Source organism: Polaromonas sp. C04, assembly GCF_002002705.1.
In the GTDB taxonomy this organism is placed as follows: Bacteria; Pseudomonadota; Gammaproteobacteria; order Burkholderiales; family Burkholderiaceae_C; genus Rhodoferax_A.
This window is the reverse complement of sequence record NZ_MUNS01000037.1, coordinates 1-112,775: the sequence shown is the minus strand read 5'-3', so window position 1 is coordinate 112,775 and position 112,775 is coordinate 1. Positions and strand designations below refer to the sequence as shown.

The window sequence follows — 112,775 nt, the reverse complement described above, 5'->3', positions numbered from 1 at the left end:
TATTCCCGCTCGCCCGGCACGTTGACCTCGCGCCAGCGCGCGCCGGTCGACAGGATCACGGTTTTGCTGTGCAAGGTGGCGCCATTGGCAAGCCGCACGCCGACCAGCCCCCCGTTGTCGGCGGCCGGGATCAGCTTCTCGGCACGCTGCAGGTTGAGGATGTCCACCTCGTACAGCCTGGCGTGCTGCTCGAGCGCGGCGGCGAACTTCGGCCCGTCGGTCTCGAGCACCGAGATGAAGTTCTCGATGCCCATCGTGTCCATGGTCTGGCCGCCCAGGCGCTCGGCGAGCATGCCGGTGCGGATGCCCTTGCGCGCCGCGTAAACGGCCGCTGCCGTCCCGGCCGGGCCACCACCGACGATGAGCACGTCATAGGGTTCCTTCGCGTTCAATCTGGCCGCATCGCGGGCGGCGGTGCCGGTGTCGAGTTTGGCGACGATCTCTTCGACGTCCATGCGTCCCTGGCCGAAATGCTCACCGTTCAGGAACACCATCGGGACCGCCATCACCTGGCGCTCGGTCACCTCCTGCTGGTACAGGGCGCCGTCGATCACGACGCTGTGCACGCGGGGGTTCAGCACCGCCATCAGGTTCAGCGCCTGCACGACATCGGGGCAATTATGGCAGCTCAGCGACATGTAGGTCTCGAAGCGGAAGTCGCCGTCGAGGTTCCTGATCTGCTCAATCAGTCCGGTCTCGATCTTTGGCGGGTGACCGCCGACCTGCAGCAGCGCCAGCACGAGCGAGGCGAATTCATGCCCTAGCGGGATCGCCGCGAAATGAATGCGCGGCGCCTCGCCGGCGCGGGCCAGCGCGAAAGAGGGCTTGCGGGCATCCGTGCCGTCGGTCTTCAAGGTGATCTTGTCACTGAGCGAGACGATGTCGGTCAACAGACCGTGCATCTCCTGCGCGGCGGCGCTGTCGTCCAGCGAGGCGATGATCTCGAAAGGCAGTTTCACGCGCTCGAGGTACGCCTTGAGCTGACCCCTCAGGTTGGTGTCCAACATTGCGAATCTCCTTTAATTACAGCCATGGCGCGGCCCGGCGATACGGTGCCGGGCCGGCGGTGGGTGGCGGAGTGCCGCCACCGGGTCCCTCAACGACTCAGATCTTGCCGACGAGGTCGAGCGAGGGGGTCAACGTGGCAGCGCCTTCGGTCCACTTGGCCGGGCAGACTTCACCCGGGTGGGCGGCAACATATTGCGCGGCCTTCACCTTGCGCAGCAGCTCCGACGCGTCGCGGCCAATGCCGTTGTCGTGCACTTCCATCAGCTTGATGAAGCCTTCGGGATTGATGACGAAGGTGCCGCGCAGGGCCATGCCTTCTTCTTCGATCAGGACTTCGAAGTTGCGCGAGAGTTGCTGGGTCGGGTCGCCGATGAGCGCGTATTGGACCTTCTTGATGGCCTCCGAGGTGTCGTGCCAGGCCTTGTGCGCGAAGTGGCTGTCGGTGGAGACGCCGTAGACTTCAACGCCCATGTCCTTGAACTGGCTGTAGTGATCGGCGAGGTCTTCGAGTTCCGTCGGGCACACAAAGGTGAAGTCGGCGGGGTAGAACATCAGCACGGCCCACTTGCCCTTGAGGGTTTCCTGGGTCACGTCGATGAATTTGCCATTCTTGTAAGCGGTGGCGGCGAAGGGTTTGATCTGGGTGTTGATGATTGACATGTTGAGTCTTTCCTTAAGAGGTGGTTGGGATTGAAATCAGGGTTAATACTAACCTATTTGATAATCATTATCAATTGATAATGACTATGACGCGCATAGAGCAACGGTCTTCCGCATGGAATTGGCTCGCATTTATGGGGCACACGCGCCAGCCTGCCTACGGGCGCAATGTGTCAATGGTTTGTCTGGCTTCCTGTGCTGGCGTCGTTCAAGGCCGGCGAAAAGTCACACGCAAGGAGGACCAATACCTGGAATTCAACTGGTCGAGCCTGACTTCCCCGCCAGTGGACGGCGCGTGGACAAAACGGCCATCCCCCACGTAGATGCCAGCGTGCGTAATGGCGGCACTCTTGGCAAAGAGGACCAGGTCGCCCGAGCGAACGCTGTCCCTCGACACCGGCTGGCCCCAGTATTGCAGCCCTGAGACCGTTCGAGGAGGCGCAACCCCCGCCCTGGTTCGGTACACGTAGCCAATCAGTCCGCTGCAGTCGAAACCCGAGTCGGGCGTATTACCGCCATAGCGATACGGCGTTCCGACCAGGCCGACGGCGGAGATGGTGATGTCATCGGCCTGCTCCGGCGAGATGCGCGATGGCACCTCGGCGGCGTCGCCGGAAGCAGGGCTGCGGATGGCCGATGGCGCGGTGCTGCATCCGCCAAGGGCGACAAAAAGAGCTACGGCAATGCAAGCGAGACTTGATTTGCCGGAAGGATCCGGCTGATGTTCAGGAATCATCACCACTGAAACAGCAGCCGCGCGCGTGACTTCGTCGTCGCGATCAGGCGGGCATTGGGCTCATCGGTGCGGTTGGCCCATGCTTTCGCAGCTTCCGGGCTTCGACCGAAATCCTGGTGCCGTTCGATAAGGCGGCCGTTTCGCACGGCGTCGTCGACGTCCACATACCAGACGTCGTCAAGCAGGGTTGCCAGCCTTGCCCAGTGGCCGTCATCGAGCAGCAGGTAGTTTCCTTCGGTGATGATGAGCCGGGTCTGTGGGTAGACCGGAACGGCGCCTGCGATCGGCTCTTCGAGTTCGCGCCTGAACTCGGGCGCGTAAACGATCTCGTCATCGTGCTGATGGCGAAGGCGCTGCAGCAGAGCGGCATAGCCCGCGCTGTCAAAGGTGTCCGGAGCGCCCTTGCGTTCGGTGCGCCCAAGCCGCCGCAGCTCGGTGTTGGCCAGATGAAAACCGTCCATGGATACCACCTGCGAGGCCTCGGGAAAAGCCTGATGCAAGGCCAGTGCCAGCGTCGACTTCCCTGCGCCGGGGGCGCCAACCAAACCAAGCAGCTTGCGGCCGCCGCTGCCAAGGAGTTCGCGCACGCGAGCGAGATAGATAGACGGGATCGTCGGCAAATCGGTGGACTTCATGGTCGGAACAATTGACGCCAAAGCGTGTGCCCGTTATTCAACAGTCACACTCTTCGCCAAATTTCTCGGTTTGTCCACATCGGTGCCACGCGCACAGGCCGTGTGATACGCGAGCAGTTGCAGCGGCACCACATGCAAGAGCGGCGACAGCGCGCCATAGTTTTCGGGCATGCGGATGACGTGGATGCCTTCGGCGCTCTCAATCCGGGAGTCCGCATCGGCCAGCACGTAGAGCACGCCGCCGCGCGCGCGCACCTCCTGCATATTGCTTTTGAGCTTTTCCAGCAGCGCATCGTTCGGCGCTACGGTCACCACCGGCATGGCGCTGGTGACCAGCGCCAGCGGGCCGTGCTTGAGCTCGCCGGCCGGGTAGGCCTCGGCGTGGATGTAGCTGATCTCCTTGAGCTTCAGGGCGCCCTCCAGCGCGATCGGGTAGTGCAGGCCGCGGCCCAGAAACAGCGCGTTCTCCATCCTGGCGAAGTCTTCGGCCCAGCTGATGACTTGCGGCTCCAGCGCCAGCACGGCGGCCAGCGCGGACGGCAGGTGGCGCATGGCTTTCAGGTGCGCCGCCTCCTGCTCCTCACTGAGTCGCCCCTTGGCCTGCGCCAGCGCCAGCGTCAGCAAAAACAGCCCGGCCAGCTGCGTGGTGAAAGCCTTGGTGGACGCCACGCCGATCTCGACACCGGCGCGCGTGATGTAGGCCAGCTTGCATTCACGCACCATGGCCGAGGTGGCGACATTGCAGATGGTCAGGGTGTGCGCCATGCCCAGCGACTGCGCATGGCGCAGCGCGGCCAGCGTGTCGGCCGTTTCGCCGGACTGCGTGATCGTGACCACCAGCGTTTTCGGGTTCGGCACGGAGTCACGGTAGCGGTATTCGCTGGCCACCTCGACCTGCGTAGGCACCCTGGCGATGCTCTCCAGCCAGTACTTGGCGACGCAGCCGCTGTAGTAGCTGGTGCCGCAGGCCAGGATCAGCACCGAGTCGATGTCCTTGAAGGTGCGGTATGCGCCTTCGCCGGCACGGTGATTGCCCAGGGCTTCGAACAGCTCGGGCACGATGCCCTCGACCCCTTCGAGGGTGTCGGCAATGGCGCGCGGCTGCTCGAAGATTTCCTTTTGCATGTAGTGGCGGTACGGCCCCAGTTCCGCCGCGCCGCTGTGCGCGTGCACGGTCTTGACCTCGCGCTGGATGGGCTTGTGGGACTTGTCCACGATCCAGTATTTGCCCAGCTGCACATCGACCACGTCGCCTTCTTCGAGGTAGACGATCTGGTCGGTCACGCCGGCCAGGGCCATGGCGTCGCTGGCCAGGAAGTTCTCGCCGCCCTCTTTGCCCACCCCGAGAATCAGCGGCGAGCCCGCGCGCGCGCCGATCACGCGGTGCGGCTCGTCCTTGCAGAACACCGCAATCGCGTAGGCGCCATGCAGCTGCGGCAGGGCCAGTTTCACGGCCTCGAACAGGTCGCCGTCGTACAGCGAGTCGATCAGGTGGGCAATGACTTCGGTATCGGTCTGGCTGGCAAACGCATAGCCCCTGGCCTGCAGCAGGGCGCGCAGCTCGTCGTGGTTTTCGATGATGCCGTTGTGCACCAGGGCAATGCGGCCGGGCCTGGCCGCGGCGTCGGTGCCAGGCCCGTGGCTGAAATGCGGGTGCGCGTTGTGCACCACCGGCGCGCCGTGCGTGGCCCAGCGCGTGTGTGCGATGCCGGTCGTGCCCTGCAGATGCCCGGCGCCGACCTGTTCCAGCAGTTCCGCTACGCGCGAGGTGCTGCGCGCGCGTTTGACCCCATGGTCATACACCGCGACGCCGCATGAGTCGTAGCCGCGGTACTCCAGCCGCTGCAGGCCCTGCACAAGAATGGGGACGATATTGCGGTTCGAGACCGCGCCGACGATGCCGCACATGAGGAAGCTCCCAAAAATTCAGTGGCTGAATCGTAGAGTGATTGATGAAAAATTTAATATCTAATATTGATATTTATTTGAATAAAATTTCAAACATACATTCAAGAGAAATTTTATTTCTTATATAATTAATCTATGGAACAAATAACAATAGACGAAACCGACATCCGCCTGCTCGACCAGCTCCAGCGCGATGCCTCGCTGAGCAACCAGGCGCTGGCACAGCGGGTCCACGTCTCGCCGCCGACCTGTCTGCGACGCGTCAAGCGCCTGGCAGGCGCCGGGCTGATCGAGCGGCAGATCGCCATCCTCAGCGCCGACCGGCTGGCGCCGATGCTGGGCTTCGGGCTCACGGCCATCGTCGAGATCACGCTGGACCGGCAGGATGCGGAGCGCCTGGCCGCGTTCGAGGCACGCGTGTCCGCGGACGAGGCCGTGCAGCAGTGCTACCGCGTCTCGCCCGGACCGGACTTTTGCCTGATCGTCGTCGCCGCCGACATGCCGGGTTATCTGGCGCTGGCGCAGCGCCTGTTCACCGTGGATGCCAACGTGCGCAACGTCAAGGCTTTTTTCAGCGTGAAGCGCAGCAAGTTCGAACCCCTGGTGCCGCTGGCGTGCGGCAGATAGACGCAGGCAAACCACCCTCCCATGGCGACCGGCGGACCCGATTCGTCCACTTTGCCACGCTATCGCCTGAAAAATGTCACCGCGCCCTATAGGCAAGGGCGTGCATCCCATGGAGAATCCCCAAAATAATCGAATCAGGGGGATGGCCATGCAATCAATCTGGAATTGGGTCGTGCCAGGCATCGTGCTGGTGCTGGTCGTGCTGCTGTACCTCAAATTCAAGCGCGCGCCCTCGCCTCGCGATGACCGGTACACCTCGGAGGCGCTGCTGACGCCCGCGCAGGCCGACCTCCTTTATTACCTGCAAACGGTGTTTCCGGGCCAGGCGGTGCTGGCGAACGTCCCGCTGAACAAAATCGTCTCCATCCGGCGCGCCGCCGACCGGCGCCGCGCCCGGCAAGTGCTCGACACCCTGCAGGTCAATTTTGCGGTTTGCGACAACGGCGGCAAGGCCGCGTTTGTGTTCGACGTCGAAGCGTACCGAAAGGGTGAGACCGGTGTGGCACAACGCGATGCGACGAAAAAAAACCGCATCCTCAAGTCGGCGGGCATCCGCATGATTTACATCAAGGACACGACGCGCGGGATGCCCTCGCCGGACGAGTTTCGCCTGAAACTCTCGCTCGCCGCCCTGAGCCGCTCGGACCGGGCCGGCCAGATCAGCGTGCGCCAGCAGCTCGAACAGCGCATGGCCAAGGCCGACAAAAACTTCAAGCCCTCCGGATTCAAGGAGTCTGAAGTCATGGGGATTTCCGTCTTGATGGACTTGAACCCCAACTCGCAACACGGCGCCCTGGATCCCTGGGCCACAAGCCGCAACTGACTGCTTCACCCTGCTGGCAGGAGCGGGCCTGCTCGAGGGCTATTTTTTCTTCGCCGGCCGCTGCCAGTCGGCAATGCTCACCTGCCGGCCGCGCGCCACACTCAAGGCGCCGGGCGGCGTGTCGCGGATGATGGTGGAGCCGCCGCCCACCGTGCCGCCCGCCCCAATCGTTACCGGCGCCACCAGCACGCAGTTGCTGCCAATGTGCACGTCGTGCTCGATCACCGTGCGGTGCTTGTTGGCGCCGTCGTAGTTGGCGGTGATGCTGCCGGCGCCGTAGTTCACGCGCTCGCCCACGCTGGCGTCGCCCAGGTAGGCCAGGTGATTGGCCTTGGCGCCTTTGGCCAGCGTCGAATTCTTCACTTCGACAAAGTTGCCGATATGCACCTCGGCGCCCAGCTTGGCGCCCGGTCGCAAGCGCGCGAACGGACCGATCCGCGCGCCTGCGCCGACTTCGACCTGGTCCTGCACGCCGTGCGGGCCGCCTTCGATGTGGGTGAACGGATGAATCACCGCGCCGGCCTCGATCGCCGCATTCGCAATCACGCAGTGGGCGCCGATCTTCACGCCCTCGCTTAAGGTGACGCGGCCCTCGAATACGCAGTTCACGTCGATTTCCACGTCCTGCGCGCAGACCAGCGTGCCGCGCAGATCGAACCGCGCAGGGTCCGCGATGCGCACGCCCTGCTCCATCAGTGCGCGTGCCTGCTGCAGCTGCAGCGCACGCTCGAGTTCGGCCAGCTGCACCGGGCTGTTGACGCCGGCCACCTGCAGCGCATCGTCGATGCGGTGCGCGACCACCGGCACGCCGTCGGCCACGGCCAGCTTCACGATGTCGGTCAGGTAGTACTCGCCCTGTACGTTTTTGTTGTCCAGCCGCGCCAGCCAGCCTTTGAGCTGGCGCGCCGGCACGGCCATGATGCCGCTGTATACCTCCTGAATGGCGCGCTGGGCCTCGCTCGCGTCCTTGTGTTCGACGATGGCCTGCACCGACTCTCCCGCACGCACGATGCGTCCGTACCCGGTCGGGTCGGCAAAGGCGATGGTCAGCAGGGCCAGCTTGTCGCCGCCGCAGGCTTCAATCAGGGCGCGCAAGGTTTCCACGCGGGTCAAAGGCACGTCGCCCGAGAGCACCACGACCACGCCGTCATCGGGCAGCATTGGGACCGCCTGCTGCACGGCATGGCCGGTGCCCAGCTGCGGCTCCTGGCGCACAAACTTTATGTCAAAAGCGGCTGCAGTCCTTGCCACACCTTGGCAAGCCGCTTCAACTTCAATAGCACCATGACCGGTCACCACGACCACATGGCGCGCCTGCAGGGCTGCAGCCGTGTCGATCACATGGTCGAGCAGGGCGCGCCCGGCCAGGCGGTGCAATACTTTGGGCAGGCGGCTCTTCATCCGCGTGCCTTTGCCCGCGGCCATGATGACCACATCGATTGCTGTCATGACTCCTCCTGTGCGTTTTCTGCCGGCCCGGGCCGGAACCGTAGCCCGGATTATCGGCTGGCTGATGTTCACGCTTGTGCTGGCGAGCTGCAGCACGATCAAGATCGCCTACAACAATGCCGCCAGCGTCGGGTACTGGTGGCTGGACGGCTATGTGGATTTCAATGAGGCGCAAACCCTGCAACTGCGCGCGGACCTGGCACGGCTGCACGCCTGGCATCGCGCGACCGAATTGCCCCAATACATCGAATTGCTACAACAAATGGAGCAACTAGCCCCCGCCGATATTGGGCCAGAGCAGGTTTGCGCCATTGCCCAGGAAATGCGACGGCACCTGGGAACCCTCATGGCGCAGATCGAGCCTGCCGCGGCCGCACTGGCCATGACGCTGACGACGGCGCAACTGCAGGGACTGGAGCGCAAGTACACCAAGACAGACGCGCGCTATCGCAAGGAGTGGTTGTCCGCGACTCCCGCAAAGCAGTTGGAAAAACGCTACAAGCAGTGGCTGGAACGCACCGAAATGATCTATGGCCGGCTCGACGGCGCTCAAAAAGACCGTCTTCGCACGCAGGTGGCGCGGTCGGGTTTTGATGCGCGCATAAGCTACGAGGAGCGGCTGCGCCGCCAGCAGGATGCGCTGCAAACGCTGCGCCAGATCACGCAGGCCCGGCTGCCCGAAGGCGAGGCACGCGACCTGGTGCACGGCTACCTCGAACGCACCCTCGACTCGCCCAACCCTGCGTACCGCGCCTACCAGCAAGCCTTGCTGCAGGAAGACTGCCGCAGCGTTGCCCTGACGCACAACAGTACCACGCCCGTCCAGCGCGACACCGCGGTACAAAGGCTGCGCACCTACGAACGGGACCTGGTGCAGCTGGCAGTGCAGCAGCCGTAACTGACGCTGCTACTTGCGCGCGGTAGTGTTGCGGCCGGCTCCAGTCGCCATCACGCCTGCAACGCGTCCCACATTTCCTTGTCGCGCGCCGCCGTCCAGATGCGCGGGTTCTTGATGCCGCTGGCCTCGTCAAAGGCGCGGCTTACATCGAACGGCAGGCAGTGTTCGTAGATGAACACCTGGCCGAAGATCGGGTCCATGCTCTTGCGCGTGTGCGCCATGGCGGCCTTCAGGTCCATCTTGGCAGCGGCGGCCTCCTGGCCGCAGCGGTACAGCGTTTCGACCCAGCGTTTCGTGTAGTCGAGCGCCTTGTCGACGTTGGCCGCGCCCTTCATGGCTTCGCCGCGTCCGGGCACGATGGCCTCGGCCCTTAAAGCCCGCAGGGCTTCGAGCGTGGCGGGCCATTCCTCGAGTTGGGCGTCGCCGGTGTAGACGCCGGCCTCGTACTCGACCAGGTCGCCACTGAACAGCACCTTCTCTTCGGCGACCCAGGCGATGGTGTCGCCGCGCGTATGGCCGTAGCCGGGCGACCAGATCTGCACCTTGACGCCGCCCAGATCGACGGTGAGCTTGCCGGGCACTTCGCCTCGCGTCGCATCGCCGCCGCCGATCACCAGGGTCGGCCAGGTCAGGCCGGGCACACCCTCGGCGCCGCGGAACAGGCGCGGGAAGCGCTCCATCTCGCTTTGCATGTCTTCCTTGCCGCGCTCGATGATGAGCTCCAGCGTGCCCTGGCTCGCGATCACCTCCGTAGCACCCTCGGCCACATAGGCGCTGGCGCCAAGCACGCGCACGGCGTGGTAGTGGGTCAGCAGCACATACTTGATGGGCTTGTCGCTGACGGTGCGGATTTTCGCGATCAGGTCCTGCGCCATCGCCGGCGTCGCCGTGGTGTCGCTGACCATGATGAACTTGTCGCCAATGATCACGCCGGAATTGGGATCGCCCTCGGCGGTGTAGGCCCAGCAATGCGCGCTGAGCTGCTCGAAGGTGATTTTCTTGTCGGTTAAGTCAGCCTGGCTGGCAAAGGCTTTGGTGGGGGCGCTGGACATGGAGAGTCTCCTGGAAGTGGGCAAGGGCTGAAGAGGCGCAAGTCGCGCGGCGTCTTGATGACCGTGCGATTTTACCTAATCGTAATTAATTACGCATTGTTAAATTCCGCTTTCAGCCACTGCACTGCTTTCAAAGCCAGTTCCTCCAGCGAAGCCGTTGCGTCCAGCGCCAGCACATCCAGCTCGCCGGTCGGGTCCTGCAGCGCCTCGAACTGGCTGGCCACTAGGCTGGGCGGGTAAAAATGGCCGTCGCGCCCCGCCACGCGGCGCAGCGATTCGGCCGGCGTGATGGCCAGGTGCACAAAGCGCAACTCCGGCACCGCCGCCCGCAAGGTATCGCGGTAGGCCCGTTTGAGCGCGGAACAGGTCAGCACCGCGCCGGCCGGATGCTGCGCCAGCTTGGCGCCCAGCGCCTGCAGCCAGCCGGCGCGATCCATGTCCGTGAGCGGCACGCCCTGCTCCATCTTGTGAATATTGCGCGGCGGATGAAAGTCGTCCCCCTCGATCAGCGGCAGGCCCAGTTGCGCAGCCATGCGCCGCCCCACCGCCGACTTGCCGCACCCCGCGACGCCCATCACGACCACATGCATTGCACTCATGCGGCCAGTGTAGTGGCTCAACCCATCTTCGAGCATGCCGAATGCGATTCAAGCTCAGAGCGCGTCAGTCGTGCCGCGCAACGCGATGCTCGCACTTTGGCACGCTCGCTGATGGAAACCCCGCTAGAGCGTGGCTTGCGCCATGGCGCGACCGCACAGGCGTGCGATGAAGGCATCGCCATCGCCCGGCACCGCGTCGCCTCGCCACACCACGTGCTGATCGGCGCGGCACATCACCAGCGCATGCACGTACTCGGCGGGAACGGCGAGCGCGTCGACGTCCAGCACTGTCAGCGGCATGCCGGTTGCCTGCGCGGCGCGCTGGAGCGGCGCGATGTCCGCATGCCGGTCAAAGCGAAGTAGGGTGTAGGCCGGGCCGAAGGCGTCGTACAGAGAACGCCCGTCGGTTAACCAGAAATGCGGCGCCCGACAACCCGGCACGGTCGAGGGGGTAAAGGCGCCCATCGAGTATGCCGGTGGCTCGGCGTCGTCGTACTCGATGATGGGCGAGCCCGTGTAGTAGTAGCCAAAATTGAGGCCGGCACAGCAGAACTGTTGCACGTTGAGTTCGTAGGCCTCGCGTCCAATGTCGGCGCGCCGCGCGTCAGCCTCCGGTCCGAGCGCCTCGATGTCGGCCGGCACGGTGCGGCGCGCGCGAATCATCTTCTGCGCATGGTCCATGGCGAAGCGCGACACCTGTTCGGTGATGGGCTGGCGCTCCGCCTCGTAGGCGTCCAGGATGCGTTCGTCAGCCCAGCCCTGCACGCACGCCGCCAGCAGCCACGACAGATTGATGGCGTCGGCGATGCCCGCATTCATGCCGTAGCCAGCGTAGGGCACCCACAGGTGCGCGGCGTCACCCGCCAAAAAGACCCGGCGATCGCGGAAGCGGTCGGCCACCAGCCGGCGTCCCACCCAGTCTTCCCTGCTGATCACCTCGTATTCGAAGTCGGGCCCGACACCGAGGATGTCGCGGATCGAGCGGTCGCGGTCGACCGAATCGAATTCCGGCTCCTCGGCGTTCAGGTGGTTGTGCACCAGCCAGGTGGCGTGGCCGTCAATGGCGAACATCGTGCCGCAACGCCGCGGGTTCATCGAGTAGTACGACCATGCCGGCTTGCCCGGAATGAGCGAGCGCAACTGTGGCGCGCGGATGTAGGTCGACTGCACGCGCTGGATGATGGCCGTCCCCTCAAGCTTCGCGCCGATTTGCTTGCGCACCGCGGAACTGCCGCCGTCACAGCCCACCATGAAGCGGGCGCGAAGCGTTCGCGTGCCGCCATCGTCGAGGCTCGTCGCCGTCGCGACGACACCCGTCTCGTCTTGCGTGAAACCGGTGACCTGCGTCCGGTTGAGCAGGGTCACGCCCGAAAGCGCGGCCGTGTGCTCCAGCAAAATCGGCTCCAGATAGATCTGGTTGATGCGGTGCGGCGGCTCCGCCGTCGGCCACCATGCGTCCGGCCCTTGCGTCTCGGCGTAGCGGTCGCGCCGGCAGGGAATCGGGATGCGCGTCAGCTCAATGCCCGTGACGCTGGTGCGGAACACGACATCGTTCGGATAATCGGCGGGGAGTCCGGCATCGCGCAGCTTGCGCGCAACGCCCAGTCGGCGGAACTGCTCCATGGTGCGCGAGGCGACGTGGTTGCACTTCACGTTTGGCGGCTCGGCGTAACGGCGAATCTCGGCAATGAGCACTTTCACGCCGCGCGCGGCCAAGTCCATCGCCATGGTCAGGCCCACGGGGCCGGCGCCGACGATCAGCACATCGGCGGTCAGGATCTCTGCGGGTGCATTCATGCGTCCTTCACCCCAGTTTGATACGGGCAATCCGGATCACATTGGCCCATTTCGCGGTTTCGGAACGAATGTAGACACCAAAGGCTGCGGACGTGCCCGGCTCGGGCTCGACACCCATATTCCGCAATTTCGTCTTGATGGTCTCGTCGGTCAATGCGGCGTTGATTTCGGCATTCAGTCGCGCGACGATCGGCTCGGGCGTTCCGGCTGGCGCCACAATGCCGAACCAGCCGGTCGAATCGTATCCGGGCAGTCCTGCCTCGGCCACGGTAGGTACGTCCGCCAGCATGGGCAGTCGCCGCGCACTGGTCACAGCATAGGCAATCAGCTTGCCAGCCTTGATCTGTTGCAGCGCCGACGGCAGGTCGACCACGCCCAGTGACAACTGGCCGCCCATCACGTCGAGCGCAACCGGTCCGCTGCCACGGTACGGCACCTCGTTCAGTTGGATGTTCGCCATCTGGGCGAACAACGCCGCAGACAGGTGCATCGCTGTGCCGTTGCCACCATAACCGACCGACAGCTTGTCCGGCTCGGCCTTGGCCAGTGCGATGAGTTCGCGCAGCGTATCCGCTTTTGCTTTCATCGATGGATTACCGACAATCACGAACGGGATCGCCGCGAGCATTGCGACCGGCTTGAAGTCCTTCATGGCGTCGAACGGCATCTGCGGATAGAGGCTGACGTTGGCCGACAGTGCGCCCGCAGCACCCAGCCCCAGCGTGTAGCCGTCGGCCGGCGCCCTGGCCACCAGCGCGAGGCCCACATTTCCGCCGGCACCCGGCCGATTATCCACTATGACAGGTTGCCCCAGCTTCTCGTTCAGGCGCGGCACGATCATGCGAAACACGGCGTCAGAGCTGCCGCCGGGCGGGAAAGTGACGACCACCTGGATCGGCTTGTTCGGGAAGCCGCCGCCGGCATTTTGCGCGGCGCTGGGCAAGGCCAGTGCGGCCAGTCCAGTAAACGCGGCAAAGGCGATGGGGCTCAGGAGGCGGGTGAAATTCTTCATTAATGTCGGTCCATGTAGTTATCTCCAATCACCATTTGACATCAGCGCAATTCATTCGTAAATCAAGAAATAGTTGATCAAATATCATGTTATCTGATGAATAAAAACTTTGCCCCTACCATCCGGCAGTTGCGCGCCTTCGTGCAGGTTCACCGGCTTCGCAAGCTTGGCGCCGCCGCCGAGAAGCTCTTCGTGACCCAGTCGGCCGTCAGCATGCTGATCCGGCAACTCGAAGAGGGGCTGGGCGCGCGCCTGTTCGATCGCACCACCCGATCGCTGCAGCCGACTGCGGCGGCAAACGAAATGCTTGCGACGGCCGAACGCATCCTGCGCGACGTGGACGCACTATCGTCCAGCTTTCGCACGCTGTCGACGCTGGAACGTGGCCGCGTCTGCTTCGCCACGACGCCCACGCTGGCGTCCTTCCTGCTGCCGGATGCCATCTGCGCGTTCGAGGCAGCCTACCCGCAGGTGCGCGTGGTCGTGGACGACTGCGCGCCCGACCAGTTCATCTCGCGGATCATGGGTGAGCACGTCGATTTCGGCATTGGCACCCCCGAGCACCCCGGCGCCGAGGTAGACACGCAGACGCTCCTGCGTGATCACCTCGCGCTGGTGTGCCTGGCCAACCATCCGCTGGCCCGCACACCCCGTGTTCGTTGGATCGACCTTGCAGGCCACCCGATCGTGACCATGCGTACCGGCTATGGCGTCAGGCCGCTGATCGACGGCACGGCAGCCACCGCAGGCGTAGTCCTGAACGTTGTCAACGAGGTGTCATTCATGTCGACCGCGTTGTGGATGACGGCCAGCGGCATGGGCGCCTCGATCATGCCCTCGGCCTTCGCGCGCGCGTCGAACAACGCATCGCTGGTCATCCGACCGATTTCGACACCGCGCGTGTCGCGCGACATTTCGGTGGTTATCAAGCGCGGGCGTTCGTTGTCGACCGCCAGCATCCGCTTTCTCGCAACCCTGCGCAGTGCCTTGAAGGCGAAGTCGTCCTGATCTCTCAGCCCGCCGCGAGCCCATGTTCGAGCACGCCGATCACCTGCTCGGCAAACGCGGCATAGCTCATGGCCCCGCCGGGGCGCAGCCAGGTGAAGGTCCAGTTGATCATGCCGAACAGCATCATGGCTAGGGCGGTCTGGTTCGCGGCGTTCACGCGCTGCGGATAGGCGCGGCGCAGGAAGCGCGTGACGGCAGAGACCACATCGCGCTGGCGGTTCAGGATCAGCTCACGCTGCGACAGCGCCGGCACCTGACCCGGCTTTGCGTCGGCCTCTGCGGCCAGAAACTTGGTGTCGTGCAGCAGCGCCACGTGGCGCGTGGCCGAGGTTTCGTACTCCTGCAGGAAATTGCGGACCAACTCGTGCAGCGCGGCGCGGTCATCCAGGCTGCGGCGCTGCGCCGTCGCCTCGACCTGGCCGATGAGGGCCAGCAGGCGCTGGGTGTAGCGGTCCAGCAGGTCAAACAGGATGGCTTCCTTGCTGCTGTAGTAGTGGTAGAGGCGCGCCTTCGAGGTGCCAAGGGCAGCGGCAATATCGTTCATGCTGGCGGCCGGGTAGCTGCGATCGGCAAAACACTGTGCGGCAATATCGAGGATTTCGTCACGCTTGAGTTCGTGAGAGGCAGATTTGGGGCGGGCCATGCTGGCATTTTGCCAGTGCGGAGGTATGGTGCAGACCCTGCCCGCCCCCACTCGCGACTTTGCCGATTACTGCTGCGAGCGCTTCACCTACCTGGCCCGCGGCGGGCCCAAAAGCATGAACTGCTACAGCGCGCCGGTGGATGCGATGGAGTCGGCGCAGTTCATGGCGCCGTGGGCCCGGCTGGCCCTGGAATCGGCGCTGAAAGCGCGTTCAGCCCATGCAGGGCGGACACGGTCAGCTAGCAAATCGATAGCGAAGCCGGCTAAACCCGCGCCCAGGCGGACTACCGCGCCCGCCGCGCCACCCAGCGCCCGGGCCACGCTGCAAAGCGCCAGGCGCAAATCAGCCAGGGGCTGACCCACGGCAACACCCCATCCGCGCGCCGCACGCCGCGGATTCGGCGCGGCGGCAGGCTGCGGATCCCAGCTGAACCAGGCCGGCGCACTGCTGGCGGCGTCCCAGGGTTCGAGCACCAGGCGCTGTCCCGCCCACAAGGCCAGCGACTCGCCGGGACTCAGAAAACGGTCGCCCAGGTCGTTGGCGGGGCCGCGGTGTGGGCCTTGCAAAGTAGCCCAGACCTGGCCCTGCGCCACGCGGAATACACCCGCCTCGCGCGGCCGCAGGGTCACGGCCCGGCCCGCGTCCAGCTTCCAGCAGCCGGGCAGCGCAGCGCCGGGCGTGGGTTGTTGCAATTGCAGAACATTTTGCGAGGTCATGGCGTTCTCCATATCAGCTAATCAGGAATGAATGATGGTCGCCAATGCCTTGGCAGTCCAATGAAAACGCGGTACGCTATTCATACTGGATTCGCATCAATCGACACTTCCACCCTCCTTCAACCCCATGCAATCTTCACCCACCCACCTGCGCTCGCGGCCCCTCTCGGTGGGGCATTTGCGCGCGCTGGAGGCGGTTGCCAGGCACCTCAATTTCCGCGCCGCGGCGGAGGAACTGGCGCTCACGCAATCGGCCGTGAGCCGGCAGATCCAGTCGCTGGAAGAAGAAGTGGGCGTCAGCCTGTTCCTGCGCCACACCCGCGCAGTGGAGCTCACCAGCGCGGGCGCGCAGCTGCTGCGCTCGGTGCTGCCATCGCTGGAGCGCATCGACAGCGCGGTGCGGCTGATTCGCCGCAGCGCCGGGCGCAAGAGCGTGGCCATCACCACCTGGGCCTCGTTCGCGTCCATGTGGCTGATCCCGCGGCTGGAAGCCTTCCAGAGCGAGTATCCCGACATCGACATCCGCATCGACGCGAGCGACCACGCGGTGGACATGGAGACCACCGATGTCGACATCGCGCTGCGCTACGCCGTGCCCGCCAACGTGCCGGCGAGCGCCATCCGCATGTTCGGCGAGCAGCTCACGCCGGTAGCGAGCCCCTGGCTGCTCAAGAGCGGGCATGTACTCGCGCGCGGCGAGGATCTGGCGCATTTCGCGCTGATCGAGGCGGGCGATGCGCACCGCACCCAGCACCTGGAGTGGCTGACTTGGCGGCGCTGGTTCGACACCCACCACTTCAGCAAGCTCGAGCCCAAGCGCTGGCTGTACTTCAACTACGCCAACCAGATCGCGCAGGCCGCTCTCACGGGCCAGGGCGTGGCGCTGGCGCGCATGCCGCTGGTGGCCGACAGCCTGGCCAGCGGCGACTTGGTGGAAATCCTGCCCGGCATGCGGCTCGAATCGCCCATGGCGTACTGGATGCTGGTCGGCCCGCGCAGTGCGCTGCGGCCCGAAATCCGGGCGTTTTGCGAATGGATTTCACTGCAGGCGGCACAAACGCGCAAGGCCGTTGGCGATGGGCCGGATCCGGACACGCTCGACCAGCCCGATTGAAGAGCCGCGCCAGGGCGCACGGCCCGTTCAACCGGCCGGGGTTGGTGCTTGCGGCCGGCTCGCCTGGTTCAGTTGCTCGATGGCGGCGGCATCCAGTGTCAGTTGCGTGGCCGCCACCAGTTCCGCCAATTGGGCGAGCGACGTGGCACTGACGATCGGCGCCGTGATGCTGGGGCGGGCCAGCTCCCAGGCCAGCGCCACCCGCGCCGGCGTGGCGCTGTAGCGCGCCGCCACGTCGTCCAGCGCGGCCAGGATGCGCAGGCCGCGCGCGGTCAGGTACTTGGCGGCGCCCTTGCCGCGCGGACTCTTGCCCAGATCGGCGCTGGAGCGGTATTTGCCGGTCAGAAAGCCGCTGGCCAGCGCATAGAAGTTGATGACACCCACGCCCTGCTGGACGCACAGCGGCTCCAGCGTGTCCTCATACGCGGCGCGGTCGTACAGGTTGTACAGCGGCTGCAGACTCTCGTAGCGCGGCAGTCCCTCCTGCCGGCTCACCTCCAGCGCCTGCGCCAGCCGGGCGGCGCTGTAGTTGGACGCACCGATGGCGCGCACCTTGCCCTCATCGATCAGCTTGCCGTAGGTTGCCAGCGTCTGCGCCAGCGGCGTGTCGGCATCGTCGTCGTGGGACTGGTACAGGTCGATGTAGTCGGTCTGCAGCCGGCGCAGCGAATCTTCCAGCGCGCCCCGGATGTAGGCCGGTGCCAGCCCCTTGCGGCCCGGTCCCATCTCCATGCCGACCTTGGTCGCCAGCACCACCTGGCTGCGCTTGCCGCTGCGCTTGAACCACTTGCCCAGGATGGTTTCGGATTCACCGCCCGTGTGCCCGGGCACCCAGCGCGAATACACGTCGGCGGTGTCGATGAAGTTGAAGCCGGCATCCACCCAGGCGTCCAGCAGGGAGAACGAGGTGGCTTCGTCAACGGTCCAGCCGAACACGTTGCCGCCGAAAGCCAGTGGTGAGACTTGCAGGCCGGATCGGCCCAGGGATCGCTTGTTCATGCGCTGCTCCTTGCGGGGTTCATGTACAAAAACGGAACTTCAAACTTTACGCCCAATCACCCAGGCGTGGGGGCGAACGCAGCGAAGGGCCGGGCCGAAGCGACAAGCGTGGGGGCTTGTTAAACGGGCCACACCACGCCGTTGTCGTTGAGGATCGCGTCGAGCGGCACGTCGTGCGCCTCGGGCTCGAAGTCTTCTATGAACCCGTGCGTAAAGCCCAGCCCGACGGTGACCGGCCGGGGCCGCAGGGCGGCCAGCGTGCGGTCATAGAAGCCCCCGCCATAGCCCAGCCGGTAGCCGCCCGGCCCGTAGCCCAGGCAGGGCACGAACAGCAGCGTGGGCACCACCACCTCGGTGTCCTTGGGCTTGGGGATATCGTAGGCGTCCTCCTGCATCGGGCAGCCCGGGTACCAGGCGTGAAAAGTCAGGGTCTTGTGAAGCTTGTCCACCACTGGCAGTCCGATGCGTTTCATGTCAGGGCCGCCCTGCAGCTCGCCATCCTCCTTCCAGCGGTGCAGCGCCGGCAGCGGATCGAACTCGCCCTTGATCGGCCAGTAGGCGCCAATCACCGTGTCGGGCCGCCCCACCAGCCAGATCCGCATGACGCGCTGGAGCAAATCCGCGCGCTGCGCGCGGTCGGGCATGTTCAGCCGTTCTTCGATCAATGCCCGTCGCACCGCTAACTTGTCCATAATTCCCCCATGAAGATCAACAAGATTTTGACACCGTCTCTCTCCGCCACCCTGATCGCCGGCATCCTGTTCGCGGCGCTACCGTCCGCACAGGCCCAGCCCGGCAGCGACGACGCCCTGCTGCAAATGAGCCAGGCCTTCAAAAGGGGTGACAAGGCCGCACTCACGGCGCTGCTGCCGCTGGCCCGGGGCAACCCGCTCGAAGCCTGGGCCGCCTACTGGGAGCTGAAGGCGCGGCTGGATGACGCGAGCGCGCAGGAGGTGCAGGATTTCCTCAGGCGCTACGCCGGCACCTACCAGGAAGACCGGCTGCGCAACGACTGGCTGCTGCTGCTGGGCCAGCGCCGCGACTGGGAGGGGTTTGCCGCCGAATATCCCAAATTCCGCATGCGCGACGACCGCGAAGTGCAATGCTATGCGCTGCACATCGAGCAGCTGACCAGCGCCACGCCCTCGCCCACCCTGGCCGATCAGGTGCGCAAAAACTGGTTTGCACTGCACAAGGCCGATGACGGCTGCACGCTCGCGGCGGGCGCCCTGATCGCCGCCCAAAAAATGCCCGCGCTGGAAGCGTGGCGCAAGGCACGGCTAGCGATGGCCGCGAATCGCCTGACGGTGGCGCGCAACGCGGTGGAGATCGTCGCCCCCGAGGCTTTGAACCTGGTCTCCGACCTCGGCAACAGCCCGGCGAAATTTCTCGCCGGCAAAGCCGTCGCGATGTCGCGCGTGAGCAAGCAGCTGGTGGTGCTGGCCCTGATCCGGATGGCCGCCAATGACCCGGATGCCGCCGCGACCCAGCTCGATGGCAAATGGAGCCCGCAGCTCACCAGCGAAGAGCGCAACTGGGTCTGGGGCGTCATCGGCCAGCAGGCGGCGACGCGCTTGAGCGGCGATGCGCTGAACTACTACGGGCGCGTCAGCCGGGACAGCGACCTGACCGACGTCATGCTGGAATGGAGGGCCCGCGCCGCGCTGCGCGCCGGCAACTGGCCCACCGTGCTGACGACGATCAAGGCCATGAGCGAGGACGCGCGCAGGACTCCCACCTGGGTTTACTGGAAGGCACGCGCGCTGCTGGCCACCCTGAACGGGGCCCAGCGCGCCGACCCCGCGTCGCCGCGGCGCCTGGAAGCCAACGCGCTGCTGCAGGGCATCGCGGGTCCCAGCGGTTTCTATGAACAACTGGCGCTGGAAGATCTGGGCCAGCGCGTCACCGTGCCGCCCCGGCCCGCGCCGCTGACGGCGCAGGAAAAGCAGGCGGCGCTGGCAGACCCGGGCCTGAACCGGGCCCTGTACGCGATCGGGCTCGGGCTGCGCAGCGAAGGCGTGCGCGAATGGAACTACGCCACCAACCTGCACACGGCCGGCGGCATGAGCGACCGCGAACTGCTGGCCGCCGCCGACCTGGCCTGCCAGCGCGAAATCTGGGACCGCTGCATCAACACCAGCGAGCGCACCAAATCGTTCATGGACTTCGACCAGCGCTTTCCCATGCCGCACGAGCAGGCAGTCATCAAGCGCACGCGCGAGATCGGCCTCGACCCGGCCTATGTGTACGGCCTGATCCGCCAGGAAAGCCGCTTCATCATCGATGCACAGTCGGGCGTGGGCGCCTCGGGCCTGATGCAGGTCATGCCTGCGACGGCGCGCTGGACGGCCCGCAAGATCGGCCTGGTGGACTTCACCCCCGACCAGATTTCCAACCGCGACACCAACATCGCGATCGGCACCGGCTACCTCAAGCTGATCCTGGACGACTTCGACGGCTCCATGGCGCTGGCCGCCGCCGCCTACAACGCCGGTCCGGGGCGCCCGCGCAGCTGGCGCAACGGCCCGGTGCTGGATGCGGCCATCTGGGCCGAAAACGTGCCGTTTGCCGAAACCCGCGACTACGTCAAGAAAGTGCTGGCCAACACCACCGATTACGCGGCCATCCTGAGCGGCCAGCCCCAGTCATTGAAGGCCCGGCTGGGCACGGTGGGGCCGCGCGATGCCAGCGTGCCGGACCCGGGCAAGGATTTGCCCTGAAACGGATTTACGGGATCACCGCATTCACCACGGCGCCCGTGGCCCTGACGCCGGTGCCGACGATCACCGCACCGGTGGTGACCACGGCACTGCCGACCGCCACTACGGCGTCGCCCACCGCCACCACGGCACAGCCGCTGCACAGCGCGACGACGCAAAAAATCGACAGCCGGCAGGCGGCGCTGAGTTGGCGCATGAAATAGTCCTTGTCTTCTATCATTCGAATGCTTCAATTATCGGGGCAGGAACACGCGCCAATGCGTCAGATTGTCGGGACACCCACAGGACTCAAGCAGAATCGACCCTCATGAACAAAATACTCATCCTCGGCGGCACCGGCTTTGTGGGCAGCCACCTGTGCGAGAAACTGACGCGCCTGGCGTGGCGCAGCACCGTTCCCACGCGGCGCCTCGCAGGCGCCAAGCACCTGTGGATGCTGCCGCTGCTGGACCTGTTCGAAGCCGATGTGCACGACGAGGCCGCATTAACCCGCCTCGTGGCAGGACACGATGCCGTGGTGAATCTGGTCGGCATCCTGCACGGCAACGAAGCTGCATTTGACAAGATGCACGTCCAGCTGCCGCAAAAACTGGCGCGCGCCTGTGCGGCCACGGGCGTGCGCCGCGTGGTGCACGTCAGCGCGCTGGGCGCCGGCAACGACGCGCCGTCCATGTACCAGCGCAGCAAGGCGCGCGGCGAAGAGGTGCTGCGCGCGGCCGATCTGGATCTGACGGTGCTGCGCCCCAGCGTGATCTTTGGCCCCGAGGACAAATTCCTGAACCTGTTTGCCAGGCTCCAGCGCGTGTTTCCGGTGCTGCCGCTGGCCGGCAGTGCCGCGAAATTCCAGCCCGTGTGGGTCGAAGATGTCGCTGCGGCCGTGGTGACCAGCCTGCAGGAGCGCCGGCGCATCGGCGAGACTTACGAGGCCTGCGGGCCGCAGGTGCTGACCTTGAAAGAACTGGTGCAACTGGCGGGGCGCTACAGCGGCTTTGAGCGCCCGATCATCCCGCTGCCGATGGCACTGGGCCGCCTGCAGGCCCTGCTGATGGAGATGGCCCCGGGCGAGCCGCTGATCAGCCGCGACAACCTCGACGCGATGAAGGTGGACAACATCGCCAGCGGACGGCTCCCCGGACTGCAGGCGCTGGGCATCACCCCCACCGCCCTGTCCACCATCGCGCCGTCTTACCTCAACACGCAGGGCCTGGAAGACGAGTTGCTGGCCATGCGCAGAACTGCCGGGCGTTTCTAGGCTCCAGGCCCGCGGCAGTAACATGTCGCCCTGGAGGTTTTCATGCTCAAGCTCTACATCGGCAACAAAAATTATTCCTCGTGGTCCATGCGGCCCTGGGTACTGCTCAAACAGGCCGGCATCCCGTTCCAGGAAGTCAAGGTGCTCTTCGATTCGTTCGATCCGGGCTCGAACTTCAAGGTGACACTGGACGGCGTAACCCCGGCCGGCAAGGTGCCGGTGCTGCTGGATGGCGACTTCGCCATCTGGGACACGCTGGCGATTGCCGAGTATGTGGCCGAAAAATTTCCCGAGAAAAAACTCTGGCCGCAGGACCCCAGGGCCCGGGCACGCGCGCGCAGCATCTGCGCCGAGATGCACTCCGGCTTCGCGGCCCTGCGCGGCAGCTGCGGCATGAACATCGAGGCTTCGCTGCCGCACATCGGCCAGCTCGTGTGGCGTGACAAGCCCGCCGTGCGCGCCGACGTGCAGCGCCTCGTCAGCATGTGGAGCGAACTGCTCGCGCAGCATGGCGGGCCATTGCTTTTTGGGAATTTCACGATCGCCGATTCTTATTTCGCGCCGGTATGCATGCGGCTCAAGACCTACGCGCTGCCGGTGCCCGCCGAGATCAGCGCCTACGTGGAGCGCGTGCGCGCACTGCCCGGCATCAAGGCCTGGATCGACGACGCGCTGGCCGAGCAGGACTTCCGCAATTTCGAGGAGCCTTACCGGCTTTCGAGATAGAGTCCCCACGCGCCGGTAAACTGCCCGGCATGCAGATTTACATGGTTGGCGGTGCGGTGCGCGATGCCTTGCTGGGCTTATCCGTGCAGGACCGCGACTGGGTCGTGGTGGGCGCCACGCCCGAGGCGATGGTCGCGCTGGGCTATTTGCCGGTGGGCCGCGACTTCCCCGTGTTCCTGCACCCGCAAACGCACGAGGAATACGCGCTGGCACGCACCGAGCGCAAGACCGCGCGCGGCTACCACGGCTTTGCCTTCCACACCACGCCGGACGTGACGCTGGAGCAGGACCTGGCGCGGCGCGACCTGACTATCAATTCAATAGCTGTCAGTGCAGATGCAGTAACGGCTCCAGGCCCATTTCATCTAAATCCCAAGACTCTGATCGACCCTTACGGCGGGCAGCGGGACTTGCGCAGCAAGACCTTTCGCCACGTCACCGAGGCCTTTCGCGAAGACCCCGTGCGCATCCTGCGCGTGGCGCGGTTTGCGGCGCGCTTTGCCGACTTCCATGTGGCGCCCGAGACGATGCGGCTGATGCGGGACATGGTCAGCCACGGCGAGGTCGATGCGCTGGTGGCCGAGCGCGTCTGGCAGGAACTGGCTCGCGGCCTGATGGAGAACACCCCTTCGCGCCTGTTCGAGGTGCTGCGCGAGTGCGGCGCGCTGCGCGTCCTGCTGCCCGAGGTGGATCGACTTTGGGGCGTGCCGCAGCCCGCGCAGCATCACCCGGAGGTCGATACCGGCGTCCATCTGATGCTGGTGCTCGACATGAGCGCGCGACTCGGCGCCTCGCTGCCGGTGCGTTTCGCCTGCCTGATGCACGACCTCGGCAAAGGCACGACGCCGGCCGAAGGATTGCCGCGCCACATCGGCCATGAGGAGCGCAGCGTCAAACTGGTCAAGAGCGTGTGCGCGCGGCTGCGCGTGCCCACCGAATGCCGCGAACTGGCCGAGGTGGTGGCGCGCGAACACGGCAACATCCACCGCAGCGGCGACTTCCAGGCGGCGGCGCTGGTGCGCCTGCTGGAGCGCTGCGACGCGTTTCGCAAACCGCAGCGATTTGCGGACGTGCTGCTGGCCTGCGAATGCGATGCGCGGGGCCGCCTGGGGCTGCAGGAGAGCGCCTATCCCCAGCGCGAGCGGCTGCTCGGCGCACTCGCCGCCGCGCAGCAGGTCGCTACGAATTCAATAGCTGAGGGTGCACAGTCCACGGGGGCTACAGGCCCAAAGATTGGAGAAATGATTCACCAGGCACGGGTCGCGGCGGTCGCGGCCCGCTGGCCTGCGGCCGGCGCTTGACGCCACGCCAGCTCAATTTTCCGCCGGGCCGCCCCAAGGAAAATTAGCCCCCTCGGGGGGCAGCGCAGCACACGCAATGGCAAGCGTGGGGGCCTTATTGCCGCTTCGGATCGTTGGCCGCATTCACGGCGGCGGCGCCCGGCAAACTGCTGGCATGCCAGCCGCCGCCCAGCGCCTGGATCAGCTGCACGCTGGCGACGTAGCGGCTGCCCAGCAGACTCACCGAATCCCGCTCGGTGCCGAACGCCGTGGCTTGCGCGGTGACCACATTCAGGTAGCTGACGACACCGGCCTTGTACTGGTTGATGGTCAGCTTGACCGACTCGCGCGCCGCCTGCAGGGCCGCGTCCTGCACGGCGGCCTGCTGCTCCAGGATGCGCAGGGCCGCCAGATTGTCTTCCACCTCCTGCAAGCCCGTGAGCACGGTCTGCCGGTACAGCGCGACGTTCTGGTCATAGACCGCGCGCGCCTGCCGGCTCTGCGCATCGCGCGCGCCACCGTCGAACAGGGTCGCCGCCAGTTGCGGGCCGATGGACCAGAAGCGGTTCGGCAGGCTCAGCAGATTGGCAAAGGTCGAGCCCTGGTACCCGGCCGACCCGGTCAGGCTCAGGGCCGGAAAATATGCGGCCTTCGCCACGCCGATCTGGGCGTTGGCCGCGGCCACCTGGCGCTCCGCCGCCGCCACGTCGGGCCGGCGCTCCAGCAGTTGCGAGGGCAGGCCGGCCTCGGGCACCGGTGGCGGCGGCGCCGTCGTCAGCGGCGCGGGGGCGATGGAAAAGGTCGAGGCCGGCTGGCCCACCAGCAGGGCAATCGCATGCTCGAGCTGGGCGCGCTGCACGCCCAGGTTGATGGCCTGGGCCTGCGCGGTCTTGAGCTGCGTGTCGGCCGCCACCACATCGGCCTGCGCCGACACCCCGCCGACATAGCGGTTCCTGGTGAGCTGCAGTGATTTCTGGTAGGCGGCGACGGTGTCGGCATACAGCTGGATCTGGGCGTCCACCTGGCGCAGCGTGAAGTAACTTTGCGCCAGCTGGCCCTGCGCACTCAGGCGCGCCGCCGCCAGTTCGGCGGCGCTGGCCTGGGCGCTGCTGGTTTGCGCCTCGGTGGCGCGGCGCACCTTGCCCCAGATGTCGGCCTCCCAGGACGCGCCCAGTGACAGGGAGACGTTGTTGTTGATACCGGAGGAGGAAGCGCCGGAGGCGCCAGTGGTTGTGCGCGCGGCCAGACCGCTGCCCGCCTGCGATCGCGTCGCGGCCGCATTCAGGCCAACGGTCGGGAAGTAGGCGGCGCGCGCCGACTCCACCAGCGCGCGCGCCTGCTCGTACTGCGCGGCGGCCGCCTTCACGGTCTGGTTCGAAATCTCCACCTGTTCGACCAGCGCGTTGAGCCGGGCGTCACCAAACACTTCCCACCACTTGCCGCGATCCGCGGTGTCGGCGGGCTGGGCCACGGTCCAGCCGCTGTTTTCCTTGTAGGCGAGCGGGGCGGCGGTGTCGGGCCTGACGTAATCGGGGCCAACCGCGCAGGCGCCCAGCAGCGTGCAGACGGCCACCGTGAGCGCCATGGCCAGCGGCGTATGGGGGTTTGAATGGATGCTCATGGCCTCTCCTGCCCTGCAAAAATAGGTCGGCCCGAACCTGCGCGCCAGCGCGCATAGTGCGCCTTGCCCCACACGCTGAGACGGTCCAGATAAAGGTACACCACGGGTGTGGTGTACAGCGTCAGCAACTGGCTCACCATCAGGCCGCCGACGATGGCGATGCCCAGCGGCTGGCGCAGCTCGGCGCCGTCGCCATGGCCCAGCGCCAGTGGAATGGCGCCGAACATGGCCGCCATGGTGGTCATCATGATGGGGCGAAAGCGCAGCCGGCAGGCCTGGAAAATCGCGTCGCGCGGCGTCATGCCCAAACGGCGCTCCGCGTCCAGCGCGAAGTCGATCATCATGATGGCGTTTTTCTTCACGATGCCGATCAACAGGATCACGCCGATCAGTGCGATCAGGCTGAACTCGGTGCCGGTCAGCAGCAGCGCCAGCAGCGCGCCCACGCCGGCCGAGGGCAGGGTCGAGAGAATGGTCAGCGGGTGCACATAGCTCTCGTACAGCACGCCAAGCACGATATAGACCGCCAGCAGCGCCGTCAGGATCAGCAGGGGCTGGCTGCTCAAAGAACTCTGGAAGGCGTTGGCCGTGCCCTGAAAGCTGCCATGCAGGCCGGTCGGCACGCCCAACCTGGCCATCGCGTTGTCGATCGCGCTGCTGGCGTCCGACAGCGATACGCCCGGGGGCAGGTTGAACGAAATCGTCGAGGCCGTGAACTGCCCCTGGTGGTTCACCGACAGCGCGGTGCTGGTGGGCGCATACGTGGTGAAGGCGGCCAGCGGAATCTGCGGCTCCGGCTGGGTCGAGAGCGTCAGCGCCAGTGAGGTGTTGGCCGACAGCTTGCCGCCCGCCGTCAGCGCCGGCGCGGTCTGCAGCGCCGACGAGGTCGGTGCCAGGTTCGCCTGCGACAGCGGCACGCTGACATAGGTCTTCTGCAGCGTGGTCGGGCTCTGCCAGTACTCGGGCGAGGCCTCCATCACCACGTGGTACTGGTTCATCGCGTTGTAGATGGTCGAGATCTGGCGCTGGCCGAACAGGTCGTAGAGCGAGGCGTCGATCAGTTGCGGCGTGACGCCCATGCGCATGGCCGTGGCGCGATCGATGGTCAGCGTGGTTTGCAGCCCATGGTCCTGCTGGTCGCTGCTGACGTCGGCCAGTTCTGGCAGATTCGACAGGGCCAGCGTGATCTTGGGCTCCCAGGCGCGCAGCACGGCCAGGTCGTCGGCCTGCAGCGTGTACTGGTACTGGGCATTGCTTTGCCGGCCCCCCACGCGAATGTCCTGCACGGCCTGCAAATACAGGCTGGCACCGGCCACGTGCGACAGCTTGCCGCGCAGCCGCGCGATCACCATGTCGGCCGAGTCCTTGCGCACACCCAGGGGTTTGAGCGAGACGAAAACAAAGCCGCTGTTGACGCGCCCGCCACCGGTGAAGCCGACCACGGTATCGACATCCTTGTCGGACCTGACGATCTGCACGAACTCGGCAAATTTCTGCTTCATGGCCTGGAACGAAATCGCCTGGTCGCCCTGGATGCTGCCCACCAGCCGGCCGGTGTCCTGCTGCGGGAAAAAGCCCTTGGGAACGATCACATACAAATACACGTTCAGCGCAATCGTCGCCAGCAGGATGACCATCATGAGCGGCGCAAAGCGCAGCGCCCAGGCCAGCGAGCGCTCATAGCCGCGCAGCATGCCGTTGAAAAACCGCTCGCTCAGCAGGTACAGGCGCCCGGGCTGGCGTGCCGCCTGCGCGCCGCGGGCCTTGAGCAGGCGCGCGCACATCATCGGCGTGGTGGTCAGCGACACCAGCAGCGACACCAGGATGGCCACCGACAGGGTGATGGCGAATTCACGGAACAGGCGCCCGACGATGCCGCCCATGAGCAGCAGCGGAATGAACACCGCGATCAGCGACAGGCTCATCGACAGCACCGTGAAACTCACCTCGCGCGCGCCCTGCAGGGCCGCGGCAAACGGTTTCATGCCGTCCTCGATGTGGCGCGAGACGTTCTCCAGCACCACGATGGCGTCGTCCACCACGAAGCCGGTGGCAATCGTCAGGGCCATCAGCGAGAGGTTGTTCAGGCTGAAGCCCATCAGGTACATCGCGCCGAAGGTGCCGATCAGCGACACCGGCACCGCCACGCTGGGAATCAGGGTGGCGCGCCAGTTACGCAGAAAGGCGAACACCACCAGGATGACCAGCGCGATCGAGATCATCAGCGTGCGCTCCGTGTCCTTCAGCGACGCGCGGATAGTGGGCGTGCGGTCCACCGACACCGTGAGGTTGATGGCGGCGGGAATCGAGGCGCGCAGCTGCGGCAACAGCGCGCGCACCCGGTCCACCGTCTCGATGATGTTGGCGCCCGGCTGGCGGTACAGGATCACCAGCACCGAGGGTTTGCCATTCGTCTGGCCGGCATTGCGCAGGTCGGCCACCGAATCCACCACCTGGGCCACGTCGCGCACACGCACCGGCGCGCCGTTGCGGTAGGCGACGATCAGGGGCATGTATTCGGCGGCGGTCGTGGCCTGGTCGTTGGCATAGATCTGCCAGTTGCGCGCGCCGTCTTCCACGATGCCCTTGGGCCGGTTCGCGTTGGTGGCCGCCACCGCCGTGCGCACGTCGGCCGTGCCGATACCGTATTTGTTGAGCGCGGTCGGGTTCAGCTCGATGCGCACCGCCGGCTGCGAGCTGCCGCCCACACTGACCTGGCCGATGCCGTCCACCTGCGCCAGCTTTTGCGCCAGGATGCTGTCGGCCGCGTCGTACATCTGGCCCTGCGTCATCGTGTCCGAGGTCAGCGACAGGATCAGCACCGGCGCATCGGCCGGATTCACCTTGCGGTAGGTCGGGTTGCCCGGCATGCCGCTGGGCAGCAGGGTGCGCGCCGCATTCAGCGCCGCCTGCACGTCGCGCGCGGCGCCATCGATGTCGCGGCTCAGGTCGAACTGCAGCGTGATGCGCGTCGAGTTCAGCGCGCTGCTCGAGGTGATCTCCGTGACGCCGGCAATGCTGCCGAGCGCGCGCTCCAACGGCGTGGCCACCGTGGCGGCCATGGTCTCGGGGCTGGCGCCCGGCAGCGAGGCCGACACGGAGATGGTCGGGAAGTCCACCTGCGGCAGCGGCGAGACCGGCAGCAGCCGGAACGCCACCAGCCCGGCCAGCGCGATGCCCAGCGTCAGGAGCGTGGTCGCCACCGGGCGCTCGATGAACGACCTGGAGATGTTCATGGCTGAACCGGCGTGGGCACCGGGTCCGCCGCCGACGCCGCATCCGGATCCGCATCGGGGTTGCCAAAACGCTTTTTCATGCGCCGCGCCACACGGTCGAAGGCCAGGTAGATCACCGGCGTGGTGAACAGCGTCAGCACCTGCGACACCAGCAGGCCGCCGACCATGGTGATGCCCAGCGGCTGGCGCAACTCCGAGCCGACGCCGCCGCCGAGCATCAGCGGCAAGGCGCCGAGCAGGGCGGACATCGTCGTCATCAGGATGGGGCGGAAACGCAGCAGGCAGGCCTGGTGGATCGCTTCGCGCGGCGACTTGCCCTCGTGCCGCTCGGCCTCCAGCGCGAAGTCGATCATCATGATGGCGTTCTTCTTGACGATGCCGATCAGGAGGATGATGCCGATGATCGCGATGATGTCGATGTCATGGCCCGTGAGCATCAGCGCCAGCAGGGCGCCGACCCCGGCGGAGGGCAGCGTGGACAGGATCGTGACGGGGTGGATGTAGCTCTCGTACAGCACCCCGAGCACGATGTACATCGTGATGATGGCGGCCAGGATCAGCAGCAGCGTGTTGCTGAGCGAGGCCTGGAACGCCAGCGCGGCGCCCTGGAAGCTGGTCTGCACGCTCACGGGCAGGCCGATCTCGGCCTCTGCCGCCTTGATCGCATCGACGGCATCGCCCAGCGAGGCGCCCGCCGCCAGGTTGAACGAGACCGTCGCGGCGGAGAATTGGCTCAGATGGTTCACCACCAGCGGCGCGGTTTTCTCGGAAATGCGCGCGATGCTGGACAGCGGAATCTGGCCGCCGCTGCCCGTGACCAGGTAGATGCCGTTCAGTGCGGCCGGGCCCTTCTGGAATTCGGGCTTGACCTCCATCACCACGCGGTACTGGTTGGACTGCGTGTAAATCGTGGAAATCATGCGCTGGCCGAAGGCGTTGTACAGCGCGTTGTCGATGGCCGCGGTGGTGATGCCCAGGCGCGAGGCCGAGTCGCGGTCGATGTCGATATAGGCCTGCAGGCCCTCATCCTGCAGGTTGCTGGCCACGTCCGCCAGTTGCGGGATTTGCTGCAGTCGCGCGACCAGCCGGGGCACCCACAGACTGAGCTCGTCCGGGTCCGCGTCTTCCAGGCTGAACTGGTACTGGGTGCGGCTCACGCTGTCCTCGATGGTCAGATCCTGCACCGGCTGCATGTACAGCTTGATGCCCGGCACGTCGGCGTCGAGCTTGGGCCCCAGGCGCCGGATCACGTCACTGGCGCTGATGCCGCGCTCCGCCTTGGGCTTGAGGTTGATCTGCAGGCGCCCGCTATTGAGCGTGACGTTGGTACCGTCGACCCCGATGAACGACGACAGGCTCTGCACCGCGGGGTCCTGCAGCACCACGCGGGCCAGCGCCTGCTGGCGCTCGCCCATGGTGGCGAACGAAACCGATTGCGTGGCCTCGGAAATGCCCTGAATCACCCCGGTGTCCTGCACCGGGAAAAACCCTTTCGGCACGAACACATAGAGCAGCACCGTCAGCACGAGCGTGGCGAAGGCAACGAGCAGCGTCAGCATCTGGCGGTCCAGCACCCATTCGAGCGCCCGCCCGTAATGGGCAATGACGTTGTCGAAAAAGGCCCCGCTCTTGCGGAAAAACCAGCCCTGTTTTTCGGGCGGCGTGTGGCGCAGCAGCCGCGCGCACATCATCGGGGTCAGCGTCAGCGACACCACCGCCGAGATCAGAATGGCCACCGCCAACGTCACGGCGAACTCGCGGAACAGCCGCCCGACCACATCGCCCATGAAGAGCAGCGGGATCAGCACCGCGATCAGCGACACGGTCAGCGAGATGATGGTGAAGCCGATCTGCGCCGAGCCTTTGAGTGCGGCCTCCAGCGGCTTCATGCCCTCCTCGATGTAGCGCGAGATGTTCTCGATCATCACGATCGCATCGTCCACCACGAAGCCGGTGGCAATCGTCAGCGCCATCAGGGTCAGGTTGTTGATGGAAAAGCCCGCAAAATACATGACGCCGAAGGTGCCGACCAGCGACAGCGGCACCGCGACACTGGGAATGATGGTGGCCGGCACGTTGCGCAGGAACACGAAGATCACCATCACCACCAGCGCCACCGACAGCAGCAGCTCGAACTCCACGTCGCTGACCGAGGCCCGGATGGTGGTGGTCCGGTCCGTCAGCACCTTGACGTCGATGGCGCCGGGCAGCGTGGCCTGCAGCGCGGGCAGAATCTTCTTGATGTTGTCCACCACACCGATCACGTTGGCGCCCGGCTGGCGCTGGATGTTCATGATGATGGCAGGCGTGGTGTTGGCCCAGGCGGCCAGGCGCACGTTCTCGGCCGAGTCCACCACATCGGCAATGTCGGAGATGCGGATGGCGGCGCCGTTCTTGTACGCGACGATCAGGCTTTTGTATTCATCGGCCGACTTGAGCTGGTCGTTGGCGTCGATGGTCGAGGCCCGCGTCGGCCCGTCGAAGTTGCCCTTGGCCTGGTTCACGTTGGCATTGCCGATGGCGGTGCGCACATCGTCGAGGTTGAGCCCGAGCGCGGCCACGGCCTTCGGATTGAGCTGAATCCGCACGGCGGGCCGCTGACCGCCCGACAGCGTCACCAGACCGACGCCCGCCACCTGCGAGAGCTTTTGCGCCAGCCGCGTGTCGATCAGGTCGCTCACCTTGGGCAGCGGCAGCGTCCTGGAGGTGATCGCCAGCGTCAGGATCGGCGTGTCGGCCGGGTTCACCTTGTTGTAGATGGGCGGCGTCGGCAGGTCCGCGGGCAGCAGGTTGCCGCTGGCGTTGATGGCGGCCTGCACCTCCTGCTCCGCAATGTCCAGACTCAAATCCAGGCTGAACTGCAGCGTGATCACCGAGGCGCCGCCCGAGCTGGTGGACGACATCTGGTTCAGGCCCGGCATCTGGCCAAAGGTGCGCTCCAGCGGCGCCGTGACGGACGAGGTCATCACGTCCGGGCTGGCGCCCGGGTACAGCGTGACGACCTGGATCGTGGGGTAGTCGACCTCCGGCAGGGCCGACAGCGGCAACTGCCTGAACGCCACGATGCCGGCCAGCAAGATGGCCAGCATCAGCAGCGAGGTCGCGACCGGCCGCAGGATAAAGATGCGTGACGGGTTCATGACGAGCTTTTAATGCGCGGCGCTGGCTGCCGGCGCGGCAGGTGCCGACGCGCCGGCCGCCGGTGCGCTCGCGGCCCCCGCCGCGGCGCTGGCACTACGGCGCTTGCCGGCCCCGCGCGCGCCCGGCTTGGGCTGCTGCAGCGCGGGGTCATTGGGCCCGCCGCGCACCACCGGCTCGACCTTGGCGCCTTCGCGCAGCTTGTCGATGCCATCGACCACCACGGTCTCCCCGGGCGCAATGCCGGTGCTGACCGCGGTCAGGTCGCCCTGCACCGGGCCGGTGGTCACGCTGCGCACCGTCACGGTGTTGTCGGCCTTGACGACGTACACGTACAGCCCCGTGGCGCTGCGCTGGATGGCCGCGCTGGGGATGGCCGTGGCGCCGCGCAACACATCGAGCAGCATGTGCACATTCACGAACTGCTGCGGGAACAGCGCGTTGTCGGTGTTGGGGAACTGCGCCTTGAGCTTGACCGTGCCGGTGGTGTTGTCGACCTGGTTGTCGATCGTCAGCAGGGCGCCGGTGGCGAGCTTGTTCTGCTGGTCGCGGTCCCAGGCTTCGGTCATGGGCTTGGCGCCGCTGTGCAACCGCTTCATGACGGCGGGAATGCTGTCCTCCGGCAACGAGAAGACCACCGTGATCGGCCGCAACTGGGTGATGGTGGCAATGCCGGTGGTATCGCTCGCGTGCACCACGTTGCCCAGATCCACCTGGCGCAGGCCGATGCGCCCACCGATAGGCGCGGTCACCTTCGAGTACAGCAGCTGCAGGCGCGCGCTGTCCAGGTTGCCCTGGTCGGACTTGACCGTGCCCTCGTACTGTTTGACCAGCGCAACCTGGGTGTCGAGCTGCTGCGACTGGATCGAGTCCTGCTCGACCAGCACGCGGTAGCGCTGCAGATCCACCCTGGCGCCATTGAGCAGGGCCACATCGCGCGCCAGCTGCCCTTCCGCCTGCGTCACGGCCACCTGGTAGGGACGCGGGTCGAGTTCGGCCAGCAACTGGCCGGCCTTGACTTCCTGCCCTTCGGTGAAGTTCAGCGTCACCAGGGTGCCATCGACGCGGCTCTTGACCACGGCCGTGGCCAGCGGCGTGACCGCCCCCAGGCCGCTCAGGTACACGTCGATGTCGGTCGTCCTGGCCACGGCCACGCCCACCGGCGACACCCCGTTCACGCCGCTGAAGCGCTGGCTCCCGCCCGCGCCCGCGCCCGCGCGAGCCGGGGCGGACGCCGCACCGGCGGGCGCGCCACCCGCCGCCTTGGCCGGGCGCTTCCAGATGAAGTAATAGGCCCCGGCGGCGAGCACCAGCACCAGCAGCGTCAAAAACCAGCCGTTCGACCACCAGTGCCCGTGGCGACTGGCGCGAGACTCGGCGGAGGGGCTGGCGTCAGGGGGCAGGTTGGAGGGTGTATTCATGGTCCGAAGGATGTGCGATAGACAGGAACAGTAAAAGGGAGCCGTAAAGCCGGACCGGCGCAGCCAGATTCGCGCGGGCACGCCGGGCGACACCGCCATGACGTAAACGATAGTAGCAAACCGGACCGCGCCCACCGGCGCGCAGGTGGCGTTTTCGCGCCGCAGCCAGGCAGCTTTACGATTGTTTTACCCGCCTCATACAAGCGCCTCACAAAGGGGGCCGCAGCGGGCCCGGCGCACGGCGCACCCGTCAAGCCACCAGCGCCAGCGCGGCGTAGTCGCCAACCTTGTCGCCCAGCCCCGCGGGCACCAGTTCGACGCCATCGGTCAGCGCGGCCAGCCGGCCCGTGAGCTGCGCCTGCAGGCGCGGCAGCAAGAAATCGCGGTGCGGCCAGAACACGCCGCCACCGATGGCAATGCGCTGCAAGTCGAGCGTGGCCACCAGGTTGTAGAGCATGCGTCCCAGCACCCGGCATATCTCGTTAATCATGGCCGTAGCCCTTACGTCACCTGCGCCGGCAGCTATAAAAAGTGCAGCGGCGTCGGCATACCCCTGCGCCGCGAACCGGCGTGTGACGGCATTGCCCGCGACCAGCGCCTCGACGTCGCCGCGGTTGCCGCAGCCGCACAGCGCCTGCTCGTTGTCGCTCACGAAACTGTGCCCGGCGTGGCCGGCATTGCCGCTCTTGCCGCGCAGCACCTGGCCGCCCACGCACAGTCCGACGCCAATGCCGGTGCTCCAGGTGACATACGCGCAATGATCGAAGCCCTGCAGCGCGCCCCAGCGGCGCTCGGCCTCCAGCGCGGCCACGCCGTCGTTCTCGATGCGGAGCAGGCAGGTGTCGCTGGCAACACCCTCGCGCAGCGGCGCTTCCAGCAGCGCCGTTTGCCAATCGTTGGGCAGGCCGCGCGCGGGGCCGGCCAGGCCGCCGCAGATGTTGGGCGTGGCCAGCTCGACCAGCCCGCGGTTCAGCACGAACGGCCCAGTCGACGACACGCCCAGCGCCGCCAGATCGGTGGCGGCCAGGCCCGCGGCGGCGCAGCTCTGGCCGATCAGGCGCGCGACCTGGCGCCCCAGCGCGTCGTTGGCGCCCTGCTTGGCCGTCGGTTCCGTGACCCGCCCGCGCAGGCCGTGCCGGTCCGCCACGCTGACAGCCACCTTGGTGCCGCCGACATCCACGCAGGCCACGGGCGCGGCGCGCAGCGCGCCAAAATCGATCGGGGTCATGTCGCTCATCGGCTCAACACCCGCACGAGCACACTGGCCGCCAGGCTCAGCAAGACGGTGCTGGCCAGCGGAATGTCCCAATCGCGCCCAAACAGCCGAAAGCGCAGGTCGCCCGGCAGCCGGCCGAAACCGAGCTTGTGCAGCCACGGCGTGAGCCCGCTGAGCAGCACCAGCGCAAAGAAGACGACGGCAAACCAGCGGATCATGCTCAGAGTGTAGGGGTTCGGTCGCCCTGCGCAAAACCCAGCGCCTGCCACGGCGCGCCCTTGTAGAAGCCGATCACCTTGAACAACTCGCCCATCTCGTGTTCATTGATCAATTTGAGCGCCATCGCGCGCTCGGCCAGCGTTGCGTGCTCCAGTTTCGAGAGCAAACCCGCGTTCATGAGAAAGCGCGCCTGGCTCGTGTAGCCGAGCGTGCCCACTTCCTGCGCGGGTTCGGGCGAGGCAACAGCCTCCTGCGCCGCCAGCGCCAGAGCGGTGAAGTTGACGTGCGCCGTGATGTCCTTGAGCCCGACCAGGGCCAGCGGATCGGCGTCGGCCAGGTGCCCGCGGTGGCACATCACGGTGCCCATGTGGCGCTGCGGATGGTAGTACTCGGCCTCGGGAAAGCCGTAGTCGATGAAGAAGGCTGCGCCGCGAATCAAAGTGCCGGCCAGGGTGTGGATGAAGGCCTCCATCTGCGGGTGGATTTCGGTCAGGTAGTCGTGCTGTCCGGGAATGTCGACCGGCGGGCGCAGCGCGGTGGGCCGGTCCTGCCAGACGAAGCGGCCCGGCTCGCGCGCGGGGTCGGCGGGGTCGATTTTGCAGGCCACGCCACGCTCATGCCACACGCCGCCAGTGCGCACCAGCAGCTTGACCGGCATGGCGTCCAGCACCTCGTTGCCCACCAGCACGCCGGCAATTGCTTCGGGCAATGCGCTGACCCAGCGCACCCGGCCGGCGTGCGCCGCCAGGGTATGCTGCTGGCGCTCGCGCAGCGTGCCCGACAGGTCGACGATGGTGTAGGTCTGCACCGCCACCCCCGACGCATCCAGCGCATCGAGCAACTGCAGCGCCAGCGCGCCGGAGCCGGCGCCAAATTCCCAGACCTCGCACGTCTGCGTGACTTGCAGCGCCTGCGCCACCTGCGCAGCCAGCGTCTGGCCGAACAGCGGCGTCATCTCGGGCGCGGTCACGAAGTCGCTGCCGCCACCCTTCACGCCGTGCGGCATGGTGCCGAATTTGCGCAAATCGTTGGCGTAATAGCCCAGGCCCGGCGTGTACAGGGCCAGCGCCATGTACTCGTCAAAGCCGATCCAGCCGCCGCTGGATTGGATGGCCTGCCCTATCTGCTTTGCGAGGGTGCTCGTTAAACTACGCTGTGTTGTCATCTGAGCCGAATTGTCCCCGAATGTCCGCCCCCGCCCGCCCCCGCACGGTTCTCGTCACCGGCTCCGCCAGACGGCTGGGCCGCGAGATCGCGCTCGCGCTCGCGGCCGGCGGCTGGCAGGTCGCGGTGCACTACCGCAGCTCTCAGGCAGATGCTATTAAAACGGTAGCTGACTGCGCAGAACTGGCGGGGGCCAGCGCCGCTTTTGATGCAGATCTCTCGGACGAGGCAGCGGTGCGTGCGCTGCTGCCGCGGGTCATCAAGCATTTCGGCGCAGTCGATGCCGTGGTGAACAGCGCCTCCACCTTCGAGCACGACAGCCCGGCCAGCTTCGGCTTTGCCGCCATGGAGGCGCATTGGCGCAGCAATACCGGCGCCCCGATCCTGCTGGCGCAGGCTTTGTTCGAGCACGTGAAGGCCCGGGGGGACGATCCTGCAGGCGAGGGCCAAAGCGCGCCCGGCGTGGTGGTGAATCTGCTCGACCAGAAACTGTGGAACCCGAATCCCGACTTTTTCAGCTACACCCTGTCCAAGGCCGCGCTGGAGGCCGCCAACACGCTGCTGGCCATGGCGCTGGCGCCGCAGTTGCGCGTGGTCGGCGTGGCGCCGGGGCTGACGTTGACCAGCCATCTGTTGAGCGACGAGAAATTCGAGGCCCTGCACAAGCTCTCGCCGCTGGGCCGCTCCTCGACGGCGGCTGACGTTGCCGCGACCGTGAAATTCGCGCTGGAAAACTCCTCCATCACGGGCACCACGCTGCTGGTCGACGGCGGCCAGCATCTGATGCGGTTCGAGCAAGACTTTTCAATGATGTAATCATGCTGAACACCAAAGGCCTGCAAACCCTCACCTTGACCGGTTTGCGCTTCGACGCCAACCTGGGCATCCTGGCGCACGAAAAAACCGCACCGCAGCCGATCCAGGTCGACGCCGAACTCAACCTCGGCCCCCAGCCGCTGCTGCCGCGCGACGACGAGATCACGCACGTGCTGGACTACCGCAAGGTGCGCCAGATCATCATCAAGGAATGCACGGCCGAGCACGTGAACCTGCTGGAGTCGCTGATTGGCAAGCTCGCGCACCGGCTGATGCAGCTGCCTGGCGTGCTCGGCGTGCGCGTAAAGATCGCCAAGCTGAAGATTTTTGACGACTGCGAAGTGGCGATTCGCATCGAGACGGGGCAGTGGTGATGCGCAGCGCTGAACCGCTTCAAGCTGCGAACGCCCCCTCGGGGGGCAGCGCCATACACGAAGTGACAAGCGTGGGGGTAAGGAGTTTATGAGTGCGCAGTGGATTGACAACGACGTCGCGCCCTTGAACCAGGGCCTCAAGATCGAGCGCGAAATCCACAAGCTGGAGAAACGCCTGTGCCGCGAGGTGGGCCGCGCCATCGTGCAATACAACATGATCGAGGAGGGCGACAAGGTCATGGTCTGCATGTCGGGCGGCAAGGACAGCTATACGCTGCTCGACATCCTGCTCAAGCTGAAACGCCGCGCGCCGATCCACTTCGACCTGATCGCGGTGAATCTGGACCAGAAGCAGCCCGGCTTTCCCGAGCATGTGCTGCCCGACTATTTGAAGAGCACCGGCGTGCCGTTCCACATCGAGAACGAGGACACCTACAGCATCGTCAAGCGCCTCATCCCCGAAGGCAAGACCACCTGCAGCCTGTGCTCGCGCCTGCGCCGCGGCATCCTGTACCGCGTGGCCGACGAGCTGGGCGCGACCAAGATCGCGCTGGGGCACCACCGCGACGACATCCTGCAGACGCTGCTGCTGAACATGTTCTTTGGCGGCAAGATGAAGAGCATGCCGCCCAAGCTGGTCAGCGACGACGGCCGCCACGTGGTGATCCGCCCGCTGGCCTTCGTGGCCGAGAAGGACGCCCAGCGCTGGTCGCAGCACCGCGACTTCCCCATCATTCCGTGCAACCTGTGCGGCAGCCAGGAGAACCTGCAGCGCAAGCAGGTCGGCGAGATGCTGCGCGAGTGGGAGAAGAAATTCCCCGGCCGCGTGGAAAACATGTTCAACGCCCTGCAAAACGTGGTGCCCAGCCACCTGCTCGATGGCGCGCTGTACGACTTCAAGGGCGCGCGTGCCACCGGCGTGGCGGATGCCAACGGCGACAAGGCGTTCGATGCCGAAGACTTCGCCCCCGCCCATCCGGCATTCGCGCCGGCCGGCGTGCAGGTGGTGCACATCACCTGAAAAAACAAGACCCTTGACCTAACCCCCGACACGATCCCTGCCCCCATGAACGCTACCCGCATCCTTGCCATCCGCCACGGAGAAACCGCCTGGAACGTGGCCACCCGCATCCAGGGCCAGCTCGACATTCCACTCAACGAGACCGGCCGCTGGCAGGCCGGGCGCATGGCGCTGGCGCTGGCGGACGAGCCCATCCACGCCATTTACGCGAGCGACCTGCTGCGCGCGCGGGAAACCGCGCTCGCGCTGGCGGATGCCACGGAGCTGCCGGTGCTCAGCGAGGAAGGCCTGCGCGAGCGCGAGTTCGGCGTATTCGAGGGCAAGACCTTTGCCGAGATCGCGGCGCTGTGGCCCGAACAGTCGCTGCGCTGGCGCAAGCGCGACCCCGACTTCGCGCCCGAAGGCGGCGAGTCGCTGCTGCAGTTCAGGCAGCGCGTGACGCACGCGGTGCAGACCCTGGCCGAGCGCCACCGCGGCGAGCTGATCGCACTGGTCAGCCACGGCGGCGTGATGGACGTGCTGTACCGCGCCGCCACGCGGCAGGAGTTGCAGGCGCCGCGCACCTGGGCGCTGGGCAACGCAGCCATCAACCGCCTGCTGTGGACGCCGCAGGGCCTGACGCTGGTCGGCTGGGCCGACACCACTCATCTCCAGGACGATGAATCACTCGACGAAACCGCCGCATGACGATGTAGCCCCCACGCTTGCCACTGCGTGTGCTGCGCTGCCCCCCGAGGGGGCCTTCGCGCCTTGGGGCGGCCCGGCGGCGCTCAAGCCCGGAGCCCGGCCATGACCCCCAGCCAAATCATCGTCCTCGCGACGCCGGTGTTCCTGCTGCTGATCGCCTTCGAATTCGCCTGGGGTTATGCCAAAGGCCGCAACACCTATAGGCTCAACGACGCCATCAACAGCATCAGCCTTGGGGCTCTGAGCCAGCTCAGCGCGGTGTTCACGCGGCTGCTGCAGATCGGCATCTACAGCGCCATCTACGCTGGCGTCGCGCTCTACCCGAACCCGGAGTTCTGGAACACCTGGTACGGCTGGCTGCTGGCGCTGCTGTTCTACGACCTGTGCTACTACTGGCTGCACCGCATGGGCCACGAGGTCGCCGTGCTGTGGGCCGCGCATGTGGTGCACCACCAGAGCCAGGACTACAACCTCTCGACCGCGCTGCGGCAACCCGCCACCTACGAGCTGCTGCGCTGGATTTTTTATGTGCCGATGGCGGTGGCCGGCGTGCCGCCTTTGACATTCGCCGTCGTCGCGCTGATCGATTTGCTGTACCAGTTCTGGGTCCACACCGAGCACGTGCCCCGGCTGGGCTGGTTCGACCGCTGGTTCTGCTCGCCGTCGAACCACCGCGTGCACCACGCCGTGAACGACCCCTACCTCGACAAGAACTACGGCGGCATCCTGATCATCTGGGACCGGCTCTTCGGCACCTTCACCGAAGAGCGCGAGAAATGCGTGTACGGCACGCGCGGCGCGCTGAACAGCTGGGATCCGCTGTGGGCCAACGTTGAAGTCTATTGGGCGCTGCTCAAGGACTCGTGGCACACGCGCCTTTGGCGTGACAAGCTGCGCGTCTGGTTCAAACCGCCGGGCTGGCGGCCTGCAGACGTCGCACAGCGCTTTCCCAAGCCGGCGTTCGAGATGGCGCAGGTCAAACGCTTTCATCCCCTCGTGAGCCGCGCCGTGCTGTGGTTTTCCGGCGCGCAGTTCGCCCTGCTGCTGGCAGGCGTCTCCGTGTTCCTGTGGTTTGCCGACCCCCTGCCGCTGGCGCAAGCCGCCGTGTGGCTGGCGGCGTTAATGGCGGCCCTGTGGGCGCTCGGTGCCGTGCTGCAGGGGCGCATCAACGTGCTGGAGGTGCTCCTGATCGAGTCCGCCGCGCTGGCCACCGCGAGCAGTGCCATGGGCCTGCCCGACCTGCACCACATCTTCAAGCCGTTGACCATAATGATCGCTATTGCTTTCGTAGCTTCGAGTCAACGCACCACAAGGGCTGAAGGCCGATTGGATGCATTATTGATGGCGGCGCTCGCAGCCTCTCTGGCGGGCGATGTGCTGCTGATGTTCCCGGGCTACTTCCTCCCGGGGCTGGTGGCGTTCCTGCTGGCCCACCTGTGCTACCTCGTGCTGTTCAAGCTCGGCACCGCGCAGTTGCAGTCGCTCGGCGCGGGCACGGGGCGCGAGGTCGCCGGCGTGCGCTCCGTGTGGTTCCCGAGCCGGCGCGCGCTCTATGGCACGCTGGGCGTGGGCGCGGCCATGCTTGCCTACCTGTGGCACGGGCTCGGACCGGTGCTGCGGCCGGCCGTGGCCGCCTATGTGGTGGTCATCGCGCTGATGGCGGCGCAAGCCATCGGCCGCGCCACGCTGTTGCGCAACCAGGCCGCCGTGATGGTGGCCGTGGGCGCGGGATTTTTCATGTTGAGCGACGCGCTGCTGGCCATCGACCGCTTTGCGCAGCCGCTGCCGCTGGCGCCGCTATGGGTCTTGTCCAGCTACTACTTTGCTCAGATTTTGATAGCTACTTACGCATGCTCAGCAAGGGCCAGAGGCTGATTTGATTCAAAACCCCGGTCGCTGCCCCCGGCGCGGCAAACGCCGCATCAGCGGTAGAGCAAGGTCGGTAGCCACATCGTCAGCGGCGACCACAGCGCGGCGATGAGCATGTCCAGGATGGCCACGGCCACCAGCGGCATGACCGCCCGCGAGATCCGGCCCAGCGTCACGTCGGCGATGCCGCAGCTCACGAACAGGCAGATGCCCACCGGCGGCGTGAGCATCCCGATCGCGAGATTGGTCACCACCAGCACGCCGAACTGCACCGGGTCGATCTGCATCTGCGGCGTCAGCAGGGCCAGCACCGGCACCACCAGCAGCAGCGCAGCGGTGGTCTCCATCACGCAGCCGACGACCAGCAGCAGGGCCAGCACCAGCAGCAGCAGGCCCACCGGCGGCAACGACATCGAATTCACGAAGACGTTCAGCAACTGCGCGCCCTGCTGCATGGCCAGCAGCCAGCCGAAGACCTTGGCCATCGCGATGATGAACAGGATGCCGCCGGCCACCACCTGGGAGCGAACGATCAGACGCGGCAGGTCGCGCCAGGCCAGTTCGCGGTTGATCACGGTGCCCACCAGCAGCGCATAGAACACGGCCAGCGCTGCGCCTTCGGTCACCGTGACGATGCCGCTCAGGATGCCGCCCAGAACGATCACGGGCGCGCCCATCGACCACAGGGCCGCGCGACCCGTGCTGGCCACCCTCTTCCAGGTGAAGGCCACGCGCTCGCCATAACCCCTGCGCCACGAGATGCCGATCGCCACGGCCATGAACGACAGGCCCATCAGCACGCCCACCAGCAAGCCGCCGGCGAACAGCTGGGAGGTCGAGATGTTGGTCATGAAGCCGAACAGAATCATCGGGATCGACGGCGGGATGATGATGCCGATGGCGCCGCCGGCCGCCACCACGGCGGCAGCGAAGGCGGGCGGATAGCCCTGGCGGATCATGGTCGGGATCACCACCGCGCCGATCGCCGCGGTATCGGCAGCGGCCGAGCCCGAGATGCCGGCGATGATCATCGAGGCCCCGATCGCCGCCGCCGCCAGGCCGCCCGGCGCCCAGCCGACCAGACTGTCGCAGAAGTCGATCAGGCGGCGCGAGATGCCGCCCACCTCCATGATCGAGCCGGCAATCATGAACAGCGGCACGGCCAGCAGGTCGAACGAGTCGACCCCCGAGAAAAGCTGCTGGACGACCGTCTGGCCCAGCGCGGAAAGGGTGACCGTGTCGGGGAAGACGCCGGGTGAGACGATCAGGCCGATCGCCGGCAGGCCGATGGACAGCGCGATGGGCAGGCCCAGCGCCATCAGCACGAACATCAGCACGAACAGCAGGACGATGATCACGCTGCGGGGACCACGGGCCGGGTCAGGTCAACGAGCACGTGCAGCAGGAAGATGGCGCCCGACAAGGGCAGCACGGCGATCGGCAGCGACATCGGCATCTGCACCGCACTCGAGGTCTGGTCCCAGGCCTTGAGCGTATAGCCCACGCCGAACCAGGTGATGAAGCCGAAGCACGCCAGCGTCAGCAACTGCAGCGCGCGCACGATGATGCGTTCGACCAGGCGGCCGAATCTGGCGCCGAAGCCGGCCAGACCGATGAAGTCCGCCCGCTTGTAGGCGACGGTGGCGCCCAGGAAGGTGGTGGCGACCAGCAGGTAGCGCCCGATCTCTTCGGACCAGCTCAGCGAGTGCCCCAGGTAGCGCGCCAGCACCTGGGCGAACAGGATCAGCGAGAAGGCCACCCCGATGACCAGAAGCAGCTGCTCGACCAGGCCGTTGACGCGGTCGCTGAACGCCAGCAAGCGGTGGTGCAGGTTCATGTGGAGGTCAAGCGCGACAAGGCGGGAGCGGGGGCGGCGCAGCGCCGGCGCGGCTCCCGTCGATGGCTCTTTATTTTTCGCTCTTGCGGATCTCGTCGACGATCTTCTTGGTGTCGCCGGTGAGCGAGGCGTAGACCGGCTCGGTCTTGGCACGGAAGGCCGCCAGATCCGGGTTCGTGACGACCTGCATGCCCGCCGCCTCCAGCGCCGCGAGCTGCTTGGCCTCGTTGCTGCGCACATAGTTGCGCCCGAAAGTCGAAGCCTGCGCCGCCGCGGTCATGAAGGCCTGTTGATCGGCGGGCGGCAGCTTGTCGAAGAAGGCCTTGCTGCCGACGAACACGAGCGCCGAATACACGTGCCGGGTCAGCGTCAGATACTTTTGCCCCACCTCATTGAGCTTGGCCGCCGAAATCACGGAGATCGGGTTTTCCTGGCCGTCGAGCACGCCCTGCTGCAACTGGGTCGTGATTGGCCACGCCATGGGCGTCGGGTTGGCACCGATGTCGCGCCAGATGGCCAGGTGGGTCGGCGACTCCATGGTCCGGATCTTCATGCCTTTGACATCGGCGGGCTCGCGGATGGCGCGCTTGGAATTGGTGAGGTTGCGGAAACCGTTGTCCTCGAAGTGCATGCCGACGAGGCCGGCCTTGCCAAAGCGCTTGAGCAGATCCTGCCCGATGGGGCCATCCAGCACCTTGTCGGTCTGCTCGTACGAGCTGAACAGGAACGGCATCTCGATGGCCTTGATCTCGGGCACAAAGGCCTCGACCGGGCCGGTGGTGCACACGCACATCTGCACGGTGCCCAGCTGCAGTTGCTGCAGCACCTGGGTCTCGCTGCCCAGCGCGCCGGAATTGTGGATGACCACGTCGTACTTGCCGGGCAAGGCCTTGTCGAGAACTTCCTTGAACTTTTCCGCCGACAGCGTGTGCACGAACGCCGGGGCGGTCACGATGCCGATGTTCACCTGCACGGGGGCGGCCGCAGCGGCCCCGCTCCATGCCAGCCCGAACACGCAGGCCAGTGCGGCCACAGTGCGTGATATTGAGTTCATGCTTGTTCCTTTGCGGGTTAATTTGCACACGATGCAGGCACAGAAACAGAACCAGCCGAACGCGAGCGGATCATATGTTAGCAGACGATTATTCGGCGGCCCCGGGAACTTGATACCCCATCCCCCGCATGCATGCGACACTGCCACTGCCCCGTGCCAGCTGTCATCGGGTGGTCACAAGGCTCAACGCAGCAAAGGGGAAGTCATGCACCACATTTCATTCAGCTTGGACGCGGCCGTGTGCACCATCACGATGAACCGGCCGGACAAGCGCAATGCCGTCAACGGCCCGATGGCCGCGGAGCTGCGCGCGGCGTTCGAACGCTTCCAGGGCGACGATGCCCTGCACGTCGCCATCCTGACCGGCGCGGGCGGCCACTTTTGCGCTGGCGCGGATTTGGGCGCGGTGTCCGACCCGGCCTTGCGCAATGAGCTCGACATGGAGGGCGGCGGCGGCGGCCCGATGGGGCCGACGCGCATGGCCTTGAACAAACCGCTGATCGCCGCTGTCAATGGCCACGCTGTCGCCGGCGGGCTGGAGCTGGCCCTGCTGGCAGACATGCGGGTGGCTGATGAAGACGCGATCTTCGGCGTCTTTTGCCGCCGCTGGGGCGTACCGCTGATCGACGGCGGCACGGTGCGGCTGCCGCGCGTGATCGGCATGGGCCGCGCGCTCGACCTGATCCTGACCGGCCGCCCGGTGCCGGCGCCGGAAGCGCTGGCGATGGGCCTGGTGAACCGCATCACGCCGCACGACGGCGCGCTGGCGGCGGCGCAGGAACTGGCGCGCCAGATCGCGGCGTTTCCGCAGCAGTGCATGCTGGCCGATCGCCGTTCCGCCTACGAGCAGTGGGACCTGTCGCTGGCCGAAGCCTTGCGCCGCGAAGGCGCGCAGGGCACGCCGATGGTGTTCACCGAAGGCGAGGCCGGCGCCGCCCGCTTTGCGCAAGGCGCGGGCCGGCACGGCAAGTTCAGCGGCTGACCCGAGCCGCCGGCAAGCTCAACCGCAACCAATTTCACTCGGCAAACAGGCCGTCGCTGTGGCTTGGCGGCGTGACGCCCAGGTGCCGGTATGCGGCCAGCGTGGCGATGCGCCCGCGCGGCGTGCGCTGCAGGTAGCCCTGCTGGATCAGGTAGGGCTCGATCACGTCCTCGATCGTGTCGCGTTCCTCGCCAATGCTGGCCGCAATGTTGTCGAGCCCGACCGGGCCGCCGTCGAAGCGGTGGATCACGGCCTCCAGCAGCTTGCGGTCCATCACGTCGAAACCCTGCGGGTCCACGTCGAGCATGGCCAGCGCCTTGTTGGCAATGTCGAGCGTGATCCGCCCCGAGCCCTTCACGTCGGCGTAGTCGCGCACCCGGCGCAAGAGCCGATTGGCAATGCGCGGCGTGCCGCGCGAGCGGCGCGCGATCTCGAAGCCGCCACCCTCATCGGTCGCGACATTCAGCAGGCCGGCGCTGCGCCGCACGATGCGCGCCAGTTCCTCGGGTGTGTAGAACTCCAGCCGCGACACGATGCCGAAGCGGTCGCGCAGCGGGTTCGTCAGCATGCCCGCGCGCGTGGTCGCGCCGACCAGCGTGAACGGCTGCAGGTCCAGCTTGATGGAGCGCGCGGCCGGGCCTTCGCCGATCATGATGTCGATCTGGTAGTCCTCCAGCGCGGGGTACAAAATCTCTTCGACCACCGGGGACAGGCGGTGGATCTCGTCGATGAACAGCACGTCGTTCTTCTCGAGGTTGGTCAGCAGCGCCGCCAGGTCCTTGGGCTTTTCCAGCACCGGGCCCGAGGTCTGGCGCAGGTTCACGCCAAGCTCGTGCGCGATGATGTGGGACAGCGTGGTCTTGCCCAGCCCGGGCGGCCCGAACAGCAGCACGTGGTCCAGCGCCTCGCCGCGCATCTTCGCCGCGCCGATGAAAATCTCGAGCTGTTCGCGCACCTTGGCCTGGCCCACGTACTCGTCGAACAGCTTGGGCCGCAGCGCGCGCTCGATCGCCTCCTCACCCGGCGAGGCAGGCGCGGCAGACACCACGCGCTGCGGTGGTGGCATCTGGAAGTCGTCGGTCTGGATACTCATACGCCGGATTATTTCGCCAGCGCCTTGAGCGCCAGCTTGATGCCGTCACTGACGCCCACGTCAAGTGGCAGGGCCTTCAGCGCCAGCGCCGCGTCGCGCTCGCTGTAGCCCAGCGCCACCAGCGCCTGCAGGATGTCGGACTGCGCGTCGCTGGTCACGCTCGCCGGCACGCCGATGTCGGCGCCGAGCTTGCCCTTGAGCTCCAGCAGCAGCCGCTCCGCGGTCTTCTTGCCGATGCCGGGCACCTTGATGATGCGGCCCGCCTCCTGGCGCGTGACGGCCTGCGCCAGCTCGGCCACGCTCATGCCGCTGAGCACGCTGAGCGCCGTGCGCGGCCCCACGCCCGAGATCTTGATGAGCTGGCGAAACGCCGCGCGCTCGGGGTGCGTGCCAAAACCGTACAGGATTTGCGCGTCCTCGCGCACCACAAAATGCGTCAGCAGCGTGACTTTTTCGCCCAGGGCGGGCAGGTTGTAGAAGGTGCTCATGGGCACGTTCACCTCGTAGCCGACGCCGTGGCAGTCCACCACGAGTTCGGGCGGATTCTTGTCGCTGAGCGTTCCGGTGAGCTTGCCGATCATGGGTTGCCTGCTTTGTTGCCTATCATTGGGGTTTCGCCTCGTCCTGATTCACCGGAATTATCAGCTTGATTCTCAGACACACCTTCTCGCCGCCCAACAACACGCGCTTGGGCCACCTGTGCGGACCGATGGACGAGCACCTGCGCACCATCGAGGCGGCGCTGCAGGTCAGCATCGCGCACCGCCACGAGCAGTTCAAGGTCGACGGCCCCAAGGCGAAGGCCACCCGCGCCATGGAAATGCTGCAGGCGCTGTACGAGATGGCCGCGCGCCCGATCGCGCTCGACAAGGTGCAGCTGATGCTGGCCGGCGATTCGGCCATGGCGGAGTCCGGCGACGGCAGCCTGGTGCTGCACACCCGGCGCGCCGACCTGCGCGCGCGCACGCCGAACCAGTCGGTCTACATGGAGAACATGGCCAGCCACGACATCACCTTCGGCATCGGGCCGGCCGGCACCGGCAAGACGTATCTGGCCGTGGCGATGGCGGTGGACGCGCTCGAGCGCAGCGCCGTGCAGCGCATCGTGCTGACGCGCCCGGCCGTAGAAGCCGGCGAGCGGCTCGGCTTCCTGCCCGGCGACCTGAACCAGAAGATCGACCCGTATCTGCGCCCCCTGTACGACGCGCTGTACGACCTGATGGGTTTCGACAAGGTGCAAAAAGCCTTCGAGCGCAACGCGCTGGAGATCGCGCCGCTGGCCTTCATGCGCGGGCGCACGCTGAACAACGCCTTCGTGATCCTGGACGAGGCGCAGAACACCACGCCCGAACAGATGAAGATGTTCCTGACGCGCATCGGCTTCGGCGCGCGCGCCGTGGTGACCGGCGACGTGAGCCAGATCGACCTGCCCAAGACCCAGCTCAGCGGCCTGATCGACGCCGAGCGCGTACTCAAACGCGTCAAGGGCATCGCGATCACGCGGCTCACCAGCGCCGACGTGGTGCGGCACCCGCTGGTGGCGCGCATCGTGGACGCTTACGATGCGCGCGGGCAGTCGGACCGCCAGGACGCGCCGCCACCCAAGGCCGCCGTGCGCACGCGCAAGAAATCGATTTAACTATGAAAATAATAGCTACCTGCCGATACCTCATATGGGCTGCAGGCCGGTTTGACTGTTAACCCATGCCTTTGAACACGCTGCAGCTGTCGCTGCAATTCGCCCGCTTTGCCGATGCCGCCACGCATCGCGCTGCCCTGCCCCGGCATCAGGTGGCGCGCTGGATTCGCCATGCGCTGGACAATGACGCCGAGATCACGGTGCGCATCGTGGACGCCGAGGAAGGCCAGACGCTGAACCGCGACTACCGCCACAAGGACTACGCGACCAATGTGCTGACCTTTGACTACACGCAGGAACCGGTCGTGAGTGCCGACCTGGTGCTATGCGCCCCCGTCGTCGCAAAGGAAGCGCGCGAACAGCGCAAGACGCTGCAGGCCCACTACGCGCACCTGCTGGTGCACGGCACGCTGCATGCGCAGGGCTGGGACCACGAGACCGGCGAGGCGGACGCAGCCGCGATGGAGGCGCGCGAGGTCGAGGTCCTGGCCGGGCTGGGTTTCGCCAACCCCTACGCCTGACGGAAACGCCGCCGCGCCCATCGCGCCGGTACCCCTGCAAGAAAAACCATGTTCGACATCACCCTGTTGCTGGTCGCAGCCTTCGTGGCCGGCGCCCTGAATTCCGTGGCCGGCGGCGGCAGCTTCCTGACGCTGCCGGCGCTGGTGTTTACCGGCGTTCCTTCGGTGGTCGCGAATGCGACCGGCACGGTCGCCCTGCTGCCTGGCTACGTCGCCGGCGCCTGGGGCTTTCGCGAAGACACGCAGGCGCCGCCGGGGCTGTCGATGCGCCGGCTGGTCGTGCTGTCGCTGCTGGGCGGCGCGGCGGGCGCGGGGCTGCTGCTGGTCACGCCGGACACCCTGTTCCGGCGCATCGTGCCCTGGCTGCTGCTGCTGGCCACTGCCCTGTTTGCGTTCGGCCCACGCCTGCGTGGGCTCGCCACGGGGCACGCCGCGTCGCCGCTGAAGGCCGCCGCCGGTGTGCTGGGGGTCGCGGCTTACGGCGGCTACTTCAATGGCGGCCTGGGCATCCTGCTGCTGGCGCTGTTCGGCCTGCTGGGGCAAACCAGCCTGAACGCGATGAACGGGCTGAAGAACGTGGTCTCTGCGCTGCTGACCGCCATCGCCGTCATCATCTACGCGGCGGGTGGCGTGGTGCAGTGGCCGCAGGCGCTGCTGATGATGGTCGCCGCCACCGCCGGTGGCTATGTCGGTGCGCGCGCGGCGCGGCGCATTCCCGCCCCATGGATGCGCGCCGGCATCGTGGCAACCGGCTTGATCATGACGGCGATCTTCTTTTATTACCCCTGACGCGACGCGCCGCGGGGTGCGCGTGCGCCGGGGCCGCGACTCAGGGCACGCCGGTCGGCGCGATGCGCAGCGGAATCGTCACCGGCCCGTCGTTGACCAGGTGCACCTGCATGTCGGCGCCAAACTGCCCGGTCTGTACCACGGCATGCGCGGCGCGCGCCCGGGCCACAAAATAGTCGTACAGGCGGCGGCCTTCGCCGGGGGGCGCCGCGTTGCTGAAGCCGGGCCGGTTGCCGCTGGCAGTGTCGGCCGCCAGCGTGAACTGGCTCACCAGCAGCAGGCCGCCCGCGCTGCCGCGGCCGTCCAGGTCCTGCACGCTGCGGTTCATCTTGCCCGCGTCGTCGCCGAAGATGCGCAGCTTGAGGATCTTGTCCAGCAGCTTGTCGGCCTGCGCCTGGCCGTCGCCGCGCTCGGCGCAGACCAGCACCAGCAGCCCGGCGCCGATCTGGCCCACGGTCTGGCCGTCGATTACGACGCGGGCCTGGCTCACGCGCTGGATCAGGGCGATCAAATCAGGTCCTTCTGGTCATCGAAGTGCGCTTCCACGTCGCTGGGCAGCAGCTGGATGGTGGCGCGCAGGCCGGGCACAGCGCTCATCAGCGCCTGCTCGACGCTGCCGCGCACGGCCGCAGCGCGGCCCAGCGTCCAACTCGCCGGCATGTGCATGTGCAGGTCGACAAAGCGGCGCTGGCCGGAACGGCGCGTGGTGATGTGGTCGAAGCGGATGATGCTGATCTCCCCGCGCCGGTGCGCAAAGCCGGCCAGCGTGTTCTCGATCTCGGCCAGCACGTCGGGTTCCACGGCCTCGTCCATCAGGCCCTGCGAGGAGCGCCAGATCAGGTGGCCGCCCTCGCGCAGGATGTTCAGCGCGACGCCGATCGCCACCAGCGCATCGAGCCAGAGCCAGCCCGTGAGCGCCACCGCGCCGATGCCGACGACCACGCCCACCGAGGTCCAGACATCGGTGACCAGGTGCCGGGCATCGGCCTCCAGCGCCATCGAGCGGTGCTCTCTGGCGGCGCGGAACATGGCCCGCGCCAGCACGCCATTGAGCGCCGAGCTCAGCACCGCCAGCACCAGGCCCCAGCCCAGTTGCTGCAGCGGCTGCGGGTCGGCCAGGCGGTGGGCCGCGGCCCAGATGATGCCGACCGCGGCACCGACGATCAGGATGCCTTCGAAGCCGGACGAAAAATACTCGGCCTTGTAGTGCCCGTAGGGATGGTCGTGGTCGGCCGGGCGCTGGGCGATGGTGACCATCATCAGCGCGAAAATCGCGCTGGCCAGGTTCACGAACGACTCCATTGCGTCCGACAGCAGCCCCACGGAATCGGTCACGTACCAGGCCAGCGTCTTGAGCACGATGGTGATGACGGCAACGCCCACGGACACCCACAGGAGCGTGCGCGGCGAAGGCAGTGAGCGTGGGGCGGCGGCGTTCGGCATGGGCGCCATTGTGCACAACAGCCAGGGAGCGCTTGCGTCACTGGCGCGCAGACACCGTCTGCCGGCCACGCCACAATCGGGCCTGTTGGCTTTCCCGCAACGACCCTTTTGATGTCTGTCCCCACCTCCGCGATCGACCCCGCCACCGCGCGCACTGGCGAGACCGCCCACACCGGCACGGACGCGCGCTTCGATACGCTGCTGGCCTGGTATTTCGTGATCGTCTGGGGCTCCGGCTTTCTGGCGACCAAAATCGGCATCCAGTACGCCGCGCCGTTCACCTTCCTCACGCTGCGCTATCTCGTGGGCGTGGTGTGCCTGCTGCCCTGGCTGGCGCTGGCGCGCCCCGCGTGGCCCGCCAGCCGGCGCGAATTCTTCCACATCTGTGTGGCCGGACTGCTGATGCACGCGATCAACCTGGGCGGCAGCCACTACGCGCAGTACCTCGGCATCTCGGCCGGCATCGTGGCGCTGATCCTGGCGACCCAGCCGCTGCTCACCGCCGTGTTCGCGCACCAGGTGCTGCACCAGCGCCTGAGCCCGCCTCAATGGCTGGGCGTGGCGCTGGGGCTGGCGGGGGTGGCGCTGGTGGTCTGGCACAAGGTCAACGTGGAAGCGGTGTCATGGGTCAGCCTGCTGGCCGTGGGCATCTCGCTGGCCGCGATCACGGCCGGCACGCTGTACCAGCGCGCCTTTTGCAGCGCGGTGGATCTGCGCAGCGCCAGCCTGATCCAGTTTGTCGCGTCGCTGCTGGTGCTGGCGCCACTGGCCTGGACGGTCGAGGGTTTCGTGGTGCGCTGGCGCTGGCCGCTGCTGTTTTCCATCCTGTTTCTGGTGGTGCTGGCCTCGATCCTCGCGGTGAATGCCCTGCACCTGCTGATGCGCCACGGTCACGCCACGCGCGTCACCAGCCTGTTCTACCTGACCCCGATCGTCGCGGTGCTGCTGGAATGGCTGATGTTCGGCGAGGTGCCGAGCTGGCTCAGCGCCATCGGCATTGCCGTCACCTGCGCCGGCGTGGCGCTGGTCTGCCGGCAGCCGCGCACCAGAGCCTGAACTGGCTACGCCAGCGTCACCCGCGCGAACTTGCGCTTGCCGACCTGCACCACATAGGTGCCGGCGCTGAGCTTGAGCCCCTTGTCGCTGACCACGCTGGAGTCCACGCGCACGCCGCCGCCCTCGATCAGGCGGTTGCCCTCGCCGCTGGAGGCGGCCAGCCCGGCCATCTTGAGCAGGGCCCCGATACCGACCGCGGCGCCGCCCGCACCCAGCGGCAACGTGACTTCGGCAATCTCGTCGGGCACGCCGCCCTTGCTGCGGTTCATGAAGTCCTGCTCGGCCGCGTCGGCCGCCTGCGCGCTGTGGAACCGCGTGGTGATTTCCCGCGCCAGCAGCACCTTGGCATCTTTCGGATTGCGGCCGGCCTCGACTTCGGCCTTCAGGGCTGCAATCTCGGCCTCGCTCTTGAAGCTCAGCAACGTGTACCAGCGCCACATGAGCACGTCGGAAATGCTCAACACCTTGGCGAACATGGTGTTGGGATCTTCGGAAATGCCGATGTAGTTGTTCTTGGACTTGGACATTTTCTCGACGCCGTCCAGCCCTTCGAGCAGCGGCATGGTCAGGATGCACTGCGGCTCCTGCCCGTATTCCTGCTGCAGATGGCGTCCGACCAGCAGATTGAACTTCTGGTCGGTGCCGCCAAGCTCCAGGTCGGCCTTGAGCGCCACGCTGTCGTAGCCCTGCATCAGGGGGTACAGAAATTCGTGAACGCTGATCGAACGCCCTTCTTTGAAGCGTTTATTGAAGTCATCTCGCTCCATCATGCGCGCAACGGTGTATTTCGCCGCCAGCTGGATCATGCCGCGCGCGCCTAGCGGGTCACTCCATTCGCTGTTGTAGCGGATCTCGGTCCTGGCCGGATCCAGCACCAGGCTGGCCTGTTTGTAATAAGTCTGGGCGTTGGCTTCGATCTGCTCGCGCGTGAGCGGCGGGCGCGTGGTGTTGCGCCCCGACGGGTCGCCGATCATGGTGGTGAAGTCGCCAATCAGGAAAATCACCGTGTGCCCGAGGTCCTGCAATTGGCGCATCTTGTTCAGCACCACGGTGTGTCCGATGTGGATGTCGGGGGCCGTCGGATCCAGTCCCAGCTTGATCCGCAGCGGCACCTGGGTCGCCTGCGAGCGCGCCAGCTTGGCCACCCATTCGTCTTGCGGGATCAATTCGTCGCAGCCCCGCAAACTCACAGCCAGCGCATTCTTTACATGGTCGGTAACTGGGAATGTAGTACTTAAGGCTTGATTCATAAGGGAATTTTTGACATCTTCATGACTGCGATCGATATAATCGGCGGCTGTCTGTGGGGAAACACACAGAACTTTGGATTCTTGACATTTTTATACGACTGCCGCCGAAGGATTCGGCCCCAGTCCTGCGCCTGATTTTAAGCGGCGCGCGCTTTTTGCCCGTTTCGGCAACTGCCAGCCAAAACCGCAAGCGTCGCGACAACGCTGATTCGTCATTGGGAAACGTTCTTTTGAATAACCGTCTACTTGCCATCGGGAATGTTCTTGCCAGCCTGATTCATCGTCACCCCAAACGGGTCAGTGCCGTTGTCGCCGCGTTCATGCTGGGCGGCGGCGGCGGCGCGTTCGCCGTGGCCTCGTTTGGCCCCGACCCGTCGGACCTGCCCACGCGCCAGGTGCTGGAGGCCGTGCAGCCGCTGGCGGCGCCCCCGACGGAACAGGCCGATGCGCTGGATCTTCATCACTTCCGGCTGTTCCGCTCCGACACCACGCGCTCCAGCGACAGCGCCGACGCCCTGCTCAAGCGTCTCGGTATCGCGGACGCCGGCGCCGCGGCCTTCATTCGCAAAGACGCAACGGCCCGCCAGGGCTTGCTGGGCCGCGCCGGCCGCTCGGTCTCGGCAGAAGCCAGCGACACCCATGAACTGCTCAAGCTCACGGCGCGCTGGACCACCGACACCAGCGGCAATTTTCAACGGCTGGTGATCGAAAAAACGGCGCAAGGCTTCAGCTCGCGCGTCGAGACGGCCCCCTTGAGCGCCTCCACCCGGCTCGGCAGCGGCACCATCAACTCCACGCTGGTCGAAGCCGCCGATGCCGCCCGCATTCCCGACGGCGTGATTTCGCAGATGGTCGATATTTTCTCGGGCGATATCGACTTTCACGGCGGCCTGCACAAGGGTGACCGTTTCTCGGTGGTTTATCAAACGCTGGAGGCCGACGGCGAGCCCATCTCCGGCGCGAACGTCACCGGCCGCGTGCTGAGCGCCGATTTTGTCAACAAGGGCAAAGAGTTCCAGGCCATGTGGTTCCAGGATCCCACGGCCACTGGTGCGGCAAACAAGGGCAGCTACTACACGCTGGACGGCCGCAGCCTGCACCACGCCTACCTGAAGTCGCCGGTGGAGTTCACGCACATCACCAGCGGCTTCAGCATGCGCTACCACCCGATCCTGCACATCTGGAAGAAGCACCTCGGCGTGGACTATGCAGGCCCGATCGGCACGCCCGTGCGCACGGTCGCCGACGGCGTGGTGGAATTCGCCGGCGTACAAAACGGCTACGGCAATGTGGTGTACGTGCTGCACCGGCCCGGCCCGGACGGCAGCCACACCACCGTGTATGCGCACCTGAGCCAGATCAACGTGAAAAAGGGCGAGCGCGTGAGTCAGGGCCAGAACATCGGCCGCATCGGCCAAACCGGCTGGGCCACCGGCCCGCATCTGCACTTCGAATACCGCGTCAACGGCGCCTATGAGGATCCGGTCGCGATTGCCCAGCAAAGCGATACGGCCCCGCTGTCGGCTGCCGCCAGGCCGGCGTTCGACCGCCTGGCTGCGTCGATGCGGCTGCAATTGGCGGCCGCCGCGTCGGTGCAGCAAGCCAGCGCGCAATAAGAGTCAGGCGCACCACCGCGCAAGCTCACCTGAACGATCCAGCAGCATCGACCATGACCGAGCGCTACATCGGCCTGATGTCGGGCACCTCGCTGGACGGGGTGGATGGCGTTCTCGTCGAATTTTCCGAATCAAAACCGCGTGTAGCCCTTCACTGCTCTGCACCTTTTGCTACACATTTAAGAGCAGAGCTGCTGGCGCTCAACACCCCCGGCGGCAACGAGCTGCACCGGGCCGCGCTCGCGGCGAATGCGCTGGCACAGGTCTATGCCCAGGTGGTGGCCGACCTGCTGGCAGGCGCCGGCATCAACGCCGCTGACGTGCAGGCCATTGGCGCGCACGGCCAGACGGTGCGGCATCGCCCGCAGGAGTTCGGCGCCGACGCGCAGCAGGGCCTTGCCGCCGTGGGCTACACCCTGCAACTCAACAACCCGGCGCTGCTGGCCGAGCTCACCGGCGTCGACGTGGTGGCCGACTTTCGCAGCCGCGACCTGGCGGCCGGCGGCCAGGGCGCGCCGCTGGTGCCGGCGTTCCACCGCGAAGTGTTCGGCCAAGCCGGCGAGACCGTGGCCGTGCTCAACATTGGGGGCATCGCGAACCTGAGCGTGCTCGGGGCCGACGCCAGCGTTCTCGGCTTCGACTGCGGTCCCGGCAATGCGCTGATGGACTACTGGTGCCAGCGGCACACCAGTCGGCCGTTTGATGCCGGCGGCGCCTGGGCGGCCAGCGGCACGGTGAGCGCGCCCCTGCTGCAAGCGCTGATGGGCGAGCCCTACCTCGGCAAAGCCCCGCCCAAAAGCACCGGGCGGGACCTGTTCAACCCGGATTGGCTGACTGCCCGGCTGCGGCCATTCAACGCGCTGGCGCCGCAGGAGATCCAGGCAACATTGACGGAATTCACCGCCAGCGCTTGTGTAGCAAGCGTTACCGGCTATGCAAAGAGTAGCAAATCGCTGATTGTCTGCGGCGGCGGCGCCCTCAACACGCATCTGATGCAACGCCTGCAGGCGGGTTTGCCACAGGTGGCCGTCATGTCTTCCGAAGCGCGCGGCCTGCCGCCGCTGCAGGTCGAGGCCGCGGCCTTTGCCTGGCTGGCGCGCAAGACCTTGCGGCGCGAGGCGGGCAACCTGGCCAGCGTCACCGGCGCGCGCGGCGAACGCGTGCTGGGCGCGATCTACCCGGCTTGAGCGGCCTGCGAAGCCGACCCGCCAGTTCGCGCCGCGCGGCTCAGCTGGCTTCGGCGGCTTCGTGCGGGCCGGCCGTGGGCTCGATATCTGGCGACAGTTGCCAGAAGATCCAGGCCGAAGCAATCGTGATCAGGCCCATGGTGGCAAACGTGGCGTGGAAGGCATAGAGCGTTTGCAGGACTCCTGCAGCCGACGAAAAAACGTCGGTAAAGGCGGCCAGCACCGCACTCGCCGCCGCTACCCCCATGCTGATGGAGAGCATCTGCACCATCGACAGCAGGCTGTTGCCGCTGCTGGCCAGGCCGCCATCGAGATCCTTGAGCGTGATGGTGTTCATGACGGTGAATTGCAGCGAGTTGACCGCGCCAAAACAGGCCAGCTGCACAATCCGCAGCCACAGCGGCTGCTCGGGCGACATCAGCGCAAAGCTGGCCATGGCAACGCCGACCAGCGCGGTATTCACCACCAGCACCATGCGGTAGCCGGCCCGCCTCACCAGCCGGGTGGCCAGCTGCTTGGAGAACATGCCCGCCGCCGCCACGGGCAACATCATCAGGCCCGCCTGCAACGGCGAATAGGCCAGGCAGACCTGCAGCAGCAGCGGAATCAGAAACGGCATGCAACTGCTGCCGATGCGCGCGAACAGGTTGCCCAGCAGGCCGATGCTCACGGTGGGAATGCTGAACAGGCGCGGCGAGAACAGCGGGTTGGGCTGGCGCGCGGCGCGCAGCCAGTACGCCACCAGGCTGGCCAGCCCGAAGATCAGCAGCACCAGCACCGTGGCCTGGCGCAGGCCGAGATCGGACAGGCCGTCGAGCGAGAGCGAAATGGCCACCATGCCGAAGGCCAGCAGCAGATAGCCATTCAAATCGAAGCGCGTCGCCCCGTGGCCGCGCCCCACGGGCATGTGCTTCATGGTGGCAATGCATCCGACCAGGGCAACCGGCACGTTGATCAGGAAAATCCAGTGCCAGGACGCCACCACCACGAGCCAGCCACCCAGCGTGGGCCCCAGCAGTGGGCCGATCATGCCGGGGATGGCGACGAAGCTCATGGCCGCCAGGAATTTCTCGCGCGGAAAGGCGCGCAGCACCGCCAGCCGCCCCACCGGCAGCAGCAGGGCGCCGCCCAGGCCCTGCACCACGCGCGAGGCCACCAGCTGCGGCAGGCTCTGCGAAAAGGCGCACAGGAGCGAGCCAATGGCGAACAGCACGATGGCGCTGAAGTACACGCGCCGCGTCCCGAAGCGGTCGGCAATCCAGCCCGAGGCGGGAATCAGCATCGCCATCGTGAGCGAATAGGCCACGATCACCGACTGCATGCGCAGCGGGCTCTCGCCCAGGCTCTTGGCCATCGCGGGCAGCGCGGTGTTGACGATGGTGGTGTCCAGCGTCTGCATGAAGAACCCGATCGCCACCAGCCACAAGAGAATCGGGCGGGGGCTGTCGTTATTCATGAGGAAAGCGCTGGACGATGGATGTCAAAAAAACCGGGAATGGATACCCACAAAAAAGTCGCCGGCAGGCGACTTCTTGATCACGGCTGCGAGGGACTCAAGCCGAGAAGCTCGATCCGCAGCCGCAGGTGGAGGTAGCGCCCGGGTTCTTGATGACGAACTGGGCGCCCTGCAGGTCTTCCTTGTAGTCGATCTCGGCGCCGACCAGGTACTGGTAGCTCATGGCGTCGATCAGCAGCGAGACCCCATTCTTGGTCATGGTGGTGTCGTCTTCGTTGGTGACTTCATCAAAGGTGAAGCCATACTGGAAGCCCGAGCAGCCGCCGCCCTGCACGAACACGCGCAGCTTGAGCTCGGGATTGCCTTCTTCGGCGATCAGGTCGGCCACTTTCGCGGCCGCACTGTCGGTGAAGATGATGGGGTCGGGCATCTGGGTCTGGATATTTTCTGCGACGGCGCTCATAGGGGGGTACCTCCGTTAACGGACTGGGTAGATGCTACCGCAAATCGCCTTCCAGCGTCGCCCCGCGGCCATTTGCCGCCAGGCGCCTTGCAGGCTTTGCAGTTCGTGCGGACCATGGGCAAAACACGTGCCCCGAAAAGAAAAAAACCGCTCCGAGCGCCGAGCTCGGGCGGTTTTAGAAGCGCTGACCAAATGGTGAGATTTGCGTAGCGAGGAGCTGCAGGGCAAGGCGCAAACCGGAGCAAGGCTGGAGCCTTGCGAGGATTTGCAACGCGGCCATGCAGGTCCGCAGTAGCAAAGATTACCGTTTGGAGAACTGCTTGCGACGGCGGGCAGAGTGCAAACCGACCTTTTTACGTTCCACTTCGCGCGCATCACGCGTCACGAAGCCGGCCTGGCTCAGCATGGGCTTGAGCGTGGCGTCGTAATCGATCAGGGCGCGGGTAATGCCGTGGCGCGTGGCGCCGGCCTGGCCGGACTCGCCGCCGCCCTGCACATTGACCATGATGTCGAAGGTTTCGACATGATTCGTCAAAAACAGCGGCTGCTTGACGATCATGATCGAGGTCTGGCGGCCGAAGAACGCTTGAATGTCCTTGCCGTTGACCACGATCTGGCCGCTGCCTTTTTTCAGAAACACACGGGCGACGCTCGATTTGCGACGGCCGGTGCCATTGTTCCATTCACCAATCATCTCAAGGCTCCTTAAATTTCCAGCACTTTAGGCTGTTGGGCTGTATGCGGGTGCTCTGCACCACCGTACACCTTGAGTTTCTTGATCATGGCGTAGCCGAGCGGGCCTTTCGGCAGCATGCCCTTGACGGCTTTTTCCAAAGCGCGCCCCGGATGCCTGGCTTGCATGTCACGGAAGTTGATGGCGGAAATGCCACCAGGGTAGCCGGAGTGGCTGTAATACACTTTGTCGATCGGCTTGGCGCCGGTGACGCGCAGCTGGGCTGCGTTGATGATGACGATGAAGTCACCGGTATCGACGTGAGGCGTGTAAATGGCCTTGTGTTTGCCGCGCAAACGGAGAGCAACTTCGCTGGCTACTCGTCCGAGGACCTTGTCGGTCGCGTCAATCACAAACCACTCGTGCACCACGTCAGCGGGTTTGGCGCTGAAGGTCTTGGTCATGAGTTTTCTCTTCTGTAAAAGAGGGTTTGGCGGGCTCTTTTCCACGGTCGGCGTTCCTCTGACGGGAATCTCTTAGGTGGGGATCACTCGGCACACGGCCCAATCACGCAAGACCAGGACGATACCGAGACACTTCGCCGCGGAGCCACAAAAGCGCTGCGAAGCCAAAGATTATACGAAAAATCAAGGACTTGGCGCAACCGCGCCCGGTTTGGGGGCTGAGGCGCCGCGGCGGGGCAGCGTTACCATCGCAGCATGTTCAGTTACCGCCACGCCTTCCATGCCGGCAATCACGCCGACGTCCTCAAGCACATGACCTTGATCGCAACCCTGGAGCACCTGACACAAAAGGACGCGGGGCTGACGGTCATCGACACGCACGCCGGCGCCGGGCTGTACCGGCTCGACAGTGACTACGCCGACAAAAGCAGCGAGGCGAAGGACGGCGTGCTCAAGCTGTTTGCGCAGATCCGGCAGGCCGGTGTGAATTCGGCATCAAAAGTGCCTCCAGCCCTTACTGTATCTTCGCATAAAGCTACAAAATCAGTAGTAAAACAGGCCGCTGGCAGCGCGCCCGCCAGCGCCCCGGACAGCATGGCCCCGGCGCTGGAAGCCTACCTGGACCTGATCGCGGGCTTCAACCCGAGCGGGCAGCTCAAGATTTACCCTGGCTCGCCGTTTGTGATCCAGCGCCTGCTGCGCGTTGAGGCGCGCGACAAGCTCAAGCTGTTCGAGCTGCACCCGACCGACAACAAGACCCTGGCGGCGAATATCGCGCAACTGGAGGCCGGGCGCCAGGTGGCGGTGGCACGGCTCGACGGTTTTGAGGGCCTGAAAGCATTTTTGCCGCCGCCGAACCGCCGCGCGCTGGTGCTGATCGACCCGAGTTACGAGCTGAAGACCGATTACGCCAGAGTGAGCGCCTGCATACTCGACAGCCTGAAGCGCTTTTCGACGGGCACCTACGCCGTCTGGTACCCGGTGATTCCGCGCCCCGAGGCGCACGACCTGCCGCGCCGCCTCAAGACCCTCGCGACCCAAGCCAAGAAGCCCTGGCTGCATGCCACGCTGGCCATTGGCGCCGACCTGGCGCAGGGGCTCGACGACCGCCCCGGTCTGCGCGCCAGCGGCATGTTCCTGATCAACCCGCCGCACACCCTGAAGGCCGCACTGGCCGCCGCGCTGCCGCAGGTGCTGCAGGTGCTGGGGCGCGGCCAGGGCAAGGGCTACACGCTGGAGGCCGGCGGGTAGCGCAGCGCGAGCGTCATCGCCCAAACGCCGCGGCCATCAACGCGGCAGGTTGCTGGGGTCATATTTTTCAGCGGGCGCCGGCGGCGGATCGGGCTGTACCGCGCCGCACGCGATGCGCTGGCGCACGGCGTCGTTCACGATCATGCCGGCCCGAAATGAGCGCAGCGCCAGTCCCAGCGCCGGCCAGGGCGGTTTGGCCCATTCGCGGTGGGCACAACCGCAGGGGTCGGGGCTCACCGGCGTGCGGGGATTGCGCTGGAACAGCAGGCCGACATCCGGGTGCTGCAGCCGATCCACGAACCAGAGCAGCGGCACGTCGGACAACGCGTGCTCGGGGTTGCCCCCGCCGACATCGGTATGGCCGCCCGCGAACAGCGCCTGCGTGACGTTGGGCGCATCGTCCCACAGCGTGGGCTGGAAACTCTTGCGCTGCTCATCGACGGACACGGCATGCAGGCCGAGGCCGACCTTCGAACTCAGATGCGTGTCGGCAAAGCCGAACAGGTCCAGCGCCTTGCCGCTGAGGTCGTACAGCGGTATGCCCAGCGCCCCGACGGTGTCCCAGACGGCCACGGCGGTGATCGCGTTCACCGGAACGAAGGCGTCATCGGGGAGGTTTGCCGATCCAAAGCAGCTGCGAATGTTCACGAACTCGTCCAGCCCGTCGAGCATCCGGCAGATCAGGCTGGAGTCGCTGCCGTGCCGGTAGCGGAACCATGCCGCAACCGCGTTGTTGTACTTGTTGGCCGGCTCGGTGGCCAGGTCGGGCCGGAGCAAGCCCTCGGACGCGATCAGCCCGGTAAGCGCCCGGGCCGTGTAGGCGCCGCGGCTGAAGCCGATGATCACGATGCGGTCGCCCGCGACGTAGTTGCGCGAGACGTACGTATAGCCGCGCGCAATGCGTGCCGTGACGCCGACGCCGAACGCGCCGCCCGCAATCCTGTCGATGAACACCTGGCTGTCGCCCACGCCGTGGATGTACTTGGCCACCTGGGTCGGCGCGCCCGTCGGGCCCAGCACAAGCTCCATTTCCCTGGTGCCCCAGTCGCCATCGATGGCCCCCTGCAGCCAGCCGAACAGCTTGCAGACGTTGGTGAGTTTGGGATCGCCCCCGTCACGGGTCTGATCGGTATCGCCGGGGCCTTCCCAGGTGCCATCCGCGCAAAACACAATCGTCTTGGCCATGTCGTCCTCCTTGCTCGCGCCAGCAACCATACGCCCATCCATGGCGCGCAACAAGCTCGGCTGACAGCGGTTTGCACAATTAACCGACCGATCGGTCGGTTAATTCGCTATACTGGCACCAGTCGCCTTTTTGGCCGGCACAGGAGCCCTTCGTATGTACACCCAGTCGCTCGATGTCCCCGATGGGGACCATTCCGGCAAACCCGCGCTCAAGGCGGTGACCCGCCCCTTGAATGACGCGGAGCTTGCGCGGCAAACGCAGCTGCAAACCCGCTTCGACGAAAAAATCGACGCCGACCAGAAAATCGAACCGCAGGACTGGATGCCCGAGGCCTACCGCAAGACGCTGGTGCGCCAGATCAGCCAGCACGCGCACTCCGAGATCATCGGCATGCAGCCCGAGGGCAACTGGATTTCGCGTGCGCCCTCGCTCAAGCGCAAGGCCATTCTGCTGGCCAAGGTGCAGGACGAAGGCGGCCACGGCCTGTATCTGTACAGCGCGGCCGAGACGCTGGGCACCGCGCGCGAGCAGATGCTGGACGGCCTGCACAGCGGGCGCGCCAAGTACAGCTCGATCTTCAACTACCCGACCCTGACCTGGGCCGATGTGGGCGTGATCGGCTGGCTGGTCGATGGCGCTGCCATCATGAACCAGATTCCGCTGTGCCGCTGCAGCTACGGACCGTATGCGCGCGCCATGATCCGCGTCTGCAAGGAGGAATCGTTCCACCAGCGCCAGGGCTACGAGAGCCTGCTGGCGCAGATGAAGGGCACGCCGGCCCAGCGCGACATGGTGCAGGACGCGGTGAACCGCTGGTGGTGGCCGGTGCTGGCGATGTTCGGCCCGCCCGACGCCGACAGTCCGAACAGTGCGCAGGGCATGCGCTGGGGCATCAAGCGCGTCTCCAACGACGAGCTGCGGCAAAAATTTGTCGACGCCACCGTGCCGCAGGCCCGGGTGCTGGGCGTGACGCTGCCCGACCCGGATCTGAAATGGAACGAGGCGCGCCAGCAGCACGACTACGGCGCGATCGACTGGGACGAGTTCTGGGCCACCGTCAACGGCAACGGCCCATGCAACAAGGAACGCCTGGGCACGCGCGTGAAGGCGCACATAGAAGGTCAATGGGTGCGCGACGCGGCGCTGGCCCATGCCGCCAAACAAAGGGCCCGCCAACAGAAGGAAGTCGCATGAGTACACCCGCCCTCTCCACGCCCTCTGTCACACCGGCCCTCAAGGAGTGGCCGCTGTGGGAGGTTTTTGTGCGCAGCAAGCAGGGCCTGGAGCACAAGCACTGCGGCAGCCTGCACGCCGCCGACGCCGCGCAGGCGCTGCAAATGGCGCGCGACGTGTACACGCGGCGCCAGGAAGGCGTGAGCATCTGGGTCGTGCCCTCGGCCACCATCACCGCCAGCGCGCCCCAGGATAAGGCCGAGTTCTTCGACCCTGCGGCCGACAAGATCTACCGCCACCCCACCTTCTACGAAATTCCCGACGAAGTGGGGCACATGTGATGGCAGCGACAGGGCAAGTCATGAACGCGCACACCGACTACCTGCTGCACCTGGCCGACAACGCGCTGGTGCTGGGCCAGCGCAACGCCGAGTGGTGCGGCCACGGCCCGATTCTGGAAGAAGACATTGCGCTGGCCAACATGAGCCTGGACCTGATCGGCCAGGCCCGCCTGCTGTACCAGCACGCCGCCGCCCTCATGAGCGACGGCGCCACCGAGGCCGTGACGGAAGACGCACTGGCCTACTTTCGCGACGCCGCAGAGTTCCGCAACTACACCCTGCTGGAGTTGCCGCACCACGGTGCGCTGGCGCCCGGCGCCGCCGCCGAGCGCGACTACGCCACCACCATCGCCCGCAACTTCCTCTACAGCGCGCTGATGGTGCTGCTCTGGGAAGCGCTGCAAAGCTCCCATGACGCGCAGCTCGCCGCCATTGCGGCCAAGTCGCTGAAAGAGGCTCACTACCACCTGCGCCATTCGCGCGACTGGCTGGTGCGCCTGGGCGACGGCACGGCCGAATCGCATGCCCGGGCACAAGCCGCCTTGAACCATTTAATGCCCTACGCCCAGGAGTTCTGGACGCCGAGTGCCATGGAAACCGCAGCAAGCGGGGACGCCACCGGAGTTCCCACCGCGACGCTGCAAGCCGCCTGGAACACGCTGGTGGACGACGCCCTGATGGAGGCCACGCTGGCGCGGCCGCCGGCCGGCGGCTACATTCCGCAAGGCAAGAAGGGGCTGCATTCCGAGCACCTGAGCTACCTGCTGGGCGAGATGCAGGGGCTGGCGCGGCAACACCCCGAGGCCACGTGGTGAACACCGTCGCGCAACCGCCGCTGGCGCCCGAGTTGCAGGAGGTGTGGACGCTGCTCGAGGCGGTCACCGACCCCGAGATCCCGGTGGTCTCGATCCGCGAGCTGGGCATCCTGCGCGACATCCGCAGCCGGGACGGCGAACTCGAGATCGTCATCACCCCGACCTACAGCGGCTGCCCGGCCATGGGCCAGATCGAGGACGATGTGCGCGCCGCGCTGCAGGCGCACGGAATCGCCGCGCGGGTCGTGACGCAACTCGCGCCGGCCTGGACCACCGACTGGATGACCGAGAGCGCCCGGACCCGGCTGCGCGAGTACGGCATCGCGCCGCCGCACACCCTGGCGGCCAGCAACGTGATTCGATTCGCTACAAAATCAGTAGCGCAACAGGCAGCCCCGGCTGTGGCTTGCCCGCGCTGCGGCTCCGAGAACACGACCGAGACCTCGCACTTTGGCTCGACCGCCTGCAAGGCCCTGTACCGGTGCCTGGACTGCATGGAACCGTTCGACCTCTTCAAGCCCCACTGACCTCACGCAAACCCACACCGCACGCTCGCAACAGCGCCCCACCCCATGGCCATTCCCCATTTTCATGACCTCACGGTCTCGCGCATCAGCCTTGAAGCGGCCGGTGCCGTGGCCGTCACGCTGGCCATTCCGCCCGCGCTGCGCGAGACCTTTGCGTTCGAGCCCGGCCAGTTCCTGACGCTGCGCGCCGACATCAACGGCGAATCGGTGCGCCGCAGCTATTCCATCTGCTGTCCGCGCAGCCGGCTAAGCGCTGCGCACGAGGTGGAGGTCGGCATTCGCCCGATGGACGGCGGCGTGTTCTCGAACTGGGCCGCGACCCGGCTCAAGGCCGGCGACACGATCGAAGTGATGCCGCCCGACGGGCGCTTCGGCGTGCGCCGCCCGCGCGCGCTGCACCGCGTGGGTTTTGCGGCGGGCTCCGGCATCACGCCCATCCTGTCCATCATGGCCACCACGCTGGAGGAACAGCCCGAGTCCAAATTCACGCTGGTCTACGGCAACCGCCGCATGGCCAGCGTGATGTTCAACGAAACGCTGCAGGACCTGAAAGACCGCTATCCCTCGCGCCTCACGCTGATCCATGTGCTGTCGCGCCAGGCGCAGGAAGTGGACCTGCTGCAGGGCCGCATCGACGGCGACAAGGTGCGGGCCGTCATTGCCGCACTGCTGCCCGTGGGCAGCATGGACGAGGTGTTCATCTGCGGCCCCGAGGCCATGATCGAGGACACCGAGGCCGCGCTGCTGGCGGCCGGCGTGCCGCAGCGGCAGATTCATACTGAACGCTTCACCTCGCCCACGCTGGAAGCGCTTGCCCCGGCCGAGCGCCAGGCCGCCGTGGCTGCCGGCCAGCAAAAGGCCGAGGGCGGAACCGTCGCGCTGACCGTGATGCTCGACGGCAAACCGAACGAACTGCGCATGGGGCGGGACGACCATGTGCTCGATGCGGCGCTGGCCGCGGGGCTGGATCTGCCCTACTCGTGCAAGGCGGGCGTCTGCTGCACCTGCCGCGCCAAGGTGATCGAGGGCGAGGTCCGGATGGACAAGAACTTCACGCTCGAGCCCTGGGAGATGGACAAGGGCTTTGTGCTGACCTGCCAGGCGCGGCCGCTGACGGACCGGCTGGTGGTGAGCTACGACGAGCGTTGAAAGCGCACCCGCAATAATGGCGGCATGTCTTCACGTTCCCGGCAGCGCCTCGCCGTTGCACTGATTTTCATCACCCCTGCCTTCTGGTCCGTCAACTATCTGATCGCGCGCCGCGCGCCCGGCGTGATCGAGCCGCACGTGCTGGCGCTGCAGCGCTGGCTCATGGCGGGGCTGCTTTTCTGCTTTTTCGCACGCACCGAGTTGTGGGCGCAGCGCCGGCTCATCCTCGCCGACTGGCGCCACAGCGTGGTGCTCGGCGCACTGGGCATGTGGATCTGCGGCGCCTGGGTCTATCTTGGCGGGCATACCACCAGCGCCACCAACATCGCGCTGATCTACGCGCTCTCGCCGGTGATGATCGTCGTGATCTCCCGGCTCTGGCTGAAGGAGCCGTTCAGCGCCGTGCAGGCCTGCGGCGTGGCGCTGGCGCTGGCGGGCGTGCTGCACGTGGTGCTCAAGGGCGAATGGGCACAGCTGGCCAGGGTGCAGTGGTCGGTGGGCGACGCCTGGATTCTGGCCGCCACCGTGGCGTGGACGTTTTACTCGCTGCTGCTCAGGCGCTGGCCCAGCCCGCTCGGGGACGGCGCGCGGCTCGGTGTGATCAGCCTGGCCGGCGTGGCGGTGCTGCTGCCCTTTGCCGCCTGGGAGGCCGCCGTTAGCCCCGTTCCCGCATTCTCAAGGGCCGGGTTCGAACTGGCGCTGGCGGCCGCCCTGCTGCCGGGCTTCGCCGCGTATCTCGCCTATTCGGTCATGCTGCGCGAGTTGGGCGCCGCGCGCGTCAGCGTGGTGCTGTACCTCGGGCCGCTGTATGCGGCCGTGATGGCCTGGCTGGTGCTGGGCGAGCCGGTGCACGGCTACCACGCCGTGGGCATGGCGCTGGTGCTGCCCGGCATCTATCTGGTCAACCGCCGGTCCGACTGACGGCCGGCGAGTTCCTGCGCTGCTTCAGACCGCGGCCAGCGCCTGGTCCAGGTCTTCCAGCAGATCGTCGATATGCTCGATGCCGACCGACAGGCGCACCATGTTTTCCGAAACACCGGCCTTGGCCAGTTCCTGCGGATCGAGCTGGCGGTGCGTGGTCGAGGCCGGATGGCAGGCCAGCGATTTGGCGTCGCCGATATTCACCAGTCGCAGAAACAGCTTGAGCGCGTCCTGAAAACGGGCGCCGGCCGCGCGGGCGTCGGGCGCCTTCAGGCCAAAGCTGATGATGCCCGAGGCGCGCCCACCCATGAGCTTCTTGACCAGCGCATGGTCGGGGTGCTCGGGCAGGCCGGCGTAGTTCACCGTGGCCACCTTGGGATGCGCCTGCAGATGCTGCGCAATGCGCAGGCTGTTCTCGCAGATGCGGTCCATGCGCAGCGGCAGCGTCTCGATGCCCTGCAGGATCTGGAACGCGTTCATCGGGCTCAGCGCGCCGCCCAGGTTGCGCAGCGGCACCACGCGCGCGCGGCCGATGTAGGCGGCCGGGCCGAAGGCCTCGGTGTAGACCACGCCGTGGTAGCTCACGTCGGGCTCGTTCAGGCGCTTGAAGCGTTCCTTGTGCTCGGCCCACGGGAACTTGCCCGAGTCGACGATCGCGCCGCCCAGGCTGGTGCCATGGCCGCCCAGGTACTTGGTCAGCGCATGCACCACGATGTCGGCTCCATGCTCGAACGGACGGCACAGGTACGGGCTGGGCACGGTGTTGTCGACGATCAGCGGGACGCCGTGGTCGTGCGCGACCCTGGCCAGCGCGGCCAGGTCGGTCACGTTGCCCAGCGGGTTGCCAATGGACTCGCAAAAGATCGCCTTGGTGCGGGCGTCGATCAGCTTGGCAAACGAGGCCGGATCACGGTAGTCGGCAAAACGCACCTCGATGCCCATTTGCGGAAAGGTGTGGGCGAACAGGTTGTAGGAGCCGCCGTACAAAGTAGAAGCCGACACGATGTTGTCGCCGGATGCGGTAATGGTCTGGATCGAATAGGAGACGGCCGTCATGCCGGAGGCCACCGCGAGCGCGCCCACGCCGCCCTCCAGCGCCGCCACGCGCGCTTCGAGCACCGCCGTGGTCGGATTCATGATGCGGGTGTAGATATTGCCCGCCACCTTGAGGTCGAACAGGTCGGCGCCGTGCTGCGTGTCGTCGAACGCGTAGGCCACGGTCTGGTAGATCGGCACCGCCACCGACTTGGTGGTGGGATCGGGGCTGTAGCCCGCGTGCACGGCGAGGGTTTCAATCTTCATGTTTTTGCTCCACAAAAGTCGACCATCCTAGACCGTGATCGACCCGCTGTCGACGACCAAAAAGTTACAAGCTCATAACCCCAGCCGGCGGCAGATTTCCAGCGTGGCGACCGACTGGTTCATCGTGTAGAAGTGCAGCCCCGGCACGCCGGCACCGCGCAGCAGCATGCACAGGTCGGTCACCACGTCCAGGCCAAAGGCGCGGATGCTCGCCGTGTCGTCGCCAAAGCTTTGCAGGCGCAGGCGAATCCAGCGCGGGATTTCGGCGCCGCAGGCATCGGAAAAGCGCATCAGCTGCGTGGAGCTGGTGATCGGCATGATGCCGGGCACCACCGGCACATCGACGCCGAGCTTGCGCGTCTCGTCCATGAAGCGCAGGTAGGCCGAGGCGCTGTAGAAGTACTGCGTGATGGCCGAGTCGGCGCCGGCCTTGACCTTGGTGGCGAAGGCCTGCAGGTCCGCCTGCGGCGACTTGGCCTGCGGGTGCATCTCGGGGTAGGCGGCGACCTCGATGTGAAAGTGGTCGCCCGTCTCGGCGCGGATAAAGGCCACCAGGTCGCTGGCATGGTGGAACTCGCTGCCGGCGCCGTAGCCGCTGGGCAGGTCGCCGCGCAAGGCCACCAGCCGATTCACCTTCATGGCCCGGAGCTGACCCAGTTGCTCACGCACCGAGGCGCGGGTCGCGCCGATACAGGAAAAATGCGAGGCGGCGGCTACGCCTTCGGCCAGGATGTCGCGCACCGTGGCAAAAGTGCCTTCGTGCGTGGAGCCGCCCGCACCGTAAGTCACCGAGCAAAACTCGGGCTTTTGCGCATACAGGGCCTGGCGCACCACACGCAGCTTCTCGACGCCCTCGGGCGTTTTCGGTGGAAAGAATTCAAAACTGACCGGTAGGGTGGAAGGAGGGTTCATGGTTTGGTGGCGTAAACAAAAAACTCGCGGTTGCCGTCGCCGCCGGTGATGGCGCTGTCATACCAGCCCAGCACCTGCATCTGCAGGGACGCCAGACTCTCGCGAATGCGCTGCTCGACCAGGGTGTAGAGCGTGGCGTCCCTGACGATGCCGCCCTTGCCGACCTGCCCCGGCTGCAGCTCGAACTGCGGCTTGACCAGCATCAGAAGCGCGTCCTGCGACGCCAGCAGGGGCACCAGCGCCGGCAACACCAGCGTGAGCGAGATGAACGACAGGTCGCCCACAATCACCTCAAAGTTTTCATCAAATGAAGCTGTAGCCCCCGTCTCATCTTCGCTATCAGCTATTAAATCAGTAGCATCCAGGGCGCGGGCGTTGACGCCCTCGATGCAGAGCACGCGCGCGTCGCCGCGCATGGCCGGGTGCAGCTGGCCATGGCCCACGTCCACGCCGACCACGCGGGCCGCGCCATGCTGCAGCAGGCAATCGGTGAAGCCCCCGGTCGACTGGCCCACGTCCAGGCAGCGCTTGCCGGCCACGCTCAAACCGCTCTGGCGCAGCGCGCCCTCCAGCTTGAGGCCGCCGCGCGACACATAGCGCGCCTCGGCGGCATCGAGCAATTCAATGCGCGCGTCCGCCGGCACGTCGTCGCTGTTTTTGGCGATGGTTTTCCAGGCCGCGGCGTGCGTCATGGCGGGCTGCCAGCGCACGCCCGCCGAGATCAGGCGCTGGGCCTGCGAACGCGACGTGGCAAGGCCGCGTCCCTGCAGCAACTGGTCGGCGCGCATGCGTTCAATAGCGGTAACTGTCGGCCTTGTACGGGCCGTTCTTGCTCACGCCGATATAGGCGGCCTGCTCGTCGGTCAGCTCGGTCAGCATCGCACCGACCTTCTTCAAGTGCAGGCGCGCGACCTTCTCGTCGAGGTGCTTGGGCAGCACATAGACCTTGCCGACCTGGTAGGCATCGGGCTTGGTGAACAGCTCGATCTGCGCGATGGTCTGGTTCGCGAAGGATGAGGACATGACGAAGCTCGGATGCCCCGTGCCGCAGCCCAGGTTCACCAGGCGCCCCTTGGCCAGCAGGATGATCTTCTTGCCGTCCGGGAATTTGATGTGGTCCACCTGCGGCTTGATCTCTTCCCACTCGTACTTCTCGATCGAGGCGACATCGATCTCGTTGTCGAAGTGGCCGATGTTGCAGACGATGGCCTGGTCCTTCATGGCGACCATGGTGTCGTGCGTGATGACGTTCTTGTTGCCGGTGGTGGTGACGAAGATGTCGGCCTTGTCGGCGGCGTACTCCATGGTCACGACCTTGTAGCCTTCCATCGCGGCCTGCAGCGCGTTGATCGGGTCGATTTCCGTGACCCAGACTTGCGCCGACAGCGCGCGCAGCGCCTGCGCCGAGCCCTTGCCCACGTCGCCATAGCCGGCCACGCAGGCCACCTTGCCGGCGATCATCACGTCGGTGGCGCGCTTGATGCCGTCCACCAGCGATTCGCGGCAGCCATAGAGATTGTCGAACTTGCTCTTGGTCACCGAGTCGTTCACGTTGATGGCGCGGAACAGCAAGGTGCCCTTGGCCGACATCTCGTTCAGGCGGTGCACGCCGGTGGTGGTTTCCTCGGTCACGCCGATAATCTCGGCCGACTTGCGGGTGTACCAGGTGGCATCGACGGCCAGCTTGGCCTTGATCGCGGCGTAGAGGATGCGTTCTTCCTCGCTGGTCGGATTCGCCAGCACGCCCAGATCCTTTTCGGCGCGCTGCCCCAGGTGCATCAAGAGCGTAGCGTCGCCGCCGTCGTCCAGGATCATGTTCGGGCCTTCACCGGGCGTGCCCTTGGCGCCGAAGTCGAAGATGCGGTGGGTGTAATCCCAGTAGTCGGTGAGCGACTCGCCCTTGATGGCGAACACCGGCGTGCCCTGGGCGGCAATCGCGGCGGCGGCATGGTCCTGTGTCGAGAAGATGTTGCACGAGGCCCAGCGCACCTGCGCGCCGAGCGCCTGCAGCGTCTCGATCAGCACGCCGGTCTGGATCGTCATGTGCAGCGAGCCGGTGATGCGCGCGCCCTGCAACGGCTGGCTCTTGGCGAATTCTTCGCGGATGGCCATCAGGCCGGGCATTTCGGTCTGGGCAATGTTGAGCTCCTTGCGGCCCCAGGCGGCCAGCGACAGGTCGGCAACAACGGAATCTTGGTGGGTGGCAGGTTTGAGAACAGCGCTCATGGTTAACTCCAAAAATGAATTTGAACAACCACGGGCTGCGGGGGAAAACTCACCGCACAGACCCGTGGGTGAGCGCGGTTGATGCACGGCGCGCCGGGTTTGGCAAGCCATGCTGTCCGAGCCTCGTCCACATGGTGTGAACTGCAACGCTCCTCGGAAGTGGCGTATTTTACCGTGAAGTTCAGAGGGCGGGGTCGGGATGGACCCTGGCCGCGACAGGACTCACTGGAGAAGCCCGGGGTTGCTTTGCCAGATGGACCAGGTCAGCGCCGATGCAAAAGACACCCACACCAGGTACGGCAGCATAAGCACCGCGGCCAGGCGGCGGATGCGCCAGAACGCGACGACGGTGGCGGCGATGAGCAGCAGCAACACCAGCACCTCTGCGGACGCCAGCGCCCCCTGGTGCCAGGCGAAGAAAAGCCACGACCACAGTGCATTGGCGGCCAGTTGCGCGACAAACAGCGTGAGCGCCTCTCGCGTTGCCGCCCGCTCGCGCCACACCAGCCATGCGGCCACGCCCATGAGTGCGTAGAGGACGGACCAGACTGGCCCGAAGACGGACGCCGGCGGCGCCCACGACGGCTGCATGAGTTGCGCGTAGAACGATGCCGCCTCGACCGATGCAATGGCGCCAACACCGGCCGCCACAAACGAGAGGACGAGCCAGGCGACGAGCCCCAGGAGTTGCATCTGACGGGAACGCGGCTGCAGGGTAGTGGTGGGCATGGGTCTAAAGAATGAGAGGGGACGCCCTGAACATTATCGCTACGCCCTGGTCCGGCAAGCCGGTGAGCCGCCGCAAAGGCCGCCCCTAATGCGTGCCCTGCACATGCTTGCGGCTCTTCGGCGGGGAGCGGTCGGCCACCATGACGCCCGACAGCCCCTTGAGAATGCCGCAGTCGGCGGCTGCGTTGGCCTCGCTGCATTGCTGGCGCAGCACCTTCAACTGCTTTTCCAGGGCGCGCAGTTCGCGGATGCGCTGCGCCACATGGCCGATATGGTCATCGAGCAGTTCGTTGACTGCCGCGCAGTTCTCCTGCGGCGAGGCCTTGAAGCGCAACAGCGCGCGAATCTCGCCGAGCGCCATATCGAGCGTGCGGCAGTGGCGGATAAAGGTCAGCCGCTCGACATGCTGCTGGCCGTAGATACGGTAGTTGCCATCAGTGCGGCCCGCGTCGGGTAGCAGGCCTTCACGTTCGTAAAAGCGGATGGTCTCCAGCGGGGTGAGCGTCGCCCGGGCCAGTTCGCCGATCTTCATAGGCAGCTCCTCTCAATGCCATTTTGAGACTGCTTGACTCTATACCTACTACAGGGTTTTCAATAGAGGCCAGATGAGAAGACCACCCCATGGCCGAAACCAGACACACCCCCGCCCCCGGTAGCGCAGACGGGTGCTGCGCTACCGGGGGCAGGGCACCGCCAACGCCCCCGCCGCAGGAGACGCATGACGCTCACGCGGGGCATGACCACCACCACGACCAGCCAACGGGCATTGCGCGCCTGGGTGCCGCACTCGCGCTGGCGATCGGCGCGGAGGCGCTGCATTTCTTCGCCAGTGGTATCCCCGCGCTGAAATATGCCGGGCTGGCCATCGCGGCCGTCGCGATCTGGCTCGCGGGCGCCGAGACCTATGCCAGCGGCCTCACGGCGCTGCGCCGGGGCAGGCTGGGCATCAATGCGCTGATGAGCGTGGCCGTGACAGGCGCCTTCGCCATCGGCCAGTGGCCGGAAGCGGCCATGGTCATGGCGCTGTATGCCATTGCCGAGCTGATCGAGGCGCGCGCCGCCGGCCGCGCGCGCCACGCCATCCAGAGCCTGGTGGCGCTCGCGCCCGAACAGGCGCAGGTGCTGCAGGCGGACCAGCGATGGGTGGCCGTGCGCGCCGCCGATGTCGCGCTGGGCGCGACCGTCCGTATCCGCCCCGGCGCGCGCGTGCCGCTCGACGGCATCATCACCGCAGGCCGCAGCGCCGTGAATCAGGCCCCGGTCACCGGAGAGAGCCTGCCCGTGGACCGCACCGTGGGCGACATGGTTTTCGCGGGCACCATCAACCAGACCGGCGAGCTGCAGTTCCGCGTCACGGCGGCGGCCGCCAACACCCTGCTCACCCGCATCATCCACGCCGTCGAGCAGGCGCAGGCAACGCGTGCGCCGACACAGCGCCTGGTCGATCGTTTTGCGGCGATCTACACGCCGGCCGTGTTCGTGCTGGCGCTGGCCACCGCGCTGCTGACGCCGTGGCTGATGGGCCTGACCTGGCTCGCAGCGATCTACAAGGCGCTGGTGCTCCTGGTCGTCGCCTGCCCCTGCGCGCTGGTGATATCGACGCCGGTCACCGTGGTCAGCGCGCTCGCGGCCGCGGCGCGGCGCGGCATTTTGATCAAGGGCGGCAGCTACCTCGAAGGCATGCGCTTCCTGAAGGCTGTGGCGCTGGACAAGACGGGCACCGTCACCGAAGGCCGGCCCCGACTGGTCGAATGGGCCCCGCTTGAGCCGGGGGCCGATGAAGACGGCATTGCACGCATTGCCATGAGCCTGGCCGAGCGCTCCGACCATCCCGTCTCGAAGGCCATCGCGCAAGGGTTGGCTTGCCGGATGCACAAGATCGACGGGTTCACCGCGCTCTCAGGCCGCGGCACGCAAGGAGCCATCGACGGCCACACCTATGTGCTCGGCAATCACCGGTTGATCGAGGAGCGCCAGCAGTGCAGCCCTGCGATCGAGGCGGCACTCGAGGTGCATGAACGGCAGGGCCGCACCGTCACGCTGCTGGCCGATGAGAATGCCGTGGTGGCGATCTTTGCGGTCGCCGACACGATCAAGGCGTCATCGCGCCAGGCCGTCGCGGAACTGAAGGCGATGGGCGTCGCCACGATCATGCTGAGTGGCGACAACCGCGCGACCGCCGGCACCATCGCGGTACAGGCCGGGATCGACGAAGCGCACGGCCATCTGTTGCCGCAGGACAAGCTCGCGCAAATACAGGCCCTGCAACAACGCTTCGGCGCCACCGGCATGGCCGGCGACGGCATCAACGACGCACCTGCGCTGGCGCAATCCGACATCGGCTTCGCGATGGGCGCAGCCGGCAGCGACACCGCCATGGAGGCCGCGGACGTGGTCATCATGAACGACGATCTGCGCCGCATTCCGCAAGCCATCCGGCTCTCGCGCAAGACCCACACCGTGCTGATGCAGAACATTTCGCTGGCGCTCGGCATCAAGGCTGTCTTCATTGTTCTCGCCTTGTCGGGCAGTGCGACGATGTGGATGGCGGTGTTTGCCGACGTGGGCGCGACACTGCTGGTGATCGTGAACGGCTTGCGGCTGCTGAAGGCCAAAACCAGCGCCGCTTGACGCCGTTCATGGGCCTTCAAGTGCCTCTTGACGGAAACGCCGGCTTTGGGGCTGGTTTGGGCATAAGCGAAAATGGCGCCACACGTTACACCTATCCGCACCTATTCAAGAAATCGACCGCATGCAGCACGCCTCTTATCTCGATGAAACCCGGCGCCGCCGCACTTTCGCCATCATCTCCCACCCCGACGCCGGCAAGACCACGCTGACGGAAAAGCTGCTGCTGTTCTCGGGCGCGATCCAGATCGCCGGCTCGGTGAAGGCGCGCAAGGCCTCGCGCCACGCCACCTCCGACTGGATGGAGATCGAGAAGCAGCGCGGCATCTCGGTGGCCTCCTCCGTCATGCAGATGCTGTACCGCGACCATGTGATCAACCTGCTCGACACGCCCGGGCACAAGGACTTTTCGGAGGACACCTACCGGGTGCTCACCGCCGTCGATTCGGCGCTGATGGTGATCGACGCGGCGAACGGCGTGGAGGCGCAGACGCGCCGCCTGATCGAGGTCTGCCGCCAGCGCGACACGCCCATCATCACCTTCGTCAACAAGATGGACCGCGAGGTGCGTGAGCCGCTCGACATCCTCGACGAGGTGGAGCGCGAACTCGGCATGCCCTGCGTGCCGATGACCTGGCCGGTGGGCCAGGGCAAGAGCTTCGGCGGCATCATGAACCTGCGCACACAAACCATGACGGTGTTCGACTCGGGCAGCGAACGCCTGCCGCAGGACTTCGAAACGATCCCGCTGAGCGACCGCGCCACGCTGCTCCAGCGCTTCGGCCACGAGTTCGAAACCGCCGAGCAGAGCATGGAGCTGGCCGCCGGCGCCTCGCCCGCCTGGGACCGCGAAGCCTTCCTCGCGGGCAAACAGACCCCCGTGTTCTTCGGCTCCGGCGTGAACAACTTCGGCGTCATGGAAGTGCTCGACGCGCTGGTGGATCTGGCGCCCCCGCCGCAGCCGCGCACCAGCACCACGCTGGTGAATCGTCAGCCGGTAATCAAGGAAATCCAGCCCGAGGACAAGGACTTTGCCGGCGTGGTGTTCAAGGTGCAGGCCAACATGGACGCGAACCACCGCGACCGCATCGCCTTCGTGCGCATGGCCTCGGGCAAGTACACGCCCGGCATGAAGCTGCGCGTTCAGCGCACCGGCAAGGAGCTGCGCCCGACCAGCGTCGTGACCTTCCTGTCGCAGCGGCGTGAGGCGGTCGATGAAGCCTATGCGGGCGACATCATCGGCTTCACCACGCACGGCGGCGTGCAGCTCGGCGACACCATCACCGATGGCGCCAGCCTGCAATTCACCGGCCTGCCGTTCTTCGCGCCCGAACTGTTCATGACCGTGATCCTGAAGAACCCGCTGCGCACCAAGCAGCTGCAGCAGGGCCTGGCGCAGCTCGGCGAGGAAGGCGCGATCCAGGTGTTCCGTCCCGAAATCGGCGGGCCCATGCTGCTCGGCGCCGTGGGCCAGCTGCAGTTCGAAGTGGTGCAACACCGCCTGAAGGGCGAGTACGACTGCGACGTGCGGCTGGAGGGCTGCCAATACACCGGCGCGCGCTGGATCACCGCCGACACGCCCGCCGAGCTGCGCGAGTTCGTGAACGCCTACCCGGCCCGCATGGCGCGGGACGCCGCCAACACGCTGGCCTACCTGTGCACCTCGCCCTACGACGTGCGGCTGGCGCAGGAGCGCTTTCCGAAGATTCATTTCCATCCGCTGCGCGAGCATGCGGGGCTGGCGTTGCAAAGTGCTGGATAGGCTCTTTTCCGTTCGGGCTGAGCCTGTCGAAGTCCTCCGACAGGCTCAGGGCGAACGATAGCAAGGCAGCGTCATGCAACCCCTGACCCTGTGGCCACGCCAAGACCGCCGCGACATCGTCGGTGTCTTCACCGACATCGACGACACGCTGACCACCGACGGTGCAATCACGCCCGATGCGCTGCGGGCGCTGGCTGACCTGCAGAGCGCCGGCCTGCATGTGATCCCCATCACGGGACGGCCGGTAGGCTGGAGCGAGCCGTTTGCGCGCACCTGGCCGGTTGATGCGATCGTGGCCGAAAATGGTTCTGTCGCGTTGACTTTAAGAAAAAAAGGCCTGAAGCCCATGTCAGACGTGCACAGTGCGCTATCAAAACTGTACCAACAGGATGCCGCCACGCGCGCCACCAACTTCGCGCGCATGCAGCAGGTGGCACAGCGCATGCTGCGCGAAATCCCCGGTGCAATGCTGACGCAGGACTCGGCCGGCCGCGAGACCGACATCGCGATCGACCACAGCGAGTTCGCGCAGCTGTCGCCCGTGCAGATCGCGCAGGTGGTCGCCCTCATGCAGCGCGAGGGCATGACCGCCACCGTGAGCAGCATCCACATCAACGGCTGGTTCGGCGAGCACAACAAGCTGGCCGGCGCGCGCTGGATCGTGCGCGAACTGTTCCAGCGCGACCTCGACGCCGAAATCGAACGCTGGGTCTACGTGGGCGACTCCACCAATGACCAGATCATGTTCGAGCATTTCCCGCACAGCGTGGGTGTGGCCAACATCCGGCGCTTCGAGGCCGATCTGGTCCACCCGCCGCGTTATGTCACGCAGGGTGAACGCGGCGCGGGCTTTGCGGAGCTGGCGCGCGCCATTCTGGAGCATGCTGGCAGCACCTAAGCCGGCGCCGTCTTGGTCTGGTGGCGCACCGTCAGTGACATCGGAAGCTGCTATCGTGTTCTGACACGCCCAACGCACACACCGATGGCCCGCCGTTCCACCTTTTCCGCCTCCGCCCTGACGCGCGCCTACCAGCGCAACGTCAAGGCCCTCACGAAGGCCACCCTGCAGGGCGGACGGCGCATGGCCGGGCAACTGCAACGCGCCACCGCAAAACATTTCAAACCACCGCCGGGACGCGGCGACTGGATCGCCGGCATGGCGCTCGGCCCGGCCGGCGCACGCCGCTACCACCTGTACCGTCCGCCGGATCTCAAGCTGCAGCCCGGCGAGCGCTTGCCGCTCATGGTCATGCTGCACGGCTGCGGGCAGACGGGACGCGACTTCGCGGTGAGTACGCGCATGGACCAGCTGGCCGCGCGCCAGCGCTTTCTGGTGCTCTATCCGGAGCAGGACCGGCTGGCCAACCCCCAGGGCTGCTGGAACTGGTACGACCACCGCTCGGGCAAGGCCGACGCCGAAGCCGCCACGCTGATGGCCGCCGTCGACCAGGTGTGCCTGCTGTACCGGGCGGATCGCGAACGCGTGGTGGTCGCGGGCCTGTCGGCCGGCGCCAGCATGGCAGCGCTGCTCGCCACGCGCTACCCGGTGCGCTTCCGGGCGGTGGCGATGCATTCGGGCGTGGCGCCCGGCGCGGCCAAGTCGCCGGCAACCGCGCTCGGCGCCATGCGTGGCCGGCACTCGCCGGCGATGCTGGCCACGGCCGTGGGCAAGGCGTTGGGCGCCGCGGCGGCCTTCACGACCCTGCCGCCGCTGCTGGTGCTGCATGGCGATGCCGACCTCGTCGTCGCGCCAAGCAACGCACTGGACAGCGCCACCATCTGGGCCACGGCCACCGGCGCCGCGCCCGGCGGCCTGCGCGTCGTGCAACGCGGCAAGCGCCATCCGATGCGCGTGACCGACTACAAGCACCAGGGTCACACGTGCGTGACGCTGTGCCAGATCGCGCAGCTCGGCCATGCCTGGAGCGGCGGCGCGGCGCGCGCGCCGTTCAGCGACGCGGCGGGACCGGATGCTACGCGGCTGGTGTGGGCCTTCGCCTCGCGGCAGTTCGCCGCGGCCGCGCGAACGCCTGGTGCGTAGCCCGTACTTTCACGGAAAGGCATCGATCGTCGAGCCTGGGTAAAACGATCAGCGGGCCGCCTGCGCGAACCCTTCGAGCACATTGACCGCGTTGACACCGACCTCTGCCACCGCGTAGCCGCCCTCGAAGACGAACACGGTGGGCAGGCCCGCGCGCGCCAGGTCGGCGCCGACCTGCAGGTAGTCTGCGCTTTGCAGCGTAAAGCCCGCGATCGGGTCGCCCGCGAAGGTGTCGAGCCCGAGCGAGACTACGAGCGCGCCGGGCCTGAAGGCGGCAACCCCCTGCAGCGCCGCGCGCAGGGCGGCGCGCCATGCGGAAAAGTCGCTGCCGCGCGCCAGCGGCAGATTGTGGTTGAAGCCGAGTCCGGCGCCGGCGCCGCGCTCGTCGGCATAGCCCAGGTAGTACGGGTACTCGGTGTGCGGGTCGCCGTGAATGCTGGTGAACTGCACGTCGGCGCGCTCGTAGAAGATGGCCTGCGTGCCGTTGCCGTGGTGGTAGTCGATGTCGAGCACCGCGACGCGCTGCACACCCGCATCGCGCAGGGTTTGCGCCGCGATGGCGGCGTTGTTCAGGAAACAGTAGCCGCCAAAGAAGTCGGCGCCGGCATGGTGGCCCGGCGGACGGGTCAGCGCAAAGGTCGCGCGCTCGCCTTGCAGCAGGCGCCGCGCGGCCGTGAACGCGCAAGCGGCGCCGCTGCGCGCGGCGGCCCAGGTGCCCGCCGTCAGCGGCGTGCCCGCGTCGTACGAAAACAGGCCCATGCGCGCCGCAAAACTGGCGGGCAGCACGTCGCTGCGAAAGCCGCGGATGGGCCAGTACGAGGGCAGCGCATCGCGCTGCGCGTTGGCCGGGTCGAGCGCGACCCACTCGGCCCAGGCACCCCGCAAAAACTCGACGTAGCGCGGCGCATGCACGCGCGTGATGGCCGCGTCATCGAACGCGCCCGGCGCCTCGATCGCGCCGAGGCCGCGCCGCTTCAGTTCCTGCAGCACGTAGTCGGCACGCGCCGGTACTTCGAAGCACGGCACGAGTTCGCCGCGGAACATTTCGACCTTGCCGTGGTGCAGGGCGTGCTGGTTGTTGTAGATCGTCAGCATGTCGGTTTGCTTCTGAATTGATAGCGCATTGCGCTTATTTCATAAGGGCTTCACGCCGATTTTGCTGATAACTTTCGCGCTGGGGGCGCAGCACCGGCGCCAGCGCCACGCCCGTGTGGGTGCCGATCCGCACCACCTCTTGGGGCGGCGCCGCGGCGACGACGCGGCCGCCCGCGTCGCCACCCTCCGGCCCCAGGTCGATGATCCAGTCGGCCTCGGCGATCACGTCGAGGTCGTGCTCGATCACCAGCACGCTATGGCCGCCGTTCACGAGACGGTGCAGCACATGGATGAGCTTTTCCACGTCGGCCATGTGCAGACCCACGGTGGGTTCGTCCAGCACGTAGAGCGTGTGCGGCGCCTTCTGGCCGCGCCGCGTGATGTCGTCGCGCACCTTGCTGAGTTCGGTCACCAGCTTGATGCGCTGCGCCTCGCCGCCGCTCAGCGTGGGGGACGGCTGGCCGAGCGTGAGGTAGCCCAGGCCCACGTCTTTCAGCAGTTGCAGCGGGTGGCTGATGTTCGGCATGGCGGCGAAGAAATCGACGGCCTCGTCCACCTCCATCTGCAGCACGTCGCCGATGCTCTTGCCGCGCCAGGTCACCGCCAGCGTCTCGGGGTTGAAGCGCGCGCCGTGGCAGGTTTCGCACAGCACCTTGACGTCGGGCAGGAAGCTCATCGCAATGGTGCGGATGCCCTGGCCTTCGCAGCCGGCGCAGCGGCCCTCGCCGGTATTGAAGCTGAAACGGTTGGCCGCATAGCCGCGTGCGCGCGCCTCCAGCGTCTCGGCAAACAGCTTGCGGATGGTGTCCCAGAAACCGATGTAGGTGGCCGGGCAGCTGCGCGGCGTTTTGCCGATGGGGGTCTGGTCCACCTCTAACACGCGGTCCACCGACTCAAAGCCGCTCACGCCGCTGCAGCCGATCCAGGCGGGGTGCCTGCCGGCATCGCTCGCCTCGCGCCCGGCGCGGGTGGCACGTTGAGCGACTGCAGCCTGCACATTGGTCAGCAGCACATCGCGCGCCAGCGTGGATTTGCCCGAGCCGCTGACGCCGGTGATGGCGACCAGGCGTTGCAGCGGGATGGCGACGTCGACGTTCTGCAGGTTGTGCAGGTTGGCGCCGGTGACTGTGAGCCAACGATGGGGCTCGGGTGCCGCCGAAATGGGGTCAGAGCCCAATTTCGATGAGCGCGATTTAGCACTTCGAGGGTTTCCGGCGAAATTGGGATCCGACCCCAATTCAGCTACGGCGGGGCCGATCACGATTCGCCCGGGATGCAGCGGATGCTGCATCGCGTGGCGCAGGTAGCGGCCGGTTTGCGAATCGGCGGCGGCCTCGATGTCGGCGACCGAACCTTCGGCCACCAGCCGGCCGCCGCGCTTGCCGGCGCTGGGGCCGATGTCGATGATGTGGTCGGCACGCCGAATGGTGTCCTCGTCGTGCTCGACCACCACCAGCGTGTTGCCCTTGTCGCCGAGCTTGTGCAGGGCGTTCAGCAGGATCTGGTTGTCGCGCGCGTGCAGGCCGATGGTCGGCTCGTCGAGCACATAGCACACGCCCTGCAGGTTGCTGCCGAGTTGCGCCGCAAGCCGGATGCGCTGGGCCTCGCCGCCGCTGAGCGTGGGTGCGCCGCGGTCCAGCGTGAGGTAGCCCAGGCCCACTTCTTCGAGGAATTCGAGACGGCTTTTGATTTCGGGGATCAGGTCACGCGCAATGTCTTTTTCTCGCTGGGTCATGCGTCCCAGCGCCGCCAGGCCCTCGATCCAGCGGCGCACGTCGGTGACCGAGAGGCGGGCGATGTCGGTGATGGCAACGCCGCGGGAGCCCTCACCCCTGCCCTCTCCCAGAGGGAGAGGGCAGGGGTGAGGGGCCGGCCCCGCCCCGAACAGCACGGCGCGCGCCGTGGCATTCAGACGCGTGCCGTGGCAGGTCGGGCAGGTATCAATCACCACGTCCTCCAGCTCGGGCTCGGCGAAGGTGCGCTCGCGCCCCTTGTTGTCATCGAGCTGCACCGAATCGTCGAACACCTTGCGCTGCTCTTTAGTGAGCCGCACGCCGGTACCGACGCAGTCAGGGCACCAGCCATGCTTGCTGTTGTAGGAGAACAGGCGCGGGTCCAGTTCCGCGTAAGAGGTGGCGCAGACCGGGCAGGCGCGTTTGGTGGAGAACGCCTCCAGCCGGCCAATCGCGGCCGTGGGCGTGCCGGCCATCATGGCGGCGCGCAGCCCCGTGAGATGGCTGAGCACGTGCACCACGCCCTTGCCATGCTCCAGCGCCGTGGCCAGCGCCTGGCGCAGCAGCACCTCGTTCTCGGGCGTCACATCGAGGCTGGCGACCGGCAACTCGATGGTGTGTTCCTTGAAGCGGTCGATGCGCGGAAAGCCCGTGGTGGGCAGAAAATTGCCATCGACCCGCAGGTGCGTGTAACCGCGCGGGCGCGCCCAGTCGGCCAGCTCGGTGTAGACGCCCTTGCGGTTCAGCACCAGGGGGCTTAGCAGGCCGATGTGCTGGCCGCGAAAGGTGGTGAGCAGCTGCGCGGCAATGCTGTCGGGCGTTTGCGGCGCCACGGCGGCGCCGTCATGAATGCAGTGCTGCACCCCGAGCTTGACGTACAGCAGGCGCAAAAAGTGCCAGACCTCGGTGGTGGTGCCGACCGTGCTCTTGCGCCCGCCGCGCGACAGGCGCTGCTCGATGGCCACCGTGGGCGGAATGCCGTACACCGCGTCCACCTCGGGCCGGCCGGCCGGCTGCACGATGGAGCGCGCATAGGCGTTGAGCGATTCGAGGTAGCGGCGCTGGCCTTCGTTGAACAAAATGTCGAACGCCAGCGTGGACTTGCCCGAGCCGCTGACCCCCGTGACCACGCTGAACTTGCCGCGCGGAATATTCACCGACAGGCTCTTGAGGTTGTGCTCGCGGGCGTTGACGATCTGGATCGCGTCGTCGCTGGCGACGCGGGCGCGGCGCGCGCGCACCAGGGTCTGCAGCGGCACGCCCTCCTCGGCCGTATGCGCGCCGAGTCCGAGGGAGCGCTCGTAGTCGCGCAGCGCCCGGCCGGTATGCGAGCTAGGGTGCAGGCGCACCTCTTCGGGCGTGCCCACGGCGACGATGCGGCCACCGGCGTCGCCGCCCTCGGGCCCCATGTCGATGAGCCAGTCGCTGGCGCGGATCACGTCCAGGTTGTGCTCGATCACGACCAGCGAATGGCCCGCATCGAGCAGCTTGCGCAGCGCGCGCATGAGCTTGGCGATGTCGTCGAAATGCAGCCCGGTGGTCGGCTCGTCGAACAGGAACAGCGTGCCGCGCCGGGCCATGGGCTGCCGGCTGGCGCTGGCGCTTCTGGCAGCCTCCGCCAAGAACCCGGCCAGCTTGAGGCGTTGCGCCTCGCCGCCCGACAGCGTCGGCACCGGCTGGCCCAGCTTCACGTACTCCAGCCCCACATCGACAATCGGCTGCAGCGCGCGGATCACGTCGCGGTCGGCGGCAAACAGGGTGGCCGCCTCGCTGACGGTCAGGTCCAGCACGTCGGCCACATTCATGGCCCGAGCCTGTCCTGAGCCTGTCGAAGGGCGCTCGATCGTGACCTCCAGAATCTCGGGCCGGTAGCGATTGCCGTCGCAGTCCGGACAGCGCAGGTAGACGTCGGACAGGAACTGCATCTCCACGTGCTCGAAGCCGGAGCCGCCGCAGGTCGGGCAGCGGCCATCGCCGCTGTTGAAGCTGAACTTCGAGGCCGTGTAGCCGCGCTGGCGCGACAGCGCCGCGTTGGCGAACAGCTCGCGCACCGTGTCCCAGGCGCCCACGTAGCTGACCGGATTGGAGCGCGCCGTCTTGCCGATCGGCGACTGGTCGACGAACACCACCTCGCTCAGATGGTCGGCGCCCAGCAGGCGGTCGTGCAGGCCCGCCGATTCGGTCGATTTGCCAAAGTGGCGCAACAGGGCCGGCGCCAGCACGTCCTGGATCAGCGTGGACTTGCCCGAGCCGCTGACGCCCGTGACACAGACCAGGCGCTGCAGCGGGAACTCGACGCTGACGTTGTCCAGGTTGTGTTCGCGCACGCCTTCCAGGATGAGTCGCGGGGTGTTCTCGGTCACCATGCGCTTGAAGCCCATGCCGACCTGCTTGCGCCCGCCCAGGTAGGCGCCGGTCAGGGTGTCGGCGTGCCGGAGTTCTTCGGTGGTGCCGTCGAACACGATCTGGCCGCCGCGCTCGCCGGGTCCCGGGCCCATGTCGATCATGCGGTCGGCCGCCAGCATCACGGCCGGGTCGTGCTCCACCACCACCAGCGTGTTGCCGGCATCGCGCAGCCGCTGCATGGCCTCGATGATGCGGTGCATGTCGCGCGGGTGCAGGCCGATGCTGGGCTCGTCCAGCACGAACAGCGTGTTGACCAGCGAAGTGCCGAGCGCGGTCGTCAGGTTGATGCGCTGCACCTCGCCGCCCGACAGGGTGCGGCTCTGCCGGTCCAGCGTCAGGTAGCCGATGCCGACATCGCAGAGGTATTTGAGGCGGGTGGTGATTTCTTCGTAGAGCAGCTTCAGGGCCTGGGTGTCGCCCGCGTTGGCATGGCTTGAAGGGTCGAGCGTCATGCGGTCGAAAAAGCGCCGCAGCCGGTCGATCGGCAGCAGCATCAGGTCGTGCAGGCACAGTCCGGGCAGCGCTTCGAGCTGCGCGCGCGACCAGGTCACGCCTTGCGGCATAAAACGCCTGGACGGCGCCAGCACCGCATCGGCATCGGCCTTGCTGCCGATGCGCCACAGCAGGCTCTCCAGCTTGAGGCGCGCGCCGCCGCAGGTGCCGCACGGCGTGTAGCTGCGGTACTTGGACAGCAGCACGCGAATGTGCATCTTGTACGACTTGGTCTCGAGGTATTCGAAGAAGCGCTTGACGCCGAACCAGTGCTGGTTCCACTTGCCGTTCCAGTTCGGCGAACCGTTGATGACCCAGTGCTGGTGCTCGGGCGTGAGCCGGGCGTACGGTGTGTCGCGCGGAATGCCCGCCGCCTCGGCGTGGCGCATCAGGTCGTCCTGGCATTCCTGCCAGGCCGGCGTCTGCATCGGCTTGATGGCGCCGGCGCGCAGCGTGAGCTTGTCGTTGGGGATCACCAGGCCATAGTCGACGCCGATCACGCGGCCAAAGCCGCGGCAGGTTTCGCAGGCCCCGACCGGCGAGTTGAACGAGAACATCGACGGGATCGGGTCGGTGTAGCGCAGGTCGCTTTCGGGGCAGTGCAGGCCGGTCGAGAAGCGCCAGAGTTCAGGCTCCTGGTCGTCCTGCAGGCAATACACATTGAGCCGCCCGCTGCCGCGCTTGAGCGCCACCTCGATGGCCTCGACGACACGGGCCTTTTCGGTGCTGCCGATACGAAACCGGTCGGCCACCACGTCGAGCACCTTACGAGCCCCCACAACGCGCTCGGCCTGCACCTTGGTGAAGCCGCTGGCCGACAGCCATTGCTCGATTTCTTCGGGGCTGGTGTTGGCGGGGAGCTCCACCGGGAAGGTGAACACCAGGCGCGGATCCGCGGCGAAGGCCGCCGCGCGCTCCAGGATCTGTGCATAGATGGTCTCGGGCGAATCGTGCCGCACCGGCAGCGCCGTGGCACGGTCGAACAGCTGCGCGGCACGCGCGAACAGCAGCTTGAGGTGATCGTTGAGCTCGGTCATGGTGCCGACCGTGGAGCGCGAGGAGCGCACCGGATTGGTCTGGTCGATCGCAATCGCCGGCGGCACGCCCTCCACCTTGTCCACCGCAGGCTTGTCCATGCGGTCGAGGAACTGCCGCGCGTACGCGGAGAAGGTTTCCACGTAACGGCGCTGGCCTTCGGCGTACAGCGTGTCGAACACCAGGCTGGATTTGCCCGAACCGCTCGGCCCGGTCACCACCGTCAGCTCGCCGGTGCGGATGTCGAGGTCAAGGTTTTTGAGGTTGTGCTGGCGCGCGCCGCGAATGCGGATGAGACCTTGAGACATGTCTTGTGATTCTTTCGGGTGAGCCCGAACATTCTAGGCAGTCCGGCACCCGCGAGGCGGCGTGTGGTTATCGCCACGCGCTCGCGCCGCGCAGAGTCAGTCCGTCAGACCTCGAAGGGCGCGCTCGAGCGGCAGGCATTTCTCTTCGCCGACGGCCGCACGGATCCTGGGAACAAGATCTTCCAGCTGGTGGTAGTCGGCGGCCGCTTCAACCGCCAGATTGAGCCGGAAACCCCGCAACCCGAGGCTGGCGGTCAAGCGTGTCGCGATGGGATAGGCGTTTTGATAGCGCTGCTGCGGCAGCGCGAGGCCCGACGCGTCCGTCGTCGCCGGAGCGGCCGCCACCGCAGCGGCCTGAGGCATCTGCGCGGCGTCTTGCTGCGTGGCCAGCAGGCCCAGTTCGACCAGGTGATCCACATCCGGCATGGTGACACCAAGACCGGATGTGGCACTGAGCACCTCAGCCAGGGTCCGCCTGCCGTCAAACAGGATGAACGCGGAGCGCTGGCGCGGCGTCAAGGGTACCGACCTGTCTTTCAAGGCCCGTTGTCCCGCTTCGGTTTTTGTGTATCTCATTGTTTCAATGAGTGTACTGCGCCTTGGGGCCTACGCCAACAGCCGCGACGCGCACGGGCATCAACTGGAACTTTTCGCTTATGACTTTCTGAAATAAAAAAGGCCCTCACGCGAAGGGCCCTGGGAGAACCACCCGACCTTGAAGCGGCCGGGCAATTCGTGGCGCGAAGTTGCGGCTCAGTCCCTGGCGTAAATATTCACATCCTTGGTTTCCCTGATGAACAGGGTGCCGATGACCAGCGTGACGGCCGCGATGATGATCGGGTACCACAGGCCGTTGTACATGTTGCCGGTCTGGGCCACGATGGCGAAGGCCGTGGTCGGCAGCAGGCCGCCGAACCAGCCGTTGCCGATGTGATAGGGCAGGCTCATGGAGGTGTAGCGGATGCGGGTCGGGAACATCTCGACCAGCATGGCCGCAATCGGGCCGTAAACCATGGTCACCAGCAGCACCAGGTAACTCAGGATGACCGTGATCATGACCTTGTCCATCTTCGCCGGATCCGCCTTGACCGGATACCCGGCGATCTTCAGGTCGTCGGCCACCAGCTTCTTGAACTCGGCGTCCTTCTTCCTGGCCTCATCGGGCGCCAGCCCTCTTGAGGTGTAGCTCGGGATCGCGGTGTCGCCAATCTTGATGGTGGCCGGCGTGCCGGCCGGGGCCGCGACGTTGTCGTAGCTGACCGATGCGCCCGCCAGCACCTGCTTGGCAATGTCGCAGGAGCTGGTGAACTTGACGGTGCCGGTCGGGTTGAACTGGAACGAGCATTCGGCCGGATCCGCCGTCACGATCACCCGGTTCTTGGCCTGGGCCGCCGCCAGGTCCGGATTGGCGGCCCGGGTCAACGCGCTGAACACCGGGAAGTAAGTCAGCACCGCCAGCAGGCAGCCCGCCATGATGATCGGCTTGCGGCCGATCCTGTCGGACAGCGCGCCGAACACGATGAAGAAGGGCGTACCGATGACCAGGGACAGGGCCACCAGGATGTTCGCGGTCGGGCCGTCCACCTTGAGCGCCTGCGTCAGGAAGAACAGTGCGTAGAACTGGCCCGTGTACCAGACCACCGCCTGGCCCGCGGTCAGGCCGACCAGCGCCAGGATCACGATCTTCAGGTTCTTCCACTGGCCGAACGATTCGGACAGGGGCGCCTTGGAGGTCCGGCCCTCGGCCTTCATCTTGGAGAAGGCGGGCGATTCGCGCATGCTCAGACGGATGTACACCGACACCGCCAGCAGCGCGATCGACGCGATGAACGGCACACGCCAGCCCCAGTCGGCAAAGGCGACCGGGCCCAGGAGGGTCTGGGTCCCCAGAATCACCATCAGGCTCAGGAAAAGGCCCAGGGTGGCAGTGGTCTGGATCCAGGCGGTATAGGCGCCACGCTTGTGCTGCGGCGAATGCTCGGCCACGTAGGTCGCGGCACCGCCGTATTCGCCCCCGAGGGCCAGGCCCTGCAGCAGGCGCAGCCCGATCAGGATCACCGGTGCGGCCACGCCAATGCTGGCGTAGCCGGGAAGAATGCCCACGATGAAGGTGGACGTGCCCATGATCAGGATCGTCACCAGGAAGGTGTACTTGCGACCGATCATGTCCCCGAGCCGGCCAAAAAAGAGCGCGCCGAACGGGCGCACGATGAAACCGGCCGCGAACGCCAGCAGCGAGAAGATGAGCTGCGAGCTGGGGTCCAGGTTGGAGAAGAACTGCTTGCCGATGATGACGGCCAGGGTGCCGTACAGATAAAAGTCGTACCACTCGAACACGGTGCCCAGCGACGAGGCGAAGATCACTTTTCGCTCTTCGGGTGTCATGGGCTTGTGAGCCGCTGCTGTAGCCATAAATTTGTCTCCTTTAATTTGTAACGAAATTCTACTGAGCCCGGCGACGCACTATCCGGCAGATGTCTGACGAGGTTCTGACGGTCGTCTTACAACGCCTTACGGCTAACTTGTGGCCCGCTTACGGCCTCGGTAGTAACCCGCGGCTGCGATTTTTCAATGCGGGATGCGGCGCGTTTTCCCTGCACGGCGCAGCGCCGGAATTCACCGCATCTGGCGCATTTTCAAGGCCGCTCCTTGGGCGAGGCCGGTCATTCAGAGCGCCGCGTAAGGCATTGGTCAGTCGCATTTGCAGTAATCCAGCCCGCTTGGGGATTTCCCCATGGCATGGGATTTCAATCAACCCTGAAGGAAACAGTCATGGATGACCCGGTGGTAGCCAAGATTCAGCGCAATCCGAAATACGTGGAGCTGCGCCAAAAGCGCAACCGGATCGGCGTCGTGCTGACGGTGCTGATGCTGCTCGTGTATTACGGCTACATCGCGCTGATCGCGTTTGACAAGGCGTTTCTGGCGCAGCCCATTGGCGCCGGCGTGACCACGCTGGGCATCCCCATCGGCTTGGGCGTGATCGTCTTCACCATCGTCATCACCGGCATCTACGTGCGTCGCGCCAACAGCGAATTCGATGCCCTGACCAAAGACATCCTGAACGAGGCCTCGAAATGAGCGCGAACAAAAAATACCTCGCGCTGCTGGCGGCGTTGATGGCGGGCGGCGCCCACGCCGCCGGCCCCGACCTGGGCCAGGTGGCCAAGCAGGCCACGAACTGGACGGCCATCGCGATGTTCGCCGGCTTTGTGCTGCTGACCCTGTGGATCACCAAATGGGCCGCTTCCAGAACGCGCTCGGCGGCGGACTTCTATACCGCCGGCGGCGGCATCACGGGCTTCCAGAACGGGCTGGCGATCGCCGGCGACTACATGTCGGCGGCCTCCTTCCTGGGCATCTCGGCCGCGGTCATGGCCACGGGTTATGACGGCCTGATCTATTCGATCGGTTTCCTGGTCGGCTGGCCGATGATCACCTTCCTGATGGCCGAGCGCCTGCGCAACCTAGGCAAGTTCACCTTTGCCGACGTGGCGGGCTACCGCTTCCAGCAAGGGCCCATCCGCGCCTTCGCGGCGTCGGGCACGCTGGTGGTGGTGGCGTTCTACCTGATCGCGCAAATGGTCGGCGCCGGCCAGCTCATCAAGCTGCTGTTCGGCCTGGAATACTGGATGGCGGTCGTCATCGTCGGCGCCCTGATGATGGTGTACGTGCTGTTTGGCGGCATGACGGCCACCACCTGGGTACAGATCATCAAGGCCTGCCTGCTGCTGGCGGGCGTGACCTTCATGGCCTTCATGGTGCTGGCGCAGTACGGTTTCAGCCCCGAGGCGCTGTTTGCCAGGGGGGTGGAAGTGCGCGCCGCCATTGCCGCCAACAGCGGCAAGACGCCCGAGGAGGCGGCCAGGGCGGGCCTGTCCATCATGGGCCCGGGCGGGTTCATCAAGGACCCGATCTCGGCCATCTCGTTCGGCATGGCGCTGATGTTCGGTACCGCCGGCCTGCCGCACATCCTGATGCGCTTCTTCACGGTGCCCGATGCCAAGCAGGCACGCAAGTCGGTGTTCTGGGCCACCACCTGGATCGGCTATTTCTACGTGCTGATCTTCATCATCGGCTTCGGCGCCATCACCATGGTGCTGACCAACCCGGAGTACGCGGACGTCGCCCGGGGCGTCATCCACGGCGGCGCCGGCACGGCCAACATGGCGGCGGTGCTGGTGGCCAAGTCGGTCGGCGGCAACGTGTTCTACGGTTTCATCTCGGCGGTGGCGTTCGCGACCATCCTGGCCGTGGTGGCGGGGCTCACCCTGTCGGGCGCCTCGGCCGTGTCGCACGACCTGTATGCCACCGTGTTCAAGAAGGGCAAGGCCGACAGCGCGGCCGAACTCAAGGTGTCGCGCATCACCACGGTCGTGCTGGGGATCATTGCGGTGCTGCTGGGCATCACATTCGAAAAGCAGAACATCGCGTTCATGGTGTCGCTGGCCTTCGCCGTTGCGGCCTCGGCCAACTTCCCGGTGCTGTTCCTGTCGGTACTGTGGAAGAACTGCACCACGCGCGGCGCCGTGATCGGCGGCTTTCTGGGGCTGATCTCGTCGGTGGGCCTGACCATCGTGTCGCCCTCGGTATGGGAAGCCACGCTGGGCCACCCGGCTGGCTCGGCCTGGTTCCCGTACACCTCGCCGGCGTTGTTCTCGATGACCATCGGCTTTGTCGGCATCTGGCTGTTCTCCATCACCGACCGCAGCGCCAATGCGGCGCGCGAGCGTGCCGCATTCCCGGCGCAGCAGGTCCGCTCGGAAACCGGCTTTGGCGCCTCGGGGGCATCGGGCCACTAAAACGGGCGCCGGCCCTGCGCGGCGGTGTCACCCGCCGCGCAGCTGCCTCAGCTTGATGAACGCCAGCGCCGCCATCACGGCATCATTGACCGCATCGTGGGCGGCACGCCGCGGCAGACCCAGGTCGTCCATCAGCGTGGCAAAGCGCAGGTCGATATCGGCGTTGACCTGCTGCTGGTAGGGCGGCAGCTGTTTGAACTTGTAGTCGTAGTACAGCGCCGAGACTTCAATCCTGGGCTGCGGCAGGCCCACGCCCAGCAGGGGCCGGATGGCGCGATTGAGCATCGCCACGTCGAACGCCAGGTAATAGCCCACCAGCGGCCGGCTGCCGATGAAATGCATCAGCTGCGCCATCGCCTCTGCGATCGGCAGACCCTGCGCCACGTCGCGTTCGCGCAGGCGATGAATGCGCACGCTGTCGGCCGCGATGCCCTTGTCCGGCCGCACCAGCAGCGCCAGCCGCTCGCTGGTCATGATGCGGTTGCCCACGATGCGCACCGCGCCGACCGAGATGATTTCGTCGGTGCGCACATTCAGGCCGGTGGTCTCGCAGTCCAGCGCCACCCACTCATCGGGCGGCGCCGCATCGAACATGAAACGGTAAGCCGGATCGCGCAGGTGCTTCAGACGCCATTTGCGCCGCAACGCGGCGACAAGCGCTCCGGGCGAAAAGCGCGCCAGACTCACAGCGCGTCGAGCCGGAATCGATGGCGCAGCAGCGCCTTGAAGCGCTTGACCACGCCCAGCGTGTCCTTGAGCAAGTCACGCTCCAGGCTGCCCAGGCGTTCCGGCGCAAGGCCTCCGCTCACGGCCCGGCCGGCGTCCAGTTCGGCCAGCCCGGCCTTCAGGCGCAGCCCCATGAGCACGTGCAGGCTTTGCGTGAGCTCCTCGCCCAGGGTTGCGTCGAGCGTAGCGTCGGCCACCAGCGCCTCGATGCGGGCCACCGTGCCGGTCGGCGCCACATGGCGCGCCAGCGCGAGACTGCGCACCCCGTGAACGATCGGAAAAATGCCTTCCTTCTTCAGGTCGAGCGGGCGCTGCGCCTGCCCATGCGGCAGCAATCGGTCCCACCAGGGCGAGGGACTGCCAAACGCCTCGATGACAGCCGCGAAGCGCCCGAGCACGGCGTCGTTGTCGGTGGCGAGCGTCATCAGGCCGCGGCGCACGCCCTCCAGCAGGGTCGCGTCGCCCGCCACGGCATGCGCATCCATGAAGATCGCCAGGTGCATCAGGCTGTCCGCCTCCGGCATCAGCAGCCATTGCCGGACCTTCTGGCCGAACGCGCTGGCGCTGCCGCGCCAGGCCGGGTTGCTGAGCATGATGTGACCGGGGCATTCGGGATAGCCAAAACGGCTCAGCGCCTGCGAAAAGCGCTGGCAAATGGCGTCCAGATCATCGGGCGCGGTGTAGCCGTCGCGCAGCAGCAGGCCGTTGTCCTGATCGGTCTTGAGCAGTTGCTCGCCACGCCCTTCGCTGCCCATGACGAACAGGCAGCTGTTGGCCACCAGTCCTGCCGGCGCGATCATCTGCCAGGCGCGTTCGAACAGGCGCGCGTTCAGTTGCTGCACCAGCGTGGCCATGAGGCCGATGCGCGTGCCGTTGCGGTACAAGAGCGAGATCAGGCGCGTGATCTGCAGGGCCGCTTCGGCCAGTGCGTCGAGGTCGGGCGCCTGCTCGATCTGCACCGTGATCAGGTGCGAATGATTCGCCAGGAAGCTGAACACATCCAGCGCCTCCAGAATGCCCCGCACTTCGTCCCCCTCGGTCACGACGAGCCGGTGCACCCGGCGGCGCAGCAGCAGCGCCATGGCCTCGCCAAGCTGGTCGGACGGGCGCACGGTGATGACCGGGCTGCTCGCCAGTTCGCCCACCGCCAGCCGATTCAGCGGGCGGCCATCCAGGATGGCGCGCTGCAGCCCGGTCGTGGTGAAGATGCCGAGGCCGCCCGGCAGGCCGCGCACCAGCACATTGGAGGTGCGCTGCGACTGGAACAATTGCACGACCGACAGCACATCGGTCTGCGCATCGACCATATGGGCGGGGCGCAGATACGCCTCGTCCACCCGCGCCAGCGTCAGGGATTGCAGCTCGCGCTGCTCCTGCCGCTGCGACAGCGCACTGAGCTTGTGGCCCAGGTCCGAGAACAGCAGCGCGCCGAAGGTGGCGTTCGAGGCAATCAACGCCTTGACGGTTGCCTTGGCCAGCTGGTAGGCCACCACTTCCTCGGCCGCCACAAAGCGGCTGCTGACGCGGCCGGCCACCAGTCCGCGGCCGTCGAAGCTGTCGTCCGGGCCGTAGCTGGCGACCACCTCGCCGTCTTCGCTCTGGGTGACTTCGCCCTTGATGACAACGTACAGATGCGTCGGCTCGGCGCCGAGCTCCAGCACCACCTCGCCTTCGCGGAAATAGGCGATGTCGACGTGGCGCCGAACCTGCTCCTGTTCCGCCGGACTCAGGCAGTCGAACGGCGAAGCGGCGAAGTTGAAGGCACTGGGCATGGCGGTGGCGTGAAGTTCGCGGAAGGTGCCCCCCGATTCAACGACGAACGCCTTGCGCCACCCTTGCAGCCGCGTCCCAGGCCGTACCGTCAAACCATGGATCGCCTTCGCAGTAGGCGCGCAGCATGGGCAGCGCGTCGAAACCCCAGAACAACCTGTCGTCCACCGCGAAGGTGGGCACGCCAAACACGCCCGCGGCGATGGCCTCTTCAGTTTGGGCCTTGAGCTGCGTTTTGACCTCGTCGCCGTGCATGTCACGCGCGGGCGCCAGCTGCGCCGCCAGCGCCTGCAGCCGCACCGGGTCGGCTGCCTCGGCGCCGCCGCGCCAGACGTGGCGAAACACGGTCTCGCAGACATAGCGGTTGGGCGTGCCCTGCGCATTGCAGGCCACGGCCAGCCGCAACAAGGCCAGCGGGTTGAAGGGATGCGCTGCCGGCAGCTGCATGTCGATGCCGTGGCGCTGCGCCAGCCACAGCACCTGGCGGTAGGTCCAGTCGCGCTTGGGTGCAATCTCGGCGGGGCCGAGCTGCCCATGGTGCTTGAGCAGCCCCGCAAACAGCAGCGGCTTGTACGTCACGCTGTAGCTCAGGCCCAGCAGGGCTTCGGGCAGCTGTTCGAACGCGAGGTAGGCGTACGGCGAAATGAAGTCGAGGTAGAAGGTGATGTGCTTCATGGCGATGCCGGCGTCGTTGTGGGTTCCGCCGCAGCGCGCCGCTCGATCAGGGTCCAGACCGCCCGCTTGTCGGCGTCGCTCATCCGGCTCCAGCGCCCGATCTCGTCGAGCGTGCGAAAGCAGCCCTCGCACCAGCCGCCGGCCTCGCTCATGCGGCACACCGAAATACAGGGTGAAGGAACATTTTCGGCTGTAGCCCTTGCTGCATCAGCACGATCAGCTATCAAATCAATAGTATTCATGCGATTTTGACGGCCTGCGCCACATCGGCCACGGGCGCGCCGGTGAGCCGCTGCAGATCGTGCGGGCTGAGTTTGAAGACGCCATGCGGATGCCCCGCGGCGGCCCAGATTTCCGCGAACCGGAACAGCTCCCGGTCGATCAGCGTGACCGGCGGCGTCACATGCGCCAGCGGCGACACGCCGCCGATCGAAAAGCCGGTGCTGGCCTTGACAAACTCCGCATCGGCGCGCCCCAGCTTGCCGCCTTCGCTGCAGACCAGGGCCGCCACCTTCTTCTCGTCCACGCGCCGGTCGCCCGAGGTCACCACCAGCACGGCCGCGTCGTCCGGGATGCGGCGAAAGATGATGCTCTTGGCAATCTGGCCCACGGCGATGCCCAGCGCGTCGGCCGCCTGCTGCGCGGTGCGCGCCGCGTCGTCGAGCATCACGGGCACATGCGGATGGCCCTGCGCCTGCAGCGCCGCCGCCACACGCTGCACGCCCTCTGGAAGGAAGGAGGCGGGAGCGGGAGTCCTGCTCACGACTAGCCTGCCCGCTTGGCCAGGATCGCCGTGGCCGCGCGCGAGTTCGGCTTGCGCTGAAGATGGTCGCTGATGAATTTGCCGGCGTCGATCAGTTTGTCCAGGTCGATGCCGGTCGCTATGCCCATACCGTCCAGCAGGTACACCACGTCCTCCGAGGCCACGTTGCCGGTCGCGCCCTTGGCATAGGGGCAGCCGCCCAGGCCCGCCACCGAGGTGTCGAACTGCCACACGCCCATCTCCAGGCTGGCCAGCGTGTTGGCCAGCGCCTGGCCGTAGGTGTCGTGGAAGTGGCCCGACACGTCGTTGATGTCGTAGTGCGTCAAAGTCGCCTCCATGGCACGCCGCACCTTGCGCGGCGTGCCCACGCCAATGGTGTCGGCCACGCCGATGTGCTGCACGCCGATACCCTTCATGAGCCCGGCCAGCATGCCGACCCGTTCGGGCGCGATCTCGCCCTCGTAGGGGCAGCCCACGGTGCACGACATGGCGCCGCGCACGTAGATGCCGTGGGCGCGCGCCGCCTCGACCACCGGGCGAAAGCGTTCGATGCTCTCGGCGATCGAGCAGTTGATGTTGCGCTGGCTGAACGCCTCGCTGGCGGCGCCGAACACCACGATCTCGTCGGGCCACTCGGCGCGCGGCGCGGCAATCGCCGCCTCGAAGCCCTTCATGTTGGGTGTCAGCACCGAGTAGCGCACGCCACTCTGGCGCCGGATGCCGTGCATGACCTCACTCGCATCGGCCATCTGCGGCACCCACTTGGGACTGACGAAGCTGGTGACCTCGATCTCTTTCAGACCGGCGTCCTGCAGGCGCTGCACCAGTTCGATCTTGACCGCGGCCGGCACCATCTGCTTTTCGTTTTGCAGGCCGTCGCGCGGGCCCACATCGACGAGTTTGACTTTGCTGGGAAGACTCATGTTCTGACTCCAGGAGATGTTGTCACTCAGTATCCGCGTTGCCCGTCGACCACGCCCGCCAGCGTACGGAAGTCCGCACCGGCTTCGAGGGCCCGGATCTTGGCCGCGATCTGCGCCACCGATTCTTCGCGCTGCGTGCGCGCCGAGGCATGCGGCGTCACGGTGATCTTCGGATGCCGCCAGAACGGATGCGCGGGCGCGAGCGGCTCCGACGCAAACACGTCAAGCGTCGCGCCCGCGAGCTGGCCCGCATCGAGCAGCGGGATCAGGTCGTCTTCGACCAGATGCGCGCCGCGCGCCACGTTGATGAGGTAGCCGCCGGGCCGCCCGCCGTTCAGCCGGCCCAGCGTGCCTGCGCGCAGGATGCCATGCGTCTCGGCGGTCAGCGGCAGCAGGCACACCAGCACGCGGCTGGCGGCGAGAAAGGCGTCCAGCCCAGGCGCACCATCAAAACACCGGATGCCGTCGATCTGCTTGGGCGAGCGGCTCCAGCCCAGCACCGGAAACTCGAACTGCGCAATGGCCTTGCCGACACGTTGGCCGAGCACACCGAGGCCCATGATGCCGACCGGAAAATCGCGGCGCGCCCGTGGGCGGCGATAGCTCCAGACGCCCGCGCGTGCGTCGGCCTCGTAGGCATCGAACTCGCGGAAATGGCGGATCAGCGCATGGCAGACGTACTCGGCCATCTGCACCGACATGCCCGCGTCGTCGAGCCGCACGATGCGCGTGTGCGGCGGCAGCTTGAGCTTGAGGAGCGCGTCGACGCCGGCGCCGATATTGAACAGGCCGCGCAGCCGCTGCTGCTCGTCCAGGAACGCCTGCGGCGGCGCCCATACCACCGCATGGTCGGCCAGCGCGGCACCGGGCGTCCAGGCTTCGACCTCGGCCTGCGGCAGCTCGGCGCGCAGGCCTTCGACCCAGGGTTCGGGGCGGTTGTTGTCGGTGAGGCAGACGGTGATTCGCATCGGCACCAGTTTAATCAAGCCTTGATGCGCAGCAGCTCCGCACCTTCCGTGACCTGATCGCCCGGCGCATACAGCAGCTCTTCGACCGTGCCGTCGGCCGGCGCGGCAATCGTGTGCTCCATCTTCATGGCTTCCATCACCGCCAGCGCCTGACCCTTGCTGATCTTGTCGCCGGGCTTGACGGCGAACGACACCACCTTGCCCGGCATCGGCGCGGTCAGCCGGCCCGCGTCGGCCTGGCCCACGCTGGCATGCGCCAGCGCGTCGATCACTACGATTTGTGTAGCACCCAGGGCACAGAACACATGGGCTACGGCCTGATTCAGCCATACCTTGACGGTCTGGCGCTGGCCCGCAAAATCGACCCCGATGCCATCCGCCACGCGCACGAAGGTGAGCGGCCCGGCGGCGCTGCCGACCTGCAACTGCAGGGCGCCGTCGTGCAGACGGGTCAATACGGCCGTGACCGCCTCGCCATGAAATTCGAACTCGAAGCGGCGCGTGGCCAGGCCGTGCGCGCGCCAGCCGTCGCGCCGGGCCCAGGGGTCGATCCAGGCGCCGTTGGTCGCATCGACCTCCAGGGCTTTCTCCTCCACCAGCGTGCGCGCAATGGCCGCGGCGGCCGCCAGCGGCAGGCCGACTTTTTCCTGCTTGAACAGCCTGGCCTCTTCGCGCGGGATCAGCCCCGTGTCCAGATTCGCCTGGGCAAACGAGGGAGTATTGACCACATAGCGCAGGAACTGCACATTGGTGTTCAGCCCGACGATATGGGTCTGCGACAAGGCCTCGTCCATGCGCGCCAGCGCCTGCTCGCGGGTGTCGCCATGCACGATCAGCTTGGCCACCATGGGATCGTAAAACGGCGAGATGGCGTCACCTTCGCGCACGCCGGAGTCCACCCGGACCAGAGTGTCGGCGCCGCCCCTGTTCCCGCGCTCGAAGCTCACGTACGCCGGCAGGTCGTACACGTGCAGCGTGCCGGTGGCGGGCAGGAAGTTGTTGTCGGGGTTTTCGGCGCAGATGCGCGCCTCGATCGCATGGCCGTGAATGTGCAGATCCTCCTGCCTGAGCGGCAGTTTTTCGCCCGACGCCACGCGCAATTGCCACTCCACCAGGTCGAGCCCGGTGATGGCCTCGGTCACGGGGTGCTCGACCTGCAGCCGCGTGTTCATCTCCATGAAGAAGAAAGTCATGCTGCCATCGGGCTTTTGCTCGACGATGAACTCCACCGTGCCGGCGCCCACGTAGTTGACGGCGCGCGCGGCCGCCACGGCGGCCTCGCCCATCTGCTGGCGCATGCCGGGCGTCATGCCGGGCGCCGGGGCTTCCTCCAGCACCTTCTGGTGGCGCCGCTGCACCGAGCAGTCGCGCTCGAACAGGTAAACGTAGTTGCCCTGCGTGTCGCCGAACACCTGAATTTCGATGTGGCGCGGGCGCTGTACGTACTTCTCGATCAGCACCGCGTCAATGCCAAAGCTGCTGCTGGCTTCGCGCTGGCACGAGGCCAGCGCCGCGGCGAAAGACTTCGCCTTGTCCACCACGCGCATGCCCTTGCCGCCGCCACCCGCGCTGGCCTTGATCAGCACCGGGTAGCCGATCGCGTCGGCCTCGCGCTGCAGCAGCGCCGGGTCCTGGTCCGCACCGTGGTAGCCGGGCACCAGCGGCACCCCGGCCTTGCCCATCAACTGCTTGGATTCGGCCTTGAGTCCCATGGCCCGAATCGCGGCGGGCGGCGGGCCGATGAAGACCAGGCCCGCATCGGCACAGGCCTGCGCAAACTCGTCGTTTTCGCTCAGAAAGCCGTAGCCGGGGTGGATGGCCTGCGCGCCGGTGGCCTTGGCGGCCTCGATGATGCGCTCCCAGCGCAGGTAGCTGTCCTTCGGTGCGCTGGCGCCGATCGGCACCGCCTCGTCGCACACGCTGACGTGCTTGGCGCTGGCGTCGGCCTCGGAGTACACCGCCACGGTCTTGATGGCCATGCGCCTGGCCGTGGCCGCGACGCGGCAGGCGATCTCGCCACGGTTGGCGATCAGAATTTTGTTGAACATTTAGGTGACCTTTGCAAAACCGGAAAAGAGACGGGAGGCGCGACGAAATGCCGCCTTGAGGAATTTGATCAGCAGCCAGGTCATGGCCCACATCAGCACGACCACAATGGCCAGCAACACGCCGAACACCAGCGGGTGCTGCGTGGAGAGCCAGAGCGCGCCGACCACCACGCCGTCCTCGGCCAGGCTCGCCAGCACGTTGGAAACAGGCTCGGGCGAGGTATTGATCACCGCCCGGGTGGTGGTCTTGGCGGCCTGGCTGGTGGCCGCCAGCGTGCCACCCATCAGCGCGGCAACGGCGGTCATGGTGCCGCCATCGGCGCCGAACACGCCGGCGGCCAGCGCGGCACCGGCGGGGATACGGATCACGCTGTGCACGATGTCCCACAGCGAATCGACGCCGGGGATCTTGTCGGCGAAGAACTCGACGAACAGCATGAAACCGCTGGCGGCCAGCATGGCCGGGTGCTGCAGCAGCGCCAGGCCGTCGGGCAAGGGGATCCAGCCCAGCAGCCCCGCCACGCCCACCATGAAGACCACGGCATAGAGCCGCAGGCCGCTGGCCCAGCCGAGCGCGGCGGCCAGCGCCAGCAGGCTGGCCATGTCGAGGCGCCCCGCCGCCTGCCCAACCCCCGACGCGCCCGTGCCGGCGGCGCTGGCCGCGTGGCTGCCCAGCGGCGCCAGCCATGACGGGAGGGATTGAAGCAAGGTTTGCAGCATGGCTTGCGGGGTCGCGCTGGCTCGGCCGCTCAGGGCAGCAGCCAGCCCGGCTTGCGCTTGTTCAGGAACGACTGCACGCCTTCCCGGCCCTCAATGCTGGAGCGGATGTCGGCAATGCGCTGGGCGGTGTCGGCGCGCAGCTCTATCGTCAGCGGGGCGCCGGCCACGTCGCGCACCAGGCGCTTGCATTCGCGGGCCGCTTTCGGCCCGTTCGCGGTCAGCGTGGCCACCAGCTCCGCCACCTTCGCGTCCAGCGCCCCGGCGCTGCACAGCTCGTGCACAAAACCCAGCGCGTGGGCCTGCGCCGCGCTGAAGCGCTCCGCGGTGACCATGTAGCGGCGCGAGGCCTGTTCGCCCAGGGCGCGCAGCACATACGGGGCGATGGTCGCGGGCAACAGGCCGAGCCTTGCCTCCGACAGGCAGAAGGTCACCTCCTCCGCCGCGACGAGCACGTCGCAGACCGCCGCCAGGCCCATGCCGCCGGCGTAGCAGTCGCCCTGGATGCGCCCCACGATGGGCACCGGGCACTGGTACAGGGTCCAGAGCATGTCGGCGAGCTTTTGCGCATCGGCACGGTTCTGATCCCAGCTGTAGTCGGCCATGGCGCGCATCCAGTTGAGGTCGGCACCCGCGCAAAACGCCTTGCCGTGCGCGCCCAGCACGATGACGCGCAGGTCGCCCTCCTGCGACAGCGCTGCGAACACCTGCGTCAATTCGGCGATGACGCCGTCATTGAAGGCGTTGCGGACCTCGGGCCGGTTCAGCCAGACCTCGGCCACGTGGGACGACGGACGGCGCAGGTCAAGAAGGCTCGATGGGCTTGTATTCATGAAGGGGCTCAATAGCGTTTGGCAACTTCTTCCAGCATGACCTCGGTGGCGCCGCCGCCGATGGCCAGCACGCGCGCATCGCGCCACAGCCGCTCGATCGCGGTCTCGCGGATGTAGCCCATGCCGCCGTGGAACTGCTGGCAGGTCTGCACCACTTCATTCACCAGCTCGCCGGTCAAGGCCTTGAGCATGGAGACTTCCTGCACGATGTCGCGGCCCTGCGTCACGCTCCACGCGCAGTGGTACATGAAGGAGCGCGCGGCGCGGGTCCTGGCGTCGAGCATGGACAGGCGCTGGCGGATGGTCTGCTGGTCCCACAGCGTGGCGCCGAAAGCCTGGCGCTGGCGCACGTAGTCCAGCGTCAGCTGGAGCGCCCGCGTGCAGTGGCCCACCGCCATCGCCGCCAGCGCGATGCGCTCGGTCTGGAAATTCTTCATGACCGAGTAGAAGCCCTTGCCCTCCTCGCCCAGCACGTTGGCGGCGGGGATGCGCACGTTGTCGAGCACCAGCTCGGCGGTGTCGGACGAGAGCCAGCCCGTCTTCTTGAGCGCGCGGCCCACGCTGAAGCCGGGCGTGCCCTTCTCGACGATGAACATGGTCATGTCGTGCCGGCCCGAACCCGTTTTGGCGGCGATGAAATACAGGTCGGCGTGCACGCCGTTGGTGATGAACATCTTGCTGCCGTTCAGCACCCAGTCGTCGCCGTCACGGCGCGCCGTGGTGCGGATGCCGGCCACGTCCGAGCCCGCACCGGGCTCCGTGATGCCCACCGCCGCGATCATCTCGCCGGCCGTGACCTTGTGCAGGTATTTGTCCTTCTGCGCCGCACTGCCCGCGTGGTGCAGGTGCGGCCCCGCCATGTCGGTATGCACCAGCACGGTGATGATGAAACCGGCAAAGGTCGATTGCGACAACGCTTCGGCAAACACCAGGTTGGTCAGTGCGTCCGCATCGCCGCCGCCGTAGCGGCCCTCGTACATCAGCCCCAGCAGCCCCGCCTGGCCCATGCGGCGCAGCACGTCGCGCGGCACCCTGCCGGCCTCTTCCCAGGCCGCGCCCTGCGGCTCGACCTCGCGTGCAATGAAGCGCGCGACCTGGTCGCGCAGCAGCTCGTGCTCGGGCGTGGTGTAGATGTTGTCCATGCGTGTGGCCCCTCGCCTTACATGCGGAACACGCCGAACTTCGTGTCGGGAATCGGCGCGTTGAGCGTGGCCGACAGGGCCAGCGCCAGCACGCGGCGCGTGTCGGCCGGGTCGATCACGCCGTCGTCCCACAGGCGCGCGCTGGAATAGTAGGGATGCGACTGGCGCGCGAACTGGTCGAGCACGGGCTGCTTGAAGGCCGCTTCTTCCTCCGCGCTCCAGCTGCCGCCGCGGCCCTCGATGCCGTCGCGCTTGACGGTGGCCAGCACGCCTGCCGCCTGCTCGCCGCCCATCACGCAGATGCGCGCGTTCGGCCACATCCAGAGGAAACGCGGCGAGTAGGCGCGCCCGCACATGCCGTAGTTGCCCGCGCCGTAGCTGCCGCCGATGATCACGGTGAATTTCGGCACCTGGGCGGTCGCCACCGCGGTCACCATCTTGGCGCCGTGGCGCGCGATGCCCTCGTTCTCGTACTTGCGCCCGATCATGAAGCCGGTGATGTTCTGCAGAAACACCAGCGGAATCTTGCGCTGGCAGCACAGCTCGATGAAGTGCGCGCCTTTTTGCGCCGACTCGGAAAACAGGATGCCGTTGTTGGCGACGATGCCCACCGGCATGCCTTCGATGTGCGCGAAGCCGCACACCAGCGTGGTGCCGTAGCGCGCCTTGAACTCGTGGAACTCGCTGGCGTCGACGATGCGGGCGATGACTTCGTGCACATCGAAAGGCTTGCGCGTGTCGGTCGGGATCACGCCGTACAGCTCTTCTGCTGCGAATTTGGGAGCAGCCTGCGCCCGCAGGTTCTGGGCTACCACCTTCTTTTGATTGGTATTCCTGACCACCGAGCGGGCCAGCGCGAGCGCGTGTGCGTCGTTCTGCGCGAGGTGATCGGCCACGCCCGAGAGCCGCGTGTGCACGTCGCCGCCGCCGAGGTCCTCGGCCGAGACGATCTCGCCGATCGCGGCCTTCACCAGCGGCGGCCCGCCCAGGAAGATGGTGCCCTGGTTCTTCACGATGATGGTCTCGTCGCTCATCGCCGGCACGTAGGCGCCACCCGCCGTGCACGAGCCCATGACCACCGCGATCTGCGAGATGCCCTGCGCGCTCATGTTGGCCTGGTTGTAGAAGATGCGGCCGAAGTGGTCGCGGTCGGGAAACACTTCGTCCTGGTTCGGCAGATTCGCGCCACCCGAGTCCACCAGGTAGATGCAGGTCAGGTGGTTCTGCTGCGCGATCTCCTGCGCCCGCAAATGCTTTTTCACCGTCAGCGGGTAATAGGTGCCGCCTTTGACCGTGGCGTCGTTGCACACAATCATGCAATCGACACCTTCGACGCGGCCGATGCCCGCGATCAGGCCGGCGCACGGCGCCGCCCCGTGGTACATGCCGTGGGCCGCCAGCGGCGACAGCTCCAGAAACGGCGTGCCGGGGTCCAGCAGCATCTGCACGCGCTCGCGCGGGGGCAGCTTGCCGCGCGCCGTGTGCTTGGCGCGGGCGGCCTCGCCACCGCCCTCCGCCGCCTTGGCGACCTGGACCCGCAGGTCGTCGACCAGTTCGCGCATGGCAGCGGCATTGGCCTGGAATTCGGCGGAACGGGGGTTCAGTTGGGTGTCTAGCGTGCTCATTCGGTTCTTCTGCCCTTCGATGGTTCTGGTGGGTATCAGGCGGTCTTCTCGTCAGCCAGGCCCAGCTGCTGCTTCATGGCGTCGCGGATCACGAACTTCTGGATCTTGCCGGTGACCGTCATCGGGAACCCGGTCACGAACCGGATGTACTTCGGTATCTTGTAGTGCGCGATCTGGCCCTTGCAGAAGTCGCGCACCTCGTCCTCGGTCGCGTTCTGGCCGGGCTTGACGATGATCCAGGCACAGAGCTCCTCGCCATATTTCTTGTCGGGCAGGCCAACCACCTGCACGTCCTGCACCTTCGGGTGGCGGTACAGAAACTCCTCGATCTCGCGCGGGTAGATGTTCTCGCCGCCGCGGATCACCATGTCCTTGATGCGCCCGACGATGTTGACATAGCCCTCGTCGTCCATCGTCGCCATATCGCCGGTGTGCATCCACTGCTCGGCATCGATCGCCTCGTGCGTCCTGGCTTCGTCTTCCCAGTAGCCGTGCATCACGCAATAGCCGCGCGTGCAGAACTCGCCCGCGGTGCCGCGCGGCACGGTGGCGCCGGTCTCGGGATCGACGATCTTGATCTCGATGTGCGGCTGCACCGTGCCGACGGTGGACACGCGCTTGTCCTGCGGCGTATCGGTCGAGCTCTGGCAGCTCACCGGGCTGGTCTCGGTCATGCCGTAGGCGATGGTGATTTCGCGCAGGTGCATCTGATCGACCACGCGCTTCATCACCTCGGTCGGACACGGCGAGCCGGCCATGATGCCGGTGCGCAGGCTCGACATGTCGAACTCCGCAAAGCGCGGGTGGTCCAGTTCGGCGATGAACATGGTGGGCACGCCATGCAGTCCGGTGCACTTCTCTGCCTGCACCGTCTCCAGCACCGTGATCGGGTCGAAGCCGTCGTTCGGGTACACGATGCAGCTGCCGTGCGTGAGGCAGGCCAGATTGCCCAGCACCATGCCGAAGCAGTGGTACAGCGGCACCGGAATGCAGAGACGGTCGGCCGGGGTGAGCTTCATGCACTCGCCGATGAAGAAGCCGTTGTTCAGGATATTGCGGTGCGTCAGCGTCGCGCCCTTCGGGAACCCCGTGGTGCCGCTGGTGAACTGGATGTTGATCGGGTCGCTGGCCTGGAGGGTCTTCTGCACGTCGGCCACGCGCGGGTCGGTGGCGTCACCACTGGCGATGAGGTCGGAAAAGCGCTGAAAGCCGGGTTCGTGCGCACCCACGCCCGCCTCGTCGATCCAGACCACCGAGCGCAGATGCGGCAGCCGGCTTGAGGCGAGCTGGCCCGGCTGCGCATGCGCGTACTCGGGCGCCAGCTCGCGCAGCATGCCCAGGTAGTCGCTGGTCTTGAAGCGCGCCATCGTCACCAGCGCGCGGCAAGCCACCTTGTTGAGCGCATATTCGAGTTCGGCCGTGCGGTAGGCCGGGTTGATGTTGACCAGGATCAGGCCCGCCTTGGCCGTGGCGAGCTGCATCAGCACCCACTCGGCGTTGTTGTGCGACCAGATGCCGACACGCTCGCCCGGCGCCAGACCCGAGCGCAGCAGCGCGCTGGCCAGCCGGTTGGTCTCGGCCCGCAGCGCCGCATAGCTGTAGCGCCGCTTCTGGTGCGCGCTGACCAGGGCCTCGCGCTCGCCCTGGCGCGCCGCCATGTCATCAAAAAAGTCGCCGATGGTCTGCTCGATCAGCGGCACGTCGGTGGCGCCGCGCGCATAGCTCTGGGCGGCAGGGGCAGGATTGGGTTGCGTCATGTCTGTCTCCATGAAGGTCGGTGGTTGCAGAAACCACGCTTGAATTTTGGAGCATAGGCCGAAAGCCGGGCTCATGCTAGCCACAGAGGTTGCAAATCCTGCCACGTCAGGGGGGCAGAAACGGCGAAGCCAGAAGACGGGCGCCAAGCAAGAATCGGGATTCTGGCAATACGGCAAATCCGACGCAGTGTAATTCCAGATCTTGAAAATATCACATCACTTCAAATGATGCATATAAATCATGAGAAATTAATCAGCCAGCTTCAATTTTGAGGTAGTATTTGCGCCATAGTGATTGATGCAATAAATCCTCCTTTATGCGAAATCGCGTCCGTCCAGCCCGGGTTTCCGTTTCGTGGCTCCATTCAGGAAGTCGCTCGGGGCTCGGTGCTCGCCGTCCAGATGAAAGACGTGGCGCCTGATCTGGGTGTGGACTGGCGCGGCGTCCTGCGCACCGAACTGCCCGGCCGCAGGGCGCCCGACTGGCTGTTGCGTGGCGATGTGCTCTTTGTCTCCCGCGGCACCCGGTTCTACGCCGTGTGCCTGGATGAGCCGCCCGGCCCTGCCGTCTGCAGCCCGCACTTTTTCCTGCTGCGGGTCAAGCCACGCGCAGGCGTGCTGCCGGCCTTCCTGGCCTGGCAGATCAACCAGCCGCCGGTTCAGCGCCAGTTGCGCCAGGCGGCGGAGGGCTCGAACCAGCTCAGCATTCGTCGTCCTGTACTGGAGGCCCTGAGTCTGCGCGTGCCCCACCTGGCCGACCAGCAACGCATCGTCGCGCTGGCCGAACTGGCTCGGCAGGAGCGCCAAACCCTGCACCAACTCATCCGCAACCGCGAACGAGAACTCGAAGTTTTGGCAGAAAAACTGGCCCTAGCCCATATCTCACCTGCGTAGTCAGCTATTAAAAAATGAGTACATCACCCATCAGCCAGGACGGCATCAATGCCGCCGTCTGGTCCGCCTGCGACACCTTTCGCGGCACCGTCGACCCCAGCATCTACAAGGACTACGTCCTCACCATGCTGTTCCTCAAATACGTGTCCGATGTCTGGCAGGACCACTACGACGAGTACAAGAAGCAGTACGGCGACCACCCCGCGCTGATCGAGGAAATGCTCAAGAACGAACGCTTCGTGCTGCCGGCCAGCGCCAGCTTCTATGCGCTGCACACCCAGCGCCACGCGCCCGGCAACGGCGAGCGCATCGACAAGGCGCTGCACGCCATCGAAGACGCCAACATCGCCAAGCTGCGCGACGTGTTCCAGGACATCAGCTTCAACGCCAACAAGCTGGGCGATGAACAGCAAAAGAACGACATCCTGCGCCACCTGCTCGAAGACTTTGCCAAACCCGCGCTCAACCTGCGCCCCAGCCGCGTCGGCACGCTCGACGTGATCGGCAATGCCTACGAGTTTTTGATCAAGAACTTTGCGACCACCAGCGGCAAGAAGGCCGGCGAGTTCTACACCCCGCCCGAAGTCTCCAGCCTGATGGCGCGGCTGATGGACCCGCAGGAGGGTGACGAAATCTGCGACCCGACCTGCGGCTCCGGCTCGCTGCTCATGAAGTGCGGCCGCCTCATCCGTGAACGCACCGGCTCGCGCAAATACGCGCTGTACGGGCAAGAGGCCATCGGCAGCACCTGGGCGCTGGCCAAGATGAACATGTTCCTGCATGGCGAAGACAACCACCGCGTCGAGTGGGGCGACACCATCCGCAACCCCAAGCTGCTCGACGGCGCGGCCAGCCTCAAGCACTTCGACATCGTGGTCGCGAATCCGCCCTTCAGCCTCGAGAAATGGGGCCATGAGGGCGCCGAAGCCGACAGGTTCAGCCGCTTTCGCCGCGGCACACCGCCGCGCACCAAGGGCGACTATGCCTTTGTGCTGCACATGGTCGAAACCATGAAGCCCGGCACCGGCCGCATGGCCGTGGTCGTGCCGCATGGCGTGCTGTTCCGCGGCGCCGCCGAAGGCCGCATCCGGCAAAAACTCATCGAAGAAAACCTGCTCGACGTGGTGATCGGCCTGCCCGAAAAACTGTTCTACGGCACCGGTATCCCCGCCGCCGTGCTGGTGCTGCGCAAGAACAAGAAGGACGACAAGGTCCTGTTCATCGACGCCAGCCGCGACTTCGAGGCCGGCAAAAACCAGAACTATCTGCGCGAGGCCGACCTGCAGCGCATTCTGGACACGGCCAGCGCGCGCCAGGGCGTCGACAAGTACGCCCACCTTGCCAGCCCCGCCGAGATCGCCGGGAACGACTTCAACCTGAACATCCCGCGCTATGTGGATACCTTCGAGGAAGAAGAAGCCATCGACCTGATGGCGGTGCGCAAGGAGCGCGAGCAGCTCAAGGCGGAGCTGGCACGGCTGGAGGTGCAGATGGACGTTTATCTGAAGGAGCTGGGATATGAGTAAGGACATTGGCTCAAGCCGCGACGTCGCGCTTTTTCAGGAGAAGGCGATTCGCCGAACATGGCATGACAGTCAGTGGTGGTTCGCAGTCGTCGATGTGGTCGCCGTATTGACGGACAGCCGTGATCCTGCTCAGTACATCAACAGAATTCGCTTACGCGACAAAGAGTTAGCGCAAGGGTGGGTACATTTTGTACACCCCCTTCGTATCGAGACTGAGGGCGGCCAGCAAAGCGTCAACTGTGCCAACACCGAAGGCCTGCTGCGCATCATCCAGTCCATCCCCTCGCCCAAAGCCGAGCCCTTCAAGCGCTGGCTCGCCAAGGTCGGCTACGAGCGCATCCAGGAAATCGAAAATCCCGAACTCGCCAGCGCCCGCGCCCGCGAGCTCTACGAAGCCAAGGGCTACCCCAAGCCCTGGATCGAGAAGCGCCTGCGCTCCATCGCCATCCGCGGCGAACTCACCGATGAGTGGAAGCAGCGTGGCGTGAAGGAGGGCCAGGAATACGCCATCCTCACCGCCGAAATCGCCAGCGCCACCTTCGGCGTCACGCCCGAGGGCCATAAAAAGATCAAGGGCCTCGCCAAGCTCAAAACGGGCGACAACCTGCGCGACCACATGACCGACCTGGAGCTGATCTTCACCATGCTCGGTGAAGCCAGCACCACCGAGATCGCACGGCGCAAGGATGCCCGGGGCTTTCCGGCCAACCGCAGCAGCGCCCGCGCGGGCGGCACCATCGCCGGCGATGCGCGCAAGGCGCTGGAAGCCAAGAGCGGCCAGCCGGTGGTCAGCGCCAGCAACAACCTCGCCTTGCAGGCGCCCGGCGCGGCGGCGTTGGCCGTCACGGCGTTTGTCGAGACGCAGGCAAGGGAACTGGCCTCGAAAACTTCCATCGGCCAGGCGGCCGCGCGCAAAAAAGTCGCCGCCAGGACAGCCAAGGCCGTTGCTTCGCTCAAGGACAAGCCGACGAAGGTAAAGAAGTCATGAACTGTTTGACGCTGGCAACTGTTAAGGATCACTTAAAGGTTCGATTTGACTTGGTGGTCGTGGCAGTGGTTGCATTGCTTGCATCAACTGGGCCGCGCGGAGAATTCCATGCTTCCTGACGGCTGGCATCGCAGCACGCTCGGCGAAATCGCCCGCATCAGTTCGGGCGGCACACCCGACCGGGCCGAGCCGAGCTATTGGGGCGGCAATGTGCCCTGGGTGACGACCGGTGAAATCCAGTTCAACACCATCTCCGACACCGCCGAGAAGATCACCGAGGCCGGACTGAAGAACTCATCGGCGAAGCTCTTCCCGCCGGGCACCTTGTTGATGGCCATGTACGGGCAGGGCAAGACGCGGGGACAGATGGCGAAGCTGGGCATTGAAGCGGCCACCAATCAGGCGTGCGCCGCGATCCTCCTGCCAGAGAAGCAAGACACCGATTTCTTTTTCCAGTACCTGTCTTCGCAATACGAAGCGATCCGGGAACTGGGCAACGCCGGGACACAGCAGAATCTGAGCGGCGGCATTCTGAAAGAAGTGCAGGTTCCAGTGCCGCCTCTGTCAGAGCAGCGCCGCATCGCCCGCATCCTCTCCACCTGGGATCAGGCCATCGCCACCACCGAACGCCTGCTCGCCAACAGCCGCAAGCAGAAGCTCGCGCTGACTCGCCATCTATTGCTAGCGCCTGCTCAACAAGGACGGTGGCCGATACGGGCGATCAAAGAAATCAGTGAGCGGATCCAGGGCCGAGTCGCTAAGGGAGAAGCGTTACCCGTCTTGATGATTTCCTCTGGTCAAGGCTTTGTGCGCCAGGATGAAAAGTACAGCCGATTCATGGCAGGTAAAAGCGTCGACAACTACATCGCGCTCAACAAGGGTGAGTTCGCCTACAACAAGGGGAACTCGAAACTCTACGAATTCGGTTGCGTGTTCCCGCTTGAGACCGTCGAGCGCGGTTTGGTGCCGCATGTCTATGTCTGCTTCAAGCTCAAAGCCCAATGCCATCCCGCGTTCTACCAACATCTTTTTGCCGCTGATTTCCTGCACGACCAACTCGGCGCATTGGTCAACACCGGTGTTCGCAACAACGGCTTGTTGAACATTCGGCCTCACGACTTCCTGGGTTGCAAAGTGCCGGTGCCCCCCATGCAGGAGCAGGCGCGCATCGCGAGCATTCTTCAAGCCGCAACGGCGTGGATTGAGCGGCATGAAGGCGTCGTCGAAAAGCTGAAACAAGAGAAGGCAGCCCTCATGGCCCAGCTTCTCACCGGCAAGCGCCGAGTTCGACTGGACGCGAAAGCAATGGAGGCAGCATGACTTCCGCCACCACCCCCAACTCCCGCGAGCAATACAGCGCCCACATCCCCGCGCTGCATCTGCTGTGCAATCTGGGCTGGCACTTTGTCGGCACGGCCGAGGCGCTGGCGCTGCGCGGGGGCGGCACGCGCGAGGTGCTGCTGGTGCCGCGGCTGGTCGAGGTGCTGCAGACGCGGCGCTACGAATACAAGGGCCAGTGGTACCCGCTCTCCCCCGGTGGCATCGACCAAATCGTGCGGGAGCTCTCGAATGCGAGCCTGGCCGAAGGGCTGTTGCCGGCCAACGAGCGGCTGTACAACAAGCTGTCGCTCGGCATCACGGTCACCGAGTTCATGCCCGACGGCAAGAAATGCCAGCCGACGATTGCGGTGATCGACTGGACGGACGCCGCCGCGAATCGCTGGGACGTGACCGAGGAGCTGCAAGTGCTGTCGGCCCAGGGCACGCACCACCGCACGCCCGACGTGGTGGGTTATGTGAACGGCATTCCGCTGGTGGTGATCGAGGCCAAGCGGCCCGAAGGCGCGCACGCGAGCAAGGCGATGGTTCATGAAGGCATCAGCCAGCACCTGCGCAACCAGCGTCCCGACGAGATTCCGAACCTGTTTGCCTATGCGCAGCTGCTGCTGGCGATCAGCCAGACCGAGGGGCGCTACGGCACCACGCACACGGCCGCCAAGTTCTGGGCGCGCTGGCGCGAAGAGCCGAGCCCGCAGGCCGGGGCGACGTTCGACGACGCGCACGTCGGTGTCCTGAAGAACAGGCCCCTGCCCGCGGATACGCGTGTCGCGCTGTTCACCGGTAAGCCTGCCGGGCTCGCCGCCTACTTCGATGCACTGTGGGCTGAGCCCATGCAGGTGACGGATCAAGACCGTTTGCTGGTGAGTCTGTTGACGCCCGCTCGCTTGCTGGAGTTTCTGCGCGGCTTCGTGCTGTTCGACCGCAAGGTGGGCAAGGTGGTGGCGCGTTACCCGCAGTTTTTCGGCATCCGCGCCCTGCTGGCACGGCTCAACCAGTTCCGCCCCGATGGCGGACGCGAGGGCGGCGTGGTGTGGCACACCACGGGTTCGGGCAAGAGCTTCACCATGGTGTTCCTGACCAAGGCGCTGCTGCTGGTGCCCGCGCTGCAGGAATGCCGCGTGGTGGTGGTGACCGATCGGCTGGATCTGGAAGAGCAGTTGCGGCGCAACTTCATCTCCAGCGGCGCGTTCGGCTCGGCCGTCGCGATGCAGAAGGACGGCGAGAAGAGCCGCGCGCTGTCGGGCCGCGACCTGGCCAGGCGCATCGGCAGTGGCACCGAGCGCATCACCTTCACGCTGGTGCACAAGTTCAACACGGCGAGCAGGCAGCCCGAGTGCCACAACGATTCGCCCAACCTGATCGTGCTGGTGGACGAAGGCCACCGCAGCCACGGCGGTGAAACGCACGAGCGCATGAAGAAGGCGCTGCCCAGGGCGGCTTATGTGGCCTTCACCGGCACGCCACTGCTCAAGGACGAGAAGACGGCCGGCAAGTTCGGCCCCATCGTGCATGCATACACGATGCAGCGGGCGGTGGAAGACGAAACCGTGGCACCGCTGCTGTACGAGGAGCGCGTGCCCGAACTGACCATCAACGAAGACGCGGTGAACCGCTGGTTCGACAAGATCACCGTCTCCTTAAGTGAGGCGCAGCGCGGCGACCTGAAGAAGAAGTTTGCGAAGAAGGGCGCCATCTATGGCGCGGCCAACCGCATCGAGCTGATCGCCTGGGATATTGCCACGCACTTCAGCGAGAACATCAAGAAGCTGGGGCTGGGCGAAGGTTTGCAGCTCAAGGGCCAACTGGCGACCGACAGCAAGCTCGACGCCATCCGCTACAAGAAGGCACTGGACGACACGGGGCTGGTGAGCAGCGCCATCGTCATGTCGCCGCCCGACACGCGCGAGGGCAACTCGGACGTGGATGAAGACACGCTGCCGGAAGTGCAGAAGTGGTGGAAGCAGACGGTGGCCGCGCACGGCGCCGACCCCGAGGCGTACGAGAAGCAGGTCATCGCGGACTTCGGCGCCGATGGCGACCCGGACCTGCTGATCGTGGTGGACAAGCTGCTCACCGGTTTCGACGAGCCGCGCAACGCGGTGCTCTACATCGACAAGCCGCTCAAGGGCCACAACCTGATTCAGGCGGTGGCGCGGGTGAACCGGCTGCACGATGCCAAGCGCTACGGCGTGCTGGTGGACTACCGCGGCATCCTGAAGGAGCTGGACACGGCGATCCGCGCGTACCAGGATCTCGAAGCGCGCACGCAGGGCGGCTTCGATGTGGCCGATATCGAAGGCCTGTACCGGCAGTTCAGCACCGAGTACAAGCGCCTGCCGGCGCTGCATGACCGGCTGTGGTCGTTCTTCAAGGGGGTGGAGAACCGACTCGACCGCGAGCAATACCGGCAGGTGTTGACGCCGAAGTTCGTGACCGGCGAGGATGGCGAGGAATACGACCAGCGGCAGAAGCTGCGTGACGACTTTTACGAAGCGCTCACCGCCTTTGGCCTGTGCCTGCAGACGGCGCTGAGTTCGCGCAGCTTCTTTGAAGACAAGAGCTTTTCGGAGAAGCTGATCGCGCGCTACAAGTCCGACCTGCGCTTCTTCACCGAGCTGCGCCAGACGGCACGGCGCGATGCGATGGAGACGGTGGACTACAGCGCCTACGAGGAACAGATACGCCGGCTGGTGGACCAGCAGGTGATCGGCACCGAGGTGCGCGAACCGGAGGGTGTGTACCTGGTGCACCAGCTCGGCCAGACCGAAGACCCGGCCCAATGGTCAACGGACAAGACGCGCAACGAGACGGACATGATCAAGACCCGATTGCGCAAGACCATCGAGCAGGAGCTGGCCGACGACCCGTATGCGCAAAAGGTGTTTGGCGAGCTGCTGCGACTGGCGATTGCCGAGGCCGAAGCTATGTTCGACCACCCGCTCAAGCAGTACGCGCTGTTCAAGACCTTCGAGCAAAGGGTCGACGCGCGGCAGGCGCCGGATATGCCCGACGTGCTGGCCGACAAGCCGCATGCCCGCGCCTATTTCGGAGCAATGCGGCTGGTGCTGGGCGAGCAGCGGTTTGCCGCCTTGGGCGATGCGGCACGCGACACCCTGGTGGCGCAGACGACCGCTATCGACGGCATGGTACGCAATGCCGTGGCCGAGAACTCGCTGAACCCGCAGAACATCGAGGCCGCGATCCGCAAGGGCGTGCTGCCGATGCTGTTCGCGTCGCTGGGTCTGGACGACGCCAAGGCGGTAGTGGAGCAGGTGATCCAGATCACGCGCGTGGGCTTGAGCCGACCGTGAGCATGACCATAGCCAACACGCACGCCGCTGTGCCGGACGCAAGCGTACACAGCTTCGGCTATGGCGATACCACCATCCGCTTTGGCCTGCGCCGGCAGCCCGGGCGGCGCGCGACCAAGGTGGCCATTCATGTCGAGCCTGACGGCCGGGTCGTGGTGGATGCACCGCAGGCGGCGACCGACGCGCAGGTGCTGGCGGCGGTGAAAAAACGTGCGCGCTGGATCAGCCAGCACCTGGACGACATTCGCATACGGCGAGCCCAGGTGCTGCCGCGCGAGTACGTCAGCGGCGAATCGCTGCTTTACCTCGGGCGCCGTTACCGCCTCAAGGTAACGGTGCAGCGCGGCGTGCTGGCCCACGCCCGGCTGCGCGGCGCTTACATCGAAGTGACCGCGCCCCGGCGCGACCCGGCCGAATTGCGCGTGGCGCTGGAAGCCTGGTTTCGCGGGCGCGCCCGCGAAGTGCTGGCGCAACGGCTCGCCGCCGTGGCCGCGCCCTTGCGCTGGGTTCGGCAGCCGCCACCTTTGCGGCTGCAGGTCATGAAAGTGCAGTGGGGCAGTTGTTCGCCCGCGGGCCGCATCACGCTCAACCCCTGGCTGGTCAAGGCCCCGCGCGAATGCATCGACTACGTGCTGCTGCACGAGCTGTGCCATCTGCAGCACCACAACCACAGCGCGAAGTTCTACCACGCGCTGGACCGCCACCTGCCGCCATGGCGCTCACTCAAGGCGCGACTGGACGGGATGGCAGAGCAAATTCTCCGTGTGTAGCCGAGTCAGGCCGGGTCCACCGCCGCCTTGCGCCGGTATTCGGCCGGTGACTCGCCCGTCCATTGCCGAAACGCCCGGGCAAAGCTTTTTTCGTTGCGAAAGCCGACCGCCAGCGCCACCTGCTTGATGGGACGACGGGTCCGGCACAGCGCCTCCATGGCCTGCTCGCGCCGGACCTCGTCTTTCAGCACCTGCAGCGACGCCCCCTCCTCCTGCAACTGGCGGTGCAGCGTGCGGGGCGACACATGCAGCGCATCGGCCAGCGCGTTCGCATTCGCCGCTACCACTTGGCTTTGCAGCAGCGTGCGCACGCGCTGCACCAGCAGCCGGTCCCGGCGGTATTGCCGCACGACCAGGGCGAGCGCCTGCGGCAGCAGGGCGTTCAGGGCCTTGTCATCGCGGCGCAGGGGCAGCGCCAGGTAGTGCGCGTCAAAGCGCAGCACGGCCTGCGCCGCGGCGAAGCGGACCGAGCCCGGAAACAGCACCGGGTACACCGCCGCGTGCGCGGGCGGTGCGAACGGGAAGGCGGTCTCCTGCAGGGCGATATGCGAATCGACCAGCCAGCACGAAATGCCATGAATGTTGCGCAGCAGGGTGACCAGGCAAAACTCGCGGACCGCCGGATCCAGGCGCCGCTCGGCCACCGTCACCGTGGCCAGCCCGTCCGCCACCGATAGGGCCAGCATGATGTCGTCGGTCAGCAGGTTGTGGTGGCGCAGCCAGCGCCGCAAGGCCACGCCCAGATTGGGCGACGTCAGCGAGGCGCGCAGCAGCATGACGTAGCTGCCCCAGCGCAGCCGGCGCGAGAACCAGCCCAGCGCCTCGTCATCGAGTTCGCGCATGGCCTCGCCCGCCAGCACCTGGAACTGCCCCGAGGTGACGGCGCCATCGGGCCGCTGCAGCGCGTCCGGCGCGATGTGTGCCTTGGCCAGCGCCGCGGCCGGATCGGCGCCATAGCGCTCATACGCCAGCAGGATCATCCTGACAAACGAGACCGGTGTGGCCGAAACGGGTTTCATGGGCCGCAGTGTAGGCGGCCCGGCGACGGGTTACGCGCGCGGCAGGTTGACCAGCGCCGGCAAGCGCGCCATATCGATGAAGATCGCGGCGGCGCCGACCCGGCGCAACGAGAAGAGCTTCTTCCGCGCATTCCGGTAGTGGACGGATGTCTCGCCGGGGGAGTTTGGGGAGGGGGT

Annotated in this window: 99 protein-coding genes and 1 riboswitch (1 of these 100 running past the window's edge); of the genes, 40 read left to right on the top strand and 59 right to left on the bottom strand. The window is 66.2% G+C overall.

Going from position 1 to position 112,775, the window contains the following annotated elements; genetic code table 11:
* From ahpF to glmS, 5 genes are all read right to left on the bottom strand, one after another.
* Positions 1 to 1,007: the 5' portion of an alkyl hydroperoxide reductase subunit F gene (gene ahpF, locus B0E49_RS15165; RefSeq protein ID WP_077563046.1), read on the bottom strand. It extends 571 nt beyond the left edge of the window; 1,007 of the gene's 1,578 nt are visible here — the first part of the coding sequence; its start codon is at positions 1,005 to 1,007; the stop codon falls past the left edge of the window.
* 97 nt (positions 1,008 to 1,104) lie between these two features.
* Positions 1,105 to 1,668, bottom strand: a complete 564-nt coding sequence (gene ahpC / locus B0E49_RS15160; protein ID WP_077563045.1) for an alkyl hydroperoxide reductase subunit C — start codon at positions 1,666 to 1,668, stop codon at positions 1,105 to 1,107.
* A 208-nt stretch (positions 1,669 to 1,876) separates the two neighbouring features.
* Positions 1,877 to 2,404: a C40 family peptidase gene (locus B0E49_RS15155; protein ID WP_077563044.1), complete on the bottom strand. Its 528-nt coding sequence runs from the start codon at positions 2,402 to 2,404 to the stop codon at positions 1,877 to 1,879.
* Entirely contained in the window at positions 2,404 to 3,039 is a 636-nt protein-coding gene (locus B0E49_RS15150) for a nucleoside/nucleotide kinase family protein (protein WP_077563043.1), read from the bottom strand. Before B0E49_RS15150 ends, B0E49_RS15155 begins: the two co-directional genes overlap by 1 nt.
* 33 nt (positions 3,040 to 3,072) lie before the next feature.
* Positions 3,073 to 4,947: a glutamine--fructose-6-phosphate transaminase (isomerizing) gene (gene glmS, locus B0E49_RS15145; protein ID WP_077563042.1), complete on the bottom strand. Its 1,875-nt coding sequence runs from the start codon at positions 4,945 to 4,947 to the stop codon at positions 3,073 to 3,075.
* Positions 4,948 to 5,082: 135 nt separating this feature from the next.
* Between glmS and B0E49_RS15140 the strand changes: the two genes are divergently transcribed.
* Together B0E49_RS15140 and B0E49_RS15135 are read left to right on the top strand one after the other, a co-directional pair.
* Positions 5,083 to 5,574: an Lrp/AsnC family transcriptional regulator gene (locus B0E49_RS15140; protein ID WP_077563041.1), complete on the top strand. Its 492-nt coding sequence runs from the start codon at positions 5,083 to 5,085 to the stop codon at positions 5,572 to 5,574.
* 148 nt (positions 5,575 to 5,722) lie between these two features.
* Positions 5,723 to 6,397 carry a DUF2726 domain-containing protein gene (locus tag B0E49_RS15135; RefSeq protein WP_168175066.1) on the top strand — a complete coding sequence of 225 codons (675 nt, stop codon included), beginning with the start codon at positions 5,723 to 5,725 and terminating at the stop codon, positions 6,395 to 6,397.
* 39 nt (positions 6,398 to 6,436) lie between these two features.
* Here B0E49_RS15135 and glmU read toward each other — a convergent pair whose 3' ends face one another.
* On the bottom strand, positions 6,437 to 7,846 hold the full coding sequence (gene glmU / locus B0E49_RS15130) for a bifunctional UDP-N-acetylglucosamine diphosphorylase/glucosamine-1-phosphate N-acetyltransferase GlmU (protein ID WP_077563039.1): 1,410 nt from the start codon (positions 7,844 to 7,846) through the stop codon (positions 6,437 to 6,439).
* Between glmU and B0E49_RS15125 the strand changes: the two genes are divergently transcribed.
* The gene (locus B0E49_RS15125; protein ID WP_077563038.1) at positions 7,845 to 8,744 is read left to right on the top strand and encodes a DUF6279 family lipoprotein; all 900 of its coding nucleotides are present in this window, start codon (positions 7,845 to 7,847) and stop codon (positions 8,742 to 8,744) included. The genes glmU and B0E49_RS15125 overlap by 2 nt on opposite strands.
* 50 nt (positions 8,745 to 8,794) lie before the next feature.
* On the opposite strand, the gene B0E49_RS15120 is transcribed toward B0E49_RS15125, so the two are convergent.
* The 4 genes from B0E49_RS15120 to B0E49_RS15105 all read right to left on the bottom strand — a co-directional run bounded on the left by B0E49_RS15120 (position 8,795) and on the right by B0E49_RS15105 (position 13,135).
* Entirely contained in the window at positions 8,795 to 9,796 is a 1,002-nt protein-coding gene (locus tag B0E49_RS15120) for an MBL fold metallo-hydrolase (protein ID WP_077563037.1), read from the bottom strand.
* Positions 9,797 to 9,885: 89 nt separating this feature from the next.
* Entirely contained in the window at positions 9,886 to 10,395 is a 510-nt protein-coding gene (locus B0E49_RS15115; RefSeq protein WP_077563054.1) for a gluconokinase, read from the bottom strand.
* A gap of 123 nt (positions 10,396 to 10,518) precedes the next feature.
* The gene (locus tag B0E49_RS15110; RefSeq protein WP_077563036.1) at positions 10,519 to 12,192 is read right to left on the bottom strand and encodes an FAD-dependent oxidoreductase; all 1,674 of its coding nucleotides are present in this window, start codon (positions 12,190 to 12,192) and stop codon (positions 10,519 to 10,521) included.
* Positions 12,193 to 12,199: 7 nt separating this feature from the next.
* On the bottom strand, positions 12,200 to 13,135 hold the full coding sequence (locus tag B0E49_RS15105) for a Bug family tripartite tricarboxylate transporter substrate binding protein (protein WP_286138042.1): 936 nt from the start codon (positions 13,133 to 13,135) through the stop codon (positions 12,200 to 12,202).
* Positions 13,136 to 13,300: 165 nt separating this feature from the next.
* Here B0E49_RS15105 and B0E49_RS15100 point away from each other — a divergent pair, with 165 nt between their 5' ends.
* Positions 13,301 to 14,212 carry a LysR family transcriptional regulator gene (locus B0E49_RS15100; protein WP_077563034.1) on the top strand — a complete coding sequence of 304 codons (912 nt, stop codon included), beginning with the start codon at positions 13,301 to 13,303 and terminating at the stop codon, positions 14,210 to 14,212.
* A 4-nt stretch (positions 14,213 to 14,216) separates the two neighbouring features.
* Here B0E49_RS15100 and B0E49_RS15095 read toward each other — a convergent pair whose 3' ends face one another.
* Both B0E49_RS15095 and B0E49_RS15090 read right to left on the bottom strand, forming a co-directional pair.
* Positions 14,217 to 14,855 (bottom strand): TetR/AcrR family transcriptional regulator, encoded by a 639-nt coding sequence (locus tag B0E49_RS15095; protein WP_077563033.1) that lies wholly within the window; start codon positions 14,853 to 14,855, stop codon positions 14,217 to 14,219.
* A gap of 123 nt (positions 14,856 to 14,978) precedes the next feature.
* Positions 14,979 to 15,572: a DUF2917 domain-containing protein gene (locus B0E49_RS15090; RefSeq protein WP_168175065.1), complete on the bottom strand. Its 594-nt coding sequence runs from the start codon at positions 15,570 to 15,572 to the stop codon at positions 14,979 to 14,981.
* A gap of 127 nt (positions 15,573 to 15,699) precedes the next feature.
* Here B0E49_RS15090 and B0E49_RS15085 point away from each other — a divergent pair, with 127 nt between their 5' ends.
* Positions 15,700 to 16,686 (top strand): LysR substrate-binding domain-containing protein, encoded by a 987-nt coding sequence (locus tag B0E49_RS15085; RefSeq protein ID WP_077563031.1) that lies wholly within the window; start codon positions 15,700 to 15,702, stop codon positions 16,684 to 16,686.
* A gap of 27 nt (positions 16,687 to 16,713) precedes the next feature.
* On the opposite strand, the gene B0E49_RS15080 is transcribed toward B0E49_RS15085, so the two are convergent.
* Complete coding sequence (locus tag B0E49_RS15080) at positions 16,714 to 17,685, bottom strand: aldo/keto reductase (protein ID WP_077563030.1); 972 nt, start codon at positions 17,683 to 17,685, stop codon at positions 16,714 to 16,716.
* Positions 17,686 to 17,804: 119 nt separating this feature from the next.
* A complete protein-coding gene (locus B0E49_RS15075; protein WP_077563029.1) occupies positions 17,805 to 18,377 on the bottom strand; it encodes a 5-formyltetrahydrofolate cyclo-ligase in 573 nt (190 codons plus the stop codon).
* A gap of 9 nt (positions 18,378 to 18,386) precedes the next feature.
* On the opposite strand from B0E49_RS15075, the gene B0E49_RS15070 reads away from it, so the two are divergent.
* Positions 18,387 to 20,405 (top strand): lytic transglycosylase domain-containing protein, encoded by a 2,019-nt coding sequence (locus tag B0E49_RS15070; protein WP_077563028.1) that lies wholly within the window; start codon positions 18,387 to 18,389, stop codon positions 20,403 to 20,405.
* A gap of 7 nt (positions 20,406 to 20,412) precedes the next feature.
* Here the strand turns inward: B0E49_RS15070 and B0E49_RS15065 are convergent, their stop codons facing one another.
* Positions 20,413 to 20,601: a hypothetical protein gene (locus tag B0E49_RS15065; protein ID WP_077563053.1), complete on the bottom strand. Its 189-nt coding sequence runs from the start codon at positions 20,599 to 20,601 to the stop codon at positions 20,413 to 20,415.
* A gap of 111 nt (positions 20,602 to 20,712) precedes the next feature.
* Between B0E49_RS15065 and B0E49_RS15060 the strand changes: the two genes are divergently transcribed.
* From B0E49_RS15060 to B0E49_RS15050, 3 genes are read left to right on the top strand one after another with little or no spacing between them, the layout of a single operon-like run.
* Entirely contained in the window at positions 20,713 to 21,657 is a 945-nt protein-coding gene (locus B0E49_RS15060) for a complex I NDUFA9 subunit family protein (RefSeq protein ID WP_077563027.1), read from the top strand.
* Positions 21,658 to 21,699: 42 nt separating this feature from the next.
* A complete protein-coding gene (locus B0E49_RS15055) occupies positions 21,700 to 22,383 on the top strand; it encodes a glutathione S-transferase family protein (RefSeq protein ID WP_077563026.1) in 684 nt (227 codons plus the stop codon).
* Positions 22,384 to 22,412: 29 nt separating this feature from the next.
* Positions 22,413 to 23,684 carry a multifunctional CCA addition/repair protein gene (locus B0E49_RS15050; RefSeq protein ID WP_077563025.1) on the top strand — a complete coding sequence of 424 codons (1,272 nt, stop codon included), beginning with the start codon at positions 22,413 to 22,415 and terminating at the stop codon, positions 23,682 to 23,684.
* Between the two features lie 94 nt (positions 23,685 to 23,778).
* On the opposite strand, the gene B0E49_RS15045 is transcribed toward B0E49_RS15050, so the two are convergent.
* The 7 genes from B0E49_RS15045 to B0E49_RS15015 all read right to left on the bottom strand — a co-directional run bounded on the left by B0E49_RS15045 (position 23,779) and on the right by B0E49_RS15015 (position 35,679).
* Complete coding sequence (locus B0E49_RS15045) at positions 23,779 to 25,284, bottom strand: efflux transporter outer membrane subunit (protein WP_077563024.1); 1,506 nt, start codon at positions 25,282 to 25,284, stop codon at positions 23,779 to 23,781.
* Complete coding sequence (locus B0E49_RS15040) at positions 25,281 to 28,520, bottom strand: efflux RND transporter permease subunit (RefSeq protein ID WP_077563023.1); 3,240 nt, start codon at positions 28,518 to 28,520, stop codon at positions 25,281 to 25,283. Before B0E49_RS15040 ends, B0E49_RS15045 begins: the two co-directional genes overlap by 4 nt.
* Positions 28,517 to 31,660: an MdtB/MuxB family multidrug efflux RND transporter permease subunit gene (locus B0E49_RS15035; RefSeq protein WP_077563022.1), complete on the bottom strand. Its 3,144-nt coding sequence runs from the start codon at positions 31,658 to 31,660 to the stop codon at positions 28,517 to 28,519. The genes B0E49_RS15040 and B0E49_RS15035 overlap by 4 nt, the downstream gene beginning before the upstream one ends.
* 9 nt (positions 31,661 to 31,669) lie before the next feature.
* Complete coding sequence (locus B0E49_RS15030) at positions 31,670 to 33,079, bottom strand: MdtA/MuxA family multidrug efflux RND transporter periplasmic adaptor subunit (protein WP_077563021.1); 1,410 nt, start codon at positions 33,077 to 33,079, stop codon at positions 31,670 to 31,672.
* Positions 33,080 to 33,329: 250 nt separating this feature from the next.
* Positions 33,330 to 34,307, bottom strand: coding sequence for an ROK family protein (locus B0E49_RS15025; protein ID WP_077563052.1), 978 nt, complete (start codon positions 34,305 to 34,307; stop codon positions 33,330 to 33,332).
* Between the two features lie 5 nt (positions 34,308 to 34,312).
* Positions 34,313 to 34,513 (bottom strand): DUF2905 domain-containing protein, encoded by a 201-nt coding sequence (locus B0E49_RS15020; protein WP_077563020.1) that lies wholly within the window; start codon positions 34,511 to 34,513, stop codon positions 34,313 to 34,315.
* A gap of 2 nt (positions 34,514 to 34,515) precedes the next feature.
* Positions 34,516 to 35,679: a class I SAM-dependent methyltransferase gene (locus B0E49_RS15015; protein WP_077563019.1), complete on the bottom strand. Its 1,164-nt coding sequence runs from the start codon at positions 35,677 to 35,679 to the stop codon at positions 34,516 to 34,518.
* Between the two features lie 20 nt (positions 35,680 to 35,699).
* On the opposite strand from B0E49_RS15015, the gene B0E49_RS15010 reads away from it, so the two are divergent.
* The 5 genes from B0E49_RS15010 (at position 35,700) to B0E49_RS14990 (ending at position 40,451) form a co-directional block, all read left to right on the top strand.
* Positions 35,700 to 36,494, top strand: coding sequence for an SDR family oxidoreductase (locus tag B0E49_RS15010; protein ID WP_077563018.1), 795 nt, complete (start codon positions 35,700 to 35,702; stop codon positions 36,492 to 36,494).
* Between the two features lie 2 nt (positions 36,495 to 36,496).
* Positions 36,497 to 36,868: a dihydroneopterin aldolase gene (locus tag B0E49_RS15005; protein WP_077563017.1), complete on the top strand. Its 372-nt coding sequence runs from the start codon at positions 36,497 to 36,499 to the stop codon at positions 36,866 to 36,868.
* Positions 36,869 to 36,956: 88 nt separating this feature from the next.
* Positions 36,957 to 37,889, top strand: a complete 933-nt coding sequence (gene ttcA / locus B0E49_RS15000) for a tRNA 2-thiocytidine(32) synthetase TtcA (RefSeq protein WP_077563016.1) — start codon at positions 36,957 to 36,959, stop codon at positions 37,887 to 37,889.
* Positions 37,890 to 37,934: 45 nt separating this feature from the next.
* Positions 37,935 to 38,576 (top strand): histidine phosphatase family protein, encoded by a 642-nt coding sequence (locus B0E49_RS14995; protein ID WP_077563015.1) that lies wholly within the window; start codon positions 37,935 to 37,937, stop codon positions 38,574 to 38,576.
* Between the two features lie 102 nt (positions 38,577 to 38,678).
* Entirely contained in the window at positions 38,679 to 40,451 is a 1,773-nt protein-coding gene (locus tag B0E49_RS14990) for a lysoplasmalogenase family protein (RefSeq protein WP_077563014.1), read from the top strand.
* 47 nt (positions 40,452 to 40,498) lie between these two features.
* Here the strand turns inward: B0E49_RS14990 and B0E49_RS14985 are convergent, their stop codons facing one another.
* The 3 genes from B0E49_RS14985 to B0E49_RS14975 form a co-directional block, all read right to left on the bottom strand.
* Positions 40,499 to 41,803, bottom strand: coding sequence for a TRAP transporter large permease (locus B0E49_RS14985; RefSeq protein ID WP_144264581.1), 1,305 nt, complete (start codon positions 41,801 to 41,803; stop codon positions 40,499 to 40,501).
* The gene (locus tag B0E49_RS14980; protein ID WP_077563013.1) at positions 41,800 to 42,282 is read right to left on the bottom strand and encodes a TRAP transporter small permease; all 483 of its coding nucleotides are present in this window, start codon (positions 42,280 to 42,282) and stop codon (positions 41,800 to 41,802) included. Before B0E49_RS14980 ends, B0E49_RS14985 begins: the two co-directional genes overlap by 4 nt.
* Before the next feature lie 70 nt (positions 42,283 to 42,352).
* Positions 42,353 to 43,336: a DctP family TRAP transporter solute-binding subunit gene (locus tag B0E49_RS14975; RefSeq protein WP_077563012.1), complete on the bottom strand. Its 984-nt coding sequence runs from the start codon at positions 43,334 to 43,336 to the stop codon at positions 42,353 to 42,355.
* A 205-nt stretch (positions 43,337 to 43,541) separates the two neighbouring features.
* Between B0E49_RS14975 and B0E49_RS14970 the strand changes: the two genes are divergently transcribed.
* Positions 43,542 to 44,318: a crotonase/enoyl-CoA hydratase family protein gene (locus tag B0E49_RS14970; RefSeq protein ID WP_077563011.1), complete on the top strand. Its 777-nt coding sequence runs from the start codon at positions 43,542 to 43,544 to the stop codon at positions 44,316 to 44,318.
* Positions 44,319 to 44,352: 34 nt separating this feature from the next.
* On the opposite strand, the gene ruvB is transcribed toward B0E49_RS14970, so the two are convergent.
* Both ruvB and ruvA read right to left on the bottom strand, forming a co-directional pair.
* On the bottom strand, positions 44,353 to 45,411 hold the full coding sequence (ruvB, locus tag B0E49_RS14965) for a Holliday junction branch migration DNA helicase RuvB (protein WP_077563010.1): 1,059 nt from the start codon (positions 45,409 to 45,411) through the stop codon (positions 44,353 to 44,355).
* A gap of 8 nt (positions 45,412 to 45,419) precedes the next feature.
* A complete protein-coding gene (gene ruvA, locus B0E49_RS14960; protein ID WP_077563009.1) occupies positions 45,420 to 45,992 on the bottom strand; it encodes a Holliday junction branch migration protein RuvA in 573 nt (190 codons plus the stop codon).
* Between the two features lie 65 nt (positions 45,993 to 46,057).
* Here ruvA and B0E49_RS14955 point away from each other — a divergent pair, with 65 nt between their 5' ends.
* The 3 genes from B0E49_RS14955 to B0E49_RS14945 all read left to right on the top strand — a co-directional run bounded on the left by B0E49_RS14955 (position 46,058) and on the right by B0E49_RS14945 (position 48,360).
* A complete protein-coding gene (locus B0E49_RS14955) occupies positions 46,058 to 47,050 on the top strand; it encodes a PhoH family protein (protein ID WP_077563008.1) in 993 nt (330 codons plus the stop codon).
* Between the two features lie 65 nt (positions 47,051 to 47,115).
* The gene (ybeY, locus tag B0E49_RS14950; protein ID WP_077563007.1) at positions 47,116 to 47,571 is read left to right on the top strand and encodes an rRNA maturation RNase YbeY; all 456 of its coding nucleotides are present in this window, start codon (positions 47,116 to 47,118) and stop codon (positions 47,569 to 47,571) included.
* 48 nt (positions 47,572 to 47,619) lie between these two features.
* Positions 47,620 to 48,360, top strand: coding sequence for a sulfite exporter TauE/SafE family protein (locus B0E49_RS14945; RefSeq protein WP_077563006.1), 741 nt, complete (start codon positions 47,620 to 47,622; stop codon positions 48,358 to 48,360).
* A gap of 40 nt (positions 48,361 to 48,400) precedes the next feature.
* Here the strand turns inward: B0E49_RS14945 and dtd are convergent, their stop codons facing one another.
* Positions 48,401 to 48,871, bottom strand: a complete 471-nt coding sequence (dtd, locus tag B0E49_RS14940) for a D-aminoacyl-tRNA deacylase (RefSeq protein WP_077563005.1) — start codon at positions 48,869 to 48,871, stop codon at positions 48,401 to 48,403.
* A complete protein-coding gene (locus B0E49_RS14935; RefSeq protein WP_077563050.1) occupies positions 48,868 to 49,803 on the bottom strand; it encodes a cation diffusion facilitator family transporter in 936 nt (311 codons plus the stop codon). The genes dtd and B0E49_RS14935 overlap by 4 nt, the downstream gene beginning before the upstream one ends.
* Positions 49,804 to 49,914: 111 nt before the next feature.
* Here B0E49_RS14935 and B0E49_RS14930 point away from each other — a divergent pair, with 111 nt between their 5' ends.
* Positions 49,915 to 50,859 carry a DMT family transporter gene (locus tag B0E49_RS14930; protein ID WP_077563004.1) on the top strand — a complete coding sequence of 315 codons (945 nt, stop codon included), beginning with the start codon at positions 49,915 to 49,917 and terminating at the stop codon, positions 50,857 to 50,859.
* 5 nt (positions 50,860 to 50,864) lie between these two features.
* On the opposite strand, the gene tyrS is transcribed toward B0E49_RS14930, so the two are convergent.
* The gene (gene tyrS / locus B0E49_RS14925; protein WP_077563003.1) at positions 50,865 to 52,109 is read right to left on the bottom strand and encodes a tyrosine--tRNA ligase; all 1,245 of its coding nucleotides are present in this window, start codon (positions 52,107 to 52,109) and stop codon (positions 50,865 to 50,867) included.
* Positions 52,110 to 52,339: 230 nt separating this feature from the next.
* Between tyrS and B0E49_RS14920 the strand changes: the two genes are divergently transcribed.
* Positions 52,340 to 53,725 (top strand): M23 family metallopeptidase, encoded by a 1,386-nt coding sequence (locus B0E49_RS14920; RefSeq protein WP_286138037.1) that lies wholly within the window; start codon positions 52,340 to 52,342, stop codon positions 53,723 to 53,725.
* Between the two features lie 53 nt (positions 53,726 to 53,778).
* The gene (locus tag B0E49_RS14915) at positions 53,779 to 54,912 is read left to right on the top strand and encodes an anhydro-N-acetylmuramic acid kinase (protein ID WP_077563001.1); all 1,134 of its coding nucleotides are present in this window, start codon (positions 53,779 to 53,781) and stop codon (positions 54,910 to 54,912) included.
* Between the two features lie 40 nt (positions 54,913 to 54,952).
* Here B0E49_RS14915 and mdtD read toward each other — a convergent pair whose 3' ends face one another.
* The 4 genes from mdtD to rplM form a co-directional block, all read right to left on the bottom strand.
* A complete protein-coding gene (mdtD, locus tag B0E49_RS14910; protein WP_077563000.1) occupies positions 54,953 to 56,368 on the bottom strand; it encodes a multidrug transporter subunit MdtD in 1,416 nt (471 codons plus the stop codon).
* A gap of 97 nt (positions 56,369 to 56,465) precedes the next feature.
* The gene (erpA, locus tag B0E49_RS14905; RefSeq protein ID WP_077562999.1) at positions 56,466 to 56,831 is read right to left on the bottom strand and encodes an iron-sulfur cluster insertion protein ErpA; all 366 of its coding nucleotides are present in this window, start codon (positions 56,829 to 56,831) and stop codon (positions 56,466 to 56,468) included.
* 301 nt (positions 56,832 to 57,132) lie between these two features.
* On the bottom strand, positions 57,133 to 57,525 hold the full coding sequence (gene rpsI / locus B0E49_RS14900; RefSeq protein ID WP_077562998.1) for a 30S ribosomal protein S9: 393 nt from the start codon (positions 57,523 to 57,525) through the stop codon (positions 57,133 to 57,135).
* Between the two features lie 11 nt (positions 57,526 to 57,536).
* A complete protein-coding gene (rplM, locus tag B0E49_RS14895; RefSeq protein WP_077562997.1) occupies positions 57,537 to 57,968 on the bottom strand; it encodes a 50S ribosomal protein L13 in 432 nt (143 codons plus the stop codon).
* Between the two features lie 255 nt (positions 57,969 to 58,223).
* Here rplM and B0E49_RS14890 point away from each other — a divergent pair, with 255 nt between their 5' ends.
* Positions 58,224 to 59,219: a 23S rRNA (adenine(2030)-N(6))-methyltransferase RlmJ gene (locus B0E49_RS14890; RefSeq protein ID WP_077562996.1), complete on the top strand. Its 996-nt coding sequence runs from the start codon at positions 58,224 to 58,226 to the stop codon at positions 59,217 to 59,219.
* Positions 59,220 to 59,255: 36 nt separating this feature from the next.
* Here B0E49_RS14890 and B0E49_RS14885 read toward each other — a convergent pair whose 3' ends face one another.
* Positions 59,256 to 60,404 carry a T6SS phospholipase effector Tle1-like catalytic domain-containing protein gene (locus B0E49_RS14885; protein ID WP_168175064.1) on the bottom strand — a complete coding sequence of 383 codons (1,149 nt, stop codon included), beginning with the start codon at positions 60,402 to 60,404 and terminating at the stop codon, positions 59,256 to 59,258.
* A 154-nt stretch (positions 60,405 to 60,558) separates the two neighbouring features.
* Between B0E49_RS14885 and paaA the strand changes: the two genes are divergently transcribed.
* From paaA to B0E49_RS14855, 6 genes are read left to right on the top strand one after another with little or no spacing between them, the layout of a single operon-like run.
* The gene (gene paaA, locus B0E49_RS14880; RefSeq protein WP_077562994.1) at positions 60,559 to 61,599 is read left to right on the top strand and encodes a 1,2-phenylacetyl-CoA epoxidase subunit PaaA; all 1,041 of its coding nucleotides are present in this window, start codon (positions 60,559 to 60,561) and stop codon (positions 61,597 to 61,599) included.
* A complete protein-coding gene (paaB, locus tag B0E49_RS14875; protein ID WP_077562993.1) occupies positions 61,596 to 61,919 on the top strand; it encodes a 1,2-phenylacetyl-CoA epoxidase subunit PaaB in 324 nt (107 codons plus the stop codon). Before paaA ends, paaB begins: the two co-directional genes overlap by 4 nt.
* Before the next feature lie 20 nt (positions 61,920 to 61,939).
* The gene (gene paaC, locus B0E49_RS14870; RefSeq protein ID WP_077562992.1) at positions 61,940 to 62,734 is read left to right on the top strand and encodes a 1,2-phenylacetyl-CoA epoxidase subunit PaaC; all 795 of its coding nucleotides are present in this window, start codon (positions 61,940 to 61,942) and stop codon (positions 62,732 to 62,734) included.
* Positions 62,728 to 63,261 carry a 1,2-phenylacetyl-CoA epoxidase subunit PaaD gene (paaD, locus tag B0E49_RS14865; RefSeq protein ID WP_502688711.1) on the top strand — a complete coding sequence of 178 codons (534 nt, stop codon included), beginning with the start codon at positions 62,728 to 62,730 and terminating at the stop codon, positions 63,259 to 63,261. The genes paaC and paaD overlap by 7 nt, the downstream gene beginning before the upstream one ends.
* 45 nt (positions 63,262 to 63,306) lie before the next feature.
* Positions 63,307 to 64,410, top strand: coding sequence for a 1,2-phenylacetyl-CoA epoxidase subunit PaaE (paaE, locus tag B0E49_RS14860; RefSeq protein ID WP_077562991.1), 1,104 nt, complete (start codon positions 63,307 to 63,309; stop codon positions 64,408 to 64,410).
* A 24-nt stretch (positions 64,411 to 64,434) separates the two neighbouring features.
* A complete protein-coding gene (locus tag B0E49_RS14855) occupies positions 64,435 to 65,331 on the top strand; it encodes a DMT family transporter (RefSeq protein WP_077562990.1) in 897 nt (298 codons plus the stop codon).
* Between the two features lie 24 nt (positions 65,332 to 65,355).
* Here B0E49_RS14855 and B0E49_RS14850 read toward each other — a convergent pair whose 3' ends face one another.
* The 6 genes from B0E49_RS14850 to cadR all read right to left on the bottom strand — a co-directional run bounded on the left by B0E49_RS14850 (position 65,356) and on the right by cadR (position 71,032).
* Entirely contained in the window at positions 65,356 to 66,633 is a 1,278-nt protein-coding gene (locus B0E49_RS14850; protein WP_077562989.1) for an O-acetylhomoserine aminocarboxypropyltransferase/cysteine synthase family protein, read from the bottom strand.
* A gap of 72 nt (positions 66,634 to 66,705) precedes the next feature.
* Positions 66,706 to 67,545, bottom strand: a complete 840-nt coding sequence (metF, locus tag B0E49_RS14845) for a methylenetetrahydrofolate reductase [NAD(P)H] (RefSeq protein ID WP_077562988.1) — start codon at positions 67,543 to 67,545, stop codon at positions 66,706 to 66,708.
* Complete coding sequence (locus B0E49_RS14840) at positions 67,542 to 68,333, bottom strand: TlyA family RNA methyltransferase (protein WP_077562987.1); 792 nt, start codon at positions 68,331 to 68,333, stop codon at positions 67,542 to 67,544. Before B0E49_RS14840 ends, metF begins: the two co-directional genes overlap by 4 nt.
* Before the next feature lie 4 nt (positions 68,334 to 68,337).
* Positions 68,338 to 69,771, bottom strand: a complete 1,434-nt coding sequence (gene ahcY, locus B0E49_RS14835) for an adenosylhomocysteinase (protein WP_077562986.1) — start codon at positions 69,769 to 69,771, stop codon at positions 68,338 to 68,340.
* Positions 69,772 to 69,834: 63 nt separating this feature from the next.
* Positions 69,835 to 69,932: riboswitch (S-adenosyl-L-homocysteine riboswitch) on the bottom strand.
* 61 nt (positions 69,933 to 69,993) lie between these two features.
* Positions 69,994 to 70,500: a TspO/MBR family protein gene (locus B0E49_RS14830; RefSeq protein WP_174571107.1), complete on the bottom strand. Its 507-nt coding sequence runs from the start codon at positions 70,498 to 70,500 to the stop codon at positions 69,994 to 69,996.
* A gap of 85 nt (positions 70,501 to 70,585) precedes the next feature.
* The gene (gene cadR / locus B0E49_RS14825) at positions 70,586 to 71,032 is read right to left on the bottom strand and encodes a Cd(II)/Pb(II)-responsive transcriptional regulator (RefSeq protein ID WP_077562984.1); all 447 of its coding nucleotides are present in this window, start codon (positions 71,030 to 71,032) and stop codon (positions 70,586 to 70,588) included.
* Positions 71,033 to 71,121: 89 nt separating this feature from the next.
* Here cadR and B0E49_RS14820 point away from each other — a divergent pair, with 89 nt between their 5' ends.
* The 4 genes from B0E49_RS14820 to B0E49_RS14805 all read left to right on the top strand — a co-directional run bounded on the left by B0E49_RS14820 (position 71,122) and on the right by B0E49_RS14805 (position 76,931).
* Complete coding sequence (locus B0E49_RS14820) at positions 71,122 to 73,131, top strand: heavy metal translocating P-type ATPase (RefSeq protein WP_077562983.1); 2,010 nt, start codon at positions 71,122 to 71,124, stop codon at positions 73,129 to 73,131.
* A 121-nt stretch (positions 73,132 to 73,252) separates the two neighbouring features.
* Positions 73,253 to 74,890, top strand: coding sequence for a peptide chain release factor 3 (locus B0E49_RS14815; protein WP_077562982.1), 1,638 nt, complete (start codon positions 73,253 to 73,255; stop codon positions 74,888 to 74,890).
* Between the two features lie 73 nt (positions 74,891 to 74,963).
* On the top strand, positions 74,964 to 75,788 hold the full coding sequence (locus tag B0E49_RS14810; protein WP_077562981.1) for an HAD-IIB family hydrolase: 825 nt from the start codon (positions 74,964 to 74,966) through the stop codon (positions 75,786 to 75,788).
* A gap of 84 nt (positions 75,789 to 75,872) precedes the next feature.
* Positions 75,873 to 76,931 carry an extracellular catalytic domain type 1 short-chain-length polyhydroxyalkanoate depolymerase gene (locus B0E49_RS14805; protein WP_077562980.1) on the top strand — a complete coding sequence of 353 codons (1,059 nt, stop codon included), beginning with the start codon at positions 75,873 to 75,875 and terminating at the stop codon, positions 76,929 to 76,931.
* 48 nt (positions 76,932 to 76,979) lie between these two features.
* Here B0E49_RS14805 and B0E49_RS14800 read toward each other — a convergent pair whose 3' ends face one another.
* The 4 genes from B0E49_RS14800 to B0E49_RS14785 all read right to left on the bottom strand — a co-directional run bounded on the left by B0E49_RS14800 (position 76,980) and on the right by B0E49_RS14785 (position 86,412).
* Positions 76,980 to 78,026, bottom strand: a complete 1,047-nt coding sequence (locus B0E49_RS14800; RefSeq protein ID WP_077562979.1) for a histone deacetylase family protein — start codon at positions 78,024 to 78,026, stop codon at positions 76,980 to 76,982.
* A gap of 34 nt (positions 78,027 to 78,060) precedes the next feature.
* Positions 78,061 to 84,000 carry an excinuclease ABC subunit UvrA gene (uvrA, locus tag B0E49_RS14795; RefSeq protein ID WP_077562978.1) on the bottom strand — a complete coding sequence of 1,980 codons (5,940 nt, stop codon included), beginning with the start codon at positions 83,998 to 84,000 and terminating at the stop codon, positions 78,061 to 78,063.
* Positions 84,001 to 84,096: 96 nt separating this feature from the next.
* On the bottom strand, positions 84,097 to 84,576 hold the full coding sequence (locus B0E49_RS14790; protein WP_077562977.1) for a hypothetical protein: 480 nt from the start codon (positions 84,574 to 84,576) through the stop codon (positions 84,097 to 84,099).
* 177 nt (positions 84,577 to 84,753) lie between these two features.
* Positions 84,754 to 86,412, bottom strand: a complete 1,659-nt coding sequence (locus tag B0E49_RS14785; RefSeq protein WP_077562976.1) for an MFS transporter — start codon at positions 86,410 to 86,412, stop codon at positions 84,754 to 84,756.
* Positions 86,413 to 86,772: 360 nt separating this feature from the next.
* Here B0E49_RS14785 and B0E49_RS14780 point away from each other — a divergent pair, with 360 nt between their 5' ends.
* Together B0E49_RS14780 and B0E49_RS14775 are read left to right on the top strand one after the other, a co-directional pair.
* Complete coding sequence (locus tag B0E49_RS14780; RefSeq protein WP_077562975.1) at positions 86,773 to 87,081, top strand: DUF485 domain-containing protein; 309 nt, start codon at positions 86,773 to 86,775, stop codon at positions 87,079 to 87,081.
* Entirely contained in the window at positions 87,078 to 88,802 is a 1,725-nt protein-coding gene (locus B0E49_RS14775; RefSeq protein WP_077562974.1) for a cation acetate symporter, read from the top strand. The genes B0E49_RS14780 and B0E49_RS14775 overlap by 4 nt, the downstream gene beginning before the upstream one ends.
* 27 nt (positions 88,803 to 88,829) lie before the next feature.
* Here B0E49_RS14775 and B0E49_RS14770 read toward each other — a convergent pair whose 3' ends face one another.
* The 13 genes from B0E49_RS14770 to B0E49_RS14710 are packed head-to-tail and all read right to left on the bottom strand — an operon-like array spanning position 88,830 to position 102,749.
* Positions 88,830 to 89,489, bottom strand: coding sequence for a 3'-5' exonuclease (locus tag B0E49_RS14770; RefSeq protein WP_077562973.1), 660 nt, complete (start codon positions 89,487 to 89,489; stop codon positions 88,830 to 88,832).
* On the bottom strand, positions 89,486 to 91,300 hold the full coding sequence (locus tag B0E49_RS14765; protein WP_077562972.1) for a DUF294 nucleotidyltransferase-like domain-containing protein: 1,815 nt from the start codon (positions 91,298 to 91,300) through the stop codon (positions 89,486 to 89,488). The genes B0E49_RS14770 and B0E49_RS14765 overlap by 4 nt, the downstream gene beginning before the upstream one ends.
* Positions 91,301 to 91,337: 37 nt before the next feature.
* Positions 91,338 to 91,973 carry a 2-hydroxychromene-2-carboxylate isomerase gene (locus B0E49_RS14760; RefSeq protein ID WP_077562971.1) on the bottom strand — a complete coding sequence of 212 codons (636 nt, stop codon included), beginning with the start codon at positions 91,971 to 91,973 and terminating at the stop codon, positions 91,338 to 91,340.
* On the bottom strand, positions 91,970 to 92,215 hold the full coding sequence (locus B0E49_RS14755; protein WP_077562970.1) for a DUF1289 domain-containing protein: 246 nt from the start codon (positions 92,213 to 92,215) through the stop codon (positions 91,970 to 91,972). The genes B0E49_RS14760 and B0E49_RS14755 overlap by 4 nt, the downstream gene beginning before the upstream one ends.
* Positions 92,212 to 92,736, bottom strand: a complete 525-nt coding sequence (locus B0E49_RS14750; protein ID WP_077562969.1) for a YbaK/EbsC family protein — start codon at positions 92,734 to 92,736, stop codon at positions 92,212 to 92,214. The genes B0E49_RS14755 and B0E49_RS14750 overlap by 4 nt, the downstream gene beginning before the upstream one ends.
* Before the next feature lie 2 nt (positions 92,737 to 92,738).
* A complete protein-coding gene (locus B0E49_RS14745; RefSeq protein ID WP_077562968.1) occupies positions 92,739 to 93,659 on the bottom strand; it encodes a hydroxymethylglutaryl-CoA lyase in 921 nt (306 codons plus the stop codon).
* A 26-nt stretch (positions 93,660 to 93,685) separates the two neighbouring features.
* Complete coding sequence (locus tag B0E49_RS14740) at positions 93,686 to 94,627, bottom strand: 2-hydroxyacid dehydrogenase (RefSeq protein ID WP_077563048.1); 942 nt, start codon at positions 94,625 to 94,627, stop codon at positions 93,686 to 93,688.
* A 14-nt stretch (positions 94,628 to 94,641) separates the two neighbouring features.
* The gene (locus B0E49_RS14735; RefSeq protein ID WP_077562967.1) at positions 94,642 to 96,675 is read right to left on the bottom strand and encodes an acetyl/propionyl/methylcrotonyl-CoA carboxylase subunit alpha; all 2,034 of its coding nucleotides are present in this window, start codon (positions 96,673 to 96,675) and stop codon (positions 94,642 to 94,644) included.
* On the bottom strand, positions 96,676 to 97,392 hold the full coding sequence (locus B0E49_RS14730) for a DUF4126 domain-containing protein (RefSeq protein ID WP_286138043.1): 717 nt from the start codon (positions 97,390 to 97,392) through the stop codon (positions 96,676 to 96,678).
* 32 nt (positions 97,393 to 97,424) lie between these two features.
* Positions 97,425 to 98,225, bottom strand: a complete 801-nt coding sequence (locus tag B0E49_RS14725) for an enoyl-CoA hydratase/isomerase family protein (RefSeq protein ID WP_077562965.1) — start codon at positions 98,223 to 98,225, stop codon at positions 97,425 to 97,427.
* Positions 98,226 to 98,233: 8 nt separating this feature from the next.
* Entirely contained in the window at positions 98,234 to 99,367 is a 1,134-nt protein-coding gene (locus B0E49_RS14720) for an acyl-CoA dehydrogenase family protein (protein ID WP_077562964.1), read from the bottom strand.
* 17 nt (positions 99,368 to 99,384) lie between these two features.
* Positions 99,385 to 100,992, bottom strand: a complete 1,608-nt coding sequence (locus B0E49_RS14715; protein WP_077562963.1) for a carboxyl transferase domain-containing protein — start codon at positions 100,990 to 100,992, stop codon at positions 99,385 to 99,387.
* Positions 100,993 to 101,027: 35 nt separating this feature from the next.
* Positions 101,028 to 102,749 (bottom strand): AMP-binding protein, encoded by a 1,722-nt coding sequence (locus B0E49_RS14710; protein ID WP_077562962.1) that lies wholly within the window; start codon positions 102,747 to 102,749, stop codon positions 101,028 to 101,030.
* A 387-nt stretch (positions 102,750 to 103,136) separates the two neighbouring features.
* On the opposite strand from B0E49_RS14710, the gene B0E49_RS14705 reads away from it, so the two are divergent.
* The 6 genes from B0E49_RS14705 (at position 103,137) to B0E49_RS14680 (ending at position 111,579) form a co-directional block, all read left to right on the top strand.
* The gene (locus B0E49_RS14705; RefSeq protein WP_286138032.1) at positions 103,137 to 103,643 is read left to right on the top strand and encodes a restriction endonuclease subunit S; all 507 of its coding nucleotides are present in this window, start codon (positions 103,137 to 103,139) and stop codon (positions 103,641 to 103,643) included.
* A 14-nt stretch (positions 103,644 to 103,657) separates the two neighbouring features.
* On the top strand, positions 103,658 to 105,169 hold the full coding sequence (locus tag B0E49_RS14700) for a type I restriction-modification system subunit M (RefSeq protein ID WP_077562960.1): 1,512 nt from the start codon (positions 103,658 to 103,660) through the stop codon (positions 105,167 to 105,169).
* Positions 105,162 to 106,157, top strand: coding sequence for a BRO-N domain-containing protein (locus B0E49_RS14695; RefSeq protein ID WP_077562959.1), 996 nt, complete (start codon positions 105,162 to 105,164; stop codon positions 106,155 to 106,157). Before B0E49_RS14700 ends, B0E49_RS14695 begins: the two co-directional genes overlap by 8 nt.
* Positions 106,158 to 106,265: 108 nt before the next feature.
* Positions 106,266 to 107,477 carry a restriction endonuclease subunit S gene (locus tag B0E49_RS14690; protein ID WP_077562958.1) on the top strand — a complete coding sequence of 404 codons (1,212 nt, stop codon included), beginning with the start codon at positions 106,266 to 106,268 and terminating at the stop codon, positions 107,475 to 107,477.
* Positions 107,474 to 110,809 carry a type I restriction endonuclease subunit R gene (locus B0E49_RS14685; RefSeq protein ID WP_077562957.1) on the top strand — a complete coding sequence of 1,112 codons (3,336 nt, stop codon included), beginning with the start codon at positions 107,474 to 107,476 and terminating at the stop codon, positions 110,807 to 110,809. Before B0E49_RS14690 ends, B0E49_RS14685 begins: the two co-directional genes overlap by 4 nt.
* A gap of 2 nt (positions 110,810 to 110,811) precedes the next feature.
* Positions 110,812 to 111,579 carry a M48 family metallopeptidase gene (locus B0E49_RS14680; protein ID WP_077562956.1) on the top strand — a complete coding sequence of 256 codons (768 nt, stop codon included), beginning with the start codon at positions 110,812 to 110,814 and terminating at the stop codon, positions 111,577 to 111,579.
* Positions 111,580 to 111,584: 5 nt separating this feature from the next.
* On the opposite strand, the gene B0E49_RS14675 is transcribed toward B0E49_RS14680, so the two are convergent.
* Positions 111,585 to 112,598, bottom strand: coding sequence for an AraC family transcriptional regulator (locus tag B0E49_RS14675; protein WP_077562955.1), 1,014 nt, complete (start codon positions 112,596 to 112,598; stop codon positions 111,585 to 111,587).
* Positions 112,599 to 112,775 lie beyond the last annotated feature (177 nt).

What these genes read in the sequence shown, in the direction of transcription:
- ahpC (WP_077563045.1), bottom strand. Translation starts at nt 1,668, where the DNA reads ATGTCAATCATCAACACCCAGATCAAACCCTTCGCCGCCACCGCTTAC.
- B0E49_RS15155 (WP_077563044.1), bottom strand. Translation starts at nt 2,404, where the DNA reads ATGATTCCTGAACATCAGCCGGATCCTTCCGGCAAATCAAGTCTCGCT.
- B0E49_RS15150 (WP_077563043.1), bottom strand. Translation starts at nt 3,039, where the DNA reads ATGAAGTCCACCGATTTGCCGACGATCCCGTCTATCTATCTCGCTCGC.
- glmS (WP_077563042.1), bottom strand. Translation starts at nt 4,947, where the DNA reads ATGTGCGGCATCGTCGGCGCGGTCTCGAACCGCAATATCGTCCCCATT.
- B0E49_RS15140 (WP_077563041.1), top strand. Translation starts at nt 5,083, where the DNA reads ATGGAACAAATAACAATAGACGAAACCGACATCCGCCTGCTCGACCAG.
- B0E49_RS15135 (WP_168175066.1), top strand. Translation starts at nt 5,723, where the DNA reads ATGCAATCAATCTGGAATTGGGTCGTGCCAGGCATCGTGCTGGTGCTG.
- B0E49_RS15125 (WP_077563038.1), top strand. Translation starts at nt 7,845, where the DNA reads ATGACTCCTCCTGTGCGTTTTCTGCCGGCCCGGGCCGGAACCGTAGCC.
- glmU (WP_077563039.1), bottom strand. Translation starts at nt 7,846, where the DNA reads ATGACAGCAATCGATGTGGTCATCATGGCCGCGGGCAAAGGCACGCGG.
- B0E49_RS15120 (WP_077563037.1), bottom strand. Translation starts at nt 9,796, where the DNA reads ATGTCCAGCGCCCCCACCAAAGCCTTTGCCAGCCAGGCTGACTTAACC.
- B0E49_RS15115 (WP_077563054.1), bottom strand. Translation starts at nt 10,395, where the DNA reads ATGAGTGCAATGCATGTGGTCGTGATGGGCGTCGCGGGGTGCGGCAAG.
- B0E49_RS15110 (WP_077563036.1), bottom strand. Translation starts at nt 12,192, where the DNA reads ATGAATGCACCCGCAGAGATCCTGACCGCCGATGTGCTGATCGTCGGC.
- B0E49_RS15100 (WP_077563034.1), top strand. Translation starts at nt 13,301, where the DNA reads ATGAATAAAAACTTTGCCCCTACCATCCGGCAGTTGCGCGCCTTCGTG.
- B0E49_RS15095 (WP_077563033.1), bottom strand. Translation starts at nt 14,855, where the DNA reads ATGGCCCGCCCCAAATCTGCCTCTCACGAACTCAAGCGTGACGAAATC.
- B0E49_RS15090 (WP_168175065.1), bottom strand. Translation starts at nt 15,572, where the DNA reads ATGACCTCGCAAAATGTTCTGCAATTGCAACAACCCACGCCCGGCGCT.
- B0E49_RS15085 (WP_077563031.1), top strand. Translation starts at nt 15,700, where the DNA reads ATGCAATCTTCACCCACCCACCTGCGCTCGCGGCCCCTCTCGGTGGGG.
- B0E49_RS15080 (WP_077563030.1), bottom strand. Translation starts at nt 17,685, where the DNA reads ATGAACAAGCGATCCCTGGGCCGATCCGGCCTGCAAGTCTCACCACTG.
- B0E49_RS15075 (WP_077563029.1), bottom strand. Translation starts at nt 18,377, where the DNA reads ATGGACAAGTTAGCGGTGCGACGGGCATTGATCGAAGAACGGCTGAAC.
- B0E49_RS15070 (WP_077563028.1), top strand. Translation starts at nt 18,387, where the DNA reads ATGAAGATCAACAAGATTTTGACACCGTCTCTCTCCGCCACCCTGATC.
- B0E49_RS15065 (WP_077563053.1), bottom strand. Translation starts at nt 20,601, where the DNA reads ATGCGCCAACTCAGCGCCGCCTGCCGGCTGTCGATTTTTTGCGTCGTC.
- B0E49_RS15060 (WP_077563027.1), top strand. Translation starts at nt 20,713, where the DNA reads ATGAACAAAATACTCATCCTCGGCGGCACCGGCTTTGTGGGCAGCCAC.
- B0E49_RS15055 (WP_077563026.1), top strand. Translation starts at nt 21,700, where the DNA reads ATGCTCAAGCTCTACATCGGCAACAAAAATTATTCCTCGTGGTCCATG.
- B0E49_RS15050 (WP_077563025.1), top strand. Translation starts at nt 22,413, where the DNA reads ATGCAGATTTACATGGTTGGCGGTGCGGTGCGCGATGCCTTGCTGGGC.
- B0E49_RS15045 (WP_077563024.1), bottom strand. Translation starts at nt 25,284, where the DNA reads ATGAGCATCCATTCAAACCCCCATACGCCGCTGGCCATGGCGCTCACG.
- B0E49_RS15040 (WP_077563023.1), bottom strand. Translation starts at nt 28,520, where the DNA reads ATGAACATCTCCAGGTCGTTCATCGAGCGCCCGGTGGCGACCACGCTC.
- B0E49_RS15035 (WP_077563022.1), bottom strand. Translation starts at nt 31,660, where the DNA reads ATGAACCCGTCACGCATCTTTATCCTGCGGCCGGTCGCGACCTCGCTG.
- B0E49_RS15030 (WP_077563021.1), bottom strand. Translation starts at nt 33,079, where the DNA reads ATGAATACACCCTCCAACCTGCCCCCTGACGCCAGCCCCTCCGCCGAG.
- B0E49_RS15025 (WP_077563052.1), bottom strand. Translation starts at nt 34,307, where the DNA reads ATGACCCCGATCGATTTTGGCGCGCTGCGCGCCGCGCCCGTGGCCTGC.
- B0E49_RS15020 (WP_077563020.1), bottom strand. Translation starts at nt 34,513, where the DNA reads ATGATCCGCTGGTTTGCCGTCGTCTTCTTTGCGCTGGTGCTGCTCAGC.
- B0E49_RS15015 (WP_077563019.1), bottom strand. Translation starts at nt 35,679, where the DNA reads ATGACAACACAGCGTAGTTTAACGAGCACCCTCGCAAAGCAGATAGGG.
- B0E49_RS15010 (WP_077563018.1), top strand. Translation starts at nt 35,700, where the DNA reads ATGTCCGCCCCCGCCCGCCCCCGCACGGTTCTCGTCACCGGCTCCGCC.
- B0E49_RS15005 (WP_077563017.1), top strand. Translation starts at nt 36,497, where the DNA reads ATGCTGAACACCAAAGGCCTGCAAACCCTCACCTTGACCGGTTTGCGC.
- ttcA (WP_077563016.1), top strand. Translation starts at nt 36,957, where the DNA reads ATGAGTGCGCAGTGGATTGACAACGACGTCGCGCCCTTGAACCAGGGC.
- B0E49_RS14995 (WP_077563015.1), top strand. Translation starts at nt 37,935, where the DNA reads ATGAACGCTACCCGCATCCTTGCCATCCGCCACGGAGAAACCGCCTGG.
- B0E49_RS14990 (WP_077563014.1), top strand. Translation starts at nt 38,679, where the DNA reads ATGACCCCCAGCCAAATCATCGTCCTCGCGACGCCGGTGTTCCTGCTG.
- B0E49_RS14980 (WP_077563013.1), bottom strand. Translation starts at nt 42,282, where the DNA reads ATGAACCTGCACCACCGCTTGCTGGCGTTCAGCGACCGCGTCAACGGC.
- B0E49_RS14975 (WP_077563012.1), bottom strand. Translation starts at nt 43,336, where the DNA reads ATGAACTCAATATCACGCACTGTGGCCGCACTGGCCTGCGTGTTCGGG.
- B0E49_RS14970 (WP_077563011.1), top strand. Translation starts at nt 43,542, where the DNA reads ATGCACCACATTTCATTCAGCTTGGACGCGGCCGTGTGCACCATCACG.
- ruvB (WP_077563010.1), bottom strand. Translation starts at nt 45,411, where the DNA reads ATGAGTATCCAGACCGACGACTTCCAGATGCCACCACCGCAGCGCGTG.
- ruvA (WP_077563009.1), bottom strand. Translation starts at nt 45,992, where the DNA reads ATGATCGGCAAGCTCACCGGAACGCTCAGCGACAAGAATCCGCCCGAA.
- ybeY (WP_077563007.1), top strand. Translation starts at nt 47,116, where the DNA reads ATGCCTTTGAACACGCTGCAGCTGTCGCTGCAATTCGCCCGCTTTGCC.
- B0E49_RS14945 (WP_077563006.1), top strand. Translation starts at nt 47,620, where the DNA reads ATGTTCGACATCACCCTGTTGCTGGTCGCAGCCTTCGTGGCCGGCGCC.
- B0E49_RS14935 (WP_077563050.1), bottom strand. Translation starts at nt 49,803, where the DNA reads ATGCCGAACGCCGCCGCCCCACGCTCACTGCCTTCGCCGCGCACGCTC.
- B0E49_RS14930 (WP_077563004.1), top strand. Translation starts at nt 49,915, where the DNA reads ATGTCTGTCCCCACCTCCGCGATCGACCCCGCCACCGCGCGCACTGGC.
- tyrS (WP_077563003.1), bottom strand. Translation starts at nt 52,109, where the DNA reads ATGAATCAAGCCTTAAGTACTACATTCCCAGTTACCGACCATGTAAAG.
- B0E49_RS14915 (WP_077563001.1), top strand. Translation starts at nt 53,779, where the DNA reads ATGACCGAGCGCTACATCGGCCTGATGTCGGGCACCTCGCTGGACGGG.
- mdtD (WP_077563000.1), bottom strand. Translation starts at nt 56,368, where the DNA reads ATGAATAACGACAGCCCCCGCCCGATTCTCTTGTGGCTGGTGGCGATC.
- erpA (WP_077562999.1), bottom strand. Translation starts at nt 56,831, where the DNA reads ATGAGCGCCGTCGCAGAAAATATCCAGACCCAGATGCCCGACCCCATC.
- rpsI (WP_077562998.1), bottom strand. Translation starts at nt 57,525, where the DNA reads ATGATTGGTGAATGGAACAATGGCACCGGCCGTCGCAAATCGAGCGTC.
- rplM (WP_077562997.1), bottom strand. Translation starts at nt 57,968, where the DNA reads ATGACCAAGACCTTCAGCGCCAAACCCGCTGACGTGGTGCACGAGTGG.
- B0E49_RS14890 (WP_077562996.1), top strand. Translation starts at nt 58,224, where the DNA reads ATGTTCAGTTACCGCCACGCCTTCCATGCCGGCAATCACGCCGACGTC.
- B0E49_RS14885 (WP_168175064.1), bottom strand. Translation starts at nt 60,404, where the DNA reads ATGGCCAAGACGATTGTGTTTTGCGCGGATGGCACCTGGGAAGGCCCC.
- paaA (WP_077562994.1), top strand. Translation starts at nt 60,559, where the DNA reads ATGTACACCCAGTCGCTCGATGTCCCCGATGGGGACCATTCCGGCAAA.
- paaB (WP_077562993.1), top strand. Translation starts at nt 61,596, where the DNA reads ATGAGTACACCCGCCCTCTCCACGCCCTCTGTCACACCGGCCCTCAAG.
- paaC (WP_077562992.1), top strand. Translation starts at nt 61,940, where the DNA reads ATGAACGCGCACACCGACTACCTGCTGCACCTGGCCGACAACGCGCTG.
- paaE (WP_077562991.1), top strand. Translation starts at nt 63,307, where the DNA reads ATGGCCATTCCCCATTTTCATGACCTCACGGTCTCGCGCATCAGCCTT.
- B0E49_RS14855 (WP_077562990.1), top strand. Translation starts at nt 64,435, where the DNA reads ATGTCTTCACGTTCCCGGCAGCGCCTCGCCGTTGCACTGATTTTCATC.
- B0E49_RS14850 (WP_077562989.1), bottom strand. Translation starts at nt 66,633, where the DNA reads ATGAAGATTGAAACCCTCGCCGTGCACGCGGGCTACAGCCCCGATCCC.
- metF (WP_077562988.1), bottom strand. Translation starts at nt 67,545, where the DNA reads ATGAACCCTCCTTCCACCCTACCGGTCAGTTTTGAATTCTTTCCACCG.
- B0E49_RS14840 (WP_077562987.1), bottom strand. Translation starts at nt 68,333, where the DNA reads ATGCGCGCCGACCAGTTGCTGCAGGGACGCGGCCTTGCCACGTCGCGT.
- ahcY (WP_077562986.1), bottom strand. Translation starts at nt 69,771, where the DNA reads ATGAGCGCTGTTCTCAAACCTGCCACCCACCAAGATTCCGTTGTTGCC.
- B0E49_RS14830 (WP_174571107.1), bottom strand. Translation starts at nt 70,500, where the DNA reads ATGCCCACCACTACCCTGCAGCCGCGTTCCCGTCAGATGCAACTCCTG.
- cadR (WP_077562984.1), bottom strand. Translation starts at nt 71,032, where the DNA reads ATGAAGATCGGCGAACTGGCCCGGGCGACGCTCACCCCGCTGGAGACC.
- B0E49_RS14820 (WP_077562983.1), top strand. Translation starts at nt 71,122, where the DNA reads ATGGCCGAAACCAGACACACCCCCGCCCCCGGTAGCGCAGACGGGTGC.
- B0E49_RS14815 (WP_077562982.1), top strand. Translation starts at nt 73,253, where the DNA reads ATGCAGCACGCCTCTTATCTCGATGAAACCCGGCGCCGCCGCACTTTC.
- B0E49_RS14810 (WP_077562981.1), top strand. Translation starts at nt 74,964, where the DNA reads ATGCAACCCCTGACCCTGTGGCCACGCCAAGACCGCCGCGACATCGTC.
- B0E49_RS14805 (WP_077562980.1), top strand. Translation starts at nt 75,873, where the DNA reads ATGGCCCGCCGTTCCACCTTTTCCGCCTCCGCCCTGACGCGCGCCTAC.
- B0E49_RS14800 (WP_077562979.1), bottom strand. Translation starts at nt 78,026, where the DNA reads ATGCTGACGATCTACAACAACCAGCACGCCCTGCACCACGGCAAGGTC.
- uvrA (WP_077562978.1), bottom strand. Translation starts at nt 84,000, where the DNA reads ATGTCTCAAGGTCTCATCCGCATTCGCGGCGCGCGCCAGCACAACCTC.
- B0E49_RS14790 (WP_077562977.1), bottom strand. Translation starts at nt 84,576, where the DNA reads ATGAGATACACAAAAACCGAAGCGGGACAACGGGCCTTGAAAGACAGG.
- B0E49_RS14785 (WP_077562976.1), bottom strand. Translation starts at nt 86,412, where the DNA reads ATGGCTACAGCAGCGGCTCACAAGCCCATGACACCCGAAGAGCGAAAA.
- B0E49_RS14780 (WP_077562975.1), top strand. Translation starts at nt 86,773, where the DNA reads ATGGATGACCCGGTGGTAGCCAAGATTCAGCGCAATCCGAAATACGTG.
- B0E49_RS14775 (WP_077562974.1), top strand. Translation starts at nt 87,078, where the DNA reads ATGAGCGCGAACAAAAAATACCTCGCGCTGCTGGCGGCGTTGATGGCG.
- B0E49_RS14765 (WP_077562972.1), bottom strand. Translation starts at nt 91,300, where the DNA reads ATGCCCAGTGCCTTCAACTTCGCCGCTTCGCCGTTCGACTGCCTGAGT.
- B0E49_RS14760 (WP_077562971.1), bottom strand. Translation starts at nt 91,973, where the DNA reads ATGAAGCACATCACCTTCTACCTCGACTTCATTTCGCCGTACGCCTAC.
- B0E49_RS14755 (WP_077562970.1), bottom strand. Translation starts at nt 92,215, where the DNA reads ATGAATACTATTGATTTGATAGCTGATCGTGCTGATGCAGCAAGGGCT.
- B0E49_RS14745 (WP_077562968.1), bottom strand. Translation starts at nt 93,659, where the DNA reads ATGAGTCTTCCCAGCAAAGTCAAACTCGTCGATGTGGGCCCGCGCGAC.
- B0E49_RS14740 (WP_077563048.1), bottom strand. Translation starts at nt 94,627, where the DNA reads ATGCGAATCACCGTCTGCCTCACCGACAACAACCGCCCCGAACCCTGG.
- B0E49_RS14735 (WP_077562967.1), bottom strand. Translation starts at nt 96,675, where the DNA reads ATGTTCAACAAAATTCTGATCGCCAACCGTGGCGAGATCGCCTGCCGC.
- B0E49_RS14725 (WP_077562965.1), bottom strand. Translation starts at nt 98,225, where the DNA reads ATGAATACAAGCCCATCGAGCCTTCTTGACCTGCGCCGTCCGTCGTCC.
- B0E49_RS14720 (WP_077562964.1), bottom strand. Translation starts at nt 99,367, where the DNA reads ATGGACAACATCTACACCACGCCCGAGCACGAGCTGCTGCGCGACCAG.
- B0E49_RS14715 (WP_077562963.1), bottom strand. Translation starts at nt 100,992, where the DNA reads ATGAGCACGCTAGACACCCAACTGAACCCCCGTTCCGCCGAATTCCAG.
- B0E49_RS14710 (WP_077562962.1), bottom strand. Translation starts at nt 102,749, where the DNA reads ATGACGCAACCCAATCCTGCCCCTGCCGCCCAGAGCTATGCGCGCGGC.
- B0E49_RS14700 (WP_077562960.1), top strand. Translation starts at nt 103,658, where the DNA reads ATGAGTACATCACCCATCAGCCAGGACGGCATCAATGCCGCCGTCTGG.
- B0E49_RS14695 (WP_077562959.1), top strand. Translation starts at nt 105,162, where the DNA reads ATGAGTAAGGACATTGGCTCAAGCCGCGACGTCGCGCTTTTTCAGGAG.
- B0E49_RS14690 (WP_077562958.1), top strand. Translation starts at nt 106,266, where the DNA reads ATGCTTCCTGACGGCTGGCATCGCAGCACGCTCGGCGAAATCGCCCGC.
- B0E49_RS14685 (WP_077562957.1), top strand. Translation starts at nt 107,474, where the DNA reads ATGACTTCCGCCACCACCCCCAACTCCCGCGAGCAATACAGCGCCCAC.
- B0E49_RS14680 (WP_077562956.1), top strand. Translation starts at nt 110,812, where the DNA reads ATGACCATAGCCAACACGCACGCCGCTGTGCCGGACGCAAGCGTACAC.
- B0E49_RS14675 (WP_077562955.1), bottom strand. Translation starts at nt 112,598, where the DNA reads ATGAAACCCGTTTCGGCCACACCGGTCTCGTTTGTCAGGATGATCCTG.